At 47.4% G+C, this 115,343-nt stretch carries 112 protein-coding genes and 2 pseudogenes (2 of these 114 cut by a window edge); 15 read left to right on the forward strand and 99 right to left on the reverse strand.

Annotated elements, in window-relative coordinates; translation table 11 throughout:
* The 28 genes from RHOM_RS14890 to RHOM_RS15020 form a co-directional block, all read right to left on the reverse strand.
* Positions 1–1,036 carry the 5' portion of a DUF6070 family protein gene (locus RHOM_RS14890; RefSeq protein WP_014081121.1) on the reverse strand. It extends 230 nt beyond the left edge of the window, so 1,036 of the gene's 1,266 nt are visible here — the first part of the coding sequence; it begins with the start codon at positions 1,034–1,036; its stop codon lies beyond the left edge, outside the window.
* Positions 1,037–1,063: 27 nt separating this feature from the next.
* Complete coding sequence (locus RHOM_RS14895; protein WP_014081122.1) at positions 1,064–2,335, reverse strand: DUF6070 family protein; 1,272 nt, start codon at positions 2,333–2,335, stop codon at positions 1,064–1,066.
* Positions 2,335–3,576, reverse strand: coding sequence for a DUF6070 family protein (locus RHOM_RS14900; protein WP_014081123.1), 1,242 nt, complete (start codon positions 3,574–3,576; stop codon positions 2,335–2,337). The genes RHOM_RS14895 and RHOM_RS14900 overlap by 1 nt, the downstream gene beginning before the upstream one ends.
* Positions 3,524–5,638 carry a penicillin-binding transpeptidase domain-containing protein gene (locus tag RHOM_RS14905; protein WP_014081124.1) on the reverse strand — a complete coding sequence of 705 codons (2,115 nt, stop codon included), beginning with the start codon at positions 5,636–5,638 and terminating at the stop codon, positions 3,524–3,526. Before RHOM_RS14905 ends, RHOM_RS14900 begins: the two co-directional genes overlap by 53 nt.
* Before the next feature lie 185 nt (positions 5,639–5,823).
* Complete coding sequence (locus RHOM_RS14910) at positions 5,824–6,051, reverse strand: transposon-transfer assisting family protein (RefSeq protein ID WP_014081125.1); 228 nt, start codon at positions 6,049–6,051, stop codon at positions 5,824–5,826.
* Positions 6,052–6,054: 3 nt separating this feature from the next.
* Entirely contained in the window at positions 6,055–10,083 is a 4,029-nt protein-coding gene (locus RHOM_RS14915; protein ID WP_014081126.1) for a YodL domain-containing protein, read from the reverse strand.
* 104 nt (positions 10,084–10,187) lie between these two features.
* On the reverse strand, positions 10,188–11,216 hold the full coding sequence (locus tag RHOM_RS14920) for a PDDEXK nuclease domain-containing protein (RefSeq protein WP_002596362.1): 1,029 nt from the start codon (positions 11,214–11,216) through the stop codon (positions 10,188–10,190).
* 166 nt (positions 11,217–11,382) lie between these two features.
* Complete coding sequence (locus tag RHOM_RS14925; protein ID WP_143761748.1) at positions 11,383–12,498, reverse strand: helicase; 1,116 nt, start codon at positions 12,496–12,498, stop codon at positions 11,383–11,385.
* Positions 12,499–14,169, reverse strand: coding sequence for a group II intron reverse transcriptase/maturase (gene ltrA, locus RHOM_RS14930; RefSeq protein ID WP_014081128.1), 1,671 nt, complete (start codon positions 14,167–14,169; stop codon positions 12,499–12,501).
* A gap of 578 nt (positions 14,170–14,747) precedes the next feature.
* A complete protein-coding gene (locus RHOM_RS14935) occupies positions 14,748–22,433 on the reverse strand; it encodes a DUF3849 domain-containing protein (RefSeq protein ID WP_014081129.1) in 7,686 nt (2,561 codons plus the stop codon).
* A gap of 42 nt (positions 22,434–22,475) precedes the next feature.
* On the reverse strand, positions 22,476–22,838 hold the full coding sequence (locus tag RHOM_RS14940; RefSeq protein WP_002596360.1) for a helix-turn-helix domain-containing protein: 363 nt from the start codon (positions 22,836–22,838) through the stop codon (positions 22,476–22,478).
* A gap of 15 nt (positions 22,839–22,853) precedes the next feature.
* Positions 22,854–24,953, reverse strand: a complete 2,100-nt coding sequence (locus tag RHOM_RS14945) for a type IA DNA topoisomerase (protein ID WP_014081130.1) — start codon at positions 24,951–24,953, stop codon at positions 22,854–22,856.
* A gap of 3 nt (positions 24,954–24,956) precedes the next feature.
* On the reverse strand, positions 24,957–26,681 hold the full coding sequence (locus RHOM_RS14950) for a CD1107 family mobile element protein (RefSeq protein ID WP_014081131.1): 1,725 nt from the start codon (positions 26,679–26,681) through the stop codon (positions 24,957–24,959).
* On the reverse strand, positions 26,656–26,940 hold the full coding sequence (locus RHOM_RS14955; RefSeq protein ID WP_002596357.1) for a hypothetical protein: 285 nt from the start codon (positions 26,938–26,940) through the stop codon (positions 26,656–26,658). The genes RHOM_RS14950 and RHOM_RS14955 overlap by 26 nt, the downstream gene beginning before the upstream one ends.
* Positions 26,941–26,961: 21 nt before the next feature.
* Complete coding sequence (locus RHOM_RS14960; protein WP_002596356.1) at positions 26,962–29,550, reverse strand: CD1108 family mobile element protein; 2,589 nt, start codon at positions 29,548–29,550, stop codon at positions 26,962–26,964.
* Positions 29,550–31,892, reverse strand: coding sequence for a VirB4-like conjugal transfer ATPase, CD1110 family (locus RHOM_RS14965; RefSeq protein ID WP_418536083.1), 2,343 nt, complete (start codon positions 31,890–31,892; stop codon positions 29,550–29,552). Before RHOM_RS14965 ends, RHOM_RS14960 begins: the two co-directional genes overlap by 1 nt.
* 67 nt (positions 31,893–31,959) lie before the next feature.
* The gene (locus tag RHOM_RS14970) at positions 31,960–32,355 is read right to left on the reverse strand and encodes a PrgI family protein (RefSeq protein WP_002596354.1); all 396 of its coding nucleotides are present in this window, start codon (positions 32,353–32,355) and stop codon (positions 31,960–31,962) included.
* Between the two features lie 63 nt (positions 32,356–32,418).
* Positions 32,419–33,291: a VirB6/TrbL-like conjugal transfer protein, CD1112 family gene (locus RHOM_RS14975; protein ID WP_038259682.1), complete on the reverse strand. Its 873-nt coding sequence runs from the start codon at positions 33,289–33,291 to the stop codon at positions 32,419–32,421.
* A 3-nt stretch (positions 33,292–33,294) separates the two neighbouring features.
* Complete coding sequence (locus tag RHOM_RS18345) at positions 33,295–33,375, reverse strand: Maff2 family mobile element protein (protein WP_081468018.1); 81 nt, start codon at positions 33,373–33,375, stop codon at positions 33,295–33,297.
* Between the two features lie 92 nt (positions 33,376–33,467).
* Entirely contained in the window at positions 33,468–35,132 is a 1,665-nt protein-coding gene (locus RHOM_RS14980; protein WP_007884068.1) for a recombinase family protein, read from the reverse strand.
* Positions 35,133–35,138: 6 nt separating this feature from the next.
* A complete protein-coding gene (locus RHOM_RS14985) occupies positions 35,139–35,336 on the reverse strand; it encodes a hypothetical protein (protein WP_006858666.1) in 198 nt (65 codons plus the stop codon).
* 241 nt (positions 35,337–35,577) lie between these two features.
* A complete protein-coding gene (locus RHOM_RS14990; RefSeq protein ID WP_007884071.1) occupies positions 35,578–36,870 on the reverse strand; it encodes a virulence-associated E family protein in 1,293 nt (430 codons plus the stop codon).
* A 13-nt stretch (positions 36,871–36,883) separates the two neighbouring features.
* Entirely contained in the window at positions 36,884–37,525 is a 642-nt protein-coding gene (locus RHOM_RS14995) for a CHC2 zinc finger domain-containing protein (protein WP_014081132.1), read from the reverse strand.
* A gap of 64 nt (positions 37,526–37,589) precedes the next feature.
* Positions 37,590–39,179 carry a MobQ family relaxase gene (gene mobQ / locus RHOM_RS15000; protein ID WP_006859284.1) on the reverse strand — a complete coding sequence of 530 codons (1,590 nt, stop codon included), beginning with the start codon at positions 39,177–39,179 and terminating at the stop codon, positions 37,590–37,592.
* A 152-nt stretch (positions 39,180–39,331) separates the two neighbouring features.
* Positions 39,332–39,691: an SdpI family protein gene (locus tag RHOM_RS15005; protein ID WP_006859274.1), complete on the reverse strand. Its 360-nt coding sequence runs from the start codon at positions 39,689–39,691 to the stop codon at positions 39,332–39,334.
* A 287-nt stretch (positions 39,692–39,978) separates the two neighbouring features.
* Positions 39,979–40,281, reverse strand: a complete 303-nt coding sequence (locus RHOM_RS15010; RefSeq protein ID WP_006859273.1) for a DUF3847 domain-containing protein — start codon at positions 40,279–40,281, stop codon at positions 39,979–39,981.
* Entirely contained in the window at positions 40,278–40,610 is a 333-nt protein-coding gene (locus RHOM_RS15015) for a hypothetical protein (RefSeq protein ID WP_006859272.1), read from the reverse strand. The genes RHOM_RS15010 and RHOM_RS15015 overlap by 4 nt, the downstream gene beginning before the upstream one ends.
* Complete coding sequence (locus RHOM_RS15020) at positions 40,611–40,796, reverse strand: hypothetical protein (RefSeq protein ID WP_033118356.1); 186 nt, start codon at positions 40,794–40,796, stop codon at positions 40,611–40,613. It lies immediately after the preceding gene.
* Positions 40,797–41,331: 535 nt separating this feature from the next.
* On the opposite strand from RHOM_RS15020, the gene RHOM_RS15025 reads away from it, so the two are divergent.
* On the forward strand, positions 41,332–42,153 hold the full coding sequence (locus RHOM_RS15025; protein WP_006859270.1) for a helix-turn-helix domain-containing protein: 822 nt from the start codon (positions 41,332–41,334) through the stop codon (positions 42,151–42,153).
* 44 nt (positions 42,154–42,197) lie between these two features.
* Here RHOM_RS15025 and RHOM_RS17160 read toward each other — a convergent pair whose 3' ends face one another.
* From RHOM_RS17160 to RHOM_RS15070, 10 genes and pseudogenes are all read right to left on the reverse strand, one after another.
* A complete protein-coding gene (locus tag RHOM_RS17160; protein WP_022261510.1) occupies positions 42,198–42,623 on the reverse strand; it encodes a hypothetical protein in 426 nt (141 codons plus the stop codon).
* Positions 42,624–42,666: 43 nt separating this feature from the next.
* Positions 42,667–43,194 (reverse strand): hypothetical protein, encoded by a 528-nt coding sequence (locus tag RHOM_RS15030; protein ID WP_007884079.1) that lies wholly within the window; start codon positions 43,192–43,194, stop codon positions 42,667–42,669.
* Positions 43,195–43,415: 221 nt separating this feature from the next.
* The gene (locus RHOM_RS15035) at positions 43,416–43,625 is read right to left on the reverse strand and encodes a helix-turn-helix domain-containing protein (RefSeq protein WP_015514784.1); all 210 of its coding nucleotides are present in this window, start codon (positions 43,623–43,625) and stop codon (positions 43,416–43,418) included.
* Between the two features lie 136 nt (positions 43,626–43,761).
* A complete protein-coding gene (locus tag RHOM_RS15040) occupies positions 43,762–43,920 on the reverse strand; it encodes a Maff2 family mobile element protein (protein ID WP_014081135.1) in 159 nt (52 codons plus the stop codon).
* A 107-nt stretch (positions 43,921–44,027) separates the two neighbouring features.
* A pseudogene (locus RHOM_RS15045) lies at positions 44,028–44,873 on the reverse strand (VirD4-like conjugal transfer protein, CD1115 family); the annotation flags it as partial.
* A gap of 75 nt (positions 44,874–44,948) precedes the next feature.
* On the reverse strand, positions 44,949–45,356 hold the full coding sequence (locus tag RHOM_RS15050) for a hypothetical protein (protein ID WP_021652605.1): 408 nt from the start codon (positions 45,354–45,356) through the stop codon (positions 44,949–44,951).
* A gap of 35 nt (positions 45,357–45,391) precedes the next feature.
* Positions 45,392–45,565, reverse strand: coding sequence for a transposon-encoded TnpW family protein (locus tag RHOM_RS15055; RefSeq protein ID WP_005924807.1), 174 nt, complete (start codon positions 45,563–45,565; stop codon positions 45,392–45,394).
* A gap of 64 nt (positions 45,566–45,629) precedes the next feature.
* Complete coding sequence (locus tag RHOM_RS15060; protein ID WP_014081138.1) at positions 45,630–46,493, reverse strand: ATP-binding protein; 864 nt, start codon at positions 46,491–46,493, stop codon at positions 45,630–45,632.
* Positions 46,490–47,224 carry a phage replisome organizer N-terminal domain-containing protein gene (locus RHOM_RS15065; RefSeq protein WP_014081139.1) on the reverse strand — a complete coding sequence of 245 codons (735 nt, stop codon included), beginning with the start codon at positions 47,222–47,224 and terminating at the stop codon, positions 46,490–46,492. The genes RHOM_RS15060 and RHOM_RS15065 overlap by 4 nt, the downstream gene beginning before the upstream one ends.
* 113 nt (positions 47,225–47,337) lie before the next feature.
* Positions 47,338–47,736, reverse strand: a complete 399-nt coding sequence (locus tag RHOM_RS15070; protein ID WP_014081140.1) for a cysteine-rich VLP domain-containing protein — start codon at positions 47,734–47,736, stop codon at positions 47,338–47,340.
* A 126-nt stretch (positions 47,737–47,862) separates the two neighbouring features.
* Between RHOM_RS15070 and RHOM_RS15075 the strand changes: the two genes are divergently transcribed.
* Both RHOM_RS15075 and RHOM_RS15080 read left to right on the forward strand, forming a co-directional pair.
* On the forward strand, positions 47,863–48,141 hold the full coding sequence (locus RHOM_RS15075; RefSeq protein ID WP_014081141.1) for a type II toxin-antitoxin system RelB/DinJ family antitoxin: 279 nt from the start codon (positions 47,863–47,865) through the stop codon (positions 48,139–48,141).
* Complete coding sequence (locus RHOM_RS15080) at positions 48,138–48,428, forward strand: type II toxin-antitoxin system YafQ family toxin (protein ID WP_014081142.1); 291 nt, start codon at positions 48,138–48,140, stop codon at positions 48,426–48,428. The genes RHOM_RS15075 and RHOM_RS15080 overlap by 4 nt, the downstream gene beginning before the upstream one ends.
* Before the next feature lie 77 nt (positions 48,429–48,505).
* Here RHOM_RS15080 and mobQ (RHOM_RS15085) read toward each other — a convergent pair whose 3' ends face one another.
* The 5 genes from mobQ (RHOM_RS15085) to RHOM_RS15105 all read right to left on the reverse strand — a co-directional run bounded on the left by mobQ (RHOM_RS15085) (position 48,506) and on the right by RHOM_RS15105 (position 51,926).
* Entirely contained in the window at positions 48,506–49,951 is a 1,446-nt protein-coding gene (gene mobQ / locus RHOM_RS15085; RefSeq protein WP_014081143.1) for a MobQ family relaxase, read from the reverse strand.
* 214 nt (positions 49,952–50,165) lie between these two features.
* Positions 50,166–50,456, reverse strand: a complete 291-nt coding sequence (locus tag RHOM_RS15090) for a DUF3847 domain-containing protein (protein ID WP_014081144.1) — start codon at positions 50,454–50,456, stop codon at positions 50,166–50,168.
* 28 nt (positions 50,457–50,484) lie between these two features.
* Entirely contained in the window at positions 50,485–50,946 is a 462-nt protein-coding gene (locus tag RHOM_RS15095) for an RNA polymerase sigma factor (protein ID WP_009296689.1), read from the reverse strand.
* Between the two features lie 10 nt (positions 50,947–50,956).
* Entirely contained in the window at positions 50,957–51,409 is a 453-nt protein-coding gene (locus RHOM_RS15100; protein ID WP_014081145.1) for a hypothetical protein, read from the reverse strand.
* A 103-nt stretch (positions 51,410–51,512) separates the two neighbouring features.
* Positions 51,513–51,926, reverse strand: a complete 414-nt coding sequence (locus RHOM_RS15105; RefSeq protein ID WP_014081146.1) for an RNA polymerase sigma factor — start codon at positions 51,924–51,926, stop codon at positions 51,513–51,515.
* A 375-nt stretch (positions 51,927–52,301) separates the two neighbouring features.
* On the opposite strand from RHOM_RS15105, the gene RHOM_RS15110 reads away from it, so the two are divergent.
* The gene (locus RHOM_RS15110; protein WP_014081147.1) at positions 52,302–53,492 is read left to right on the forward strand and encodes an IS256 family transposase; all 1,191 of its coding nucleotides are present in this window, start codon (positions 52,302–52,304) and stop codon (positions 53,490–53,492) included.
* A gap of 252 nt (positions 53,493–53,744) precedes the next feature.
* On the opposite strand, the gene RHOM_RS15115 is transcribed toward RHOM_RS15110, so the two are convergent.
* From RHOM_RS15115 to RHOM_RS15135, 5 genes are all read right to left on the reverse strand, one after another.
* Positions 53,745–54,659, reverse strand: a complete 915-nt coding sequence (locus tag RHOM_RS15115; RefSeq protein ID WP_014081148.1) for a sensor histidine kinase — start codon at positions 54,657–54,659, stop codon at positions 53,745–53,747.
* Positions 54,660–54,673: 14 nt separating this feature from the next.
* Positions 54,674–55,480: an ABC transporter permease gene (locus RHOM_RS15120; protein ID WP_014081149.1), complete on the reverse strand. Its 807-nt coding sequence runs from the start codon at positions 55,478–55,480 to the stop codon at positions 54,674–54,676.
* On the reverse strand, positions 55,473–56,393 hold the full coding sequence (locus RHOM_RS15125; protein ID WP_014081150.1) for an ATP-binding cassette domain-containing protein: 921 nt from the start codon (positions 56,391–56,393) through the stop codon (positions 55,473–55,475). The genes RHOM_RS15120 and RHOM_RS15125 overlap by 8 nt, the downstream gene beginning before the upstream one ends.
* 84 nt (positions 56,394–56,477) lie before the next feature.
* Positions 56,478–57,143, reverse strand: a complete 666-nt coding sequence (locus RHOM_RS15130) for a response regulator transcription factor (RefSeq protein ID WP_014081151.1) — start codon at positions 57,141–57,143, stop codon at positions 56,478–56,480.
* Positions 57,136–57,315: a DNA-binding protein gene (locus RHOM_RS15135; RefSeq protein WP_014081152.1), complete on the reverse strand. Its 180-nt coding sequence runs from the start codon at positions 57,313–57,315 to the stop codon at positions 57,136–57,138. The genes RHOM_RS15130 and RHOM_RS15135 overlap by 8 nt, the downstream gene beginning before the upstream one ends.
* Before the next feature lie 144 nt (positions 57,316–57,459).
* Here RHOM_RS15135 and RHOM_RS15140 point away from each other — a divergent pair, with 144 nt between their 5' ends.
* On the forward strand, positions 57,460–57,828 hold the full coding sequence (locus RHOM_RS15140) for a helix-turn-helix transcriptional regulator (protein ID WP_005933665.1): 369 nt from the start codon (positions 57,460–57,462) through the stop codon (positions 57,826–57,828).
* A 27-nt stretch (positions 57,829–57,855) separates the two neighbouring features.
* Here the strand turns inward: RHOM_RS15140 and RHOM_RS15145 are convergent, their stop codons facing one another.
* The 10 genes and pseudogenes from RHOM_RS15145 to RHOM_RS17760 form a co-directional block, all read right to left on the reverse strand.
* Positions 57,856–58,155, reverse strand: coding sequence for a hypothetical protein (locus tag RHOM_RS15145; protein ID WP_004612693.1), 300 nt, complete (start codon positions 58,153–58,155; stop codon positions 57,856–57,858).
* A gap of 16 nt (positions 58,156–58,171) precedes the next feature.
* Complete coding sequence (locus RHOM_RS15150) at positions 58,172–58,525, reverse strand: TnpV protein (protein ID WP_014081153.1); 354 nt, start codon at positions 58,523–58,525, stop codon at positions 58,172–58,174.
* Positions 58,526–58,551: 26 nt separating this feature from the next.
* Positions 58,552–60,432, reverse strand: coding sequence for a recombinase family protein (locus tag RHOM_RS18055; protein ID WP_014081154.1), 1,881 nt, complete (start codon positions 60,430–60,432; stop codon positions 58,552–58,554).
* A gap of 90 nt (positions 60,433–60,522) precedes the next feature.
* Positions 60,523–61,545: pseudogene (locus tag RHOM_RS18060) on the reverse strand (type IV secretory system conjugative DNA transfer family protein); the annotation flags it as partial.
* A complete protein-coding gene (locus RHOM_RS15165; RefSeq protein ID WP_002596311.1) occupies positions 61,542–62,018 on the reverse strand; it encodes a PcfB family protein in 477 nt (158 codons plus the stop codon). The gene RHOM_RS15165 and the pseudogene RHOM_RS18060, both read right to left, overlap by 4 nt.
* 119 nt (positions 62,019–62,137) lie before the next feature.
* Positions 62,138–62,563 (reverse strand): hypothetical protein, encoded by a 426-nt coding sequence (locus RHOM_RS15170; RefSeq protein WP_002596310.1) that lies wholly within the window; start codon positions 62,561–62,563, stop codon positions 62,138–62,140.
* A gap of 114 nt (positions 62,564–62,677) precedes the next feature.
* The gene (locus RHOM_RS15175) at positions 62,678–63,226 is read right to left on the reverse strand and encodes a hypothetical protein (RefSeq protein ID WP_002596309.1); all 549 of its coding nucleotides are present in this window, start codon (positions 63,224–63,226) and stop codon (positions 62,678–62,680) included.
* A 78-nt stretch (positions 63,227–63,304) separates the two neighbouring features.
* Positions 63,305–63,961 carry a hypothetical protein gene (locus RHOM_RS15180; RefSeq protein ID WP_044024707.1) on the reverse strand — a complete coding sequence of 219 codons (657 nt, stop codon included), beginning with the start codon at positions 63,959–63,961 and terminating at the stop codon, positions 63,305–63,307.
* A gap of 92 nt (positions 63,962–64,053) precedes the next feature.
* Positions 64,054–64,422 carry a hypothetical protein gene (locus RHOM_RS15185; RefSeq protein ID WP_014081156.1) on the reverse strand — a complete coding sequence of 123 codons (369 nt, stop codon included), beginning with the start codon at positions 64,420–64,422 and terminating at the stop codon, positions 64,054–64,056.
* 38 nt (positions 64,423–64,460) lie between these two features.
* On the reverse strand, positions 64,461–64,622 hold the full coding sequence (locus RHOM_RS17760; protein WP_002596306.1) for a hypothetical protein: 162 nt from the start codon (positions 64,620–64,622) through the stop codon (positions 64,461–64,463).
* A gap of 100 nt (positions 64,623–64,722) precedes the next feature.
* Between RHOM_RS17760 and RHOM_RS15190 the strand changes: the two genes are divergently transcribed.
* Positions 64,723–64,929: a helix-turn-helix domain-containing protein gene (locus RHOM_RS15190; RefSeq protein ID WP_002596305.1), complete on the forward strand. Its 207-nt coding sequence runs from the start codon at positions 64,723–64,725 to the stop codon at positions 64,927–64,929.
* A 46-nt stretch (positions 64,930–64,975) separates the two neighbouring features.
* Here the strand turns inward: RHOM_RS15190 and RHOM_RS15195 are convergent, their stop codons facing one another.
* The 17 genes from RHOM_RS15195 to RHOM_RS15270 all read right to left on the reverse strand — a co-directional run bounded on the left by RHOM_RS15195 (position 64,976) and on the right by RHOM_RS15270 (position 79,275).
* Positions 64,976–65,308, reverse strand: coding sequence for a DUF6050 family protein (locus RHOM_RS15195; RefSeq protein ID WP_014081157.1), 333 nt, complete (start codon positions 65,306–65,308; stop codon positions 64,976–64,978).
* Positions 65,289–66,353 carry a DUF6017 domain-containing protein gene (locus tag RHOM_RS15200; protein ID WP_014081158.1) on the reverse strand — a complete coding sequence of 355 codons (1,065 nt, stop codon included), beginning with the start codon at positions 66,351–66,353 and terminating at the stop codon, positions 65,289–65,291. The genes RHOM_RS15195 and RHOM_RS15200 overlap by 20 nt, the downstream gene beginning before the upstream one ends.
* A gap of 15 nt (positions 66,354–66,368) precedes the next feature.
* Complete coding sequence (locus tag RHOM_RS15205) at positions 66,369–67,250, reverse strand: ParB/RepB/Spo0J family partition protein (RefSeq protein ID WP_014081159.1); 882 nt, start codon at positions 67,248–67,250, stop codon at positions 66,369–66,371.
* Entirely contained in the window at positions 67,243–68,025 is a 783-nt protein-coding gene (locus RHOM_RS15210; RefSeq protein ID WP_002596301.1) for a ParA family protein, read from the reverse strand. Before RHOM_RS15210 ends, RHOM_RS15205 begins: the two co-directional genes overlap by 8 nt.
* A gap of 23 nt (positions 68,026–68,048) precedes the next feature.
* Positions 68,049–68,225, reverse strand: a complete 177-nt coding sequence (locus RHOM_RS17765) for a hypothetical protein (protein ID WP_002596300.1) — start codon at positions 68,223–68,225, stop codon at positions 68,049–68,051.
* A complete protein-coding gene (locus RHOM_RS15215) occupies positions 68,225–68,698 on the reverse strand; it encodes a DUF6075 family protein (RefSeq protein WP_002596299.1) in 474 nt (157 codons plus the stop codon). The genes RHOM_RS17765 and RHOM_RS15215 overlap by 1 nt, the downstream gene beginning before the upstream one ends.
* A gap of 238 nt (positions 68,699–68,936) precedes the next feature.
* On the reverse strand, positions 68,937–70,874 hold the full coding sequence (lysS, locus tag RHOM_RS15220) for a lysine--tRNA ligase (protein ID WP_014081160.1): 1,938 nt from the start codon (positions 70,872–70,874) through the stop codon (positions 68,937–68,939).
* Positions 70,875–70,938: 64 nt separating this feature from the next.
* Positions 70,939–71,424: a transcription elongation factor GreA gene (greA, locus tag RHOM_RS15225; RefSeq protein WP_014081161.1), complete on the reverse strand. Its 486-nt coding sequence runs from the start codon at positions 71,422–71,424 to the stop codon at positions 70,939–70,941.
* A gap of 33 nt (positions 71,425–71,457) precedes the next feature.
* Entirely contained in the window at positions 71,458–72,006 is a 549-nt protein-coding gene (locus RHOM_RS15230) for a hypothetical protein (RefSeq protein WP_014081162.1), read from the reverse strand.
* Positions 72,007–72,009: 3 nt separating this feature from the next.
* Entirely contained in the window at positions 72,010–73,002 is a 993-nt protein-coding gene (gene dusB, locus RHOM_RS15235; protein WP_370812305.1) for a tRNA dihydrouridine synthase DusB, read from the reverse strand.
* Positions 73,003–73,032: 30 nt separating this feature from the next.
* Positions 73,033–73,821 carry a type III pantothenate kinase gene (locus tag RHOM_RS15240; protein ID WP_014081164.1) on the reverse strand — a complete coding sequence of 263 codons (789 nt, stop codon included), beginning with the start codon at positions 73,819–73,821 and terminating at the stop codon, positions 73,033–73,035.
* Between the two features lie 12 nt (positions 73,822–73,833).
* Positions 73,834–74,160 carry a DUF6145 family protein gene (locus tag RHOM_RS15245; RefSeq protein ID WP_044024709.1) on the reverse strand — a complete coding sequence of 109 codons (327 nt, stop codon included), beginning with the start codon at positions 74,158–74,160 and terminating at the stop codon, positions 73,834–73,836.
* Positions 74,161–74,204: 44 nt separating this feature from the next.
* Positions 74,205–75,182, reverse strand: coding sequence for a biotin--[acetyl-CoA-carboxylase] ligase (locus RHOM_RS15250; protein ID WP_014081166.1), 978 nt, complete (start codon positions 75,180–75,182; stop codon positions 74,205–74,207).
* Positions 75,183–75,193: 11 nt separating this feature from the next.
* Positions 75,194–76,183 carry an ornithine carbamoyltransferase gene (argF, locus tag RHOM_RS15255; RefSeq protein ID WP_014081167.1) on the reverse strand — a complete coding sequence of 330 codons (990 nt, stop codon included), beginning with the start codon at positions 76,181–76,183 and terminating at the stop codon, positions 75,194–75,196.
* Between the two features lie 99 nt (positions 76,184–76,282).
* The gene (locus tag RHOM_RS15260; protein WP_014081168.1) at positions 76,283–77,215 is read right to left on the reverse strand and encodes an SPFH domain-containing protein; all 933 of its coding nucleotides are present in this window, start codon (positions 77,213–77,215) and stop codon (positions 76,283–76,285) included.
* 143 nt (positions 77,216–77,358) lie between these two features.
* Positions 77,359–78,729, reverse strand: a complete 1,371-nt coding sequence (locus RHOM_RS15265; protein WP_014081169.1) for a cell wall hydrolase — start codon at positions 78,727–78,729, stop codon at positions 77,359–77,361.
* Positions 78,730–78,993: 264 nt separating this feature from the next.
* Positions 78,994–79,275: a hypothetical protein gene (locus tag RHOM_RS15270; protein ID WP_143761750.1), complete on the reverse strand. Its 282-nt coding sequence runs from the start codon at positions 79,273–79,275 to the stop codon at positions 78,994–78,996.
* A gap of 259 nt (positions 79,276–79,534) precedes the next feature.
* On the opposite strand from RHOM_RS15270, the gene RHOM_RS15275 reads away from it, so the two are divergent.
* Entirely contained in the window at positions 79,535–80,608 is a 1,074-nt protein-coding gene (locus tag RHOM_RS15275; RefSeq protein ID WP_014081172.1) for an undecaprenyldiphospho-muramoylpentapeptide beta-N-acetylglucosaminyltransferase, read from the forward strand.
* A 647-nt stretch (positions 80,609–81,255) separates the two neighbouring features.
* On the opposite strand, the gene RHOM_RS15280 is transcribed toward RHOM_RS15275, so the two are convergent.
* Positions 81,256–81,675, reverse strand: coding sequence for an HIT family protein (locus tag RHOM_RS15280; protein WP_014081173.1), 420 nt, complete (start codon positions 81,673–81,675; stop codon positions 81,256–81,258).
* 92 nt (positions 81,676–81,767) lie between these two features.
* Here RHOM_RS15280 and RHOM_RS15285 point away from each other — a divergent pair, with 92 nt between their 5' ends.
* The gene (locus RHOM_RS15285; RefSeq protein ID WP_242823143.1) at positions 81,768–82,448 is read left to right on the forward strand and encodes a sensor histidine kinase; all 681 of its coding nucleotides are present in this window, start codon (positions 81,768–81,770) and stop codon (positions 82,446–82,448) included.
* On the opposite strand, the gene RHOM_RS15290 is transcribed toward RHOM_RS15285, so the two are convergent.
* From RHOM_RS15290 to RHOM_RS15350, 14 genes are all read right to left on the reverse strand, one after another.
* A complete protein-coding gene (locus tag RHOM_RS15290) occupies positions 82,435–83,427 on the reverse strand; it encodes an SCP2 sterol-binding domain-containing protein (RefSeq protein ID WP_014081175.1) in 993 nt (330 codons plus the stop codon). The two genes, RHOM_RS15285 and RHOM_RS15290, sit on opposite strands and share 14 nt — an antisense overlap.
* 76 nt (positions 83,428–83,503) lie before the next feature.
* The gene (locus RHOM_RS16625; RefSeq protein ID WP_014081176.1) at positions 83,504–84,688 is read right to left on the reverse strand and encodes a rhomboid family intramembrane serine protease; all 1,185 of its coding nucleotides are present in this window, start codon (positions 84,686–84,688) and stop codon (positions 83,504–83,506) included.
* An 86-nt stretch (positions 84,689–84,774) separates the two neighbouring features.
* Entirely contained in the window at positions 84,775–86,010 is a 1,236-nt protein-coding gene (locus RHOM_RS16630; RefSeq protein WP_014081177.1) for a DUF6382 domain-containing protein, read from the reverse strand.
* Positions 85,991–86,212 (reverse strand): TadE/TadG family type IV pilus assembly protein, encoded by a 222-nt coding sequence (locus tag RHOM_RS15305; RefSeq protein WP_014081178.1) that lies wholly within the window; start codon positions 86,210–86,212, stop codon positions 85,991–85,993. The genes RHOM_RS16630 and RHOM_RS15305 overlap by 20 nt, the downstream gene beginning before the upstream one ends.
* Before the next feature lie 24 nt (positions 86,213–86,236).
* Positions 86,237–86,665: a prepilin peptidase gene (locus RHOM_RS16635; protein ID WP_014081179.1), complete on the reverse strand. Its 429-nt coding sequence runs from the start codon at positions 86,663–86,665 to the stop codon at positions 86,237–86,239.
* Positions 86,666–86,699: 34 nt separating this feature from the next.
* On the reverse strand, positions 86,700–87,407 hold the full coding sequence (locus RHOM_RS15315; RefSeq protein WP_143761752.1) for a pilus assembly protein: 708 nt from the start codon (positions 87,405–87,407) through the stop codon (positions 86,700–86,702).
* A gap of 178 nt (positions 87,408–87,585) precedes the next feature.
* The gene (locus RHOM_RS15320; RefSeq protein ID WP_014081181.1) at positions 87,586–89,058 is read right to left on the reverse strand and encodes a DUF5702 domain-containing protein; all 1,473 of its coding nucleotides are present in this window, start codon (positions 89,056–89,058) and stop codon (positions 87,586–87,588) included.
* A gap of 2 nt (positions 89,059–89,060) precedes the next feature.
* Complete coding sequence (locus RHOM_RS17170; protein WP_014081182.1) at positions 89,061–89,228, reverse strand: Flp1 family type IVb pilin; 168 nt, start codon at positions 89,226–89,228, stop codon at positions 89,061–89,063.
* A gap of 15 nt (positions 89,229–89,243) precedes the next feature.
* On the reverse strand, positions 89,244–90,527 hold the full coding sequence (locus tag RHOM_RS15325; RefSeq protein WP_014081183.1) for a type II secretion system F family protein: 1,284 nt from the start codon (positions 90,525–90,527) through the stop codon (positions 89,244–89,246).
* 31 nt (positions 90,528–90,558) lie between these two features.
* Entirely contained in the window at positions 90,559–91,296 is a 738-nt protein-coding gene (locus tag RHOM_RS15330) for a type II secretion system F family protein (protein WP_014081184.1), read from the reverse strand.
* Entirely contained in the window at positions 91,286–92,530 is a 1,245-nt protein-coding gene (locus RHOM_RS15335) for a CpaF family protein (protein ID WP_014081185.1), read from the reverse strand. Before RHOM_RS15335 ends, RHOM_RS15330 begins: the two co-directional genes overlap by 11 nt.
* A gap of 22 nt (positions 92,531–92,552) precedes the next feature.
* Complete coding sequence (locus RHOM_RS15340; RefSeq protein ID WP_014081186.1) at positions 92,553–93,590, reverse strand: P-loop NTPase family protein; 1,038 nt, start codon at positions 93,588–93,590, stop codon at positions 92,553–92,555.
* The gene (locus tag RHOM_RS15345) at positions 93,583–94,023 is read right to left on the reverse strand and encodes an A24 family peptidase (RefSeq protein ID WP_014081187.1); all 441 of its coding nucleotides are present in this window, start codon (positions 94,021–94,023) and stop codon (positions 93,583–93,585) included. The genes RHOM_RS15340 and RHOM_RS15345 overlap by 8 nt, the downstream gene beginning before the upstream one ends.
* A 107-nt stretch (positions 94,024–94,130) precedes the next feature.
* Positions 94,131–94,409, reverse strand: coding sequence for a pro-sigmaK processing inhibitor BofA family protein (locus RHOM_RS15350; RefSeq protein WP_014081188.1), 279 nt, complete (start codon positions 94,407–94,409; stop codon positions 94,131–94,133).
* A gap of 192 nt (positions 94,410–94,601) precedes the next feature.
* Here RHOM_RS15350 and RHOM_RS15355 point away from each other — a divergent pair, with 192 nt between their 5' ends.
* The gene (locus tag RHOM_RS15355) at positions 94,602–94,877 is read left to right on the forward strand and encodes a DUF2508 family protein (RefSeq protein WP_014081189.1); all 276 of its coding nucleotides are present in this window, start codon (positions 94,602–94,604) and stop codon (positions 94,875–94,877) included.
* Here RHOM_RS15355 and RHOM_RS15360 read toward each other — a convergent pair.
* Positions 94,841–95,317, reverse strand: a complete 477-nt coding sequence (locus RHOM_RS15360) for a flagellar export chaperone FliS (RefSeq protein ID WP_014081190.1) — start codon at positions 95,315–95,317, stop codon at positions 94,841–94,843. The genes RHOM_RS15355 and RHOM_RS15360 overlap by 37 nt on opposite strands.
* Positions 95,318–95,348: 31 nt before the next feature.
* Positions 95,349–96,869, reverse strand: a complete 1,521-nt coding sequence (locus RHOM_RS15365; protein ID WP_014081191.1) for a flagellin N-terminal helical domain-containing protein — start codon at positions 96,867–96,869, stop codon at positions 95,349–95,351.
* A gap of 206 nt (positions 96,870–97,075) precedes the next feature.
* Between RHOM_RS15365 and RHOM_RS15370 the strand changes: the two genes are divergently transcribed.
* Positions 97,076–97,285 (forward strand): DUF1858 domain-containing protein, encoded by a 210-nt coding sequence (locus RHOM_RS15370; RefSeq protein ID WP_014081192.1) that lies wholly within the window; start codon positions 97,076–97,078, stop codon positions 97,283–97,285.
* Between the two features lie 89 nt (positions 97,286–97,374).
* Here RHOM_RS15370 and RHOM_RS15375 read toward each other — a convergent pair whose 3' ends face one another.
* Positions 97,375–98,154 carry an adaptor protein MecA gene (locus RHOM_RS15375; protein WP_044024713.1) on the reverse strand — a complete coding sequence of 260 codons (780 nt, stop codon included), beginning with the start codon at positions 98,152–98,154 and terminating at the stop codon, positions 97,375–97,377.
* Positions 98,155–98,433: 279 nt separating this feature from the next.
* Here RHOM_RS15375 and RHOM_RS15380 point away from each other — a divergent pair, with 279 nt between their 5' ends.
* From RHOM_RS15380 to RHOM_RS15400, 5 genes are all read left to right on the forward strand, one after another.
* Positions 98,434–99,744 (forward strand): serine/threonine protein kinase, encoded by a 1,311-nt coding sequence (locus tag RHOM_RS15380; RefSeq protein ID WP_242823190.1) that lies wholly within the window; start codon positions 98,434–98,436, stop codon positions 99,742–99,744.
* The gene (locus RHOM_RS17505) at positions 99,692–100,405 is read left to right on the forward strand and encodes a hypothetical protein (protein WP_014081195.1); all 714 of its coding nucleotides are present in this window, start codon (positions 99,692–99,694) and stop codon (positions 100,403–100,405) included. The genes RHOM_RS15380 and RHOM_RS17505 overlap by 53 nt, the downstream gene beginning before the upstream one ends.
* A gap of 106 nt (positions 100,406–100,511) precedes the next feature.
* Positions 100,512–100,727, forward strand: a complete 216-nt coding sequence (locus RHOM_RS15390; RefSeq protein ID WP_014081196.1) for a hypothetical protein — start codon at positions 100,512–100,514, stop codon at positions 100,725–100,727.
* 241 nt (positions 100,728–100,968) lie between these two features.
* The gene (locus RHOM_RS15395) at positions 100,969–102,738 is read left to right on the forward strand and encodes a glycosyl hydrolase family 18 protein (protein WP_014081197.1); all 1,770 of its coding nucleotides are present in this window, start codon (positions 100,969–100,971) and stop codon (positions 102,736–102,738) included.
* Between the two features lie 65 nt (positions 102,739–102,803).
* Complete coding sequence (locus tag RHOM_RS15400; RefSeq protein ID WP_014081198.1) at positions 102,804–103,499, forward strand: N-acetylmuramoyl-L-alanine amidase; 696 nt, start codon at positions 102,804–102,806, stop codon at positions 103,497–103,499.
* A gap of 5 nt (positions 103,500–103,504) precedes the next feature.
* Here the strand turns inward: RHOM_RS15400 and RHOM_RS15405 are convergent, their stop codons facing one another.
* The 6 genes from RHOM_RS15405 to RHOM_RS15430 all read right to left on the reverse strand — a co-directional run.
* Positions 103,505–106,714 (reverse strand): DUF6240 domain-containing protein, encoded by a 3,210-nt coding sequence (locus tag RHOM_RS15405; protein WP_014081199.1) that lies wholly within the window; start codon positions 106,712–106,714, stop codon positions 103,505–103,507.
* A gap of 167 nt (positions 106,715–106,881) precedes the next feature.
* Positions 106,882–108,783, reverse strand: a complete 1,902-nt coding sequence (gene glgB / locus RHOM_RS15410) for a 1,4-alpha-glucan branching protein GlgB (RefSeq protein ID WP_014081200.1) — start codon at positions 108,781–108,783, stop codon at positions 106,882–106,884.
* Positions 108,784–108,808: 25 nt separating this feature from the next.
* Positions 108,809–111,631 carry a tetratricopeptide repeat protein gene (locus tag RHOM_RS15415; protein ID WP_014081201.1) on the reverse strand — a complete coding sequence of 941 codons (2,823 nt, stop codon included), beginning with the start codon at positions 111,629–111,631 and terminating at the stop codon, positions 108,809–108,811.
* Between the two features lie 215 nt (positions 111,632–111,846).
* The gene (locus tag RHOM_RS15420) at positions 111,847–113,178 is read right to left on the reverse strand and encodes an AI-2E family transporter (protein ID WP_014081202.1); all 1,332 of its coding nucleotides are present in this window, start codon (positions 113,176–113,178) and stop codon (positions 111,847–111,849) included.
* 293 nt (positions 113,179–113,471) lie between these two features.
* On the reverse strand, positions 113,472–114,419 hold the full coding sequence (locus RHOM_RS15425) for an L-lactate dehydrogenase (protein ID WP_014081204.1): 948 nt from the start codon (positions 114,417–114,419) through the stop codon (positions 113,472–113,474).
* Positions 114,420–114,654: 235 nt separating this feature from the next.
* Positions 114,655–115,343, reverse strand: the 3' end of a protein-coding gene (locus RHOM_RS15430) for a hydratase (protein WP_014081205.1). 1,615 nt of this gene lie beyond the right edge of the window; the window shows 689 of its 2,304 coding nt (coding positions 1,616–2,304); its start codon lies off the right edge, out of view; its stop codon occupies positions 114,655–114,657.

The following is a 115,343-nucleotide window of genomic DNA, read 5'->3' on the forward strand; positions in this document are numbered from 1 at the left end:
AAGTAGGTGCATAATTTCCACATCCTAATCGAGCCCAATCATATGTGTGGTTTTCCTCGTCAAATACTGCGTACTCTCGTATCTGCTCCGCTGTTATCGGAAGATATTCCATAATCAGACTTTCGAATTCTTCTTTTGGAATACCATTTGGATAATCTTCGGAATTGAACTTTTCTCCATATTTCATTCCATACAGATATTCAAACATTCCGTTATAATCCAATTCACTCATATTTTCCGTATTCCAGTTGGAACACAAAAGGTTCTGTCCCTGATATCCAAGTCCCAAGACGAGGCGCTCAGACATCTCTCGCTGTTCCTCTGTCATAGGTTTTATTCTAATCACGCTGCTTCCATCCACAATTTCACTGACCTCCGGTGGCTCCGGCACACACAACTCGTAGCAGAACCATCCCTTATCTGTATATTTCCACTCTTTTAGTCTTGTATAGGAAATGTATGAAATCCCCGGCTTATTATCAGCATTCCAGATTCCTTTTGCACTTACAACATACATATCTGTTCCATCAAAAATGAATTTCATTCTGCCCAATCCACCATCGTTGTGGACTTCATAAATTACTGCAGAACCACTTTTCCCTTCCATACATTCTTTCAGAAAACTGTCAACACTTTCATAATTCTCCATGTTAGAATATGTTACCATTGTTGTAACCGGACATCCTGCATCCTTTAGCTTCCTCTGCATTTCCAAAACTGTTTGATCATCCAAAGCAACATTAGATGCTATCCCTTTATCTGCAGTTTCATAAATGTCAAGATAAAGTTCCATCTGCTTTTTACAGTCAGTCTCAGCTTCTTCCCTTTCCTGTTCATCTAACGGAAGGTCGTAGCCCTTTTCCCATTGTTCTGCAGCCTCTTCCTCGGCACTTTTTATCTCCTCCGTGGAAGATACATCTTCCGTATCTTCCACAAGAGATTCATCCACAATACTATCTTCTTTTCCACAGGCACATACGAAGCATCCAATCAGAAATGCCATAATCAGCAAAATGCTTTTTTTCTTTAATGCCATAATATCATCCTTTCTTTCAAAGCAAATTTAATGTGCTTTTGCTATTGGCGGCAGTTCCAACTCTATTTGTTCTATAGAATTGGAAAGATACCTGAAAGTTCCGTCTTCAAATGGCTGGACCACAACCGTATTCCGAAAAGCGAGATCAGAATTATAATCCGGCCATACTCCATCCACGATAAGTGTAATCGTTCCATCCGCATTTTGGGTATAGTCAACTACTTCTCCGAAAGGTGGGTATGGACTGGCATAAATCATCTCATATTCATAGCTATTGCTGCCCTCATCATATCCACAATGCTCTCTCAACTGTTCTACCGATACCGGAAAATAAGTAGTCATTATCCTTTCATATTCCTCTGCCGGAATCTTCCAACCCTCAGTTTTCAGATTTTCCCCCGTAGAAATCCTATAAACATCTTCATACATACAAGGCATCAGAATGTCCTCCACATTGCTGCTATCCCAATCGGTAACGAGCAGATTGTAATTCACATAACTTAGTCCTGATATGTATTCTTGCGTTAATTCCCGGCAGTCTTCTGGTAGCGGTTCTATTCTCCAATACTGTCTCAAACTTGCATGTGCAATCACATATTCATATGCGTAGATAAAATATCCTTTTTCGGTCAGTTTAATCTCAGCCACATTACTTACCGAAGTTCCCTGTATTTCTGGCATACCACCTTCTCTCCACCGAATTCCTATGTAATAGGTCTGCAACTCACCTTTCCGATAGATAAAGGTAACTGCTCCAATCAGCCCATCTCTCTGTACTTCAAATACCGTAACCATCGAGTCTTGTCCATCCAGGTAATCTGCATAAAATGCTTCGATTGCTTCATGATTTTGCATAGCAGTATCTTCTTCAACACTTACCAGACCGGTTCTGCCCAATTGCTCCACCACAGCTTTCCTCTGCTCTTTGGTAAATTCGCCAATACCGGAAGAGTAGCTTGGTGCATCTGCAATTACAATATCCTTATAGATTTCTCTGACCGATTCTGCTGCTGACAAAACCGTACTCTGCAGTTGCTCCTTCTCCTCTTCTGTAAGGAGATCATCACTGGCTTGCGGAATAAACCAATATGCTGACTCTGTGGAAGTTTCCGCATTCTCGGCTTCTTCTGTTTCTGCTTCGCTATTTTCGATTTCTACAGGTGGCTCCCATACTTCTTCTGCCACCTTTTGCTTTTCTGTATGCAGTTCTCCCCAACAGACCACTCCGGCTATTACGAAAATCAACAGCAGCAAAATCGGAAGACCACATCTTCTAAGCAGCCATTTCACATCTTCCATTATTCGCCTCCGTATAATTCTTCCCATTCTTCTAACGTCAACCGTGGCGTATGCCATGTTTCCTCAGAATTATCCTCGGAGGGTATAATTCGATTGGATACATATTGTACCCCGCCATCCTCCAAAGGACGAACCACAACCTCGTGGGCATATACTTTGGAATTTCCCGAATATGGAAATACCACATTAGCAGTAAGTGTAATTGTTCCATCACTGTTCTCCGTATACCCGATTACTTCTGAATATGGGTATTCCGGATACTCTACTTCTTCGAAGCCTCTCGGTTTGTATTCATAGGTCGAATCCTCCGAATCATAGACAGTTTTGGATTGCAGCGTTTCACTATCAATATTGAAATATTTCATAATAACGCTTTCAAATTCCTCTTTTGGAATCCGATAAACTGCACTGACTGACAAATTGTCATCTGCAACATAAGGAACATACTGACCATTCACTTTTGGATAAAGAATGTCATACATATCATAGAAATTCAAATCCCCAAAATCTTCTTCACTCCAATCCACAATAAACATATTATTCTGTTCAAAGCTGATTGGAAGAAGATATTTCCGACTCAGTTCCCTATATGTTTCATCCAATGGCTGTACTCGTAATGCGGTATGCTCCTCTGCTCCACTCAATGTAAGAACGTATAATTCTTCTGAAAACCAGACACCAGAAAACATCAGGTAACCTTCTTCTGTATAATTCCAATACTCTGCTTGATACCTCCCAGTAACTTCTTTCTGTATTTCTCCATTTTCGTATCCATAATAGCTTCTGACCACATCTACATTTCCGTCTTTTGTGTGCAAATCGTATTTTACAAATCCGCCCAAATAGCCGACTTCAAGAATCGTTATATCTGCTTCTTCCTGTGCATCCACCTTTTCACAAAATTCCAGTACCTGCTCCGCTTCCGTCATATTCACTTGATTTCTGCTGTCAACAGCAGGATACTCGTTTTCTCCAAGACGATTTACAATACTCCGAATTATTTCCAAATCATCTAACTTATTTTCCTCTGCTGCCTTGTCATAAAGATCTATGCAGATGTTTATAATTTCTTCTTCATTCTCCTGTTCTTCTTCTGAAACGTCCTGAACATCAATTACTGTTTCCGAAACTGTATCTTCTTCCGGTGGTGTATCGCTACACCCCGAAATACTAAACATCAGTACAAAACTAATGACTGCTAAACCACTCTTCCAGAACCAGACTGTCTTTCTTAACAACATATCCGCTTCCTCCTCTTCCTTTCACATCTTCTACCATACTGATAATCAATATAGGACATTCCGTATCTTCTGCTGTAAAAATTGCAAACCATCCTAATTCTGTACCCGAAGTATCATCCTTCGATGCCTTTATTTCTGCCGTACCTGTTTTTCCTGCTAAAAGAATGTCATCTCGATGGGCTGCATATCCAGTTCCATTAGAATCATTCACAACCTTCTTTGTTCCTTCCAATACACGACTTGCTGTCTCGTTAGAAAAGGCACCCGGAATCCAATACTCAACTTCCGCTTCATTCTGATATACCAAATAAGGCTTTATTACATTTCCCTCATTACAGAAAGCAGAATAAATACATGCCATATGCAACGGGTTCACTAAAATCTGTCCTTGTCCGTAACCGCTGTCAGCTAACTGTATTTCAGTTTCAATGCCTTCTGTATTGGAATACTGAGATTCTGCCATCTTAATCTCAAATGGTAGTTCCTCATTGAAACCAAGCCGTATCAAAGAATTCTCCAACTCATCCGATCCAATCTTTAATGCTGCTTTTGCGAAATAAATATTATCAGAATAAATCAAGGCATTCTCTAAAATGACTGGTTCATACGCATGAAGCGTTGTTACATGATATGAACCCCACGATGCATCTTTTTGCCAACTTAATCCTACGTTCCCGTAATCTTCCATTGGATCGATTGCTCCTGATTGTAAACCAATCGCAGCTATAATTGGTTTGAAGGTAGATCCCGGACACCACACTTGCCGGAACCGATTATACATTGGCTTATTCTCGTCCTCGTTAAGTACAGTCCACTGCTCACTCGATAATCCCATAATAAAATCGTTATTGTCATAAGCCGGTGTGCTGACCAAAGCCAATACCTCTCCGGTATAATGATTTATGGCTACCGAGCAGCTTTTATCTTCCTTAAACTGTTCGTACAAGGAAACCTGCAAATCAGTATCTATCGTAAGCCGGATGTCCTGCCCATGCTGTACCAGGATACAAGCCAGTTCCTCCTTCTCTTTATCTTCCGAATTTACAATGTAAATCCTGCAACCGTTCTGGCCTTTCAGTTCTTTCTCGAACAAGCCCTCCATTCCGCTTCTGCCGATTACACTATTGGCTGTATAACCTTCTCCTGCATGTTCCTCTAAATCTTCCGCAGTAACGCTTTGAACATACCCGACCAAATGCGCAGCGGCTTCCCCTAATGGGTATTCACGCACTTCAACATCAGATATCATCACTCCGGGAATCTCCAGCAACTTATCATGCCTTTCTTTCTCCTTTAAAACTTCTTCCTCTGGACTGATAGACATTAACTCAATTTCTTCCACTCTTGGAATCGTTTTAATAGGTACAAAAGAATCATCCTTTACCCACTTTGCAGACAGGTTCTTTTCTATCGCTTCCGTTGTGATTTCCAATAGTCCTGCAATCTGTGCGATTGCTTCCTCTCTGTTTTCCAACTTGCCCGGAACAATTCCAACTGAAGATGCTGTACCTTTTCCTGCAAGGACACGTCCGTTCCTATCCAGAATTTCTCCTCGCTCTGCCTGTGTAGTAGAAACTCTTACTTTATCTGCAGAAGTCAGATTAGGAAAAATCATGGAATCATCCCAAACCAATTTATATCCTTCTTCTCCATTTATAAAAAATGCCTCATTCTCAAAGCTGATAGTTCCTGCCACTGTATCAAACGAAGTCAAATATGTTACTTTTTTATCTTCCTCCACATACTCGACATTTTTTATCGACATGTTTTGCATTTCAATTCCCTCATAAATAGTGGAATTTCTCTTCAGAAAATCTTCCTTACTGATATATCCAGATGACTCCAAATCAATCATTGCATACATTTCTTCGTATTCTTGTTTTGGAATATGCATCATATACTCTACTAAGATAGTATCTGGTGTTTTACACGCATTTTTTCTTTTATATAATACTGTTGCACTCACAACTACTCCAATCAAAGTAATTGTTAACATTAACACTATAATGCCCAACATTTTTCTATATCTTTGTATTCTTTTGGTTCTATGTTTTGCCTTCATCGTTACCTCCATTTCTTATTCGTATCAATGTACTACGCTTATATATTACAAGTGTAAGATTTTGAAGCAAAAAAATTTACTCCCTTTCGTTATAAATATTACACCCGTAATATTTATCAGTCAAGTTCTTATTCAAAAAGACAGAACACAGCCACCAAAAGCCATGTTCTGCCTTACGTTTGATGTTACTCTGCCGCTACAAACTCCATCTTCATAAATTCATGATCCGTCAATTCCTTTAATTTTGCAAGGACACATAATGACAATTCAACCATCTCATCATCCTCCAGATGTTTCAGTGTCTTATTGATACCATTTATGACATTTTTTCTGCCTCCCACATCTGAATCTATACCTTCTTCCATAAAAATACTGATTAAATTACTCTCTTCTACGGTAAATCTCTTATTCATCACTTACATCTCCCTCTGACTTTTCTTTTCATTTTCTTGAACATCATGTTCTTTCGATTGCCCTTCTACCTGTGATTTTTTCTCCGCAAGACGGGATTTTAAGGAAAGCCTTACCGTAGGCTTCTCCTCCATTCTCTTATTTTCTTCCCTTTGGGCTTTCTCCCCAACACCATTATTCAGCACATTATCAATCATATTATAATTCTGTTCTTCTGCCTCCTCAATCTTGGCAAGCGGCTTATACTCTGTCAGTTTTTCCAGAAGCTCCGTTGCTCGTTTTATTTCCTCTGGTACAGCTCCCTCCGAAATAATGTCTGCAAGCCACGTTGTTAAATGTCCGGTATCGCCCTGTTTTATGGATTCTGCAAGCTCTGATACATTCTCGGTCATATTTCTTGTACTATCGTGATACAGTACAGTATCATAATCGTAGGAAAGTCGGTCAAGTTCTACTGCAAGCTGTTCCTCTTGTGGCAAGTCCGGCATACGCAGTTCCCACACTCTTGCTTCCATTTCTTCACTCATCACGCCATCTATCTCCATATCGGGCAATTTAGCCACCAGTTCCGTAATGACTTCCATTGCCTGCGGATTGTTTTTAATATCAGGAACATAGTCCAAAACCCCAAGGTCAATCCTCTTTCCAGATAAAACATCAATCTCGTAATCCTCGAAGGGTTCCGCCCCTCTCCCTAGGATATTGATTCCGATTGCCGGAATACCATTCATCCGCTCTGAAGGTATCTGCTTCCAGATTGCTATAGCTTCATCCACCGTAGGAATATTCTCATAACACTCACCAAGATTATGAAATTCTCCACATTCCGAAACAGTTAAAGTTACTTCTGCGCTCTCCTTTTCCTGCTCTCTTACCTGTCTGACGCCCTCCAAATATTCTTCCATCTGTGGCAGATAGGATTCCAGCGTACCTGTTCGTTGGGCTGTAATTGGATTGATGTCAACTTTTACTTCTCCGATATGAAGTCCATCCTCATTAAAGGCATTAAATAAATCGTCCTCCCGTTCCGCTGTGGAAAGTTCCACCACCACATCAAGGTCAGAACCTTCATGCTCTAATCCCCTGCATCTGCTTCCTGTTACAGCAACATCCACGATTGTTGCATTAATATCATACTCTTCAATCTTCGCCTGCACATGGCATTTCACAGTTTCCTCGATTTCTTCCGGATTCATTTCACTAATATCGTGGAATAATTCCCCGGTCTTTGCCTTAAAATCTGCCACCACACTGCTTGGTGTACTCTCCGGAATAATACGATTTGCTTCCTCTGCTTTTTCCATCAGTCCATCATAATCCATCGGTATCAGTTCATCTTCTCTTTGGATATTTCCTTTTGCACCATTGTAATCCGGCTGTGACTTCAAATCCTCTAAAATATCATGCAAGGCTTCCCTTATCGTCACATCAGGATTATCATAAATTCCTCCGTCAATCTCCTTATAATCAGCTCCCATAATGGAATAATCATAACCGCCATCCACTTCCTGAATGCTGATAAAACGGTCTGCAATAGAAAATGCCAGTTCTGTTTCCTGTTCACTTTCCAAAGTTTTTTTCATTTCCGCAAGCACCTGTTCTGTTTCATCGCCAAGATCAATGATTTCATCTCCATCTATTTCCGGTTCTGTCTTTTGGACATTGTGTCCAGAAGTGTCCTGCATTTCTTCCTTTTCCGGTGTCTGCTCCCGTAAAAAATCCGGTATTTCCGTATATCCAAAAGAATCCACAAAATGAGCCGTATTCTGTCCGTTCTGATGAAGCACCACTATATCGCTGACAGATAGCGAATGTCCTCTGAAATCTTCTGGGTGGTCAAGGTTGAATTTTTCAAAGATTGCCTCTAAAGTTGCCCCCTGCGTCTCTTTTTGCAGTTCAGATAATTCGCCCACATATAAAAGTGTATAATTCTCTGGTTTAATTGCATCAAAATTATCTTTTGTAATGCCCATACGCTTTAAGGATTCCGTCCCCTCAAAACGTAAGGAATCTAATTCCGGATTAGGCTTTAATTGATAAATTCCATATTTATCAGTACTAGCATATAGGAGCTGCTCTTTTCTTGCCATTTCAGGTGTAATAACAGATCCGTCCTCATAGTTAATAGATTCCACCCATGTGATACCTAATTCTTTTTCTATTTCAAATTCCAAATCAGTTCCATAAAAAGCATTATGAATTTCTGCCACATCAGTATCTGAAATAGGCTCTGAGGTCTTGAATACCGCAGTTCTATCCCCACCCATTTCTTCTATATCGACAGCCACAACTGGATACGGGTATGTATATTCTCGCTCCTGTTCGTCCATTAAGATAAGTGTAATCTTAGTCTGCTGTTTCAATGCTTTATTCCATGTTTCCTTTTCAACCCCAAAGATACCTTCATGCTCTTCTATACGCTCCCTGCTTTCTGCCAATGATTCCGCACCGTCAGTATGAAGCAAATATACAGGCAAATCATGTTCAAATAATTCCAATGCTTTCTCTTGTGTTAATGGCAGCATTTCATTCCATTGATAGCCATATTCCCTCATTTCCGACAAACCAATCATCGGATCAGGCAGGGCATCAATCTCCGCCTTTGCATCAATTATGGTCAATGCCACATCCTGTTGGGCATACTGCTCCCTATATGCCAGTTTCTCTGCAAGTTCCCTTGTTTTATTCATATCATCAAGTTTATAGGCATAATTTACAATCAGATTTCGCTCCTCAGACGTGAAAATATTTTTTTCTGCTTCCAACTGATTGATAAGTTGTTCTGCCTGCCCCATGACAGATAAATTGGTATCAATGGGGTGTTCCATTCTTTCCTTTACATCAATAAGCTCGTCTGTATCCATGTTATAGCGGACATCAATATGATATTCCTCCGCTTCTTCCGTCTGCTCGTCAGCAAGTTCGGTAGTCCATGCTCCTTTGCTTTCAAGATAAGATGATATATTCGATTTATCCTCTTCATTCATGGTAGAAAGAGCGGATATAAGTTCTGCACTGTCCATTCCACGGACACTGACAAGATTGTATTCTGAAAAATCCTCGTTATGTACCAGCAGAATGCTTTCCTTTCCATGTTCCTGCTCCATCTCCCGGTTAAGCTGAAGCTCCTGCATTGCCCCCTCAATGCCTGTAATCAGTTCTGAAGCTGTCTTTCGGATTGTATCAAGGGAAGATTTCAGCTCTTTCATATTCCTGCCGCTGCTCCAGCCTGCGATATATCCAAAGGAATAATCGGATGTATCTATACCGAAATGCTGGCACACTGTAAAAGCCACACTCTCCGCTTCCACTTCCTTTGTATTCCTGTCCTTTACCGGAATATCCATGCTCTGATTAACTTCTTTATCATGCAGCCTGGAATGAGCCACCTCATGCACCATTGTTTTCAAAGTCTGGCTTTCGCTCATATTTTCCTGAACAGCAATCCGTTTTTCTGCTGTACTGAAATACCCTTTGGAATCGCCGGGAATATCTTCAAATGCAATCGGAACAGGAGAAATATTCATAAGCGCCTGGACAAAATCCTCATATCCCTCCACCGTAGATAACAGCTCATTCACTTCCAGTTCCGGAATAGGCTTGCCATCCGTCTGCGATACATCAAAAACAGATACCGCACGAAAGGCAGGAATGGTAACCTCTGTTTCCTCTTTCTGCGGCATACCGTTTTCATCAAACATCATTTCTCCCGTTACAGGGTCTAACTTATCACGTTCCTCTTTGATTTTATAAGGAGCTGGTGCAAGAATACGGATTGCCTTTTCTCCTTTATTGACGTGCCGCTCAAAGTTCTTCTGCCACGCCTGATAACCTGCCACCAGCGTAGCTTCCGGCTTCTGCATGGCAATCAGCAGCGTATTATTAAAACTGTAATTATGAAATTTTGACATGGTACTGAGATAGCTTTTATATTTTTCACTCTCAAAAAGCTCTTTCAAACCAGCTTCCAGCTTATCCGTAATCTCTTTGACTTTTTGCTTTTCACTCATGTAAACGGTATTTTTATCTTCCATAATTCGATTGTCCTTTCTTTTTTCCACGCAAAAAAGACAACCATCTCTGATTGTCTTTTTCGATATGCCTATTCAATTTGCATCTTTTTTAGATTGCTTTTTTATTACTCTTCTTTCTTTTCTGTATCCTTCTCTAAAATATTGTTCACTAATTTTTGGAGTTCATTGCGATTTGGCAGATACAATTCATATTTTGAAACAAATAAATTGCTGTCCATACCGTAAGTTGCATATTCTACAAGCAGTTCATCTTTGTTATGACTCAGGATAATGCCAATCGGTGGGTTATCATCTGCCATATTTTCTTCTTTTGCGAAATACCCCATATACATATTCATCTGACCGATGTCTATATGCTGGACGGAATTTTTCTTTAAATCAATCAGCACAAAGCATTTCAAAATTCTGTGGTAAAATACCAAGTCCACATGGTAATGAATATTGTTTACAGTTAAGGGATACTGCCTGCCCACAAAGGTAAATCCTTTTCCTAATTCCAACAAGAATTTTTGGAGATTATCTATTATTTTCTGCTCCAAGTCTTCCTCACTATAACGCTCTTTCTCCGGAAGTCCCAAAAATTCTAATGTGTAAGTATCCTTGATAACATCCTCTGGCTTGTCATAAGTAATTCCCTCTCTGGCAAGTGCCAGAATTCCTTCTTTATCTCTGCTTGTAGCTAATCTAAGAAACAAAGCGGAATCCATCTGTCGCCTGAGTGTTCTTACATCCCACTTTTCCTTATAACATTCTTTTTCGTAAAAACTTCTTTCTAATTCATCATCAATCTTTATCAGCTCACAAATATGCGACCATGTCAATTTGTCAGACACCGTCTGACAATTCTCATAACAAAGATAAAACTTCCGCATATTGTTGAGGTTTGGGCGGCTGTATCCTCGTCCCAATCGCAAAGTTAATTGATGCGAGAGTGTTGTTAATAATTTTGAACCGTATGCTGCTTTAACATTTCCATCCTGCTCAAACTCAACAATATATTTTCCGATTTTCCAATACGTCTCTGTAATTACACTGTTTACTTTTTCAGCTATCTCTTTTTTGGCATTTGAAACTGCTGTTTCAATCTCATCCACCAATGGCTGAAGCATATTTGTCTGCTCTAAATCATTCATAATATATCCTTTCCGAATTTGTCAGACAGTGTCTGACAAATTCAATTTCCATTTTTATGTATTACGTTGTCTCCATTTCTCTTTAGCTTTTTCCAAATCGCTCTATCACTATATTTCCCTTGAACTAATATTATATTTCATATTTGCATAAAAAGAAATATAATAATTACAAATACTCCTCCTTCCCCTTATCTCTTTGCACGGAATTTTCTATATTATTCCCCGCAGCCTTTACTTTCATAGTCTCAAGCTTTTCTTTCAAGGATACCCTCTGTGCCGGCTTATCCGCCATCGCTGCTGTGAGCCTCATTCCCTGCGGATTTCCATTCTCCACAGCATAATTATGTCGGGTATTTTCTATGGGATACGGTTTTCTGGTATCTGCCACCTGCTCAGTACCCAGTTCCGATTTATCATCTTCCATACCTATTCCGTCATCTCCCTTTTCGTCCATATTGAGCAGGGCATTTAAGGCAGAAAGGCGGTCTAACTTCTCTGAAAGCTCTGCTTCCTGTGCAAATGGCTTTGTAACCTCTACCTTCGCTGTTTCAAGCTGACGCTCCACATTCTCCAGCTTTGTGGATGCTTCTGCCAGTTCCTTTGTCATGGCTTCCAACGCATGGTTGATACGGGAAATGTTACCCAGCGGGTCAACACCAATCTCCAGATTATGACTGAGCTGTCCTTTGATGTTCATAACGAATTTATGGTTAAAGGAATCAAAGGACACCGCCATTTTAAAGCCTGCATACTCTCCAATGACTGCCGGAGCATTAACGCTCTTGATTTCTTTGCACATCTCCACAAGTGCAGTTCCGGCTTCTTTTTTATCCGTATAGACCTTATTCCCGACCCTCATAGAGAAAAACTCCTTATCTGCTGGGAGATTGGTTTTTGCAGTCTGAATATCTGCCTGCAAGCCACTGATACGCTCCTTCAGAATGGTTATCTGCTGTGGATAATGCTTTGCAATGTTGTCCTCCAGACGGTATTTCTGACTGGTGTGGTTGGCTTTCATCAGTTTCAGCTTGCTGACCTGAATATCCAAATCCATCTTTTCTTTTATATAGGGATTCCCCGTTGCCAGAGCCTTAACCTCTGCATAAGAAAGTGCTGCTTCGTCCACATCCTCACAACTTCGCACCGGAGATTTGCTTGTCATAATCTGACCGATAAATTTCTGCTTATTCTCGATAAGCTGGTCGAGTAGGTCAGCGGTATTACTACCGCTTTCCCCTCTAAGAACCGTGCGTGAGAGTTTCCCCTCACACGGCTCAAGCACTTATAAGCCCTGCGTTAGCAGAACCAGTTCATCAACATTTTTCGAGTAATGAAGTTCTCTGTGGCAATCAGCATGTAATAAGACATTCGTTTCTTTAAAATCTGCTCCCACTTCCGTATGGATTCGGAATCCCCGTTCCACTGTGATAGGTTCACCACAATGCGGACAAATGCCTTTCTGCATTTTGTACAGTGCATTTAATTTTTTCCTTCCATTGATTTCTCGAAGCATTCTCTTTGTGTTTCTGTCCTCAAAATATTCTGTGAAACGCTCATCAAATGGTGTCGCTTCTGATTTTGTTTTCAGCCACCTTACTATTTTAGTATCAGTAGCATATATCAGATGTAATTCAAATGAGTCTGCCATATTTACACTGAATGTCCAGTTCCTTGTGCCGACTCTCCTGAAATATTTCTTTGCTATCCATTTGTGGCTTTTCTTCGGATGCCTACGTTTACACCATCTCCACAGACATCTCCATACATCGAAATCAAACCTGTCAAACGCCTGCGAGGAGACATTATACTTTTGGAAATTTACCCATCCTCTGATGACCGGATTTAACTTTCTTATCAAATCTTCCTGCTTCATAGATGGATTTTGCTTTATAATCCCCCGTATCTTATTCACAATGGCTTTATAGTTCTTTTTGGATGGTTTTGTAAGAAGCTTGTCTTTATACCACCGTATATTACATCCGAGAAAATCAAAACCATCTTCGATATGGGTAATCACTGTCTTTTCTTCTGACAGTTCCAATCCTCTCTCTGATAAAAATTCCCGGATAATCGGGAGAACACCTGCTTCCAAAAGCTCTCTGCTTTCGCCTGTGACGATGAAATCGTCAGCATAACGTATAAAGTTCACTTTTGGAAAATATGCTTTTCCATCCCTTTTAGTTTTGTGGTATTTCTTCCTAATCTGGACTTCCAGACCATCCAACACCATGTTGCAGATAGTTGGTGAGATAGCCGAACCCTGTGGGCTGCCGAGGTCTGTTGGAAATAATCTTCCGGTCTCGACATACCCGCTTTTTAACCATTTTCGCAGAATATCTCTGTCCATTGGGATATGGTTCAGTATCCATTCGTGACTGATGTTATCAAAACAGCCCTTAATGTCTCCTTCCAGCACCCATTTAGGGGATTTTGCTTTATTCAGACAGGTAAAGCACTGTTCGATTGCATCCTGTACACATCTCTTTGCTCTAAATCCATAGGAGTTAGGGTCAGCAGTGATTTCCGCAATCGGTTCCAGTGCAAATTTGTACAATGTCTGCATCGCTCTATCCTTCATACATGGGATACTGAGCGGCCTCATTTTTCCGTTCTTTTTCGGGATATATACCCTCTTTAACGGTAATGGTTTATAGCCTCTGCGTTTTAAGCTGAGAATTGCTTCATATTTCAGTTTGGGAGTAGACCATAAGATTTTGTCTACACCTGCTGTCTTTTTGCCTTTATTACTCGTTACTCTTTTTACAGCTAAAGCACGTCCGTAGAAAGAGTGTGTAAGCAGCCATTGCAAAGACTTTACTTTGCCGGTTCTGCCCTGTTGATGAGCCTTTACGATACGCATTTGCAGTTTTTTAACGTATGCATTCGCTTTGTTCCAGTCGATGCTGTCCCATGCCTTTGCAACGTCAGAAGTCGCACACATTTTCATGTTCATTTGCCTTACTCCTTTCAAAAATTCTATAAACTCTCTCGTAATTAAGCACCATGCGGAATTCTGCTCCCCTTTCGGGTGGGGCAAATTTTGAACCCCTATCCGTCCTCATTACAAGGTCGGCATTCGCTTCCTCCGCAATCCTTTACCCGCATTCCCAACGGCTTCCCTTACGGTCCACTTGCCTTTGCAGGCGAGAATACGGGCTTGACACGTTCCACTTAATCAACAATCATTGATAGTTTAGGTTCCACCTCTACTCCGGCAGTCTTATGTCCGTGTATTCCTATCGTGGAGAGGAATATCCAACTGCACACCTTTTGGTTCAAGCCTGTCAGCTACTTTGGCTTGTTCAGCCTTAACGAAGCTTACGGTGATTCAGTTAATTAACCATGCTATCAGAAAGCCTGCACCCTAACCGCCTTGTAGCTGGCAGTTTTGCTTCTCCCTCACGGGATTTGCTCCAAATAGGGTTCCATTTATATCCGCTTCCGAACAATGCCATTACTGGCAAAGCCGGGGATATTGGCTTCATCCAACGGAATGGATGGTTTGGTCGGAATTACCGCCAAACAGTTAAATTAAGCGACTTCGTGTCGCACCCATGAGTAGCTGTCAAATGTTCCCTCTGTCACATACCGGAAAATCTTAACCTTTGGATTCCTGTTGCCCTGCCGCAAAATACGCCCCTCCTGCTGTTCAATATCAGACGGACGCCACGGTACATCGAGGTGGTGCAGAGCAATCAGTCTGTCCTGCACGTTTGTCCCGGCTCCCATTTTTGCAGTAGAACCCAATAAAAAACGAACCTGTCCGCTTCTTACCTTACTGAACAGCTCCGCTTTCCTAAGCTCCGTATTTGCCTGATGTATAAAGGCGATTTCTTCTGCGGGAACACCTTTTTCCATCAGTTTATTTCTTATATCCTCATAGACATTAAATGTACCATCTCCTTTCGGTGTCGATAAATCACAGAAAATAAGCTGTGCTGATTTCTCCCCTTTGGTATCTTCCCAAATCTCAAATGCCTTATCCACACAGGTTTTTGCTTTGGAATGTTCCTCATCGGGGAGCATATCGTTGATCAGACGCTGGTCGAGTGCCAGTTTTCTTCCATCGTTGGTAATCTTGAGCATATTATCCTGATGCGGCTCTACCAGTCTGTTACGCACTGCCTCCGCCCGATCTGCCAGCGATGTTACCATCTCTTTCTGATATTCGCTGGGTTTCAGCACCACGTTCTCATATTCTGCTTCCGGCACAGGCAGCTTTAACATATCCGGTGTCTGGATATCCGCACTCTCCTTGAAAAGTGCAATCAGCTCCGGCAGATTGAAGAATTTTGCAAATCTTGTCTTTGCCCGGTATCCTGTTCCCTCCGGTGCCAGCTCAATGGCGGTCTGTGTTTCTCCAAAAGAAGCTGCCCAACTGTCAAAATGCCCTAATCCCATCTTCTGAAGCGTACCATACTGAAGATACCGCATATTGGTGTAAAGCTCCGTCATACTGTTGCTGATCGGCGTACCCGTAGCAAACGTAATGCCCTTTCCGCCAGTCAGCTCATCAAGGTACTGGCACTTAGCAAACATATCGGAGGACTTCTGTGCTTCCGTCTGTGCAATGCCCGCCACATTCCGCATTTTCGTGTATAGAAAAAGGTTCTTATAATTGTGACTTTCATCTACAAACAGCCTGTCCACACCTAACTGCTCAAAGGTTACAACATTATCTTTCCGGGAAGTATCGTTGAGTTTTTCCAGTCTTGTCATAAGGGATTTTCTGGACTTTTCCATCTGCTTAATGGTGTAACGCTCCCCGTTATCTGCTTTCGCCTGCTCTATGGCAAGCTCAATCTCATCAATCTGTCTTTCGATAATGCCTATCTGTCTTTCCTGCGACAACGGGATTTTTTCAAACTGGCTATGCCCGATAATGACAGCATCATAATCTCCGGTGGCGATTCTGGAACAGAATTTCTTCCGGTTGGCTGGCTCAAAATCTTTCTTCGTTGCCGCTAAAATATTTGCTCCGGGATATAACCGCAAAAAGTCACTCGCCCACTGTTCCGTCAAATGATTGGGAACAACGAACAGGCTCTTTTGGCATAACCCTAACCGCTTGCTTTCCATTGCTGCAGCAATCATTTCAAAAGTCTTTCCTGCTCCCACACAATGAGCAAGCAGGGTATTGTCCCCGTAAAGCTGGTGTGCCACCGCATTTAACTGGTGCGGTCTAAGGTCGATGTCCGGTGTCATGCCAGGGAATTTCAAATGGGAACCGTCATATTCTCTTGGTCTGGTAGAATTAAAGAGCTTGTTATATTTCGCCACCAAGTCCTGTCTACGTTCCTGATCTTCAAATACCCAGTTCTTAAAGGCTTCCCGGACTGCCTCCTGTTTCTGACTGGCAATCATGGTTTCCTTTTTATTCAGGACTCTCGTTTCCTTTCCGTCCTCTATCACGGTATCGTACACCCGGCTGTCCTTTAAATTCAGAGAATCCTCTAAAATCTGATAAGCATTTCTCCGGTTTGTACCATAAGTCATATTTACAAGACTGTTTCCGTAATCCGCACTTTTTCCTTTTACATTCCACTGTCCTGTCACATCGGAATACTGAATCCCCATTGTATTCCGGTTGAAGAGATGCTGCGGTGTTTCAAAAACATCACGCATGAAATCTTCAATATATTTCGGTTCAACCCATGTGGCACCGATACGCACCTCAATCTCGCTGGCATCCAGTTCTGTGGGCTGCACCTGTGTAAGTGCCTGCACATTTATGTTGTATTCCGGGTGGTTTTCGGCGTAAATCTTCGCTGTTTGCAACTTATCCCGGACATTGCCGCTTAAATACTCGTCCGCTGCTTCCCACCTGTCTGTGACCGGATTCTGAAAGATAATGCCCGTCAGTTCTTCTTTGATTGTATCAATCTCTTTTCCGGTCAGCTCCGCCATATAAGAAAGGTCAACTTTTGCTTTTTCTGATAAAGATACTGCCAGAGCTTCCGTTGCTGTATCCACGCTTGTAACCACTTCCGCTTTCTTAATGGTACGTTTCGTGAACATATCCGCTTTGCCTTTGAAATTTCCCTCGTCATCCAGCTTTTCCAGAGAACATAACAGACAATAGCTGCTGTCCTGATTAAAGGCTCTTTTGTTGGTCTGGGAATTGATTAAACCGTATTTTCTGCTGAACGTATCATAAAGGGTATTCAATTCTTTCTGCTTTTCCTTAATCACAGTATCCGGATATTCTTCCAACTGCAAATTGATAAGCTCTTGCGTACAGTTTCGGATTCCTACCATGCCTTTTATGCGTTCCTGCATGGATTCTGACATATCCACAGGCTTCATAATGGAATTTTCACGGTAATATACCTTATCTTCCACCAGTGTGTAGCTGTAATTCTTTACGTCCGGGTCTGCCGGAATGGTGGCATCTGCCAGCTCATCCGCAAGCTCGTCCGTCTCCACTGCTTCGATTTCCCCGTCAATCCGGCTGACCGCATCCATTAACTGCTCTGCAAACGGTCTTGTGGCATCCGGTTGGCAGGTGCTTTCCATGCCATAGGGACCGCTGACCATTTCCATCTTCCCAACAATCATTTCCGGGTGTTCCGCAAAGTAGGTATTCATGGCGATACCGTTTGCATCTTCTGATAAATGTACCCAATCCGGTTCTATGTCCATCACACGGTCACGCTTCTTAAAAAACAAAATATCCGAAGTGACTTCTGTCCCTGCATTTTCCTTAAATGCTGTATTCGGAAGTCTGACCGCCCCCATAAGCTCCGCTCGCTGAGCCAGATACTTTCTGACCTCCGGACTTTTTTTATCCATTGTTCCCTTACTGGTAACAAAAGCAACCACACCGCCGGGACGGACTTTATCTAATGTCTTTGCAAAGAAATAATCATGAATCAGGAAATTATTTTTATCATATTGTTTATCCGCTACCTTATACTGTCCGAATGGCACGTTGCCGACTGCTACATCAAAAAAATCATTCGGATAGTCTGTTTTTTCAAAACCGGATATTTTAATATCCGCTTTCGGATAGAGCTGTCTTGCAATCCTGCCCGTAATACCATCCAGCTCCACACCATAAAGTCGGCTTTCCTGCATCTTCTCCGGCAGCATTCCGAAGAAATTTCCGATACCCATTGCAGGCTCTAATACATTCCCCTTTTCAAATCCCATACGGTCTAAGGTATCATAAATACTGCGGATAATGGCAGGACTGGTATAGTGGGCATTTAAGGTGCTTTCCCTTGCAGAAGCGTACTCCTGCGACGATAACAATTCCTTTAACTGCTGATATTCTCCCGCCCATGCAGATTTGCTTTCATCAAAGGCATCGGCAAGCCCGCCCCAGCCAACATACTGTGATAAAATCTGCTGTTCCGACCGTGTGGCGATACGGTTCTCGCTCTCCACCTTTTCCAAAGTACGGATTGCTTCTATATTTCGTCGGAATTTCTCTTTCGCACTGCCTGCTCCTAACGCATCGTCTGTAATGTGGAAATTGACCGCATTGGATTTATCAATCTTTGGTGCAGGCTGCTTCACAGGCTTTTCTATGGCAGGTTCTTCCACTGACTTTTGGACATCGTGTCCAGAAGTGTCCGGTTCCATGCTTTGCAGATAGTGTTCCGCTTCCTCTTTTGTTTCAAAGGTGGGAATTGTACCGTCCTCTTTTATATAATAATCTTCCCTGCCATGATCCCATACTGCAAAATCCTGTCCCGGCTCAAAGGCATCGCTGGTTTCCTCAACTGAGAATCGTGATTCTGTTTCCGCTACATCTTCCGTTCCTTCAATGCGTGAAAATACCTCCGCTTCGTGTCGGTCTATATCTTCCATTGCAATGAGATTCAAATAATCGTTTTCAATTTCTTCCCTGCTCGGTTTGTAATCATATTCAAAATGGACATTTTCGTTTATGAGTACGTAAAAGAACGCATTGTCCTGCATGGAATTTCCAAGCACATAGTTATTTTCTTCCGACTTCCATTCATCAATCTTTAAACACAACTGCCCGTCAATGGTAATCTGCTGTGCCGCAATCTCCTTTTCCTGCTCCATATACCGTCTTGTCTGATTGATAAATCCATTTAAGACCGCCGGATGGGAAGAAACAATCAAATCACGGTTCTCATACTTGGCATACGGTTCTATTTCTTTTGCCCATGCCTTATTGTCGGGAGAAAATCTGCCATCGTGCGTCAGGTGCATGACAGTATTGGCAAGTACATAGCTGACACGCTCGCTACCATATTTTCGGATTACTTCATCCGGTGTATCTTTCGGCAGACGATACCCGTCAAATTTTTCCGAAATCGTCCGTTCAATGGCTTCTTTACAGGCAACCTTCGTTTTCCGTTCTATTACCGCCTGTGCTTTTTCCAGCGCTTTCTGTGCTTCTTCCTCTTTGTACCGGGCATAGGCTTCTTTCCCTGCCGGAGATAAATACTTATCTTCCGCCACCAGCTTTCGGATACGCTTTTCGACTACTTTCCAAGACAGCAGCACTTTCGCATAAGGTTCGCAGATATTTCCCTTTTTTAATTCAATCCCTTTAAAGTTGTGGTCTTGCCAGCTATGGTCTGCTCCGGCAAGTGCATGAGAGCCGCCTCCAATGCCATATTCTTTTTTCAGAAATTCCGCTGCTTCTTTGCTGTCATGCTTTTCCTGAAAATAATCATAGATGCGGAAAGAACCATGTGAATATCCACTTCCCCTGCCAAGATTATGGTCTATCTCGTCCTGAGTAATAAAATCCTCCCTTTTTATTTCCACATGGTCTGCGGTTGGAAAGATTTGTTTTTCTATCAGCAGATTGTCAAGTTCCTCCCGCAGCTCCTCTTTTGGCATAACTGAACGGAAACGTAGCTTTTTCTCTCCGGTTTCAAGCTGATGAAGTGCCTGATCCATGTGGGAAGCCACAAGCTCAACTCCTTCTTTTGTAGAAAGGTATTCTATCATTCTTGCATGAGCCTCCGGATAATTTCCTGCTTTTAGCCCAAGCTCCTCCGGCAGTTCTCCCATGCCATCCCGGAAAAAGAAAAAGAGATGCCCTGCAATCCGGTCACGTTCTGCTTCGTCAGTCAGATAAGCTTCATTTGCTCCCATATAGGTACCGTTTACTACCTGTGAGCGGATTTTTGCTTCCACCTCCTGCCAGTTCATCTGAAGCACCGGACGCTCTGTCGATGTGCCATATCCGACACGCATCCCATCCTCATTGAACCATACCGCTAACTGCTTTCCGTCAAATTCAAAGCCCTTTCCGGTTGTTCCATACTCTTTCTGTAAGAAAGCAGCCATCTCCTCCGGTGTCTTTCCCTGCTGATATTTGGTGTAGATACGCTTTCTGCTGTTATCCCTGCCTCCGCCGCTCCGCAGAATATCCGCTATCTGCTCCGGCGGTATCTTTGTTTCTGACCGTATCGGTGTCACTGTTTCCGCCTGTTTCATGGCAAGATTGCCAGCCTGCTCCGTAAACATGGAAAATAAGTCAAGCTGCTGGTACATTCCCGCTGTTTCAATCCGCTCTGCGGTTTCTCCTGGAAGAAGATATACTCCGTCCTCCATATAGGAATTGACAAGAAAACGTGCTTCCTCCCATGACAGCCTGCTTTCCGCTTCACGGGTCAGATAATTGCCTTTCCATAAGGTAATACCGTCCTCATCGGCACGGTAGCCGCCCCGCATTTCCCCGATATTGAACTCGGTGTATTCTTCCATGCGGAACGAATTTCTCAGATAATCCGCCTGAATCTTTGCATCCTGCTCTATCTGAAAATACCCAGCTATTTCCGGTCTTTTATGCTTCAGGAACTCATCACTGCATAAAATACCACGCTGTAAGTCCTCCCCCTGCTCTGTTTCAGACAGCTTCGGAAAAAAAGAACCGGATAATGAATGTTCTCCACTATCCGGTTCTGGTATTTCTTCTTCCTGTATGTCATTTTCTAACTGTAAATCAGTTCCGTCAGCACGATCTCCTCCGCTGAATGTCTGATGTTGTTCATCTTCGCTACCCACTTCATCTGATCGGCTGCTTTCAGTTCCTCGTTCACTCCCTCTGCTTTCGCCATCTGTTCGCTCAGGGCTTCCATTCTCTGCTCTGCCTGCTCCTGTATCTCCAGACAGTGTGCTTTCAGCTCGCCCGCCAGTATCATGCCCTGATAAATCCCTTTCCGGTGTTCCTGTAAGAAGTTCTTCCGCATCATACCGTACTTCGTCAGCGTTCCCTCCGGTTCCTCGTTCGCTGTCAGGTTCGGAATCAGATAATCCCCGTTCTTTTCGTATGTCAGTTTCATGTGCCGCATCCTCCTTTTTGCTCTGTATTTCTATCTCCTGATTGTTTTGTAGCTCCTTTTCGCTTTCACGCTTTAAAGCATTATAGTCTGTATCTGCTTCATTTGCAAGCACTTTCTCCGTATTTTCCAAAGAAGTTTGTGTGCGTCCTGCATTAGCTTTTTCCTGTGCCTTCCTGCGGGCAATCTGGCGGTCATACGCTCCTATGGTTCTGCCTATCTCCATTAAAAGCGGCTTGCACATATCTGTGGTGGCTGTACCAACAACAGACAGGGTTTTCATCGTATTAAAGTCGCTGATATATTCAAATCCCTGCTCGTCTTTCCACAGTTCCATATCTGCACCGCATCGTGACAGTATGGTGTAAGCAATACTGGAAGAAAGCGTATCACGAAGCCTGACACCTACATTTAACTCGTCCAGTTCCTCTAAAAAGCTGCCCTCTTTCACATATTCGATTTCCGGCAGAAGTTCTTCATAATAATCCAAAGCAATCCGATTGGATATTTCCATTATCCGCTGTTCAAAGGAGCTGTTTTTATCCGTTTCTCCGTATGTCTTTTCAAGCTGTGCCAGGACTGTTTCTTTATGCTCCTCACGCAACTCCCACAAATTCGGATCACGTCCTATCCGCCTTGCCTTATGTACGTCGGACACATCGAAAACATATTTCAATCTTGTATAGGAATTTTCCGTATCCAGCAGGGCAATTCCCTTTGCTCCACGGTTTACCCAGCAATTCATCTTCTCATTCCATAGTTCAAGGGACGCACAGGCTGTTGCATCCGGTCGTTGTGCAAAAATAAGTATCTGTTCATTGAACGGATATTTATAAAGCCTTGCAGCGGTAGTCAGATACCTTGTCCACTCCTGCCCGTTTTTCGCTATCTCTTTTGCGGTATCCTCCGCCAGATAGGAAATCATCTGATATTTTGTTACCATAAGCATTCCTCCAAAATGACGGAGGGGATAACCCCCGCCGCCTTATTCATAAAAACCGTGTTCTTCGATACCGTTTTCCAGAATTGTGCCAATCAGCTCCTCCAATTCCATCTCCTTCAGCTCGCTGATCACAATGAGCTTTGCAAGGATATCTTTTTCCACCGGAACGACATAGCTTTCTTCATCAGGGCAAAGCTCCCGTACACAAATCTCCAGTCCGTCTGCAATTTTGCAGAGCGTACTTATATCTGCTTCCCGGATACCTGCCAGAATATCCATCAATACATCTTCCCTGACACCGCACCGCAAAGAAAGTTCTGGAATATCCATATCCTGCTCTTTCATAATGTTTAAAATTTTATCTCCGGTGCTGTAAACAACGGTCTTTTTCATTTCTGTATTCATTTTTCTGTCTCCTTTTCACTTGCTTTTTCTCGGTGGAAATTCCATCTTGAATTTGTACTGCGAACCTTTGATTTCCTTTCCGTCTTTGATATAAGAATAATCCTCAATTCCCTCCGGAATCAGGTACGCATCGTAGCTTCCCTTTTTCCCTTTTAATCCTCTCACAAGGGTCTTTTTCCCTTCAAGCAGACTTTTCATCTGTGTATCGGAAAACGTTGCTCCCATTGCCCTACCCACATTCATGCCGCATTTTTGTTTGCAGTAAGCACCGAATTTTCCTTTTACTACATCGCTGCCGCATTTCGGGCATTTTCCAAGCACTTCCTGCATCGTTCCAAACAAAGACTTCTGATCGTCACTGATACTGTGGTAGGTTTGCACCAGCTCCCGCACCATATCTTCAATGCCATCCATGAACTCCTGCATGGTGTATTCGCCTTTTTCAACCAAAGTCAGCGTATTCTCCCAATCTGCTGTAAGCTTCGGGGATTTTACCATATCCGGCAGAACAGTAATGAGCTTCATCCCGTCCTCGGTGGGAAGCATCTGCTTTTTCTCCCGTTTCACAAAACCGTCTTTGACCAGCTTTTCAATAATGTCAGCTCTGGTGGCAGGTGTGCCAAGTCCTTTGCGTTCCACCTCATCGCCCATATCCTCTGCTCCGGCACGTTCCATCGCAGAAAGCAGGCTGTCCTCGGTAAAATGTTTGGGAGGCTGCGTGAAATGCTCTGTTACCTTTGTCTGGATAACTGGAAACGTCATGCCTTCAGAAAGCTCCGGCAGTTTCTTCTCTTCCTTATCCTCATCTGTTTTTTCTACCCGGTAGGTACGTTTCAATGCTGCTTCAAATTCTTTCCACCCGTTCTGCAGAACCGTTTTTCCGGATACATGAAAGCTGTAACCACCGCAGGAAAACTCTGCTTTTACCGTTTCATACAACTGCTTTTTCCCGGTTGCACATAACAGACGATTAGCGACAAGGGATAAGATTTTCATTTCTCCCTCCGGCACAGCGGAAAGGTCTGTCTTTGTAATTTCTATGGTGGGAATAATTGCATGGTGGTCGGTCACTTTTTTACTGTTCAACACTCTTTTTATATCCGGCTCTGCTCCGGTCTGTTCCTCAAAGAGAATCGCCTGATAAACTGCCCCGATTACCGCTTTTGCAGTTTCTTCCATATCATCGGATAAATACTGGCTGTCCGTTCTCGGATAAGTGACCAGCTTTTTCTCATAAAGGCTCTGGGTGTACTCCAATGTCTGCTTTGCAGTAAAACCAAAGATACGGTTGGCATCCCGCTGAAGCGTGGTAAGGTCATAAAGTTTTGGTGGTGCAACGCTTTTATTTTCCTTTATAACGGAACGAACCACTCCACTCTGACTTTCACACGCTGCAGCAATACTTTCTGCCCTTGCCTTATCGTCAATCCGTTCTGTCATGGCATCTATCCCATCCATCAGAATATGAGCCATGTAATACTGCTCTTTTTCAAAATTCATAATCTTCACTTCACGGTCTACCAGCATGGCAAGGGTGGGCGTCTGTACTCTGCCCACCTTTAATACCTTTCCGCCATACAGTACAGTAAATAATCTCGTACCATTTAATCCCACCAGCCAGTCTGCCTGCTGTCTGCAAAGTGCAGACTGGTACAGGCTGTCATAATCGCTTCCCGGCTTTAAGTTTTCAAACCCGTCACGGATTGCACTCTCCTCCATTGATGAAATCCACAGGCGTTTCATTGGTTTCCGGCAGCCTGCCTGTTCATATACCAGACGGAAGATAAGTTCTCCCTCCCGTCCGGCATCGGTGGCACACACCACACTTTCAACTCTTGTATCGTGCATCAGATTTTTCAAGATTTTATACTGCGTTGCTGTTTCCTTTTTCACTTCATGCTGCCACTGCTCCGGTATCATGGGCAGGCTCTCATAGCTCCATTTTTTCCATGCTTCTGAATACATCTCCGGCTGTGCCAGCTCTACCAGATGTCCTACACACCATGAAACGAGAAATCCGTTTCCCTCCATGTAACCGTCTTTTCTCTCTTTCGCCCCGATCACATGGGAAATTGCCTGTGCTACGCTGGGCTTCTCTGTAACCACCAACTGCATACCTTATTCCTCCTGTTCGTCAAAGAAATCTTCTTCCGTATCTTCCTCCGATTCCTCATCTTCGTTTTCATACTCCTCGTTATCTTCCTCATCTTCATCTTCGTCCTCGATAAAGTCCTCTTTTTTCTTGCGGACAACCTTAAAATAATAAGCAGCTCCGATAACGATTAAGGCAAGACTACCAATCAGCACATACGAAATCATCGGATTCGGTGCTTCTTTCACTTCCGGCTCCGGTTCGGTTTCCTCTGTATTTCCCGTACTCTCTGCACCTTCCGTACCTTTTTCTGTTTCCGTTTCCTTTCCCTCTGTATCTGCCTGCTCTCCGTTGTTGTTTGGCAATGCACTCTCCCCATTCGGAATTGCAGATTCCAACGCAGCGGAATTTTTCGGCAAGGTTTCACTGTTATCGGAAGTTGCATTTAACAGGTCATTTTCCGTAACCTCAGTCAAAAAATATACCATTTCTTCCTCTCCGTCCCGGTCAATAATCAGATAGAAAACTTTCTCCGTGGCGGTCTGAATAGTATAAAACTCCTTGCCCTGACCGGATTTTTCCGTACTTTCTGTTTTCCCGCTTTCTGCCTCCGCAGCTTCTTTCATTGCCTGCTTTTTCTGTTCGGCAGGACTTGTCTGTGATGTGGTATTTCCGTTACTGTCTGTTTTGGTATGCTCCGTCACGGTTCCCGTAGCACTCCCCGGTTTCGTCGGGGTCGCACTCTCCGGGAGCTGCTCCGCCGGATTCCCATCACTGGTATCGGCAGGGTCTTTATAGTACGGATTTTTCGTTTTATAAACCTCAGACATATTTCCGGCATTGTCCATTGCAGAAATGGTAAAATACTCATACCCTGCGTCAAACTGCTGGAGGCGGATATTTAACGTACCGCCCGTCAGATCTGTAAACTCATATCCATTGACATATACCGCCTTTACACCGGAATCCGTATCATGTACCTGTATGCTTAAAAGCCCGTCACTGACTGCCGCATTTAAGGTCGGCTTTACGGTATCAAAGCACTTTATGGCACGGTTCTTCTCATAGGTATTGCCTTTCTGGTCTGTGACAAGCACATACACGGTACAGTTCTCGGAAATCCTTAATTTCTTTTCCTCCGTCACATCTGTCCAGCTTCCATTCTGCCCTACCTTTGCCTCTATCTTTGCGATTTCAAAATTCCCCGTATCTGCGGTATCTTTTACACTGAAAGAAACGGAAACAATGTCATTATGCCACTCCTCCGGCTGTCTGATTTTGATACTCACATTCGGTTTTTTATAGGTACAGAGCTTATAATCTGTGACGCAGACGGGACAGTTTTTGTCATACTCATACGCACCGCATTGATCTTCGCAATTACATACCGGCTCCGGTTTATCATTTCCCGATACAGTGCCATCCCCGGTGCTTTCATCGGTACTGCCTTCTGTATTCTCTTCGGTGCCGCCTTCGGTGCTTCCCTCCGTGCTGCCCTCCGTAGTTTCTTCCGTGCTTCCCTCGGTACTGTTTTCTGTATTTTCCTCCGTACTGACATCAGTTTCACTTTCGCCGGGTGTCTGCTCCGTACTTTCCTCCGGTTTGGATTCTTCGGTTTCTTTTGTTTCTTCGGCAAAAGCGCTGATTGCGTAGTTCCCATTTACAGAAAACGCTACCGCAGGCATGGTAAATAGCACAGCGGACAATATCAGTGATATAACTGCCTTAGATGATAACTTCCTGTTCTTCATGGCTGTAAGCCTCCCTTTCTTCTGATTGTGCTGCTTCTTTCTGCTCTTTTTCTTTCAGCAGACGCATAATTTCTTCTTCGCTGACCTTGTTTAACAGAATCAGCCGATCCAGAGAGATTTTATTCTTTTCAATGAATTTCATCTTCTCCGCATCCTCTGCCATCTGAAGCTGTTCCGCCAAATCCCTCTCCCTCGCCTGCAATCCCGCAAGCTGTTCCCGGACTTTGGAAAGCTCCTTTACAATTCTCTCTTTCGTCATCGTTCCTCACTTCCTGTTATTTTAATTTCCTGATAATCTTCCAAACGCATAAAAATGGCTCTGCCAATAGGACGAATTGATTGAAGCGTAACTGATTGGATCTCCGCAATGAATCATGACCCCGTTTCCGCAGTAAATCCCCACATGGCTGACTGGTACGCCCGAATTGTATGTACCTGTAAAAAAGATAATATCCCCAGCCTTTGCATCTGCCGCCGACACAGGCGTACACTGGTTATAAATGCCCTGTGCTGTGGTTCGTGGCAGGTTATGGACACCGCTGTTTGTAAATACCCAGCAGACAAAACCGGAACAGTCAAAGCTGGTGGACGGACTGGAGCCTCCCCATACATAGGGATAGTCTAAATATCTCGCCGCTTCTTCCATAAGTGCCTGCACGGTTGCATCGTCATAGGAATCCGGCGGTATCACATTTCCTCCGCCGCTTCCGCTGCCCGGCGTTTCGCCATACAGCGTATCCGTGCCTGCTTCAAAATAAAAAAGAGGGTTATAATATTCCCCCTGATACAGACATTCGATATGTAAATGACTTCCGGTACTGCTTCCCGTATTCCCTGTTGTTCCGATCACATTTCCATGCGTCACGCTCTGTCCTGCCCGGACATTTAAGGTATCCATGTGGGCATATTTTGTGCAGTAGCCTTTTTCATCTTCAATCACTACATAATTTCCGTAATAGCTGTCATAAGTTGCGGTAGTTACTGTCCCGTCCATCGCCGCATATACGGTTGTTCCGGTAGGTACTGCAATATCTACGCCCCGATGTAACTGTTCCTGCCCTGTGACCGGATTGATACGCCAGCCATAATAACTGCTCACATAGTTGTACCAATATAAATCAAGGGGCTTATAAAACTGCTGTGTCAGCCCGTGGGTCTGGTTATAAAAAGCATAGATTTCTCTCTGCTCCTCATTCATGCGTCCGGCAACTACTACGTTTAAATCTTTTGCTGTCAGGGTCACTTCCAGAATGGTTACGGTATATTCCTCTTCCACTTCATACTCGTATTCCTCTTCTGTTGTTTCCCCCGTAACCGGGTCTGTTACCGTATGAGTGCCTGTTTTTGTTACCGTCCTTGTCCTCGTTTCCTCTGTAGGATTTAGTGTCAACTCATACATTTCATCAAACAGATATTCTATTTCTGCCTGTACCTCACTTGCAGTAAATTCCGTATGGACTGCCGACAGATAGCTGATCAGTGCAAATGGGTCATGCCCGATAGATGCCAGATTATAACGGTACTCATCATAATCCGGATAAGTGGTTTCTATGGCATCAATCTCTGCCTGCAATTCTTTTTCCAGTTCAGAAAAAGCTAAATCTGCCGCATCTATTTCTGCCGGAACGCTCATATAACTTCCTGCCAGCGTGGTACTGATTCCTCCGGCAAACATCGCCCCACAGGAAGATACTGCTGTCATAATCATCACAAGAAGCACCGAAAAGGCTCCTATGGCAAGCAGAAGCGAAACATTTTTTGATGCAATCTCCTGTATCTTTCTGGCTGCCGCTGTAAAAAGATTCCCGGACTTCGCCGCTGTTTCCTTTGCGGCTTTCGCTGTCTGTCCCGCCCGTCTTGCTTTTGCATATTCCCGTTTGATACGCTGCTTTTGCAGTCTTTTCTGCAACTGCTTCTGAATGGTCTTTTCCTGCATTTCCGGATTTTCTTCCAAGAACTTCTGATAACGGAAATTGACCTCTTTCTGCATCTGCTTTTTCTCCAGCTTTGCAGCTTTCGCTCTCCGTCTTTCCGTTTTCCCTTTGTAATGCCCTTTGAAAAAGCGGTAAACATCTTCCCCGCTCTGCTCTGTCTTGTGGGCAGCCTCCACACCGGAATTTTCTTTCTCCACTTCGGCAACCTTACTGTGGGCAAAATTAGAAGATTCCATTCCCACCCTGCCAGCCGCTCTTTTTACCGGACTGTCCGGTTTGAATGGTTTCTCTTTTTTTACAGAAGTCAATACATACTTTGTTCTGCCCGTCTTTTCATCAAAAACACGCTCCAGAGAATACTCCGTTTTCTTTGGAATCTTCTTTCTTGCAGCTTCCGTCTTTTTTCTGGCTTTCTCCGCTTTCTTTTGCAGTCGGTCTAACTTTTTGCTTCCATGAAATTCCGGTTCTGCCTCTTCGGTAAAGGTAGTGTCCTTTGTCTGGAAATCCTGTTCAAAATCAAATTGCTTTACTCGCTCCCGGCTCTTTATCTCCCGCCTTTGATACCTGCCCTTTTTCTGTGACGAATGATAGGTGTCCCTGTGGCGGTAGTCATCGCTGGCAATTTTTCTACCCTGCTCCTCTCCGGCTTCCTCCGTAAAAGTGCTGTCCGGCTGCATAAAATCGCTTTTAGACTTCTCTCCGGCTTCTGCTCCCTCGGACTTTTGGACATTCTGTCCAGAAGCATCTGCTTTCTGATACTTCTTTGTATTTTTCGACCTCTGGACATCGTGTCCAGAAGTGGTATCTGCATCTCTCGGCTGATATGCTGCGGATTTTTTACCTTTACCCTCGTTTGCTTTCTTTGGAATTTCTCCGGTAAAGGTTTTTTTCTCCTGTGCAAATGCAGCCGGTTTCTGTTTCTTTTTCTCCGCCACTACTCATTTACCTCCTGCCTTACACTTTCCTCTGGTTTGGTATTCATAACCGCAAAGGTCTTGGTATCTACCGGATATTTATCTACGAACGGAATAACCACGTTGTCAAACAGAATCAGTCCGCACCCCGGCTCGGAATTGGTTACATGGGCAAGCTGTTTTTCTGACAATCCCAGCTTATCTGCAAGGATTGCCTGATCCTTTGCATTTTGATTCAGGAGATATACAAAATCGGAATTGCCGAGGATTCCCTCGATTTCCTCCGACTTCAAAAAATCGCCTACGTTCTGCGTCAGCCCCGTAGGAATACCGCCCCACTTACGGAAACGCTTCCAGATTTCCACCGAATAGATAGCGGTCTGCTTCTCCTTCAGCAAAAGGTGGAACTCATCACAATAATAGCGGGTGGCAATCTTACGCTCCCGGTTCTGCGATACCCTGTTCCAGACCGCATCCTGTACGATTAACATTCCAAGCTCTTTCAACTGGTTTCCCAAGTCCCTGATGTCAAAGCACATGATACGGTTCTGACTGTCTACATTCGTCCTGTGGTTAAAATAATTCTGCGAACCATGCACATATAGCACAAGGGAGTTTGCAATCCGTTCTGCCTTTTTGTTCTTATGCTCTAACAGGGCATTATACAAATCCTCAAGGATAGGCATATTCTCCGGTACGGGATTTTCAAAATAAGCATCGTAAATATGACGGATACATTCGTCAATGATACCTTTCTCATCATTTTCCAGACCGTTCTTTCCTCCGGCAATCAAGTCACACAGAGTAATGATAAAATCGGATTTCAGCTTTAAGGCTTCCTTATCCCCTTTATGGGAAAGCTGAATGTCCATCGGATTTAAATAATCTTTGGAATTGGTTGCCAGCCTTACCACCTGTCCGTGCAATGCTCCCACAAGGGCAAAATACTCGCCCTCCGGATCGCAGACCACAATATCGTCCTTTGTCATCAGGAAACAGGAAAGAATCTCACGCTTTGCACTAAAAGACTTACCACTTCCCGGTGTACCAAGAATCACACCGTTTGGTGTACGAAGCCGTTTCCGGTCTGCCATAATCATGTTGTTGGAAAGGGCATTTAAACCATAATAAATAGCCGGAGCTGGCATAAATAATTCCTGCGTACAGAACGGTACTAAGATAGCGGTACTCTTTGTTGTCAAATCCCGTTCAATTCCCGTATCGTTGCACCCGATTGGTGCCGATGCCATCAGTCCCTGCTCCTGTAAATACTGCATACATCTGAGGTTGCAGTTCGCCTGTTGGATAATGCCGGATACCCTCTGCGTGATATTTTCCAGTTCCCGCTTGTTTCTGCCATAGCAGGTCAGAAGAAATGTCATCTTTACCATTTTCTGATTGCTGCTGTTTAAATCGTCCAAAAGGTCAAGGGTATCTTTTTCATAAGTGATAATGTCCGTTGGAAGAATGTCCATGTCATAACCTGACCTTACCGCCTTTTTCTGCTCTTCAATCTTCATCTTCTGAATATTCGTCAAAGCACCTTTTAGCATCTTAATCGCCTTGACCGGATCCATTGTCTGCATATGCATGGTAATAGTCAGGTTCGCATCCAGATCAAGAAGCTTTTTCAACAACTCATCATCAAACTTCGGGGCAATAATATCCAGATAATGCACACTGCCATACATTTTTCCCGCCTTAAAACGACTCGGATAGCGAAAATCAAATCCCGGCGGAGCGATGTAATCTTTCACACTTTTTCCCGACTCCGCCAGTTCCTTAAAAGAAAAACGGAAAGGCTCCATAGTATCCTGGTTAAAATACTCATGCAGGATACGCAGACGTTCCTTTCCGTCAAGGCTCTTAGCGTGTGTGCCCAGATTAGTCAAATTTTTAATCACATCTGCTTCAATGCTGACAAGTTTTGCCCTTGCCTCCTTAAAGCCTTTACTCTCAATTCCAAAAATCAGATACTTTGATTTGATAATACCGTTATTTCCCTTTGCAGCCTGTTTCTTTAACATCTGCGTGTATTCCTCACGAATATCATCAAAATCATCTGCCTGCAATGGAATGTCAAACTGGTCAATTAAGGTCTGCTCGTTAACCTGTCGGTTGAACAGGAACAGCTCAAATTTAATAGACGGGTCAAAATAATTGATAAGCCTGCTGTATTCCTCCAGTATTTCCCCCTTATCCTCGATTTCCAGCAGGTCATAATTTATATCGTAAAACTCCACCATTTTCGTATAAAAGCCAGAAGTGACCTGACAGATACCGTCCCGGTACATCTTCTGAAAGGTAATGGTCTTCTGTGCTGTGGTGGGCTTTTCTGCGTTTTTATTCGTTCCGGCAAGCATGTGTTTTAACTCCGCAAGCCTTCTCCGCTCCACAAAGGTCAGCCCCGGCTTCGTTTTTCCTTTTTTCTTATGTCTGTCCGGCTTTTCTGCCGCCTGCTTTTTCTTCAAGTTTACGCACCTCCTCTTTTATACGCTCTGTTTCTTCTAATCTTCTGTAAATATTTTCTGATTTGTAGGGACGAATCCCCGGTGTGAGGAATTTCTGCCTTATCATAAAATACAGAATCTTCTCTGCCGGAAATCCGTCCTTCTCATACATTGCCAGAAAGAAAAAAGGCAGCATGACCGCTACCATCAAAAGTGCCGATGCCTGTGTGCCGATAAACCCTTTTGTAAAAATGTAAAAGGGAATCCCTACCGCACCTGCACCGCTGAAGCAAATAAGCTGGCGTTTCGTCAGATTTAACGCTACTTTTGTCTTTATGCCGCTTAAATTCTTTGGCACTGCTACGGATATTGCCATAACATCACAGCCGGAGCTGATACTGCAAGCCCCGGCTGTTCCCTCCTTTCTTTGAAATGTGTTCTAATGAGCATTCCAGATTGATTTCGCAAGGGAACCTGTCTTGAACAGGCTGAAACACAGAACAACGGTATAAGCTGCCACCGACCACAGTGCTGTGTGCAGATTGTCCGCAACCGCAATGCCGGATACCAGCACCGCATAGATTGCCACGCATACCATAATGAAAAATCCCTGAAACGCCAGTGAACACAGTCCCTTGATATAATTGTTGCCGATACCGCCCCATTCCCGGTTACTGAATGTGGCAAAGGGAACCGGAGCTACTGAAATATAAAGGTAGATTTCAATCATTCTCCCGAAAAGCATGACGGTAATAAGCAGGGAGATGATTTTCATACATAAGCTGACAATCATAGTTTCGATACCAAGCCCGATCAGCTCGCCGATGCCCATTGTATCAATCTGACTGTCAAACATGGTTTTTAGGGTATCCGTCACATCAATGGTAGTGGAACCCGAAACAATACCGCCTGCTCTGGTCACGATATGGTTTCCCACATCAAAAATCGCCATTGTGATGTCAAAGGTGTAGCTGAGAAGCAGCACAGCGATACAGGCTTTGATAAGGTAACGGAAAAAGAACTCGCTTCCTACTTCATGCATATTGTTCTTATCCATGACCATTGTAATCAGCTCATAGCAGAGTATCGCACTGATGATCATGCCCGCTATGGGTATCATCACATTTTCCGAAAGGTTCTCTATCATAGAAAACACTCCGCTGTTCCATGAACTGGGTGTCCTGCCGACTTCCCCTGCGATTGTTCCGACCTTATCATTCACATCTGTAAACATCGTAGTAAGGTTGTCCATGACCCACCCTTGCAGTATTTCCTTTATAAATTCAGTTATCTTGTCGAGAATCGCTCCCATGACTTAGGAAAACAGGCTTGTAAGCTGCGGAATTACCGTCTGTGCCACAATTACAATACCGCCACCCGCCATGAGCTGTTTCATACCAAAATAGGTGTAAAACTCTGCTCGATGGCGGGCGGCGGCGTGTCAAGAAATTTATGGAATTTTTTTAGAACCGCCCCGGCGGGAACAGGTCAGGCCGTGACCTGTTCCACCTCCGGGATGGGTTTGAGATTAAAATGAATTTCAATAGAAATGTGTCGTGTCTTATCGCTGTCGATGTGTTCATGGACAACGATTTCTTTAATCAGACGGTTGAGGGTGGCAGCGTCCAGCTCCGTGATGTCGGCGTATTCCTGAATGGCGTCCACCCATTGCTTGGCGTCCACGGCAAGGCGGATTTCATCAGCCAGCTTCCTGCGCCCCTGTTCAACCCGTTCCTTTAGTTCAGCCTGTTCCTTCTGCGTCTTATCCAGCATGAGATTGAAGTTTGCTTCGCTGATACGTCCGGCAACCATGTCCTCATAGAGCCGCAGCACCATTTTTTCCAGTACCTCAATCCGTTCCTCGTGCTTCGTCAGGGAACGCTCCAACGCTTCCCGCTGGCCTTTCTGCTCGGCTTCACAGGTGTTGGTAAGCCGTCCGGCAACAGCTTCCCCGTCCATCAGGGCGGCCTTCGCACATTCCCGGATTTTGTTCAGCACAAGGCGGTAAAGGGTTTCGTACTCCACACGGTGCTGGGTACAGTGCTGTTTCCCATAGGCATTATAGGTCTTACAGGAATAAATCTGCTTCGGGTGCTTGTCGTTGGTGTAGCGGATAGTCAGTGATTTCCCACACTCGCCACATTTGAGAAGCCCCGCAAACAGGCTGATTTCCCCGGTCTGGCGGGAACGCTGCCGGGATTTCAGCTTGTCCTGCACGATGTCAAAGCTCTTGCGGTCAACAATCGGCTCATGCCGTTCCTCCACCACAATCCAGTCCTGCGGCTTTTTTTCCCCGATGGTGCCGATTTTGAAGCGGTAGTCCTTCTTCTGGGAAGCGATAGCCCCGGTATAGACGGGATTCATCAGGATGTCCTTGATTACCGAAAAATCCCACATATACCGCCCGTTTACCGGGTCTTTCTTTTCCCATTTAGTGCGGACATTGCGGAAGCCCCGTTCCCGGTTCCACCATGTAGGGCAAGGCACCTTCTGTTCTTCCAGCCTGCGCCGGATAAAGTTCGGGCCGTGTCCTTCCAGCGCCCAGCGGAAGATTTGCCGGACAATGGGGGCGGTTTCCTCGTCCACCAGCAGATGGTTTTTGTCCTCCGGGTCTTTCTGATACCCGAAAGGGGCGATACAGCCGGTAAACTGGCCTTGCTGGGCTTTCAGAAGGTAAGAGGAATGTACCTTCTTGGAAATATCCTTGCTGTACATCTCGTTGAGGATGTTCTTGAACGGCGCAATGTCGTTATTCTCCCGCATGGTGTCGATACCGTCATTCATGGCGATATAGCGGACGCCGTGGCGGGGAAAGAAGTCCTCAATGAGTGTGCCGGTCTGCAAATAATTTCTGCCCAACCTCGATAAATCTTTCGTTATGACAAGGTTTATCTGCCTGCGCTCGATGGCTTTGAGCATCCGTTTCAGGTCGGGGCGCTCCATGTTCAGCCCCGTGTAGCCATCGTCCTGATAGACTGCCACAACCTCCCATCCCTGCTTTTCGCAGTATTTTTCCAGCATATCCCGCTGGTTGGCAATACTGGCGCTCTCCCCGTCAAGGTCATCGTCTTTGGAAAGCCTGCAATAGATGGCTGCCCGGAAGCTGCCTGCCAGTATTGCGTCCATGTCTGTATATTCATATCCGTTCATCATAACCGTTTACCCGCACAATCCAGACGGAACACGGTTCTTCTGAACCTCATCCTTATTATACTCTAAATCTTGTGTTTTCGCAAGATTTTCTTTGCTGGTATTCTGCCCATATTTTTGGGCAATCAGGCTCACAAAGACGTCTGTGGCGTCCAGTTCGCCGTCAAAAACTGTGGTAACATGAATCTCTGTTTTCGTTTTTGCCATAGGCAGTTATCCTCCATAATAGAATAAGCCAGACAAGGAGAAGGTCGGCAACGAAGTCCGGCAACGGGCTTCAAAAAACCTGAAAACTATCTCTGTCTGGCAGTTTGGCTCTTATTTTTATTTTCTTTTATTTTTCTGTTGTTTTGGTTGCTGATAAGGGGAAAAGCCCGCAGTTACGGGGGGTTCCCGGCAACCGGCTCGGCAACGGGAGTGCAACAGGGTCGGCAACCGGCTGCATTTTTCAGAAGGGAAGCTCCATCTGTTCCGTGACTTCCTCAAATCCTTCCGGGATTTTTTCAGCTCCGTTGCTGATGTCCGTTGCTTTCGTTTCACGCTCCCAGCCCTTTTGCCTGCCGTATTCCGGGAACACACGGGGGTTGGAAAAGTAATTCCAGCCCGTCACGCAATGGTTCATGATGTCGTTGACTTCCCGGATTTCCCATTGCTTCGGCTCGTCAAAGGGGTGGTTCAGGGCTTCCTTGAAAAGCTGCTTGGAACACACCATGCCGCCGGTATAGCGGTCAAGGTATGCCTGTATCATCCCGGCCTTGGTGTCCTCCGGCATGAAATCCCGCTGGTGTTCTTTGAGATAGCGCACCATTTCCGGGCTGAAAGACAGCTTAAAATCCCCGCTGCGGTAAACCGTCATGGCTTCTGCCCAGACCTGTGCAAGATAGGCTCTGGAAGCGGCTTCGTCCTCCAAAATGTGAACCTCGGCCTGTTCCGGGTACACCATGACCGGCAGGAAGCGCCGGTTGCCGGAACGGTCAAGGGGCAGGAAGTCAAGGGCATTGGAAGTGCCGCCGAACACACATTGCCGCAGCCTGTCCTCCGGGTGGGTTTCGTATGGGATTTTATAGACCTCCTTCTGTCGGCTTAAAAATGACTTGATTTCCTCAATGCTCTTGGCATTGGCGGTGGCAATCATCTCCGACATCTCGATAATCCAGTGGCCTTGCAGCTTGCGGTACACGTTATCATCATCCAGCTTCCGCAAATCATCGGAAAACCACTCGTCTTTTACTGCCAGCAGCCGGAAAAAGGTGGATTTCCCGGCTCCCTGACCGCCCACCAGACAGAGCATGACTTCAAATTTACAGCCGGGGCAAAATGCCCGGTGGATGGCTCCCAGCAGGAACAGCCGCAGGGCTTCATAGGTGTACTGGTCGGTGTCGGCTCCCAGAAAGTGGCGCAGGCAATAGCGGATACGCTCCTGCCCATCCCATGAAAGGCCGTTCAGGTAGTCCCGGACGGGGTGGTAGCCGTTTTCATTGGCAACAATCCCGATGGCGGCGGTAATCTTTTTCTCACTGGTAAGCCCATAGGTTTCTTCCAGATACAGGAGCAGATAGTTCATATCCGTGTCCGTGATGGCGGTGCCGATGCGGTGGTAGCCGATGGGCTTTACAATGTCCACTCGCTCGGTCAGCAGATTTTTTGCGATTGCCCCGGAAAGCAGCGGGTCATTCTGAAAGACGGTCAGGCAGTTGCGGATACTGTTGCGGACGCTGCCTTTCTCGGTGCTTTCCAGCATGGCCTTTACTTCCTCAATGCTCCGGGGCGGGGCTGCTTCTTGTATGGTCTGTTCTGCGGCCTGCCGTATCTTGGGCGGCAAGCTCTGCCATTCGTCTTTCAAGATTGCTCACTTCCTTTCCATAGTCAACGATAAGGACTGCCCGTTCCTCCATATCCGGGGAGAGCAGCACATCCAGCAGATATTCCACATGGGATTGCTTCTGCAAGGCTTCCACAAAAAGCGGGTGCCATGCTTCTTCCGGCATCTTAGGGGCATAGTCCCGTTTCCAGCGGCGCAGAAGATGGTAATAATCGGACAGCACCCGGAAGCAGTAACGCTCCATGCGGCAAAACCGCTGTTCCGGGGTTTCCTGCCGGGGTTTGGGTTTTCTCCTGCCGGGTGGTTCCCTGTCCTCATAGGGGATGGAGAACTCCTGCGCCAGCATGAGGGCGGCTTCCTTCGGACTGACAGCTTCCAGACGGGAAACAAAGTCAATCACATCCCCGTCTGCCTGACAGCCGAAACAGTGAAAGCGCCGGTCAACCTTCATGCTGGGGTTTTTATCAGCATGGAAGGGGCAGACACACATCCCGTTTCGTCCCACCCGGATTCCAAAATGCTCCGCAGCCTGCCGGGTGGTAACAGACTGCTTGACAGCTTTAAATACATTCAAATAAATCCTCCTGAAAATAAGAAAAGCGCCTGTCATTCTCGAAAAAGAAAATAGCAAGCGCCTATTAAAGTTCCATATCCTGTTTTTTCTCTGTGCGGGGCTGCTTCCGTTTCTCGGCCTGTTCTTCCCGGATACGCTGCGTCCGGCCTTTGACTGCCTGCTGGATGGACGGTTTCTTTCCCGGCTCGGCGGTCTGGCGGTACTGTTCAGACGGAAGAACCTGATTGAGCCAGTGACGCACATCCCGGAGAATCTTCACATCCTCCTGTAATGCGGACAACCGTTCCTTATATCCGGCAACTTCTCCGGCAAGCTGTGTCTGTTCCTCATTCAGCTTTTTAATGCTGTACTTCTTCTCCTTCAAATGCACCTTGAAATAACGGATAGCGGCATTATAGGCGTCCAGCTCGTCCCGATGGGCGGCGGCAAACTGTTCCCGTGGCTTCTTAAACCGGATGGCAGCATACTCCACATGAACCGGCTTATGGGCTTCAAAGTTGGCGATATGGGAAAGCAGGGTGTTGATTTCTTTCATACGCTGTTCTTTCGGCTTCATCTCTGCCCGGATGGAAACGGCCTGCCCGCTGACGGTATCCAGATAAGCGTCCAAACTCTGCACAGTGGACAGCTCCTTTTCCCGCAGATAGCGGATAGCTTCCATAACCTTGTTGAAATCGGCAACGCTGCCTGTAAGCTGGCCTTTGCTTGTCCAGCCTGTACGTTCCTCCCGGCGCAAATCCAGATATTTCCCCAGCAGCTCCGGCAGGGTGGGTTCCTTCGATTCCTGCAAGGCTTCCAGCAGGGCGGCTTTTTTCTCCTTCAGGTCTGCAATCCAGCCTTTCAGGTGGCGTACCATCTGCCGGATAGATTGCATAAGGGAATTGGCGGCTTTGATGTCCCGGTTCAAGTTGCCGATGTTGGTCTGTATCCCTCGTTTCTCCATCTGGCTGACTGCTGGCCCCATATGGACGGTGGGGATTTTATCAAGCCCCTGCCGTTCATAGGAACGAAGGTCAAGGCGCTCCGGGCGTCCGTTGGCTTCCAGATAGCGGTTAGCGGTAGCCGCCCAGCCCTGCCGCCAGATCTCTCCGTACTTCTGGTCGTTCCAGTCCACGGTATCCTCCTTGTGGCTTTTCCAGCTCCCGGACGGGAGCCGGATACGCTCGCCGTTCTCGTCAAGGTCATAAACCTTCCGGCTCTTGGGAAGCCATTTCCCGTTTTCGTCCATTGCCCGCATGGTCAGCAGGATGTGGGCGTGGGGATTCCCATTCCCTTTGTCGTGGATGGCAAAATCGGCAATCATGCCTTTAGAAACAAAAAACTCCCGGCAGTAGTCCCGGATAAGGTCGGCGTGCTGTTCCGGGGGGATTTCCCTCGGTATGGCAAGCACGATTCTCCGGGCAAGCTGGGAGTTCCATTGCTTCTCGATAGCTTCGGCGGCGTTCCACAAAGTATTGCGGTCTGCATACGCTGGTGGGGCGTGGGGCGGCAGCATGATTTCTGTATGGACAATCTCGCTTTTATGGGAATAGTATTTCTGCTTCTGGTCGTACTCGGAAAACAGCCGTTCCCCACTCTGGTAGGCGGCAGACGCAACGGCTGACTGGTGGTTGCTGCGCTGGATTATTTTTATATCATGGTGTGGACAGGGCATAGCGTTCCTCCTTCCTGTGGTTGATTTTGGGCAAAAGAAAAGCAGGAAACCGTTTCTGATTTCCTGCTTAGTGGTGTCGCTGGTAGGCGATTAGTATTCAGTTTTGAAGGTTCGGGTCAGGTTGGCTCGATGATGGAAAGCTGTCTAATAGCTTAAAAGTTTTTGTTCGCAAATTTACTTGTAATTCCAGTTTCTGTTTTATAAAATCCAAAAATCAGAAAAATAATTCCAACAACTACTCCTGCAAATACGGTAGTCTGTGTAGAAATATTAAGAAGAAGTAAGGATATACACAAAACGATTTCTACCAAACCTAATGTTTTGCCAATACCAATAAAAATATTAGGTGCTATGCTTTGTGCATAATCCCAATGCTCTTGTGACTTCCGAGATGTAGGCGTATTGTATCCGTTACCGGATGTCATATCTTTTACCGGGTGCTTCTTTAAGATATATCCTACAAAAACCATAACAAAGGGTATGATGAAATTCAAAGCAATCAATCCATACATAAAACCATCTCCTTAGATAGTGTTCGTCATTAGCTTTATTATACTACGGGCAGTCCTGTTTTGGAATAGATAAATTGTAAACTTGCTGGACGGGAACAGCTTGCAGCGCAAGGTGTTCCCGGGCGGCAAGTCCACAAAGGGGTAGCTGGCGCAGCCAGCGCAGGGGAAGTGTAGCGTCCCCTGTGATGATTGGAAGCAGCCGCAACGGTGCTGAAAATCATCCGCTTTCCGCAGGAAGCCCCCGGCAGGGCGCAACGCACCGGCTTGACCGGTGTATAGTTGCGCCCTTACTCCGTAAGGGATTCCCCGGCTACCCGCCCTTTCACGCTTTCTGCAACTATTTCCTTCATGCCACTTTGAGAAAATGCCTGTTTCAGAATGTCCATCACATCCTCGTCTGTCAGCACTTCCGGCCTTAAAAGGAAACTTTCCAGCATAGCTCCTCTGGTACAGAGCCGGTGCGTCCGTTCCTTCCGGGTAAGCTGCTTCACCTGGTGTTCCAGTATTTTTTCTTCATGCTGCGCCCGCCGCAGTCTGGCTTCGCCTTTGGCAATCTCCTGATTCAGCTTTTCCAGCTTCTCATTTATCATGGCAGCCCTCCTTTGGGAAGCAGCGTGTAAATGCGGTTTGGTTCTCCCACACCCCGGCGCACCCGCAGGATAAGCCCGATGTCCTCCAATTCTTTCAGGGAACGCTTCACAGTGACGGGGCTGCGGGAGAGGGCTGCCGCTAATTCCATGATAGGAAAACGGACAAACAAAATGCCGTTGCTATCCTCTATCCCTGCCGTAAGGGTGGTGTTCAGCAGACGGGCATACATGACTTTTGCTGTGCTGCTGATCGGCAGCCGAAGCATTGCGGCGGGTAGCGGCATACAAGGCGGCAGAACCGTGTCTGCGCTCATAAATTCAAATTCCATTTAACTGATTTTCTCCTTTCGCTTGGCTCGTTTTGACAGGTAATGGGGGCAGTCTATCACGACAGCCCGGAAACTCTGCTTGCACTTATGCTGGCACTTCCGGCACAGGTCGTTGTAGGCCACACGCCCCCGGTCATTGAGGAAGAAGGAAAGCTCCAACTTCCGTTTCTTGCTCATTCTCGGCATAGTGCCTCCTATCATAGAAAATCCGCCCATTTCAGCCGTAACAACGGGAACAGGCGGATAAAGGTTTTTGGTGTCATGTTTCGGGGCGATTTTCAAGGAAAATACGGCCATAGAGCCGCTTTGAAATGCCCCATAGTATTACGGACGGGGCAGACTACACCCCGCCGATTTGTCGTGTTTGGGTAGCGTTTTGGTATCAGTTCTGCCGGGTTGTCCTGCTGTCGTTCCTGCCCCTGAATCTCACAGCGGCGTTTCGTTCCCGTTGGTACGCTCGCTGCGGTCAAGGTTCCTCCATTTCCTTGCCGCAGGTCGTTGCGCTACATCGCCGGGGAGCATATCCCATCAGGCCGGTCATTCGATTGGAAATAATCCATCGATGAACTGACTTAATCATAGCTCATTTTTGAACCCTTTCCCGTATGTCCATAAAATAGGAAAACCGCCCCAAAATCGAAAAATTCCACGATTTCGGAACGGTATATGGTATAATAAGGAATAACAGCGGCAGCCAGCCGCAGGAAGGAGCGATGTGTTTATGAAAACCCGCATTTCCGTACAGGAACGCCTGAAAGATTTACGGGTGGAACGGGGCTTGAATCTGGAAGAACTGGCACAGGAAACCGGCATTTCAAAATCAGCCCTCGGCAGTTATGAAAACGACAACGACGAATACAAGGAAATTAACCACGGCAGCCTGTTGAAGCTGGCAGACTTCTATCAGGTGTCGGTTGACTATCTGCTCGGCCTTACCAATAATCGGAGATATGAAAACACCCCGATAGAAGAATTACATTTGAGTGATGAAGTCGTGGAACTGCTGAAAAGTGAACGCTTCAATAACCGGCTGCTGTGTGAGATTATCTCCCATGAAAAATTTAAGGAATTGCTGGCAGACGCAGAAATCTATGTGGACGGGATAGCAACCATGCACTTCCATGACACAAACAGCTCACTGGCTGCTTTACGGGCTATGGTACTGGAAGAACACCCCGAAGCTGCGGCAGACCGGGCAATCAAAGTGTTGGAAGCCTGTCAGATAGAGGAAGAAGATTTTTTCTGCCATGTGACGCACAAAACATGGGACGTCATTCTCCATGATATACGCAAGGCGCACGAAAATGACAGCGAAAGTGCGCCGGATACCACGCCTGCCGATGAACTTATACGGGAAGTACAAAAGGCCATGCAATCTCCGGGGGACAGGGTTCAGCAATTCACGGAGATATTCTGCAAGGCGTTCCGGCTCAAATACAAGCGGCTCTCACAAGAGGAACGAAGCCTTTTGAAAAAGCTGTTCAAGAAATCCCCGCTGATAAAACAGTCTGGTATGAACTTCCGGCGCAGGCCGTGGAAATAAAAACAGCCGTTGTAGGATTTTGTTCCTACAGCGGCTGTTTTTATTTATGAATCTTCTCCAACAAAAGACAGGATATTTTCATCAGTTTGTAATGTAATTGTTGCGCTTTCTGAATCATCAGAATAAACTCTTGTTCCATATACGCCTGTAACAGGCTCCTCTAAATTTTCAAAAGTTAATCCGAGTTTCGAAGAAGAATTGTCAATCTTTTCAAGCGAATATGTACCTGTCCATTCTTGTTTATGAGTGTTATCTGTTAAGATAAAACTTTTTTCTTCAAAACTCAATGTCAAATCCAATACTGGTATGTCATCATGCACTGAACCTGAGAATAACATATTACCATCTAAATCAGTAATAAATTCTAAAGACCAGTTATATGATGATACCGACCGAGTTTGGGAAGAATCACACGAACATAAGCCTACACACATAAAAAAACATACGCATATTGCCAATAACCGTTTCATTTTACCTATTACCAACCTTAATTCACAACTGTTTTGCATTTAATTAGGGAAGTGTCACAGGGTAAGAAATAGCGAAAGCTCCACCGCCTGCCAAGGCATTATTAGCGGTAGCAACACCAGAAACAGAAACCGTTCCCTTATCTCCGCTATTACCTGTTCTTCCAGTATCCACATCAGTTTCGATTGTTTCTTCACCGTCGGCTAATTCTGCAAATGCCGTATTGGTGGATTTTTTGTTCATAAGCACATTAACTGTACCAGTCATACCAGTGAACTCCGGTTTTGGAGATTCATACCACGGTACATACAACTTCACATGAACTTGAATCCCATCATCCTCATCATAAGTTGCATAAGAGTTAATACGAACATTAGCGACTGCTCTTTTGGTGACACCATCGGAAATCATAACATCGGTTAAGTATCCGTCATATTCTCCAATGACTACCGGCTGTTGAGTATCCGTTATTTCCGTTGTTGTTTCCGCTGCAAAAGCAGGAACCGCACTCACAGAAAAAAGCATACAAAACGCTACCAACGAGGTAAACAATCTTTTACTAAATTTTTTCATAAACAATGCTCCTTTCTAAAATGACCAGAACCTACATTTTTTGTATTCAGTTATTGGCAATATGCTACTAACCTGCAAGCACACTCTCAAATCATAAAATGTTTCAAATGTACTTGTTTTATTTTATGATAGCACTTATTTACATTGGGTACAATAGAAAATATACACAATTAAAATTTAATTTTTTGTGCAAATCGAATCAAATATAAAATTATATCGCTTTAGATATTGTCCTGTTCTAATTTAATCACATTCATAATACCACAATTCAAGGCTTCACAAATGCGAACCAGCGTTTCCATGCTGATATTCTTTCCCTTGCCCATGTTGGCAATCATATTTGTGGTAAGACCGGCGGCAAGCCGCAAATCCTCTTTCCTCATGCCACGCTCTTTCAGTGTGTTCCATAGTGGCTGATAACTAATGTGCATAGGCTTCCCGCCTTTCTTTCCATCGTCAAGTGTTTTATACCCATTATAGCAGAAATCTTGCGTTTCCACAATATTTCTTGACTACACCGCCGGTTCCGTCTGGATTGTGCTTTTCCTTTCTCCGCTTTTATTACATCTAATTAGCCATGAGCTGCTTGACCCCTTGTGATTTTGCCCCTGGGTTATCATTTCCGTATCCCTCAAGAAGATTGATAACGCCCCATACTGCCACGCCTGCTCCGATTGCGGTTACAACGGTCTTTAATCCTGTTACTGCTGATGTAAAAAATGCCATATTCAGTTACCTCGTTCTTTCCGAAAATTTATTTTTTGCAAAAAATAAGGAGCATTGCTTTCTATCCGCAAAACTCCTGTACCTCTGGACATCGTGTCCAAATGTTCCTATTCAGTTGTATCCGGGGAAATCTCCCCGCATTCAAAGGCTTCATCTACCTTTGTCTTTTCTGTGACCTTCAAGTGGTGCAGATGTTTCACATACTGTTCCATATCAAAGGCATTTTTCTTGTCATAATCGGACAGCTCTTTGTACCGCTTGTGCTTCGTTATATCGAATTTATCCGAGAAAAATGGTCTGACACCTCTAAGCTGCATAATACATTTCCCGCCATCCATGACAGCAATCTCATCTTGGCTCATCAGTTCCTTTCCGGTCTTTTGGTAATTCAGACCGTAGGACTGGCTCGTCCCCCTCGTATCCGAGGTGTTGTACAGGTCAATGGTTTCTTTCCCCAATACCTCTGCTAATTCCTTTAGGGTGGTCTTTTCCTTTCCTCCGAGAAACAGCGTAGTGTCGCAGTTGCCCTCTATGGTATCGGCATTGTCCCTGTAAATCGCTTTGAGCTGTGATTTTGACTGCAAAATAATAGAAGCTGATATTTCCCTGCTTCGGATCGTAGCAATCAGCTTCTCAAACTGTGGAATCTGCCCGATGTTCGCAAACTCATCAAGGAGCATACGCACATGAACCGGGAGCCTTCCGTTATAAACATCGTCTGCCTTGTCGCAAAGCAAATTAAAGAGCTGGGAATACATGATAGACACCACAAAGTTAAACGTAGCATCTGTATCAGAAATAATAACGAACAACGCTGTTTTTTCCTCTCCCAGCGTGTCAAGCTCCAGTTCATCATATTCCATCAGGTCACGCAGCTCTTTTATATCAAATGGTGCTAACCTCGCACCGCAGCTAATCAGAATCGACTTCGCTGTTTTTCCAGAGACAAATTGTCAAGGACTTTTTAATCAAATTCACAAAAAAGGTGCCAGAAGCACCGTATGGCTCCTGACACCTCGTTTAACAGCTTACATTTTTCCGTCCAGCAGGTCTTTGCAGAGATACGCATAGTCTGGCAGCTGGTTGATATATGGCTCCCAGCGCCGCTTGATTTCGGCCAATTCCAGCGGATCGGCTTCCTCCAGTGCATGATCGTTGCCCGTCATATACAAAACATCCATAGCAACATCATCCAAACACTTGCAGCAGAGATCAGCGGCAGATTCTATCCTGATACCGGTATCCACATAGACAGGATTTACGCCAATCGTCAGCCAGACATAGCCCACCTTGTCCGACCAGAGCAGTTCAAAATCAGGGCTTTGCCGCAGATGTTCCGCAAAGACTTCCTTTACTCGCTCAATTTCATGTTTCTCTTTTTCTGTGTAAAGCATTTTCGTGTCCTCCTTGACAAAAATTTTGGTGCGTACCATCATCAGTTTAGCACAAGGCGGCTTCGTTTATCAGTCTGTCACATCTGCTGAATTTCATTTTTGAGCATACGCTTGATTTTATCGCTCATGGTTTCTGTGCTGGTATTGCTGAAATGGACATGAACCTTGTAGGTCGTCTTGCCGATTTTCTTTACCATCGCCGGCGTGTTTTCCGGCGCTCTGGACGCAGTAGCGGCGTCTGCCACCTGCATAGTACGGGGTTCTTTGTTCATGGCGCTCCTTTCTCCGGGCGGGTCTGTGCCGCCCAGTAAAAAATCAGTCTTGCTTACTGTTTACAATGTCTTTTGCTGCCTGTCGGGTAGCACCGGCATTTTCTTCCCTGAAATTCTTCCCGTCAAAAAGAATCGGCGCACACCGTTCCAGAATACGGTCATAGATACGGGCGTGGGCCAGATCAGGCGGGTTTTTCAGCTCGGACAGTTTCAAGTTTGTTGTGATAATCATGGGCCTGCGGCTGCGGTAGCGGCTGTCGATGACGAAAAACATCTGCTCCATCGCATACTCGGTACTGCGCTCCACACCCAAATCGTCAATGATAAGCAGGTCGTACTCGTCAAAGCTGGCGATAAAGTCGGCCCTGTCCTCGGAAAACATTCCCGTCAGACGGTTCAGGATGGTGGGAAAGTTCGTCATCAGCACCGGCACATCCCGGTCAAGCAGGGCATTGGCGATACAACCGGCGAAAAAGGACTTGCCAGTTCCCACATCCCCAAACAGAAGCAGGCCGGTGTTGTTCCTGTATGCCTCCTTCCAGTTCTCCACGTAGGCGCGGGCCTTGTCCATCAGAGGATTTTGGCCGTTGTCGTTGGCAAAGGTGTAGTCGTACAGATAGCGGTCTTGCAGGCCCTGGGCCTTCCGGCGCTTGATGCGCTCCATGCGGCGCTGCCGTTCCTCGGCGGCCTTGCGCTGTTCCTCGGCCTCCCGCTGACACTGGCAGATACAGCGGGGCATGAAGTAGCCGGGTTTCCCAAAGCATGGCACAACGGTCTGCCTCTGGCCGCCGCACTTTTTACAGTGAATGAGGCCGTCTGCCGGGTCTATGTACTCGTCCCCGGCCAGTTCCATACCGGCGGCTGCCTTGTCGATCAGCGCCCGGATTTCTGCGGTAATCTCCATCATACGGTTTCATCCTCCTTTACGCTGTAATCACGGTTGCGGGTGGGCGGGGCCGCCTTTTTCGCGTCCTCACCGGCCCAGCGCCGGATGGTGGCGGCATGGCTCTGATACCGCTTACCGGTAGAGGCCATGTATTCGGACAGCTTTTCGATGTACTGGCCCCATACAGTGGGAAAACTGGCCTGCAAGTCTGCCAGTTCCTCGTCCGTCAGGAAAACATTCTGGTAACGGCCATAGGCGCGGGCGGAGCGTCCCTTCTCTATCTCTCTCTTTATCTCTATCTCTTTCTCTAACTCTATCTCTATCTCTGGTGGACGAATGTCGGACAAATGTCCGCCGTTTGTCCGGGGCGCGGAAAGAGCCTTGTTTTGGAGCCTCGCCGCACGCTTTCGCTCGGCCTCGGTAGAGGACTGGCCGATTAAAAGTTCGATGTTGCTCATGTAGAATGTGCCGCTGTCCAGCACCTCCACAAGACCCAGCTTCAAAAAGATCTGCAAGGCTCTCTCCACAGTGCCGATCTGCTGGCGGGTAATGGTGGCGATCATCTGCGCCGTGTAAGGAATGTCCTCGTCAAGTTGAAGCCGTCCGCCATGTTTCAGCGATTTCAGATACAGCTTGAGCAGAATGTTGGAATACAGCACACCATCCTGCATACTTTCCAGCAGCACGATGGAATCATCGTCAAAATAGTTTTCTTTGAGTTTCAGGTAATAATATTTTCGGTTGTCTGACATAGGGTTCCTCCTTGGGGTTTCTCTTGGGATTCTGCACGCATTTTAAGGCCGTTTTATGGGTCAGAGGATAAATCTATCAGCCTGCCTTTGACACCCTCGAAAAAAGCCTTGATTTACAAAGGTTTTTCAGCCCCTAAAGCGTGACATTTCTCCCGTTGTTTCCGCTTGCGCTTTGCGGCATTGATCCGCTTCATGCGTGCGGCACATTCCGGGCAGTATTTGGCTCGGTTGGAACCGGGGGTAAACAGCGCCCCACATACGGAGCATTTCTTAGCATTCAGCCGGTGGAACAGCGCCGTTTCCAGTTCCTTATCCTGCGGCAATACCGCCGCCCGAAACCACCTGCACAACAGGGAATAGGAAATGGACTGGACACAGACACATTTCTCCCCATCGTCCAGGGCGATACAGTTTCCGTCGATGTAGTTACAGCACTCATGCACCAGCCTCCGCACTCTGCGGTACTGGCGGTAATCCATGACTGGGATAGGTTCAGACTTATTGTTCTTCATAAATGATTTCTTTCATAAAGCCGGTAACCTCCTTGAATGAATTTATTGTTAAATATTCGTGCAAAGTATTGTTTTCTTCGTGCAAATGGCATATACTATAATTGCCAGCAGAAAGGGGTTGATCGTATGGCTGGAAATACCACAAACATCAGTATCCGCATGGACGCAGATTTGAAAGCGCAGGCGGACGCACTGTTTACTGAGCTTGGCATGAACCTGACTACGGCGTTTAACATCTTTGTGCGCCAGTCGCTTCGTGAAGGCGGCATTCCCTTTGAAGTAAGGCTGGAACAGCCGAACAAGGAAACGATTGCTGCCATGCTGGAAGCGGAAAGGATTGCAAAAGACCCGTCTGTAAAGGGATACAATGACCTTGACGAGTTGTTTGCCGACCTGAAAAAATGAGGAAAACAAAGTACACCGTCAAGTACACGACCGCTTTCAAAAAGGACTACAAGCGGGCAATCAAGCGCGGCCTGAAAATCGAATTGCTGGAACAGGTCGTGGCGCTGCTGTCGATGGGCGAACCGCTGCCGGATAAAAACCGCGATCACGATTTGTCCGGCGATTGGGCAGGCCATCGAGAATGTCATATTCTCCCGGACTGGCTGCTTGTCTACCGCATAGAAGAGGATGTTCTGGTGCTGACGCTGGCCCGCACCGGCACACACAGCGACTTGTTCGGCAAATAAACAGTCTGCCGCCGTATGGGGAAACCTGTACGGCGGTTTTTCTGTGTGCAAAAGTATGTCGTGAAACGCGGTAGCCCTTACCGCTCCGGCTCCCGGTCGTGAGACTTGTCCCGTTCCTGTCTGGACAGCTGCTCGGCGGTTTTGCGGAGCCGTTCCACTGCTTTCAAATCCTCCCGCATGGATTTCATGGCAAGCGTGTCCGTCTGCTTTCCAGCGGCCAGCTGGTCAATTTCCAGCTGCCATGTCTTCGGGGTGATTGCCTCGCCGTTGTCTTTCAAGTCTTTCAGATACCGGGTCGCTGCGTCATACAGAATCAGTTCCCGGCTGTGGCGCTGCTCAAACTGTTCCCGCTTTTCCGGCTTTACTTTGGCAAGCTGCTTGTGGATGGACTTGTACTGGTTGTACTGTTCCCACATCTCCCTGCGCTCGGTAAGGGTAGTGATCCGGCGCTCGGCCTTGACGATCTTTCCGCGCAGGTCATAGTAACGGCTGTTCATATCAGTGATTTTTTCATGAAGCTGCTGCATAGACTGGATGCCGTTTGCCTGCAAAAAGCTGAATAGTGCAGCGCTTTCTTGCAAAGCCCGGATTTTGCCGGTGCGGGTGCGGGGAGCGTCCAACTGCTGCTGGGCCTCCCACAAGGCGGTCAAGCTGCTTTGCTGTGTTTGTGGTTTTTCCGTTTCGGCTTTCGACCAGCGATAAAGACGGGTAATGCGGGCTTTGATTTCTTTCAGCAGCTTGTTGTCGGCGGCGATCTGCCGGTTTACTTCTCCCTTGTCGGTGCGGATGCCGCGCTTTTCCATTTGGCTGGCAGCTGGCCCCAGATGGACAGAGGGGATTTTATCAATGCCCTGCCTCCTGTAGCTGCGATGGTCAATGCGCTCCGGTCTGCCGGCAGATTCCAACGCCCGGTTGGTGCAGGCCGCCCATGCCGCCCGCCAAATCTCCACATTCCCTTTGTCGTTCCAGTCGGTGGTGTCCTCCCGGTGGTTCTTCCAGCCGCCTTTCCCGTCCGGGATACGCTGGCCGTTTTCGTCCAGGTCGTATGCCTTGCGGCACTTTGCGCCCCATGCGCCATTTTCTTTCAGGGGCCGGACGGTCAGCATGATATGAACATGGGGGTTGCCGGTTCCCTTATCATGGATAGCAAAGTCGGCACACATTCCTTTGTCTACAAAGTTGTCCTTCACATAGGCACGCACAAGGGCGAGCTGTTGTTCGCCGGACAGTTCACGGGGCAGGGCTGCTTCAATCTCGCGGGCAAGCTGGCTGTCCCTTGCTTTCTCGATTTGCTCCACGCTGTTCCAGAGGATAGATCGGTCTGCAAATTCCGGCGGGGCGTGGGCAGGCAGTATGATCTCCGCATGGACAATGCCGCCTTTCCGGGTGTAGTCGTGGGTCATTCCATCCCATTCATTTGTCAGCTTGGTTCCGCTGCGGTAAGCAGCTGCGGCAACAGCAGAACGGCCTGCGCTGCGCTTGATGATACTGACGGGGATATGACAGAAATCTATGGGGAACACCTCCTTTCAGTGAGGGCATAACAGGCTCTGTGGAGCCGGACAAACGCAAAGCGGGTGTTTGGCTGTGCAGAGCGCACAAGGGGTTTGGGGAGCGTAGCTTCCCATCGCGGACGAAGTACGCAATGCCCCCGGCAGGGCGCACAGCACCGGCAACGGTGTATAAGTGCGCCCTTGTAAACAAGGGACTTATGGCGTGCCCTTGTAAACAAGGGACTTATGGCGTGTCCCCGGATTTTGGCAGGTTTGCAGTCAATTCCGCAGCCCCCGGAAGATGGGACAGGGCAATCAGAAATGTTTTGACCTCCGCGCCGGAAAGGTCGGGAGCCAGCGGGAAAATCCCCTCCAAAACGGCTCCGCGCTCAATCAGGCGGCGGGTACGACCCCTGCGTTCTTCATTCCGCTGCTTGTTCTCTAAAATCTTCTTGCGGTTTTCAAGCTGCCGGATCTCCTTCAGGACTTTCTCCCGTTCTTCTTTTTGGGGGTGGGCTGTAATTTTTTCGTTCATGTCAGGCACCTCTTTTCTTTGGAAATACTCATAGATTGACCGTCCATTTCTGACGCGCAAAGTACCGGCGCAGCCTCCGCAGTGCAGCGTGGATGGATTTTCCCGCCTGTGATGGTGTGATACCCTCCATTGCGGCAATATCTTTCACTTTCATACCCAGCATATAGCGGGCGTGGACACGGCGAGCCTGCATAGGCGGCAGGGAAGAAATGGCTTCGTACAATCGCCGTATCAGTTCTTCGTATTCGGCTAATTCTTCTTTTTCTATCAGGTAGTCCTCCGGCGATGGCTGCGCCCAGCCGATGGCGGCATTTTCGATTCCATCGTTACAATCAAGGGAATAAAACGCCTTATACCGGAACATCTTGCGATCTCTGGCGGCCTCGGCCCTCTTATCCAGAAGAAACGCTTCGACGATCTCATCGGACACCTCCACAAAAATGTCCTCTTTGCAAAATGGATAATATTGTTTGAGATTGATGGTCTGCATAGGCACGCCCTCACTCTGTTTGAAAAAGGTCATCATAGCAGCGGCGCATATTCCGCAGCCCCCGGTGGATGGCAACGCTGACCTTACTGCTATGGATACCCTCTCTCCGGGCGATTTCCGGCTGCTTGATACCGGCAATGTAGTAGGCGTGAACACGGCGGGCCTGTGTCGGAGTGGCATGAGCCAGAGCCGCAGGCAGAGCTGCAATCAGGTGCAGGCGGGTGGTCATTTCTTCTCGTTCCAGCAAAATATCTTCCGGCGATCTGCTGTGTTCCAGTGCGTAATTTTCCAGCCAGCTGTATGCGTCCAGAGAGTAGTAGGCGCGGTGGTAGACTTTCCGACGCTCATAGTTCTCCATCTCCCGCTGGGCCTGATACATCGCTGCCCATACCTTGTCCGTAACATCCACAAACTCGTCATGCCGGTAGTGGGGATACATCCACCGCAGATTGATTGTTTTCATAGGCTTACCTCCTGAAAATTGGAGAGGCGGGCAGCTCGTCCGCTGTCCGCCCCTCGCTGAGATAAGGGAAATGATCCCTTTCACTTGGTAGCCAGAAAACAGGTCATTCGTTAAGCCTGTTCTCAAAGAAATTTATAAATTTTTTTCTGACCGCTTCCACACTTTGATAAACAGCCACTTTGGAGCAGCCGCACAGCACACCGATCTCTGCAAGGCTCAGCCCGTCAAGCGCATAGAGCAGGAACCGGCGGCGCTGGGCCTCGGTACAGGTGTCCAGAACAGCCATCAGCTCATGCAGCGTTTCCATGCGGCAAAGGTATTCCTCCGGCGTTTCGCCGTAGCCCCCTACGCCCTCGGTGGTAATGATGTACTCGTCAAACTCCCGGCCATCCCAATGCCGCCGCTGTTCATGGAACAGGTTCTCCGTTTTATGATCGGCCCGGTCAAGAAATTCATAGACTTCCAGCGTAACCTCCACGGCCACAGCTTGTCCGTTATAATTGATGGTAACTTCCATCTGCCTTTCCTCCATTCAGATTTTTTGGGTAAATCTGAATGGGGCGGCGGGGAGCGGCACCGGGGATAAAGTTCGAGCCATGCTGACCCGATGTTCCGGCTCCACAGGGACAAAAAAGCGCCCGGACGGCATAAAGCCATACGAGCGTAATAGAGTATATTTTGCTGTTTAGTTACATGGTATAGTGCATACTTCTGACCGCATTGCTCCGCTGCTGGGAACAGACTTTTTTTAGCTGGTGCAGGTCATGGGTACTGTGAAAAAGATAAGGTACAATAAGTTGCGCAAATTGAAAAGAGCAAAAAAGAAGACATAGCTTGCAGGCTCTGGTAGAATGAAGTTACCACACAAACATTCGAAAGGAGACAGCAAACTATGTCCGAGAAAATTGTACAGCTGAATGAGGAAATTATCAAGGGGCAAATCAAGGAATTGGTTCGCGGCAGCGTGGAGGAAACCCTAAACGAGCTGTTGGAAAAGGAGGCGGAGTCGCTGACGCAGGCGGCCCGCTATGAGCGCAGTGAGGCCCGTCAGGGCTACCGCAGCGGTCACTATGACCGCAATCTCACCACGACCTCCGGCGACGTCACGCTCCACGTACCCCGGCTCAAGGGCGTATCCTTCGAGACGGCCATCATCGAGCGGTATCGCCGCCGGGAGAGCAGCGTGGAGGAGGCCCTCATCGAGATGTACCTGGCAGGCGTTTCCGTGCGCCGTGTGGAGGACATCACGGAGGCGCTGTGGGGCAGCAAGGTATCGCCCGCCACCATCAGCGAGCTGAACAAGAAAGCCTACGTTCACATCGAGGACTGGCGCAACCGCCCCTTGCAGGGCGGCCACTATCCATACGTCTACGTGGACGGCATCTACCTGCGCCGCAACTGGGGCGGAGAGTACGAAAATGTAGCTGTTTTGGTGGCGATTGCCGTGAATGAGGACGGTTTTCGTGAGGTTTTGGGCGCCGCAGAGGGCATGAAGGAGGACAAGGCCAGCTGGGTCAGCTTCTTCCAGTGGCTCCGCGGACGCGGCTTGGATGGCGTGAAGCTCATCGTCGGCGACAAGTGCATGGGGATGCTGGAGGCCGTGGGCGAGGTGTTCCCGGACGCCAAATACCAGCGCTGCACGGTGCATTTCTACCGCAACGTTTTCTCCGTTGTGCCCAAATCCAAGGTCAAAATTGTGGCAAAAATGCTCAAGGCGATCCACGCCCAGGAGAGCAAAAAGGCGTCCCGCGAGAAGGCGAAGGCCGTCGTTGCCGAGCTGCGCGCCATGAAGCTGAAGGAGGCTGCCAAGAAGGTCGAGGACGGCATTGAGGAAACGCTGACCTATTGTGACTTTCCCAGCGAGCATTGGACGCGCATCCGCACCAACAATGTGATCGAGCGGCTGAACCGCGAGATCCGCCGCAGGACCCGCGTGGTGGGGACGTTCCCTGACGGAAATTCCGCCCTGATGCTGGTCTGCGCGAGGCTACGCCACGTGGCAGGGACGCAGTGGGGCTGCAAGAAATACATGAACATGAAGCACTTGGAGGCGACCATGGACGACGCCTCTATTGCCGGCTGACTTCACTCAGCCGGAGCCTGCAAACAATTTTGCGCATAAATCTTGACGGGACCGTGAAAAAAGGCAAGCATAGACACGGCGGCAATCCTCCTATATGCCGCCGTGGATTTACACGGTGTTAGGTCGTCGGGTTTCTGCTTTTCGCAAAAAGAAACGGCGGCTCTGTTTTTTCAAAGCCGCCGGAAGATAGCATAGGCGCGTTAATAGATCTGCTTTACGACGGCTTTTTTTCTTTTGCCGTCGTCCGGCAGATTATTTTTTTATGAGTAAGGGCGAAAAATCAATCGTAATCATAAAATTATGGTCATGTATTTCAATTATTGGATTTGTACAATTCATCATAAGTAATAGCTTTTTCACAATGTAAAGTCCTTGTCCAGACGTACCATTACTTCTTGAAACATCTGCTACATAAAAGCGTTCCAACAGTTTTGAATATTCTTCTGTAGGAATAGATGCAACAGGATTTTTAATACAGAGTTGTACAGAATCTGCAATATTAATTAGTTGAATTACAACATTATTTGTAGTGGATGTTACCGCATTGAATATAAGATTTTGTATAATGCGAATACACGCCTTTCTGTCAGCATTAAGATAGATGTCCATATTAGGTATTTCTATTTGGGGTTCAATTCCATTAACGCTGAAAATCGAATAATTGTCTAGCAGGATTTCAGTAAGCAATGAGCATAGCTCAACCTTTTCATAGTAAAATGGATATTGTCCTGCTTCTAAAAGAGAGATTTGATAAAAGTCATCTATGAGACGTTCTAATCTCAATGCTTTTCCGGATAATGCTGAAATATATTCCGCTCTTTTTTCATCAGGCGCACTTGATAGAAGTTGCAAATATCCGCGAATGGAAGTTAGTGGTGTCCGTAAATCATGAGAAAGGCAAGAAATATTCTCTTTTAATTCATTCTCCTTTTTTTGAATTTCGCCCAGATAAATATTATCTTTTGATACAATCTGATTTATGATTTCAACCAAATGCTCTAACCGCCTATCAGATAAAGACACTGTAACTAACTTTTTCGTTTTTCTATTCAGAATAGCATTTAGTTGGACGATTACTTTATATATCTGTATTTTCCAGTTAATTAAAGAAATTGAAAGGATAATGACCAATGCTATCAGAACAAGAAACATAATCGCCCAACCCATATTCTACCTCCCTTTTACTTGATTTCTTTTCTAATCATAATAAGACCGCCAACAATCAAAAGAGAAATGCACCCTATGAAATAGAATGGTAAATGCTCAATAATACCCATTGTGCGACAAGAGCTGAAATTCATCCAATAGTACATAGGATTTCCATATACAAAAATTTTTAAGGGTATTGAAACCGTCTCCATATCACTCCATAGCATTAAGTAAACAGACGCTCCACTGAATACATATAAGCAGCAAATCCCTGTTACAATCCCTGTATTTTGAATAACGACACATAAAAAAATAGAAATGCTTTCTAATGCTAATAAAACCGTTCCGCAAGCAAGAGCCCATCCCAAAAGGTTTATTACTTCACTCGCAGTTGGAATGTAACCGGATTGTATGATTTCAATAACGAAAAATGTAGCTACAAAAATCAGATACGTTATCAGAGACACCACCAATATTGTAATCGCTTTGGTGTAGTAGAGAATAGTTCGTTTAGTGCCGTATGCAACAGATAATTTGATTGTACCCGTATTATATTCTTTTGTAAAAAATATGGTTGCAAATAAAATGCCAATAATCCAGAAAAAGGCTGTATATGCAAGAGATGAGCGGGCAACAGTTTGAAACGTTGGTATTTCACTAGATAGATAACACTTAGCTTGAAATCCGATTACACTTTCTGTTCCATCTCCGGCTCCAAAAAAAGTCATGTCACCAAGTGCAAAAGAGACCATTATAACCGCCGCACATACGCCTAATATAGTTATCAATATCTTTGAGTGACGCAATTTATAAAATTCAGCTTTAAAATGGTTAATCATTTTGGCACCCTCCTATCAAATTAGTGTAATAAGTTTCAAGACTATCTCCAGATTGTGCTAACTGGTAAATCGTAATGTTATTTGCACTTAGCAACGCTGATACTTTTCCGGCATTTTCAACATAATCATATAGATGAATACTTTTGTCTGGCATAACAGTAAAATTTGAAGTATTCAGTTTGCTTTCCAATAAAACACTAGCAGCAGCTACATCATTCACTTGCAACAACAAATGCTTTTTGCAGCGTTTGTCTAACTCTGTAGCGGTAATTTCCTGTAAAAGTTTCCCCTCATGTAAGATACCATATCTATTTGCTAATTGATGAAGTTCCGTGAGAATGTGACTTGAAATCAAAATAGTGATTCCACGTTCTTTATTTAGTCTTTTGAGTAAGTTTCTTAATTCGATAATTCCAGTAGGGTCTAGTCCGTTAATTGGTTCATCTAGTACGAGAAATTCAGGATTCCCAAGCAAAGCGATTGCGAGAGCTAGTCTCTGCCGCATACCCAAAGAGAAATCTTTTGCTTTTTTCTTTCCGGTATCTTTCAAACCAACTAATGCTAAAGCATTATCAATGCAACCTTTTCCTGGAATACCGCGTTGCAAACGTTGTACCTCCAAATTTTCATAGGCTGTCATATCAAGATAAAGAGAAGGGCTCTCAATAATACAGCCAATGCGATCACGCTGCTTTGCAAGTTTCTTATTGCTTTCACCGAATAAAGCAATTTTGCCAGTAGTAGGTTCCGCCAGTCCGGTTAGTAAACGAATCATTGTTGTTTTACCGGCACCGTTTTCTCCGATAAACCCATAAATATCTCCTTGCATTACAGACATAGATACTTGATTTAGGGCTAGTGTATTGCGATACTTTTTTGTGATGTTGATAGCTTCAAAAACTGTTACGTTCATATTTTCACAGCTCCTTTCTTGTTATTTAGTATCGCAGACAATTCCTTGAATAATCTAAAGGTAAAGCTAAAGATTATCTAAAGCTCACTTTGCAAATCGGTAACCCAAGCCCCATATGGTCTTAATTCGGCAGCCTTCGCCCTTTAATTTTTTTCGTAAGTTACTTATATGTGTGTTAATGACATCATTATCCCTTGCAAATGGTTCTTGCCAAATACTTTCATAAAGATTTTGCTTAGAAAAAACTTTATCAGGATATTTCGCCAGTAGTTCTACAAGTTGATACTCTTTTGCTGTAAGCACAATAATTTCGTCTGCAACAGTAACTATTTTTGAAGATGTATTAATGGAAAGTTCTCCAAAGGTCAAACAAAGATTGGGAGTATCTTTTTGACTTCTTAGCAAATTGCGTTCAATTCGCGCTAGTAATTCGTCCAAATCAAACGGCTTTGTTAAATAGTCATCAGCACCCAAGCGTAGCAGTTCGACTTTGTTGAATGTTAAACTTTTTGCAGAAACAACAATTACAGGTACGTCTGAAAATTTTCTGATATTTCTAATTAACTCATCTCCACTGATAAAAGGAAGCATTAAATCTAAAATAATTAAATCCGGGGATAATTCTTTTATACGTTCAATCGCATTTGCACCAGTAAGTGTGAAGAAGACTTGATAATTGTACTTTTCCAGATGGTCTTTTATCATAACGCAAATTTCTTTATCATCTTCGATAATTAAAACATTATTCATGTTGAAACTCCTTTCTGCGTCTATCAGTCGGCTTTTCCGCGTCCTTTGGGATCAGCCAAACACCAGCCATATTCACAGCGCCGGAGATACGCCCACCAGCGCAATAATAATTTGCACTACGAGGTGTCACGCCCCACTTTTCGGCGGCCTCTTTCAATGTCATATAGTCCATTTCGCACCTCCACAGAGTACATTATAGTTCTCTTTTTCGAACAATGCAAGAAACGGGATATGAATTATAAACTTCAACCAACCTGCATATAGCAACATTCCACGGGTGAAGTATGAATTATACAATGTAACTGGGTGATGTTATATGGCGAAAGTTGAAGATTGTCCCGGTTTTGAAACCTTCGGCGCAGATGTCAAAGCTGCACGAGAGGCAAAGCGTCTGGCACGAAAAACATTGGCAGAAATGGTTGGGATTGAATGGCGGTATCTTGCCAACATTGAGAATCAAGGTGCGATTCCGAGCCTGCCTGTGATGATCCAGTTGATTAAGGTCTGCGGACTTCCCGTGGAACGGTATTTTAACCCGGAGATTATGCGAGAAGAAAGCGAACAGCGGCAACGGGTCAGCCACAAGCTGAAGCTTTGCCCTGAAGAATACCTGCCGATTATCGAAGGTGCCATAGACGGGGCGCTCAAAATGGAACAGACTGCGAAGCAGAAGGAGGACGCATAATCGCGGCCTCCTTCTGGCATTTCTATATCAAGGTTCCCGGCACTTTTCCAAAAGTTCCCGACACCTCTGCTGGATTTCTCCGGTTTCTGTCACAGTCAGGTCACGGTCATTTCCAGTAATCTTATCTTCCAGAAAGTTGGCGTATGTACCCAACAAAGCGTTCCGTAAATCCTCCGGGGTTTTCTGTATTTCTGCGCTGTACCAGTCATTCCGGTGGGGTTCCCATGCCATCAATGTATAACCGTGGCTGGTCTGAACCACCTCATACAGTGGATCATCATCCAGATATGCCTGAAACACTTTCAAAATCTTTTCAAAGGTCAGCATTTCCCGCACCTCCCATTCAGCTGCAAATCAGTTCCCTGATTAAAATTTCCTCAATCTGTGCCGTTAATGTGTTCATCAGCCCCACCCAACGCATAGGGTCACAGGCTTTCAGTTCTTCCGTGACACCCGCAGTCTCCATCATGTGAGGCAACATGGTGTCCACGCGCTCCTGTGCTGTCCGCTCAATCTCTAACAGGTGTGGATACAGCTTCTCGCTCATCAGCAGATGGTTGTAGAGAATGGGGCGATGTTCCTTTAGGTAGGATTTTCGCATTCTGCCGTACTTGCCGATAGAAGTTTCCGGCTGTTCAGAAAGTTTTAGGTTGGGTATATCATAATCTCCACAACGAATGTAAGTCAACTTACTCATATTCATTCTCCTTTGCTTCGTGATGATTAGACTGCTGCGCTGGCTGCTATGCTGCCTTTGCGTGGTTCTTCTTTTGGCAGCTGTCCGACAGTAGAAAAAACGCCTTTTTTCATATCCTCAGCCCGGATCAGGGCTTTCTTAGCGTCCATTTCCGCTTTTTTCTTCGCCTTGATTTTGTCCTCATACTGTTTCTGTGCGCCGCTGGCTTTCCGCCTCAAATAATTCTGATGAAGCCTGTCCTTACGTTCTTCTTTTTTCTGCAGTTCTTCCTGCTCCTCCGGTGTTAAAGGAACCGGCTGTAAGGATGGTGGGATATAGCGCCCTAAAAAATTGAAGTAGATTTCAATTTCCTGCGTGGTGTCCTGGCTGCCTTTTCGGGCGCGTTCGTGGACAAGGATTTTCTCTACAAACTCGTTGAGCATGGTGTTTGTCAGAGTGTCAAAATTCTCATACTTATCAATCAGGGCTATAAATTTCTCTGCGGATTTCTGGCTCTGCTCATAGCCGGTAACAGCCTTTTCCAGCTCCGCAATTTCAATCTCAAGTGCGTCCTGCTCTTTGGCATACTGTGCATCAAGCGCCCTATATCGTGCATCCGGCAGCTTGCCGAGGGCATTGTCCTCATAGATTTTGCAAATCAGTTTTTCCAGTTCTCCGGCTCTCTTTTGAGCAGCAGCCAGACGCCTGCGCTTTTTCGATATATCGGCACTCTGTTGAGCAACCTGCGTTTCCTGAACGGTGTGAATAAATTCCGTCCGGTCATTTCTGGAATATTCAGCGATAGCCCGGAGCGTATCAGAAACCAATGTCAGAACAGCACTCTCATTGATACGGTGTTGTGTAGGGCATAGTGTCCCACACGGAACTTTGGTATAATTGGAACAGGTATATTGAGAAATCCGCCTGCCATTGTTGGTACGGTGGACATACATCTTGCCGCCACAATCGGCACAATAGAGCAAGCCTGTGAGGGGAGCCGCTTCGCCCCAGCCGTTTGGATAACGCCGTACATTGCTGCGGATTTTCTGCGTCAAATCAAAGGTCTGCTTGTCGATAATGGCTTCATGGGTATTCTCAAAGATCGTCCATTCGTCCTCAGAAACATAGTGGCTTTTCTTGTCCTTAAAGTGTTTGCGGGTCTTGAAATTGATGGTATGCCCTAAATACTCTCGTTTTTTCAAAATGTTCACGATGGTAGATGATCCCCATCCATAGGGGTCTTTGACCGGCTTTGAACGATTCACACCCTCGTTGAAGCGGGCAAGGTGTACGACAGGAATTTCAATCCGGTCTGTGGATAATTTGCAGGCGATCTGGTAAGGCCCATATCCCTCCAGCGTGAGGGAGAATATACGGCGTACCACTTCGGCGGCTTCCTCATCTACCAGCCAATGCTCCCGTTTTTCGTCCCATAAGTAGCCGTAAATCACAGTGCCGGTCAGGTGCTTGCCACTCATGCCTTTGGACTTAAACACAGAGCGGATTTTCCGGCTGGTATCACGGGCGTAAAATTCATTCATAATGTTGCGGAACGGGGTAAAATCGTCATCGCCTTTCAGACTGTCCACACCGTCGTTGATGGCAATTAGACGAATGCCTCGCTGCCGCAAAACCTCCATAACCTGACCGACCTTCAGATAGTCACGCCCCAACCGGCTCATGTCCTTGATGACGATTGCCTCTACACGCCCTGCCTCCACTTCCTCCATCATCGCCAAAAATCCGGGGCGGTCAAACCGGGTGCCTGAGATACCATCATCGGTAAAGTGCGTAGGGTTGGGCAGCCCATTCCGGCGGGCAAAATCCTCTAACATCTGTTTTTGGTTGGATATGGAGTTGCTCTCGCCCTGTAACTCATCGTCCCGGCTCAGGCGCTCGTACAGTGGGGTAATTTTTTCATTTCTCATGGCTGTACCTCCTGAAACAAAAATGCTCTAAGTGATTGCTTCACTAACCATGACAAAATCATGATTAAGAAGTCACTTAGAGCATATATCACCTGCCGCAAGCTTATATTTCTTATACTGCCTTACAGCAAAATGGTTCGGGTCTTTTTCCTCCAGCTCCTCAAAGAGCAGATCAACAGCATTTTTGAAGTTTTCATCGTCCTCTCTTGCTTCACTTGCATCAATCATATCAATCAGCATGGCAAAATTCTGTTCTTCCTCCGGTGCTTCGTACCAGATGTATGCAATCAATGCTGTATAATAGAGTTTTTCTGCTTTGACCCAAAAGTCCTCACCGGATTGCTGCCCCTCTCCTTTTGTGTTGACTATGATTGTGTTGACGAGTTTCAAAATGTCCTTTTCGCTCCGCAGATAAGCAAATGGATTATAATGCATGGATTTTGCAAAGTTTATGGTGTTGAGGACTTTAATCTTATACTTGCCCCGCTTCAGCATCTTCCCACATTCCACTAAGATTGTGCCTTTCGGGTCAGTGACGCAATAGGACGAGTGCATCTGCATCAGGTTCGGCTTCACGAAAAATCTTGTTTTACCGGAGCCGGAACCGCCAATCACAAGAATATTTTTATTTCTTGCATACTTCGGTTCTTTCGGTCTGCCGGACATCATCAGACGCTCCGTAGCGGTCAGAAGAATATTATTTTCAAATACAGAATCCATATATGGCTCTATATCTTTGGCATTCCCCCACCGTGCAGAACCGTATTCCACACCCTGCCGGAATTTCTTGGCATTCTTCGCCTTATAATAAACAATGAATTTTAAGGCAACGCCTCCGGCGATTCCAATCAGCAAATCACTCAGAAAAAAACTGGGGAACGGATTGGAAAACATCCTGTCCATTTGGCTCATTACTACCATCATCTTGTCAGACGCATTACTGCCCTCTGCCACTCTCCATAAAAATGCTGCCTTATTACAGAAGTACCCGGCAAGCACATAGGGAAGATTCAGCAGTATCAGCTTTTTAACATCTGCACTTTTTGCTTTTTCCTTCAGCTTTTTGGGGACAGCTTTTAAATCTTTGGTAATGCCTGCTATGATATTAGTCATAGGCTCTGCCCCCTGTCCTTATTCTTTTCCCGGCTCCGTTCTTTGTTCTGATCCTTTGATACCACATCCCGGAAATGCTTTAATTTCTGCCTTACAGAAGTCCTACTGTTCTTTTTCTCATTTCCATAAACAAATTCCTTAAATGCCTGTGCCACAGCATCGGCATCCCTGCCCTTGAAAAATACCAGATACTTCGGTGGCTCGGTGGTCTTATCCTTTTTCACAGCAAAATCAACATTGTATTTACGAGCTACCCGCTCAAAGGATTTGATATTGCCATCTGTGATTTCAATGGATGAAGCACCTGCACCCTCGCCCACCAGTTCCTTAACCGACACTTTCCCATGCGTTTTCTGTGCCTGTTTTCTGCAATGATTCAGATACATTCTCATGGCAGATTTCAGGATATTGGCATCCAGCTTTGCAGCCTTAATCACAAGGGCGATTGTTTTCTGCGTTACTTCTTCCTGCATCTGTACCTCCTTCTTTCCTTTTTACTGCTGTTCCTTCAGGGCGGAACAAGCAGCCGATGTAGTAAATATTTCATGTTCTCTCCTTTCCGCTTCTGGACATCGTGTCCAAAAATTCTGATTTACAGGCAGCCTGCTCTGATACAGTCCTCGTACTCCCTTAATGCTTCCTCTGTATCTGCATCCACAGATAACTGGATACGAACAAAATCATGCAGCGTTCCCGCTAAAAGAAAATCCTTATAAAGCCGCCCAAAATCCTCAACAAACTTCTTTATCAAATGTTCCGGATCATCTCCAGCATGATATTGTACATAAATCTGACTTCTGCCTGTGTTTCCCAGCATATCCGTCAACTGATACGTCAGCTCTCCTGTCTGCTTGACCGAAATCTGAATCAGATTGTAATTCTTTCTCAATTTAAAATAGCTACTATGATACTCCGACGTTATTGTGATGTTTGGATTTTCTTCCAGTTCCATCACAACATCTGCCAGTTTTCCCAATAACGCTGCGGCTGCTTTTTTCTGAAATTCTCTCTTTTTCATTTCATCTGACCTCCATCCGGCTTCTGGACATCGTGTCCAAAAGCAATAAAAAAGGGCAGCTACAAATCTTTCGACTCATAACTGCCCTGACGCTGTTTTCTGTTTTTCCATGCCCTATTCCTTATATCGAATGACAGGGCACTGTTTTTGTTTATTTCCTATTTTTCTCCGCTCCAAGGCAAACACCATATCTCCGGTTCGCTCAAAAAAGCCGATGTCCTTTTTCCAGCTCATTCCACATTTGCAATGCTGCAAACCAATAAACTGCTGTTTCATTCTCCTGCCGCATACCGGACACCGCTTATTACTGCTTCCCTTTTTCTTTTTCGGCACATCCTCCTTTTTCTCCTTCGGCGGCTTTTCTTCCGGTATCCCATTTTCCGCAATACGAAGCTCATATCGTGGCAATTTTAAAAGATATGCTCGGTAAACCTCTTCATACGGAACCCAGATTGCAAGAGATTTCAGTTTTTCATAAATCCGGTCAATAATCTGCTTTGCTACCTCCTCATTTGGTATCTCTCCATTTTCCTTATAGAAAATGCAGGTTTCCCGAAACATCCAGTCTGCTATTTTCATCTTCTGCTTCTGTTTTAAATCCTTATAGGTCTTATTCGGCTGTTTCTGCTGTTTATATGCCAGTGAATGATGATTTGGTTTCATACAATCCCTCTTTCGGACAAATTCTGTTCAAAGCCATTATAACAAAATTTATGCCTGTATCAAATATTTCCGGTACATTTATTTCAACAGCATAACCGTACACATCTGTGCATGGAACAGACCATTCTCCACCGTAACATTATCAAGCAGCAATGCCTGAAACAACACATTCCTCACATTTTCAAGACTGACGATTTTCTGTTCATTCTCCGGCAGATGTACAAACTCCACACCGTCCTCCACAGCAGATTTTCTTGCGGCTTCACAATGAGTAAAAAGTCCCAGAATATACTTATTTGACATGGCAAAAGCATAGGTTTTCTGTCCATCATATACAATCTGGTCCTTCTCCGCTGCTCCTTCCGGCAGACTGAAAACGCACTGCACTATTTCTAAACAAACCTTACCTGCATAGTCCGGTTTCAGTTTATTTTTATAGCGTTGTATTTTCCACTGGATTTCACTACGCTCCACAGGGGAATGGGTACGCTTAAACTGAATTTTCCGGCACAACATATCCAAATCCATATACACGTTATTTCCTACAAGATGCTCCGTATATCCTCGATATTCCCCCAACCGCAACAAATACGAAAGCACCTCATTCAGCTTTTCCTCTGATTCTATGAACTGAAACGGTTTTTCTCCAAATTCCAGATATTCAAACTGTAATGGGCAGCTCCCTTTCTCTATCTCCCGTTCCATAACTCTTTTTACATCTCGTAATGATTCCATTTTGCTCCTTTCCGCTTCTGGACATCGTGTCCAAAAGCAAAAAAAAAAGGGCAGCTACAAATCTTTCAATTCATAACTGCCCTGACGCTGTTTTATTTCAGTTCTATTTCTGCCATTTTTGCAAATACTGCTTTTTGCTCTAAAAGCTCTTTCTGTTTTTCCTCCGGCAGACATTTGAAGATTTCCTCATATCCCATTTCCAGCATCGGCGTTCCCTTTGCGAAGAGATAGAGCCGGGTATCAAGCCATTCCTGCCATAAGTCCTCAAACATACTCTCACTGTCTGTATAGGTTATAACATCATTAAATCCATACTCCGGTGTGTAATATTGCAGCTTCACAAAACCGTACCGTCCTACATCCAATACCAAAATGCTTTCCAGCTCATACAGTTCTGCATAGGCTGCGGCAACCTTTTTGCACCGTTCCCGTTCTATGTCTGTAATGTAACTTTTCTCCACAGTTGCAAACCTCCTGTTTCGAGGCATCGTGCTGCCTCTTATTCAATCTTCCGTGTTTCTATTTCAAAAACACTTCCGTCCCTTGTTTTTATTGTAAAAATATTTGCGGCATCAGAGGTATCTATATCCTCAATCCCTAAAGCCACATCATTTTCATCTAATACTTCGTATAGCTGATCCTTAAACTCATTATGTTCCATAACTTTTTTACTCTCCTTGTATGTTTTATGGTGCGTACACGCACCATATTATTATATGTTTCATGCACTTAGAATACAAGTGTGGAAAGGAGCTTTCAGTATGATTAAATACGATCCGCTTTGGCGTACGCTAAAGGAAAAAGGAATCAGCCAGTACCAGCTTATCAAAGATTATGGCATTGATAAAGCACAGCTTCAGCGGCTTCGGCAGAACCTTGTTGTAAAAACGCTTATTTTAAACAGGCTTTGCCAGATACTTAACTGCCGGATTGAAGAGATTATGGAATACGTCCCGGATGATAATTAAAGGTGTTGTTCTGATTGATGAACAATGCCTTTTTCATTTTCGCTTTTCATCTGCACCTTTGGACATCGTGTCCAGAAGTATCACTGATTATCTTTATTATCTCCATCAGCACCATAACCATTCTCAGAATTACAACCACACTGCCAATCAGACCACCTACAATACAGTTCAGTGCCAGTATTCCTATACTTCCTGCAATTCCGAAATTTTTTGGTATGAGAATCATACACATTTTTCTGATCCCATAAGGACAGCCGACCAGTACCCAATACAGGAAAAAATCAAATCCTTCTGCTTTTCTGCAAATCGGATAACAGGTTATCATCCAAACTGCCAGCAACGATACCGGAAGCACAATTTTAACCAATATTCTTTTCATTCCAGCCACCTCCGTACATATCATGCTGTACCTCCTGCTGATAATAATGATTCATCGTTGAGGGTGCATTATAAAGAGCTGTTACCATATATGCCTTGATATTTGCAATTTTCGTAGTTGTTTCCTGCATACATCCTATCACATATTCCAAATGGGAGCTATTCAGTTTGAGGAACTTTGATTTTACAAGCTCATATGGATAATCATTTCCACCGATTTTAACAGTCTTATGCTTCACACATACAATCTCGCAGATTACCTCATACAATTCCTCATACAGCCCTTTGTCCTGCCATCTGCCATATTTCATGTGATGTTCGTACTCAATATTCTCTTTGATGATTTCCATGTAAGCATTGACATCTTCCATCACATCAATCTCCCCTTCCAACTCACTGCCGGATTGATTGATAGGATTGATATAATTCCTATCAATATTACTCTGGTTAGTATGATTATAGTTAGTATAATTAGGGTCTGCTTTTTGAACTTCCGCAAGTTCAGATATTGTACTTCTTGAAGTAAAATTTTTAGACTTCTGGAAGTCTGCTTTTTGAACCTCTTGAAGTTCAGTTTCTGAACTTCTGGAAGTATAACTTTTAGAACTCTTGAGGTTCAAATCCTGAACTTCTGTGGAAACATCAGCATTTGCAGGCGTTTCTTCTTCTGCTTCTCCTATTGTGGCAAAATTCTTTACATAAATAATATCCGGTTTTCCAAGTCCCCTGCGTTTCTTTTCGATCAATCCTATCCCATTATCACTGTCCAACTCTTTCATAATCTTAACACAGGTTGCTTTTGCACATCCCAAATCCTCCATGACATTATCAAGAGTATAAATGATATAGGCTCTGTTTTCTTCATCCAACCAGCCATTTTTCATAGACAGTGACATACGGTCAAGCATCAGACCGTACAGGAGCTTGGCATCGCTGCTAAGCCCCTTGAAACGCTCGTCTTTAATCAGCAACCGAGGAACACGATAAAAGGAAAACTGTTCTGCTTCAATCCCATAGTAATAATCAAACTGTATCTGTTTACCCATTTTACCGCACCCCCTTTACTGTTTCTTCTGCCATTCCTCCAATAATTGCAGGATAATCCCCTCAATCTCTTCGCTGGAGTATTCCTCTGAAAAAAACTGGCTGATTTTTTCAGACTTGATTGTAACTTTCCTCTCTTTCGGCTTTTCCTCGGTCAGTATCAGACGCACCATCGGCAGCGTCAGTTCGCCGCTTTTCCCATATTCCTTCAGCTTGGCAGACTGTACTGTGGAAATATTTGCTCCGCTTTCCTCAAGGATTACCAGCACCCACTGTTGTGCATCTTCCGACAGAAAGGAAATGTCAACACCCTGTACCAGACCGATTTTCTTTCTGTCAACCAACTCTAGCAGCTCATCGGACAGCCTTGCAAGCCAGATATACCGTTGCACCGTCTTTCCGCTTTCTCCGACAGCTTCTCCTACCTCGTCAAGCGTATTTCCGTTTCCTTTTCTGCCCTGATGCTTCATAGCCTCGTATTTCATGGCATAAGCTTTCGCCTTCTCACTTGGCAGAATGTCCTCACGCTGAATGTTGGAATCCACCATGATAATCGTAGCTTCATCGTCTGTATAATTGCGGACTATCACAGGCATATCCTCTTTTCCTGCCCGTTCTGAACCTCGTTTTCTGCGGTGTCCGGCTATGATTTCATAGCCACCCTCTGCCCTCGGTCTTGCAATTCCCGGTACGAGCACCCCATACTTACTGATGCTTTCCGTTGTTTCTTCCATTTTTTCATCGTCCAGTACACGGAACGGATGATTTCTAAACTCATGCAAATCCGTGAGCTTGGCTCTGATAATCTGCTCTTCGCTCCCTGTCTTTTCTTCTGCATTTCCAAATAAATCATCATAACTGCTTAATTTTACCTTTGCGGCACTTCCTGCTTTACTCATTCCCAAGCACCTCCTCCGTCAAAGACTGATAAGCAGCGGCTACTTTGCCTTTCGGATCATGTTCGTAGATACTGACACCCTCTGCGGAAATCTCTGCCGCACGGACGGAAATGGGAATACTGTTTTCAAATATCCGCACCTTGCTACCGTAATTCTCCACCAGTAATGCAGTAATGTCCTTTGCATAATTGGTTCGAGCATCCACCATTGTCAGCAGAATCCCCTCAATCATCAGCTTCGGGTTAATCTGTCTCCTGACCTTTCCTATGGTCTTAATAAGCTGCTGCAACCCTTTTGCCGGAAGATATGCCGCCTGCACTGGAATCAGAATACTGTCCGCACAGGCAAAAGCGTTTATAGTAATCATGCCGAGAGAGGGCATACAGTCAATCAGAATATAATCATAATTATCCTTTACCAGCTCTATGTAGGAACGCATCACAAGCTCTCTGCTCATCACATTTACAAGTGATACTTCCAGACCGGAAAGCTCAATGTTTCCCGGCATCAGGTCAATTCCCTCTTTGTGTTTCAGGATACCATAATCCGCTTCCATATCTTCATCATTGATGATATTGCCAAGTGCTGTTGCAAGTGTTTCCTCTAGCTTGTCCGGCTCTGTGAAGCCAAGACTGTCTGTCAGACTGCCCTGTGCATCGGCATCAATCAGCAGGACTTTCTTGCCCTGTTTTGCCAATCCTATGCCTAAATTACTGGTTGTGGTGGTCTTGCCCACACCACCTTTTTGGTTTGCGATTGCGATTATTTTACACATGATAGATTCTCCTTTGTTTTCTGCTATTTTTCTGCTACGTTTCTTTTCTTTACTTCTACATACGCCCTGTAAAATTTCTTCGTTCCCTTATTCGGATACATCTCGGAAAACTCCGTTACTTCCACTTTCGGATTCCTCTGCAAAATCTTTCCGAACCACTTAATATCATTCTTTGTTCCCATCAATCTGACTTTTAACATTAGTCTGTTCCTCCCAATAAGGCATACAGCTTATGGTTGTATGTGGCATATTCCGGATACCGAATCTGAATTGCCTGCCAGAAATATGGTGCATAAGCACAGCAGAATATTTCCTCCACCGTGTACTGCCTGCACTCGTCCACCTGTTCTTCTGCATCTTCATAATCGGAAACACTTGGTGTTCCATTGCAATACAGATTGAATGCCATTCTGATCACTCTCACACTTCCACTGGTCTGCCAGCCTTCGTGTAAACACTCTGTTATTACGCATCCTGTTTTGAAATCATAAATTCTGTAAACATTTCTTCTGGTATCATCGCTGATCCCAAGACAATAGCAGAGTGCCTTGTGGTAAACATCCTGATACCGGACTTCCTTTAACTTCTCGTAGTAGAATTTCTCATGTGCATCGCTGATAAAAATAATCTTTTCTTCCTTTTTGGTTTCTGCTCCTAACGCTGTACTTGTCATAATAGAACCCTCCTTGTGTTATTTTGATTTTGTTTTGACCATAACAACAGAAAAAGGACACTCTCCGTTTTATTGGAAAATGTCCTTTTAATAGCATTCAACTATTAAGTTTTGAAAGGTTCTGATTTCTAAAACATCCCTTTTCAGTCCATATTAGTCCACCGAATGACACAAATTTGATGTCAATTTGATGTCAAACACTCGATAAACTCATAAAAGTCTATGGATTTTCTGATTCTTAGTACAACTTCGCACCTGCCGGAATCCGGTCATTCACCATGAGAAGATTTAATCCCTCATGTCCATCTTCCTCGTGTACTGCTGAAATCAGCATACCCTCGGAATCAATGCCCATCATCTTTCTCGGAGGCAAATTTACGATTGCAATCGCTGTCTTGCCAATCAGATCTTCTGGCTCGTAATACTCGTGAATACCGCTTAAAATCGTGCGTTTCCGGTCTGTTCCGTCATCCAGAGTGAACTTTAAAAGCTTCTTTGACTTCGGTACTGCTTCACATTCCAGAATCTTTACTGCACGGAAATCAGCCTTTGCAAAGGTATCGAAATCAATCATTTCTTCAAACAATGGTTCGATTTTTACGTTGGAGAAATCAATCTTTTCTGCAACCTTTTCCTCTGCCACAGCAGCATTTTCTACTGCCTTTTCAGCCTTCCCTTCGCCCTTCTTAGCGTCTAAGGACTTCATTGTCGGGAACAGCAGTACATCGCGGATCGCCGGGCTGTTGGTCATCATCATGACCATACGGTCGATTCCGAATCCGATACCTCCGGTCGGCGGCATACCGATGGAAAGTGCATTCAAGAAATCCTCATCGGTGTGGTTCGCTTCCTCATCTCCGGCTGCAAAAGCCTCCTCCTGGGCAGCAAAACGCGCGCGCTGGTCAATCGGATCATTCAGCTCAGAGTAAGCATTTGCCATCTCCCAGCCGTTCATGAAGAACTCAAAACGCTCTACATAGTCCGGGTTCTCCGGCTTCTTCTTCGTGAGCGGAGAAATCTCGATCGGATGATCCATCACGAACGTCGGCTGGATCAGGTGCTCCTCGACATACTCCTCGAAGAAAAGATTTAAGATATCGCCCTTTTCGTGACGCTCCTCGTACTCGATGTGATGCTCATCTGCAAGCTTCTTCGCCTCGGCGGTATCCTTCACCTCGTTAAAATCGACGCCTGCATACTTCTTCACCGCATCCACCATGGTAATGCGCTCAAACGGCTTGGAGAGATCCATGGTATGCTCCCCGTAGGTCAGCATCTCGGAACCGGTCACTTCCTTTGCCACATAGCGGTAAAGGTTCTCGGTCAGATCCATCATGCCGTGGTAATCGGTATATGCCTGATACAGCTCCATGAGTGTGAACTCCGGATTGTGTCTGGTGTCCAGACCCTCATTACGGAATACGCGACCAATCTCATAGACACGCTCCATGCCGCCGACAATCAGTCTCTTTAAGTAAAGCTCCAGAGAAATACGAAGCTTTAAGTCCTCGTCTAACGCATTGAAATGTGTCTCAAACGGTCTTGCAGCCGCACCGCCCGCATTCGACACGAGCATCGGGGTCTCAACCTCCATGAAGCCCTGTCCGTCCAGATAGCGTCGGATCGTGCTGATAACCTTGGAACGCTTCACAAATGTGTCCTTCACATCCTCATTCATGATGAGATCGACATATCTCTGACGATATCTGGTATCGGTATCCGTCAGTCCGTGGAACTTCTCCGGCAGAATCTGTAAGCTCTTGGAAAGCAGTGTTACCTCTGCTGCATGAATGGAAATCTCGCCTGTTTTCGTCTTAAAAACGATACCCTTCACGCCTAAAATATCGCCGACATCATACTTTTTGAAATCCGCGTAGGACTCCTCGCCGATGCTGTCGCGCGCTACATAGATCTGGATACGTCCCTTTAAGTCCTGAATATTGCAGAAAGATGCCTTACCCATGACACGTTTGAACATCATACGTCCGGCAAGAGATACCTCCTTGCCTTCCATCTCCTCAAAATGCTCCTTGACATCCGTGCTGTGATTCGTCACGTCATACTTGGTAATGACGAACGGGTCCTTTCCGTTCTCCTGCAGTTCGTGTAACTTATCATAACGAACCTTGAGCAGCTGGTTGACGTCCTGCTGCTGGTTATTATTCTGCTCTGCCATGCTTTTCCTCCATTTATCCTGCGCCGCCTGTCCGCATGAAGCGGAGTCCGCAGACGGTCATGCTCTACTCGTTTGATGATCTGTGAATGGAAAGTATCTTGTACTCGAACTCTCCTGCCGGTGTCGTTACCGTTACGGTATCGCCGACTTTCTTTCCAAGAAGCGCCTTACCAACCGGCGACTCATTGGAAATCTTGCCCTTTAAGCTGTTTGCCTCTGTGGAACCCACGATCTTGTAGGTCAGCTCCTCGTCGAATTCACAGTCTAAGATCTTTACCTGACATCCGATGCTTACCTTATCTAAGTCAGCCTCTTCCTCTACAAATACTTCAGCATTCTTGAGGATCTTCTCAAGCTCTTCAATACGTGCCTCAATATCTCTCTGCTCGTCCTTCGCTGCATCGTACTCTGCATTCTCGGACAGATCGCCCTGCTCTCTTGCTTCCTTGATCTTCTGGGAGACTTCCTTTCTCTTGACAACCTTTAAATCCTCTAATTCGTCCTCCAGTTTTTTGAGTCCTTCATACGTCAGAATGTTTTTCTTGTCCATTACTCTCTACCCTTCTTTGTAATTTTTATCAGTTCAATTTTCATAAAAAGCTTCTTCAAATCGGTCACGTCCAAGCTTTTCTCTCTGGTGATGCATGCTCTTAACAATCACAGTATTATAACCGATAGGCACCATGATGTCAAGATTTTCGCCTTGTTTCCAGGGCTTTTTGTGGATCGGGATGTAGGTCGCCGCGGCGCAGATCATCTCTGTCCGGTATGCTCCCTCCCACTCAAAATCCAGGATTACCTTCCGGGTCAGAAACGTTTCTCTCACCCCCGCCTGTCCTTCCCACGCAGACAGTCTGGTTTTGGGAAAAACCATCACCACCAGCCCGTTCTCCTCATACATTCTCTCTGCAAACGCGGAAAAATATGCGGGGCGCCCGGTGTACACCGTAAGGTAATTCAGATCGTCACCGATCTGTTCGAGCACATCGCGCACATCCGCCGGTTCAAAGACATGGCTCCGCTCCTCGTCAATCACCACAAGCTCCACGCGCTCCGGGCGAAAGCTTTGCGCCTTTAAGATCGCCAGAAATACCGGTCGGAAATTTCTAAGAAACTCATTAGAATAGGACATTTCCTATGCCTCGTATCCGTTTTTCTCATTATATGACTCCACTTCCCGGAATAATGCCTCGAGCTGCTCGTAATTCTCCACCTCGTTGATTCTTCCTCGAAGCTTGGACGAATTGCGGTACCCCGCGGTGTACCATGCCGCATGCTTGCGGATCTCACGGATGCCCGTGTAGTCTCCCTTGCAGTCGATCTGCATCTTTGCATGGCGCAGCAGCATCTCCGTCACCTCTGAAAAATCCGGCCGGGAAAGGTGCTCCCCCGTCTCAAAATAATGCAGAATCTGACGGAAAATCCAGGGATTTCCCTCCGCTCCGCGCGCGATCATATAGCCGTCGCAGCCGGTCTGCTCTGCCATCGCCGCCACATCCTCCGGTGTGCGGATATCCCCATTTCCAATGACAGGAATAGATACCGCCTCCTTCACCTGGCGGATAATATCCCAGTCCGCATGTCCGGCATAATACTGCTCTCTGGTGCGCCCGTGCACCGCGACCGCCGCCGCACCGCTCTCCTGCGCAATGTGCGCCAGCTCGACCGCATTGACGTGCGCATCGTCGAATCCCTTGCGGATCTTCACGGTCAGCGGTTTTTTGATCGCCCGCGCCGTCTTCTCTATGATCTCCCCGGCAAGCCTCGGATTTTTCATGAGCGCGGAGCCGTCCCCGTTGTTGACGACCTTCGGAACCGGACAACCCATATTCAGATCCAGAATGTCAAACGGCCGCTCCTCAATCTGCTTCGCAATCTCACTGATAATATCCGGATCGGAGCCGAAAAGCTGCAGCGATACCGGGTGCTCCTTTGGATCAATGGTAAGAAGCTCCTCCGTGTTGCGGTTCTTATACAGAATCGCCTTGGCGCTCACCATTTCCATGCACACCAGCCCCGCGCCCTGTTCCCTGCAAAGCAAGCGAAATGGCAGGTCGCTTACGCCTGCCATTGGTGCCAGTATCAAATTATTTTCTAAGGTTACATTTCCTATCTGCAGTGTTCGGATTATTGCCACGCTGCCACCCTCATTTTCTACTTACTTAATCTTCCCGGATTTACGGTTCTGCTTTTTATAGATGAGATTCATGCCCTTCAATGTCAGGTTCGGGTCATACACATCGATCATTGTGGTCTCATTTGCAATGATTCTGCCCAGTCCGCCGGTTGCCACGACCTTGACCTCGCCCATGTTCGCCTCATCGATCATATGACGGATGATGTATTCCGTCTGTCCGATCTGCCCGTAGACAAGCCCTGCCTGCATGGAGGAAATCGTCTCCTTCGCGAGGATGCTCGCCGGCTTGCGGATCTCAATCTCCGGAAGCTTCGCCGCATCTTCCCACAATGCTTTTGCGGAAATGCGGATTCCTGGAGCTGTAACGCCGGATACAAACGCGCCGTCCTTGTCCACCAGATCGTACGTGGTTGCCGTGCCAAAATCAAGGACAAGCACCGGTCCGCCATACAGCTCATACGCTGCCGCTGCATCCACAATACGGTCCGCACCGATCTGGCGCGGGTTCTCAGTCACGACACGGATACCGGTCTTGGTTCCCGGCTCCACAATAATCGGCCGGATGCTAAAATACTTGATAATCGCCCCCTCAAGGGAATGCATCACATTCGGAACAACCGATGCGATAATCGCATCCTCAATATCGTCATGTGAAATCGAATTCTGCTCCAGCAGGTTGCTCAACAGCATCCCGTATTCATCGGATGTACGGGGCATTTTCGTCGTGATACGAAAATTCGATACCACCTCGTCTCCCCGGAATACTCCCACGGTAATATTTGTGTTTCCCACATCAATCGTCATTATCATCGTCCGTACCCCCTATATTCCCACGTATAAAACCTTATAATACATCTGCAGCGCTTCCAGCAGTTCCTGTTTTGTCTGCTGTAACTGACGGATCTTAAGTCCGCAGCCGATCTCGTCGTACAGCAGATCATTTTCATCGCAGGAGGTGCGGAATTCCAGTTCGCCCGTTTCGCTGAACACCAGCTGAAAAATACCGCCCACATCCTCCGTGAAAAGCACGCACATGATCTTCAACTCGTTCTTGATCTGCTCCGGCAGACCCTTAAAATCTTCGTTCAGGTAAAATTTTTTATTGTATGCGCTCGCACCGCACAGTACCACTTCTTCCATCTCAGACATTCCTTTCCAAACCGTTTCCACGGACGCCGCCCGCGCAGCACCCTCTACACGTATCCATAGACGCCCCGGACGGAGACCTCCCCCGCCGATACGAGTCTTCTGCTCTCCCAGGTATCCACGATCAGCTCGCCCCGCGGCGTGATGCCCATCGCTTTTCCCTCAAACGGTTCCTTCGGATCAAGCACCTTCACGATCTGGTTCCGGTTGACCAGATGCGCATCGTACTCCTTCACAAGACCGCTCAGATCTTCGGTCTCCATGAAAATTGCATAATAATGTTCAAACTGTTCCCATACTTCCTCAATCAGAGCCGCGCGGTTAAAATGTTCTCCGGTCTCCATGTAGAGTGAAGTTGCCACCGGGGCAATCTCCTCCGGGAACGATTCATTGTGAACGTTGATGCCAATGCCGATCACAATGTGGTTGACATAATCCATCTGTGCGCTCATCTCCGTCAGAATACCGCAGACTTTTTTCCCGTTCATGACAATGTCATTCGGCCATTTGATGCCCGCCGGTCTGCCTGTCGTCTTCACGATCGCCGCACACACCGCAAGCGCCGCCACCAGCGTCAACATCGGCGCATTCACGGGCGACAACTCCGGCTTTAACATCAGCGTCATAAAAATGCCGGCTCCCTGCGGGGACTCAAAGCTCCTTCCTCTTCTGCCTCTGCCTGCATCCTGCTGTCCGGCGACCACAAGCGTTCCGGTAGGGTAATCTTCCTCCGCCAGCTGCTTCGCCCTGGTATTGGTGGAATCGATGACCGGATAGTAAAAAATCTCCTGTCCCACCCACGCGGTCTTACGGATACTTTTTAATTCTTCCTCACTCAGTGTGTCCGGCACCGACAACAGCTTATATCCCTTGTTCGGCACCGCCTCTATCTCATACCCGGCTTCCTTGAGCTGGTTGATGCCCTTCCAGACCGCCGTCCGGGATACTCCGAACTTTTCACACAGATCCTGTCCTGACACATAATCGTCGGCATCTCTTAAAACGGAAAGTAGTTCTGCTTTCATGATGTTCCCTCTTATTCTCCCAGTGTAGCAAGCATGACTGCCTTAATCGTGTGCATACGGTTCTCTGCCTCATCAAATACAACCGACTGCTCACTCTCAAATACTTCGTCGGTCACCTCAAGCTCGCTGTAACCGAATTTCTCATAGACTTCCTTGCCGATCTTGGTCTTTAAGTCATGGAATGCCGGCAGGCAGTGCATGAAGATCGCCGTCGGCTTGGCATTTGCCATGGCTGCCTTGTTGACCTGATACGGCATCAGATCCTGTAGGCGCTCTGCCCAGACTTCGTCCGGCTCGCCCATCGATACCCAGACATCCGTGTAAATAACGTCCGCGTCCTTCGTGCCCTCTGCCACATCTTCGGTCAGCGTGATCGATGCTCCGGTCTCGGCTGCTACTTTTTTGCAGTAATCAACCAGCTCCTCGTTCGGGAAATATTTCCTGGAAGTACATGCGACAAAATCCATACCGAGCTTTGCGCAGGTCACCATCAGGGAATTGCCCATATTGTAGCGGGCGTCACCCATGTATACAAACTTCACACCCTTTAAGTGGCCCAGGTGTTCCCGGATTGTCAGCATATCTGCAAGCATCTGCGTCGGATGGAACTCGTTCGTCAGACCGTTCCACACTGGAACCCCTGCATATTTTGCCAGCTCCTCCACAATGTCCTGTCCGTATCCGCGGTACTCGATACCGTCAAACATGCGTCCCAGCACACGCGCTGTGTCCGGAATGCTCTCCTTTTTGCCGATCTGCGAACCGGATGGATCAAGGTAAGTCACATGCATTCCGAGATCATGTGCTGCCACCTCAAAAGAACACCGTGTGCGGGTGCTTGTCTTCTCGAAAATCAGCGCTATATTTTTTCCGATCAGACTATCATGCAGAATTCCCTGCTTCTTCTTGCTCTTAAGATCCGCTGCCAGATCAATCAGGTAGAGAATCTCTTCCGGTGTGTAATCCATCAGTTTTAAGAAATTGCGTCCTTTTAAGTTCATGATTGCGTTCCTCCTTGTCGCTTTGTGCTTCCTGTTGCAGAATAAACAGGCTGCCACTTTCGTGACAGCCCCTATTTTCAATCTGATCTATCCGATGTTCTATTTGTTCTCCAGAGCTATTTCTGTCACAGATTTTGCCAGCCCTGCGATTCCCTGAATCTCAGACGGAATGATGATCTTCGTCGCCTTGCCGTCTGCCGCCTTCGCAAATGCCTCAAGGCTCTTTAACTGGATGACACCCTGATCCGGAGCCGCATCCTTGATCATGCGGAGACCGTCTGCGTTTGCCTGCTGAATCTTAAGGATTGCCTCAGCCTGACCTTCTGCCTCGCGGATAGTGGCCTCTTTCTTCGCCTCTGCGCGGAGGATCGCCGCCTGCTTCTCTGCCTCTGCATCGAGAATTGCGGATTCTTTCTTACCTTCTGCCACGAGGACAGTAGACTTCTTCTCACCCTCTGCACGAAGGATCGCTTCTCTTCGCTCACGCTCTGCTTTCATCTGCTTCTCCATCGCATCTTGGATCGCTGCAGGCGGAATGATATTCTTAAGCTCTACACGGTTTACCTTGATGCCCCAAGGATCAGTTGCCACATCAAGTGTTGCTCTCATCTGCGTGTTGATCGTCTCTCTGGATGTCAGTGTCTCATCCAGCTCGAGATCACCGATGATGTTACGCAGTGTCGTTGCGGTCAGGTTTTCGATCGCCATCAGCGGGTTCTCCACACCGTATGCATACAGCTTCGGATCTGTGATCTGGAAATAAACAACCGTATCAATCTGCATCGTAACATTATCTTTTGTGATTACCGGCTGCGGCGGGAAATCAACCACCTGCTCTTTCAGGGTAACCTTCTTCGCCACGCGGTCAATAAACGGTATCAGCAGATGAAGACCTACCGGCCATGTTGCAAGATATCCGCCCAGACGCTCCACAATATACGCATGCGCCTGTGGTACGATCTTAATACAGGACACCACAACTGCCAATATCAGAATAACCAAAATCAAAAATGCTACTAATAATCCTCCCATTATCTAACCTCCAATTCTTTTCTGCCCGGATCTCTAACACAATTTTCCCCGTTAAATATCATATTACTATATTTGATTTGAAAATACAAGAAAAGCCGTAGGAAATGTCTCATCATTTCCCACGGCTCTGCCATGATTCCTGTTTAATAAAATACGTGGTTCCCGATTACCACACCCGCGTGTCCGGAAGAAGCTCTGCTAAAGCATGTCGCACCGCCCGTATTGTCAGCACCGTTGAGTGCTTCCTGTGCTGCCTGAATGCAGCTGGACTTCGGACCGTTTGCAGCAATGCTTGCAACGGCTCCTCTTCCTGCCGGTGGGAACTGTCCTGCCTGATATATTACACCGTAAATGCTGCCCGCATATCTGCCGGATCTCACACGGTTCATGACAACCGCACCGACTGCAAGCTGTCCTTCGTAGCACTCGTTTCCTGCCTCGCACTGAATCAGTGCGGCAAGCAGTGTCACATCATCCACCGAAGCGGACACTGCAGAATTCTGAACGGTACCCGCGCTGGACACCTGTGAGGACTTTGCCGCTTCTGCCGCAGCCTTCGCAGCTGCTGCCTGCTCCTCCTCGATCGTGACAGCCTCACCGAGTGCAAGCTCCGTCGTCACATACTCTGCGCTCACATAACCGGTGGTTCCCTTGTAATCAATCGCAACCCATCCGTCTACGGTCTCCGCATCTGCATCCAGCGGAAAAGTCATTCCCGTCGATACCGCTGCCAGCACGGACGCGTCCGGGTCTGCGCTGCTTCTGATGCGAAGTCCGTTCGTCTGGATCTCTACCTCTGTATCAAATGTATCGTTCGCATAGGTATATGCTTCCGATCCCGTCACGCAGTAGGAATTTTTCACATATCCGTCTACGTTTCCGGATTCCACATGTGTCCAGGTATCGCCTGTCTCGGCGATCTCCGCCACATCTCCCTTGTATAATTTGCCGACAATCGCTGCATTTTCGTCTCCGGATTCCCTGATATACAGGAAATCGTCGACATCTGCCATCAGGCGGTTCTGCCACTCCTGCTCTTCCGCAGACATCTGATCTGCGTCCGTGCTCTGTGCATCCTCCGACTGCGCATCAGCGTCTGTCTGCTCTGCATCCGCTGCCTGCTCGCCATCTGCCTGGCTCTGTGCTGCCTCTGTCTCGCTCTGTGCTGCATCTGCCTGCTGTGTCTCTGTTGCTTCGGCCTGCTGCAGCTGTGCATCTAATGTCTCCGCAGCTTCTGTATCCGAAACCGCTTCCTCCGCTGTAGCAACCAGAAGTCTTCCTGTCTGGTTCACACCGGCTGTCGCCGCTTCAATATCACCAAATGCCTCTGCTTCTAACTGATCTAACCGGGCAACAACTCCTGCTGTTCCCCCTGTAGCGAAGTCCGTCTCTGCCTGTACCGCTGCGTTCCTTACCTGTACTCCGTCAAGATCAGCAGCCTGTGCGATTGTGCTCATCATCACCAGGGATCCGGCAACCACGATTCCCTCAATCGCTCTTTTCTTCAAACTCATAGAACCCTCCATCGGTGTAATCACATGTTTATTGAAATAGTATTACACCTTTGTGCTGTTTTATTCATATTTTGTTACAATTGTTACGGATTTGTTACAGCAGGAATTATAACAAAGGTACTGTTTTTTGTCAAGTTTTCGGGGCTTTCCGCGTCTTCATGCCGTTGTTTTTCTATAGAAAGAGGCATCCGGAAGCCCCATTTTACAAGACTTCCGGCTGTTTTTTGTGCATTTTGCCAGTTTTTCGTTTTTATGAAGATTTTCTTAAGAAAATACCTCTTCAATAACCTCATCAATCAGCATGTCCGCCGGGTATTTTTTCACCTCACCAGCTGCTTCTTTACATTGTGAATCGCATTGCGTCGGAGAAAGTTCCCCGCACTCTATGCTCTCCTTTCTGTCCGTGCCGGTCTGTTTCTTCTGTATATATCTCTGGATTCTGTTTATCTTATGTAATGTGACAATCAGAAGCATCACGGTGAGCAGATTGCATACCGCAGCTCCCATCTGCAACTGTTCCGGTGAAATATGTTCCAGCCAGAGCATGTCCATTACCTCTCTTTCCGATCAGACTTTTCCCTGTCCGATTTCTTCTATATTATAAGAAACCTGCACGAATTTGAAAAGAGGATTTCCCCGTGATCTCACCGCAATTTGCGACATTCTTTTTACATACCGTGCCAGCATTATCCACACCCTTTTTCCATTGCCGCCGCAGAGTCCGATCTCCAAGTCTTTTCTTGACTTTTATGCATAAGGGTATTATAAATAAGGGAAGCAGACCATGAGGAAAGGGATTCTTACTATGAAGAAAATTGTTATGACCGGAGGGGGAACTGCAGGGCATGTAACGCCGAATATTGCTTTATTTCCAGCTCTGCAGAAGGAAGGTTATGAAATATCCTACATCGGTTCCTATGAGGGAATCGAAAAACGGCTGATCGAGGAGCAGGGTGTACCGTATTACGGCATCTCGTCCGGAAAGCTCAGACGTTATTTTGATCCGAAAAATTTTTCGGATCCGTTCAAAGTTTTAAAAGGCTACCATCAATCCATCCGTCTTTTGAAAAAGTTAAAGCCGGATGTCGTTTTCTCAAAGGGAGGCTTTGTCTCCGTGCCGGTTGTGCTTGCAGCAAGCCGCTGCCATATTCCTGCGATCATCCATGAATCGGATCTCACGCCGGGACTCGCCAACCGCATTGCGATTCCAAAAGCCACAAAAGTATGCTGCAATTTCCCGGAGACGATGGCACATGTTCCCGAGGATAAAGCCGTGCTTACCGGCACGCCCATCCGTGCGGAATTACTGTCCGGAGATGCCGGCCGCGCTTTTGCACTCTGCAATTTTACAGATTCCGCAAAACCGGCGCTTCTGATCGTCGGCGGAAGCAGCGGCTCCCGTGCCATCAATACCGCCATCCGGGATCTGCTTCCGGAGCTGATAAAAAATTATAATGTCATTCACCTGTGCGGCAAGGGAAATGTAGACACTTCCCTGAACGCCATCGCCGGTTATGCCCAGTTTGAGTATGCCAACGAGGAACTTGCCGACCTGTTCGCACTCTCCTCTCTTGTCATCTCCCGCGCCGGAGCCAACGCAATCTGCGAGCTTCTCGCACTGCGCAAACCGAATATCTTGATTCCGCTCCCGGCAGCAGCCAGCCGCGGCGATCAGATCTTAAACGCCAACTCTTTCCGTTCCCAGGGATTCAGCTATGTTCTTGAGGAGGAAGAACTGACCAACACCACACTGTTGGAAGCCATCGACCATGTCTTCCACAAAAAGGACGCTTATATCGATGCCATGGAGCACAGCAAGGTCACAAACTCCATCGAGACGATCATGGGACTGATCCGCGAGGCATCTTCACACAAATAGAGGTTCCTGCATAGAAAGACCCCGCCGCAATAAGCATATTGTGCTTTGCGTTGATAAGTAATATTATAAGAAACACACTCGGGGATTTCAGCTGGAATGCAGATGGAAATTGGGTTCAAAAAATGTGGCATTTCTAACCAGCCGGATGTTTGCATCTTCGATGATCCGTGTCTTTCCAAGTTTGGAGCACTCCGCGGGTCATGTCCGCATCCCGGAAGACAATTTGTAGGACTTTTGTGTGTGTCCCTTATGGCACCTCTGAACAAAACATAACCGCGCGAAGCCGATGTCTGAGTTGCCATCTGCCATATTTTTAATAGCAGATGGCAACGAGTTTCGGTTCGCGCGGTTTTATATTGTCTGTGAAGAGGCGCCATTAGGGACACCAGAAAGTCCGCCCATTGTCTCCGGTGTGTCGGACATGCACCCGTCGGATTGTCCAAACGTGGAAGAGACACGGAATCCGATGCAAACATTCAGCTGGAAGAAATGCTGACATTTTTCTCCAACAAATTTCCATCTGCATTTCCATCTGAAATCTCACGAAGTGATCTTCTGATAATATTACTTATCATCCCAAAGAGGTCTATGCTTATTGTGGCAGTTCCTTTGAATGATCGTTTCTAATCCAAAGCCATGCTCCGTTTCTAGTTCCGGCTCAGAGAATCTCTGATCTGTGCCATCTCCTCATCCGAGAAGTTCTCATGGCTCCACATCAGAATGTCGTTATTCTCCGCGTTCTGATAGCGTGGAATCAGATGCATATGGAAGTGGAATACTGTCTGTCCTGCAACTTCGTGATTATTCTGAAGAATATTAAATCCATCACAGCCAAGAACCTCTGTCATATGTCCTGCAAGCTTCTTGGCAAGCTTCATGGCTTTTCCTGCAACTTCCTCATCGATATCATAGATATCCGCATAGTGCTTCTTCGGAAGAATCAGCGCGTGTCCTTTTGACGCCGGGCTTGCATCGAGAATCACCTTAAATGTGTCATCCTCATAGATCGTGTTGGACGGAATCTCTCCCGCAATAATCTTACAAAAAATACAGTCTGCTTGTCTCATAATATGATTACTCCTTTCTTACACCTGTCGAATTTTGTAAACTGGTTGTTATTGAACTTCTTTTGTATAAATGCTACACTAAGTTGTGTCACGTGTTAAATCAGATCAACAAGGCAGGGATTACATTGTTAAGCAACGAGGATTACCTTCATATTTTCCACGAAATAAAAAATTCTATTACGTTGATAAACAGCTCCCTTCAGCTCGTTGAAAAGAAACACCCTGAAGTGCGGGAATTTGACTACTGGAGTGAATCCATGTCGGAACTCTGTTTTCTGAAAAACATGGTCATTCAGCTGTCCTCTGCGCGGCTGTGCAATCAACTGAATCTGATGCAGGTAAGCATTTATTCGTTTATGCATCAGATCGACACTTCCATCCGTGTACTATCCTGGAAGAACTTTGTCTGTAACTTCCAGCTTGAAGAGAACCTTCCCCTGATCGAACTGGATCCGCAGCTTTTAAAACAAGCTGTCATAAATATTATCAAAAATGCATTTGAAGCCATGCATGAGAGTGGCACTACCGATGTCCACGTCTTTTATGAAGAACCCTTTATGAGCATTGCCATCACTGACCACGGCGGCGGACTCGACCCGGCTCTGGCGGATACCATCTTCCAGCCTTTTATTACCTCCAAAACGGGAGGCAGCGGTCTGGGACTTGTCATTACCCGTCAGATCATCGAATCACACCACGGTACATTAACCTGCGATTCCAGACCGGGTGACGGATGCACCTTCACCATCGCACTTCCTCTTACGCAAAATTGAACACGGTATCCAGCATCCGCAGAATCTTAAAATTGCCCTTCGCAGTCATCTCGCCTGTCATAAAGGCTCTCTGGAATGTCATCCTCCCGGCAATCACGCCATCCATTACTTCCGGCGTCAGTTTTGCATAGATATCAATATTCTCTTCCTGACCATATTGTATCGTGAGATCCTCATCTTTCACTTCAATAAAAAGCGGCTTTTTCTTATCTGCAAACATAAACAGATATCTGGCATGAAAATCCTGCTGCGGAACAAACGCATTGCGCAGCTGATCGATATAGGCTACATCCTCTTCCTGGCTGACCTTTCCAAGCATATCCTTGAACATGGATGCCAGTTCCTGAATATCTTCCTTCTGCTTCTTCACATAGCTGTCATCCGATACATACTTGGACAGCTGCTCACTTTCCTGTGGAGTGAGTTCCATCTGCGGTGTGCGCAGCACACTCTGTCTGACCGCGAGGTTACTGTTCGGGAGACTTTTCATCTTCTGAGAAATCGTCCGGTAGAGATTCTCCGCCTTCTTCTCAATGATGACCGTGTAGTCCTTGTTCATCTCAAACGACACCAGATCCTCCACATATCCGCAGAGTCCCGGACACGGAAGCCCGCCGAGAATCTCCCAGGCATTTGCCAGCGTCATCTCACCCTCACGCTCCCCGTAGGTCGTAGACATCACGATCGGCTGCATATAGGTCGTCTGAATCTTCTCCTTATCGCCGTACAGCCAGCATGCATCGAGAAACTGCTGCATGTAGCCGCCGATTCCGAGCCACTCGATCGTGGTCGCAAGAATAATACCGTCCGCCTCTTTCATCGTCTGCGGCAGGGTCGCTATTTCATTCTTGTGCTCATAGATATTGATCCGATCGACCGTCACACGCAGTTCGCGCAGCACTTCTTCCATCTTATTCAAAACATAAAGTGTCGGATCGTCCAACAGTCCCCGTCCACCGTAATAAATATTTACTTTCATTCAAAGCCTCCGTTTTGTCCCATCTGTCGCTTTATGGAACATACTGCTTTCAGTATATAAATTTTTGCTCACAAAATCAATATTTTTGACGGTTTCTGTGATATAAAATGACTGTCGCGGCAAATCCGGCAAGCAGACCTCCGATGTGTCCCCAGTTATCAATTCCCGCCGAGGAAAACCCGTAATAGATGGTAAGCACAATCATCATCATAATTCCCCGGGTTGTAATCTGCTCAAATCTGCCCCGGTGCAGTATCACGATCCACAGGAATCCGCCAATCACTCCGAAAATAGCACCCGAAGCTCCTGCCGACACTGCATAATCGCCGGTGCGAAGCATCATCCCGTAGGAGAGCAGTCCCGCCCCGATCAGGGAAACCAGATAAATCAAAAAATACTTCAGATGCCCTGTGACACGCTCCAGTCTTGATCCCATACAGTATAAAATCACCATATTATTCACCAGATGTACCGCGCCGAAATGAAGGAAGCCAGCACTTATGATCCTCCACCATTCATGGTTGATCCGGATAAAATCCGGGTACATCGCGCCGTGCTCCGCCATAAAAAATCCGTTCGTCGTATCTCCGAGCCATTCAAGCACAAGATATGTTATAACATTGACAGTAACGAGAGCGATGGTCACATATTCCGCCCGGATGTTCTTCCACAAAATGCCCAACCGGTTCTTTGCCGTATTCTGTGCAGATGCATATGCGGTACCTGTGTCCTGCCACGACGTCTCTGCCCAGCCACATGCTCCGGCACCCTGCCGCGACGTCTCTGCCCAGCCACCGGCTCCGGTACCCTGCCGCGACGTCTCTCCCGCGCCGCCTGTTCCGGCACCCTGCTCTAATGCCCCCCGGAGTCCGAAAAAGTCTCCCGGCTGGTTCTCATAAATCAGCAGCCGTCCGCTTTGGGGCTGATATACCCACACATTCCTGCACTCTGCGCACAACTTTCGTTCCACCTCGGAATCTCCGCCGATCAGAAGTGTCAGCATCTCCACATGATATACCGGAAATCCATCCGGGAAATCCCCAAGTCTCCCCTGCGGGTGATAGAACAGATCCATGGCGTGTTCTTCCATGCTCCGGTACTGCTGCACAGAGAACCGGTTTCCGCCGGAGAGATCTACCGCCATTACAATATGGAACCCCTCCTGATAATACTTATAATAAATTCCGGCTTCCGCCAGATTGGTGTGACAATAGCGGTAGCCTTCTCCTCTTAATACATTTGCGACTGCTGCATTTTCCATACGCGTTACCTCTGTCTGCACTCTTATAATATGGTTATTATAGTTAGACCGGGCGCAGATTGCAAACGTACTTCCCTCATTTTTTCTTAAATAAATCTAAACTTTTCATCTGCAAACATCACGACCTCATTTTTCTGCAGACTCATTCCTGTTTTATAATTCAGCAATTCTCCACCCACTCTGGTGCCGTTCGACGAATTGAGATCCTCTATAAAAAAGACAGCTCCCTTTTTGCTGATCTTTGCATGCCTCCTGCTCACGGTCGCACTCGGAATCCGGCCATCACACTCCGCTGTACTCCCGATTACATAGTTGTCTTTCTCTATCACCAGATCCGAGTATCCGCCGGTTCCTTCGTAGCGCAGGATTCCTTCCGGTTTCTGCGAAATTCCCGCCAAAAGCACCGTGGGATTTGCGGATTTATGTTCCTCTTCCTCCGGTTCAAAGACAAACGCCTCCGGCTCCTTCTGCATATTTTTCATATTCCCGCCGATCTTCCATCTGCCCGTTCTTCTTTTGTCCCCGGATGCTGCCGCTTCGTCCGCCGGTCTGCCTGCCTTTTCACCTGCCGGTCTGCCTGCAGCTGTGCCTGTCGTTTTCCATATTTTCTCCCACACTGCCGCAAGCAGTTCCTGCACCGTGCTCTCTCCGCGAAAAATCTGCTTCCATATGGAAGCATCCCGCTTCCCGTCCTGTTCCTTCTGTCCGACAGTGGCATATGCTTTCGGCTCTTCCGGTTCTGTGTCATCCAGACCCTCCGGCTCTGTCTTCGCTTCATCCTTTTCATACGGCATTAAAAGCAGCGATTTCAGCTCCTTTAACTCCATTCCCCCTGCACTGCTCTGTCCGTAAATATCATATGCCGCTTTGACCGCACGCTCATCCGAATGATCCAGTCGTGTCAGCAGATATTCCATGAACGTCCGGAAGGCTTCCGGCAGCGGCATTGGATTCCCCGGATAGTAGCAGAAAGAAATCTGTCTGGTCCGGTAATCTACGAAAATACTTTCCGCCGACAACAGAATACTCTGTGCCGGCAGCAGCATTCCCTCTAACTGCTGCACTGCCTCATAAATTCCGTTGAGTACATTGCACAACATATCATAGGAAAACGTCTCCGTCTCCAACACCGCATCCAGCGCCTGTTTTCCTGTAATGTTATACCACAGATACTTTTCTCCGTTCTCCTGCACACATTCCGCAAACACAATATTCCCCTTCGGAGCATGAGCAATCATCTTTTTTTCCCATTCCTGCAATTCTTCACACTGCGCGAGCACCATGTAGCTTGCCGTCAGTTTTCTAATATACTGTATCTTCATTTTGAAATAATTCCCCCGCTTCCTGCCAGCGGTAAAACATCTTTACCGCCTCTATTTCCTGCTCCTGCCCTATCGCCAGCGCGGTGTCCCTGCACTCTGTATACATCTGAATACCGCTCTTCATGGCGAATGCAAACAACGCCAGCACGAGCGGCACCACAAGCGCCGCCTCTATGGTCAGACTTCCTCTCCATCCGTTCATAAATTCTCCATTTCGTCCCGTTTTCTACCGCCATCCCAGCTGAAATACATACGCCGCAAAAAGGAATGGAAGAAACGGCATCCGGTAATCCTTTCTTCTATGCTTCACAATGAGTCCAAACAACGCCGCCGGAACAATCAACATAAGCGCCGTTAAAAACAACTCCACATTCCGCCAGAATCCCAGAAAAATACCGCTTGCCATCAGCATTGCGCCATCCCCGTAGCCAATCTCCTCCCTGCTGACCCAAGCCGCAAGCAAAAGCACCGCGCCGATTCCTGCACCCAACAGCAGATCCGTCAGCTTCTGTGTCGGGAGCATCAGGTGAAGAACCAGTCCTGCAATTCCCGCCGCAAGAGGCACATACACGCATATCATCTGTTCCTTCCAGTCGCGGTATGCCGTGACCGCAAATATTCCAAGCAGCAACACCTCACCCACACAATTCTGCATTGTCTTTCTTCTCCTCTCATCCATCTCTCTCCCGCTACTGCCCGCACCGGCTGCACGGTCTGCGTGTTCCCACCTCGGACAGCCGTATCATGCGGACGGTTCGCTTGATGCCGCTGCAGCCAAGATCTTTGTGGTAGCAGTCGCCCTGGTTCGTAATATAGAGCCGTCCGAATGCATTTTCCGCATACCGGCACTGCATGCATTTTCTATATGCTTCCCCGTTCTCATTGCGAAGTGCCGCAATTTCCGCCTCCGCCACAGACCGGATCGACAGCTCCAGATGCGTGCAGCTATACTCCCTGTGATAGGCGGTTCCTGTCTGTGTGACATACACCCACTGGTCTTCATCACTTCCCTCTGCAGCACTCCATCCTGTCCATTTCCTGCAATCTGCCCGCTGTTCCATCGCAAAATCCCACAACCAGAAGATCCGGATGGGCAGCCGGATATGATACGCCGCCCGCAGTGTGATCTCCTCCCCGGAGAAATCGGATCCAATCAGGCTGATTCCAAACTTTCCTCCTGTGATGTAAGTTTCTGCTTCCGTGCGGTCCGCCATCTCTCTCAAAAGCAAAGCCTCTGCCATTCCAGGGAGCGCCGCCCCGTCGGATGACACAGTTGTCGCGCAGACTGCCAGCTTCCGTCCCGTATCATCCAATGCCCTCTGCACCTCAAGCTGAATCTGCATGATGCGGAAGAAAAAGAGAACACTCACAAAAAAGCATGCCAGCACCGGCATCACGACTGCTGCCTCCAGTGTAAATACTGCAGACAGACGGAGGCATTGCGGTGTCCCTTTTCGCGCGATATTTTCTGAACCAGATATGGAATTTTGTTCGGGGAGAGATTTGTCCTTTCTTATTATTTTTATGATTCGCCTTGCTTCTACCTCATAAAGAGACACCGCAACACCTCCCTCCTCAATCATACGAAAACGTTCGCTGTGTCTGATAGCATAGACCGGACAGATCTCTCCCTGTATGTACCATCAGCCCGGAAAACAACGGCTGCCACTCATAATCCATGCGGTAACTTATGCCACACAGCACATGATCCATGCGGCAGTCTGCATACATTGGATGCAGGCGTACTGTCCGTTCCATGATGTCCATCATCCGGTACGCCAGCCGCTCTGATGACACTGTATACAGGAATCCCTTCAGGTAGCCCTGATAACTCACACCGTTTTCGCAGTTTTTTGCCTTTTTGCCGTCTTCAAACGCCGCCGCAAGACTGCCAAACTGCGCTGTCCACTGCGTCTCAGTTTTTATCAAGGCAATCTTATCCCCCGCCAGCAATGCCCGGATGTCCAAAATACTCTCCACATACGCCCACGCCGCGATTACCCCCGTCTGGACAAGCCGCACAACCGCAGGATTTCCCGTAAATCCCGCCAGCGCCTCCGCCATTCCAAGCGTCTTTGCCCGCTTGTCCCCATCTCCGAGGATATGCGTGATATTGGCTGCCTCCCGGACAAACAGCAGGCGCTTGATGACGCTTTCCAGATTCTCTTTATCCGATCCTTTTCCTGCCAGCACATATTCCAGTTCATATGCCAGCGCGTGATCCTCTGATTCTCCCAGATAATCTCCAAAATATTGATCCATATATTCCAGTGCGAGTATTCTGTCATACCAGTCCGACACCTGTATTTCCATATTGCCGGTCTGTTTCTGCCGCCTCTCTATCGAATCACCCAGATCGGTCTGCCTCGTCGAGACCGCACCAAAATCCCCCAGCGTCATTCCAAGCAGTGCGTTCTGCTTTATCGCATGAACAACCTCTAGCGGATTTTCCTGCTCCGGCGGAAGTTCCGGTATCACCGCTTCCGTCCCGTCCGATTCTGCCTGTTCCCGGCGTTCGCTTTTTGCCTCTTCGATCGCTGTTCTGGCATCCTCGATACTCTCTTCCCCCTGTCCGCTCTGTTCCACCTGCTCATGCTCGCCATAGCGTTCCTGTAATGCCCGTATGGTCTCCATCGCCATATTCTGCTTCATATATGCTGCCACACAGTGCAGAAACACGCTTCCCTCCTGATCCGTCATCAGACGGTATGCCACCGGCTCTGCTCCTGCAAGGGTGACCTGCAGGATGCTTCCTCCCGCTCCATCAACGTCCAGATTCCGGTCAAGCCGCTCTCTTAAAACAGCGGTTACATGATCCATGGAAAATATATCCCCACCGTAGGCGCCATCCAGTCCCAGCAGATGAAATTCTTCCCAGAGCACCGGCTGATACTCTGCGCATACCGACTCCAGCGCAAGCGTGGACTTCATATCTGCATACGTCTGTATCTGGTACACCCTCCCCGCCTCCAGAAGAGCCATAAGGAAGGATGCCACCAGCGCAAACGCAAGTGCGGAAAATACCGTAATACTTGCTCTCTTTCTCATTCTCAGACCTTTCCCGCCTTTTTCGTGATCGTATCGAAAATATCGTTCACCAGACTTGTAAGTTGATCTTTAAAGATCAGTACCAGCCCGATCAACACGACCAGAATCAGAATCAATTCCACAACTCCCACACCGTCTTCTTCTCTGATAAACTCTCTGATCCCTCTCATAGAATCCCTCCCTTTCTAAATTTGAAATGCCAGCACCGCCGGCACCAACAGTATCACCATCACAATTCCGAGCATCAGCATCATCGGAAACAGCAATTTTGTTCCGGCTTCCTCACCGTAACGTTTTGCGGCATGCTTCCGCTCCTCAAACGCATTCTGCGCTTCCTGCTCCAACAGTACCGTAATACCGCGGGTTCCTTTTTGCAGATTCTGCGTCAGTATGCCGGCAAGCTTCCGGTAGGATGCCACACCGCACCGTTCTCCGAAATGCTCATACGCCCGCTGTTCCCCCACACCGCTCTCCATCTGTCGGCAGGCGACCAGCATCTCCTCATAGGCGGGCATTTCCGCCGTTTTATTCTGTGTCCGCTTCTGTCCATAAGCTCCGGCAATTTTTCTGAACGCTCCCTGAAGCGTCATTCCCGCCCCCAGAAGCAAGGCCAGCTTGCTCACCAGATCCGGATACTCGAGTTCCAGAAGCATTTTGCGCTTCTTTTGCTCCTCCTGCTTTCTGCTCATGGATACCACCGGTACAAAGCAGGCGAGAATCACGCCCAGTATAAGGATCTTTTCCGGTCTCTGATCGCGCCTTTGCTCCCAGTGTATGGTATGTCCCTCCACCTCATCCGGCAGAAAAAGTCTGTCTGCTCCCGCCTCCGACTGCTGTCGCGCAATCTTTTCTGAAATCCCCTTCCGGAAGCGCTCTTCCTCGTCTAACAGTCTGGGATACACGCAGATATAAAACTCCTGTACACATCTGGATTTTCCACATGTCAGAGTGACCTGCACATTCACCAGCTCCCCCTCCTCGTCCGGTTCTCCCACAATTCTTCCAGTGCGGCTCTCTATCAGCCGGTAATTGTCAAAGCTCCATTCCGCCTCAACATGCCCTTCCTGATATTCCTCACGAATGACAACAGCATCCCGTATACAATTCACAGATTCATTGTCTCCCGGGAATTCCTTAATGAGTTCTTCCTCTGCCGCTCGAAGATATGCCTGCTCCTCCTGCTTTGTCAGCTCCTGCTCCGGCACATGCACCTTGTAAGCTTTGGCCTTTTTCGCCCCATCCACATACATACGCAGGTCTGCCTCGTAGTCACCTTCTCCATTTTCTCTCCGAAGCAGCCCCTTCTCCGGATCCTCATCTGTCTGCAGTTCCATGTATCCGGACAGCAGCCCGAGACATGCCGCTGCCGCAATGACTGCCGCCCCTTTCTGCCAGTCTTTCCTGCCCCATTTCCGGCTGACTGCCCATCCGAGCACCGCCAGTCCAAGCGCTATTCCACATACAATCACATTTTCCCCCTCTTTATCCACAAACCTTTCGTCAGATCTGAATATTCAATATATGCTCTGACCATTTGATGGCGGCAAGATAGCAGCAAAAAGCGATGCTCATGACAGCCACTCCGAATGCGCTGCCATACAAAGCGTCCAGAAATTCTCCCGATGCCACCTGAAGATATGCCAGAATTGCAAGCGGCATTATTTCCATAATCCGCCCCTCCAGACGCTTTCCTGCAAGCACGGTTGCCACTTCCCTTTCGACTTCAATCCGCCCCGCGAGTTTTTGTACCGTCGTCTGCATAATGTGGACAAAGTCTCCGCCGCTCCGCTTTGCAAACGCGAACACCTCCGCAAAACTCTCGATCTCCTCACACCCGCTTCGCGCCGCAAACGAAAGCAACAGTCGCTCCAATGGTTCGTTCATGCGCACCCCCTCATTCATCCAGCGCACCTCTGCCGCCATAAATCCCTTCTCCCCATGCAATTCCAGAAGTTCTTTCTCCGTCTCCCTCCATGCATTTTCTACAGAATATCCTGCCAGCAGCGCCGCCGATGCAGACTGCATGGCATCCTTGAACTCCATGAGCAGCTGTTCCTTTCTCTTTTCCTTTTGCAGAGTGCAATACTTTTTCACGCATACCAGGTACGCTGCCGGAAACAGCAGCATTCCCCACACAGACCGGTAAAACAGCCACGCTGCCATTCCTGCCGCTCCTGCTCCCACTGCCGCACAAGCCAGTTTCTCCACAAAACCTGCCCGGTATTTTCTATAGTCCACTGCTCCCCTCCTTCTCCGGGTTCATTCCTGCACGCTCACATTTTTCGGTATGCATCAGCCGGCCGGTTCTCATCAGGGTTCCCCTCACATGCCTTGCCTCCTCCCCGGACTCTTCATACCTGAACAATTCATGGAGCATAACCTCGCCCTGCTCCATTCCTGCTATTTCCACTATTTTTAATACCTTACGGCTTTTATCCCGCAGCCTTCCCAGATGGATCAGGATATCGATCCCCGATGCAATCTGACTGCGTATCGCGGGAAGCGGCAGTTCCATGCCCATCAGAACCATCGTCTCCAATCTGCTTAACATATCCTTGCACGAGTTGGCGTGCCCGGTCGAGAGACTTCCGTCATGCCCGGTATTCATTGCCTGTAATACATCCAGCGCCTCCGCGCCTCTGCACTCCCCAACGATAATGCGCTCGGGGCGCATGCGAAGCGCCGTCCGGATCAGATCGCGGATCGTGATCGGCGTAACGCCTTCTGTATTGGCATTGCGCGTCTCAAGCCGCACTAGATTCGGCTTGTCCAAAAGCTGTAGTTCCGCCGAATCTTCGACTGTAATGATACGTTCCTCGCGGGGAATATACTGGGAAAGTGCATTCAAAAAGGTAGTCTTTCCGGAACCGGTTCCCCCGGAAATGAAAATATTGTAGCCGCACCGCACCAGTATTTTCAGTAGATCTGCCGCTTCCTGTGAGATGCTTCCCATCCGGATGAGATCCTCCATACCGATCGGATTTTCCGGAAACTTCCGGATCGTAACGGCCGACCCGTCGATCGCCACCGGCTCCAGCACAATATTGACGCGGGAACCGTCCGCCAGACGGGTATCGACAATCGGAGATGCCTCATTCACCATACGGTTGCTGTATCCTGCCATCTGCTGGATCACATCATTTAACTTTTCTTTGGAGGAAAACCCGTACTCCGCTTTGTACAGCCGTCCCGCTTTCTCGTAGAAGATATGTTCTGCACCGTTTACCATGATCTCCGTGATCGTCGGATCTTCCAGCAGTTCCTGCAGTACATCCAGCTTGCGCAGGGAATAAAACAAGGTCTGTACCACAGCTTCCCGCTCCCCCAGCGTAAGCATCCTCTCTCTGGCAAAGTCCCTTACCTGTGCTTCGATCAGCTGATATACCTCCTCATCCTCCACCGTCCGCGTCAGGTCGATCTGCTCCATGATCTGTCTGCGCAGCCGTTCTATCTCTTCTCCCGCAATCTGCATTGCGCATCCCCCTGTCCCGGTCTTATTCTTCCTGTCCACCGATATGGTTCCGGACATAGTCCCCAAATTCACTCCACAAAAACTGACGGTACACATCCATTCCCGCACGTATCTTTCCTGCAGAAAACGGGAGCCTTATCACCTGCATCCGGTCTGCAATGTCCACCGCAGGCTCTCTTTCCAGGTATCTGCGGAAATGATCCATCCGGCAGTCGTAGTAAAAGCCGCTCTTCATTGGACAATAAATACTGGTGCAAAGCCCCAGAAAGGATAGAAAATCCCTTAACCCCTGACCAAAATCCAACAGGAGGATCTCATATGACGTCTGCTTCTCCAGAAAGGAGATCAGTTCCTGCAGATCCCCCGCGGTCATCTCCCCCAGATCCTCCGGATTATCAAACGGTTCTACATAGTGCATCCACTCGGTCTCATGAATCCCTCTGCCAAGCGTTTCCGCCGTAAGGCGCTGCCTGCGCAATGCGAGAATCACCTCGCCCAGATCACATTCTCCCGGAACGCCAAGCAGCTCCAGCATCCCGGAATGTTCCATCAGATTCACATATAATACCTTCTTCTCCGTCGACAGCTTCTGTGCGAGAACCATCGAAAACGGCATCTGCATTTCATGGCAGATCGGAGAATAAACACCAATTACCTCCATTCCCGTTCCGACATTCTCCATCCTTCTGCTGCCGGCTCCCGTCAGAGTCATCACCTGCACCTCATGCAGAATGACCTCCATGGACTGATAACGGCAGATTCCACGGCAGCTTTCCGGCACGGAACCGTACGTTACCGATTCCGCAACCGCATCTGCCATCGTCTCCTGCAAGACCAGCACCGGAATATCGTATCCCGCCAGTCTCTCCGCCATCTCTTCAAATCCGGTCCCGCATATCGCAAGATCCGGCTTCTCTTCCTCCAACGCTTCCAAAAGCTTCTCCGGCATCGAAAATGCGGATACTGCATATTCTTCCGCCTTGCGTTCCACCAGGTATGTGACAAATCTGTCCCGGTATTCCCGGTCTGTATCACAGACTGCCACCGCAATTTTATTCAATGGCACACCCCCAGACTACAATAAAATATCCAATTAAAATCATCGCTGAAAAATGAATCAGTGTTCTCTGATTCCCGAATATTCCCGCCATTCGCTTCTGATACAGCAGCTTCCCCAGTCCAATTACTGCTGCCGTCACAAATGCCGCCAGTATGACATATAACAACTGTCTCATTGAAAGAAATCCACCAGCTACGGAAAATAACTTGATATCTCCTGCGCCAATTACACGCAGTTGAAATAAAAGAAACAATAAGATAACCGGAATAGAAATGTTCACCAGGAAATGAACAATGCCTGCACCGCCTTCCCCCAGAATGCGCAGTGCAAGTCCCATCATAAGTCCGGAAGCAATCAGCCGGTTACTGATCCGCATCTCCCGGAAGTCCGCTGCGACCGCAAATGCAAGTACCGTCAACAGCGTCAGTGTCATAAGTTCCCCAACTCACCACCCCTTCGTTCATTTGTAAATCGGATTATAGCAATTCATTTTTGCTTTGTCTATAGGTTTTTCGCATTTTATTTACATTTGTAAGATTCTCACAAAATTTTGAGCAGCAAAATTCCATAAAGAAGCGCAACCCCACTAAAACCAAGGCTTCCGGTTGTCAAAAGGGTCACCGGATTGATGCCGACGGCAAGCATGATTCCCTGCTGTGCGAGCCATTTGTTCACACATGCGATGGCGCAGGCACCCAGAACCGCGCGCACCAGAAAATTTAATGCAAACCTTGCACGATTTTTTAATATCATAATTCCAAGGACCAGCACACAGCTTCCCGCAATGATCCAGAATGATGTCAGCGACATTTCCTGCATGGCGTTTCCTCCACACTTTTTTCTATATCTATGAATGTCCGCGTCCGTTTATGCCAGTTTGTCTGTTCCGGCGGACGGACAGATTTTTACCGTTTTTTGTATAGAATGGGATTTATTTGCTTATACTTTGAATAAGATAGAAGGAACAACACTGCCGCAGACTTCGGCAGAACCCATAGATCTGGAGGAACTATGCTGCGTTTTTTTCAACCCGAAAAAACGAATGATAATCATTATACGCTGCTGATAAACGATCTGCACCAGACGGCACAGGATCTGCAGGACGCCTACCGCAATCTGGAAAACGTCATCGATCCGGATCTGATCGACTGTTACATTTATGAATTAAATTCCGTGCAGATGCGCTACAAATTTCTTCTTACAAGCATCCGCAACTATGAGTTGCGCACACAAAAAAATCCAGAGGATTTTTATACCAAAAATCCTCTGGAACTATCGGAATCCTGACAAGTCTCCACCAGATTGTCACGTCCGTAAGTATACCCGGCATACACCTGCTGCGTATTTTTCATAAGCGGCTCCGAATGATCCTGCTCGGCCGCATGCACAAAGCCGTCATAGAGCTTTTTCATGAGGCGGCAGGCATCCTCGGCATCTGCCAGATCTCTCTTGTAGAGAGACTTTGCGATCGAATCTCTGCAGAACACATAGATACTGTAGAGATTCTTCGCCATGTCATAGGAGAAATTGAGCGCCGATATCAGTTCATCGATCGCGCGCTGCGCTCTCCGCAATGCTTCTTTGTAGGCATCCCAGTCGGCTGCATCGTATGCCGCCCTGGCATCATCCAGATATGTGAAAAAAATATCATACATAACCACGACCAGTCCGCTCCGGTTCGCCTGACTGATCCGCCTGGTAAAATCTACAATCTGTTCTTTTTTCAAGACAGACCTCCGTTCTCATGCCTCATCGCGCCTACTGCAGAATCTGCAGTACCTGCTGCGGCAGATCATTTGCCTGTGTCAAAACAGAAATTGCCGCCTGATTGAGCACATTCTGATGTGTATAGTTCGTCATCTCTTCCGCCATGTCAACATCCGTAAGTCTCGACATCGCATCCGTCATATTCTCCCCAAACTCATCCAGACTGTTTGTGGAATACTCCAGACGATTCTCATAGGCTCCCAGATTTGAACGTGTTTCGCTGACTCTTGCAATGGCATCATCCAGACGGTCTAAGGCACGGTCTGCACCATTGACCGTCGTCACATCCAGATCGTCGATATAGAGGCTCTCGCAGGAAATCTCCGGAATCCGGATGTTCATATTCTGATCCATGTTTGCACCGATATGAAGCGTCATGGTTCCCATATCTGTCACCTCAAATTTGAGGGATCCGTCATAGGTCTCCAACACATTGCCGGCAGAATCTGTCTTGGTCGCACCGTCCTCATATCCTGCTTCCACCAGGAATGAGAGGGAAAAACCGCCCAGATCCGTGATGGTCACACGGTTACCGTCGCACTTTGCGGTCGCGGAAGAGGTAAATCCCTTCCAGTTCGCCACGTCATCCAATTCCATGTCCGATCCGTTCGGAACACTCGTTGTCGTCTTGCCGGAAGCATCTGTCTGCTGGCTTCCGTAAATCCACTGTTTTGTCGCCGGATCCTGCACCAGACCGTTATTGCCGGATGCGTCGGACAGTGCAAACTGATTGGCAAGCGCCTGATTGCTGAAGGAAAGCTTCAATGTGGCGTCAGATCCGTAAGCGTCTGTAGTGAATGTCAGGCTTCCGTCCGCCTTGCTGCGCTCGATCTGTGTCTCGCCGATCTCTCCAGCCGTCCGGAGCTTTTCGTATACTTCCTGATACGTGTCGGTTGCCGCGATCTCAACGGTTGATCCATTGACGCTCATCGTGCCGGAAACGCCGATTGCCGCCGTGCTGTTAAAATCTGCACCGGACGTCACCTCTGCCTGTGTTGCTGCCGTTTTGACTTTAATCTCGTAATTTCCTGGACTCACCTGATCCGTCACCTGGATGCGGCTGGCATGCTTTGTGTACACTCTGGTGTCCAGCGAGCCGTCAAGCAGTGTCTTCGTATTGTACTCGGTATCCTTGGAAATACGGTCCACCTCATCCTTTAAAGATGAGATCTCTTTCTGAATAGCTTCCTTGTCTTCCTGACCCATCGTCGCGTCACTCGCCGCCTGCACGGAAAGCTCTCTCATACGCTGCAGAATATTTGTCACCTCACCTAACGCACCATCCGAAATGTGAATGACGGAAATACCGTCCGACGCATTGGCGGATGCCCGGTCAAGTCCGTCAATCTGCGCTTTCATCTTGCGGGAAATCGCCATTCCCGCCGGATTATCCTTTGCATGATTGATTTTTAAACCGGAAGAAAGCCGCTCCATGGACTGGCTTAAATTACTCTCAATCCCGAGCAGATTCTTATTCGCTATCGATGCCGAAACATTATAATTTATTCTCATCCTGTCGTTCTCCTTTATCCATATCTGTCCTATATATCGACCAACTTGCCGCTTCACTGAATACCCGGCAGAAAAGATTTCCCGCACTCCTGTGTATTTCACGCAAACTTTGTTTGCATTCCGCCGCGTTTCGTATTATAATTAGCACATTGCCGGGCATACTAATGTAATCATACATGCCCATAATCACATAAGGAGGTATCATTATGACACAGATCACAAAGTCCACGATGATTGGCGAATTACTTCAGATCGATCAGAATATCGCACCAATCCTTTTAAATATTGGAATGCACTGCCTTGGATGCCCGTCTTCCCAGATGGAGACAGTAGAAGAGGCTGCCATGGTACACGGTATCGATCCGGACGCTCTGGTAAAAGAGATCAACGATTTCCTTGCAAAGGATCTCGCTTAATCCGCAGGCAGACACCAGACGAAAAGGGTATCCCGGTTCCCACTGGAACCGGAATACCCTTTTTTCTGTTGCTTAACGCCGCAGGACCCTTAAAGCTCTGCAAGCGTCTGAAGCGCATGATTTTTCAAAATCACCTGATAGTGTTCTTTCATGAACGCGCCTGCTGCCGGCGTATACGTCTGCTGCGTTCCGTATTCGGATAAAATATTGCACACCTTGTTGAACTCTTCCGGTGTCTGTCTGCTCTTGCTGACCAGAAGATAATACTTGTGCGCCGCCTCATTCTTATACAGATCGTTATTCCCCTGATAGAAGCCCTGCAGCGTGTTCGCCAGTCTGGTTATCTCAGAAAAATCACTGAACACAAATAACTTCGTAATGTCTACAAGTACGTTTACCGGAGTTTCTTTTTTCTTATCATTCTCTTCTGAAACGAAGCTATCCTTACTGCCCTGTGCATCTGCCGCCTTTCTGCGCTCTTCCTGAATCCTGCGGAACAACCCCAGTATGTCATCTGCACCTTCCGGCGCCGGTGCTGCTCCACCGCCTGCCATTGCCTCCTCGTACACGTCTTCCGGATCCGGATCGGAGAACCTGGAAAATCTGGTATCAAGCTCCTCCGGATACTCCACCTTGGTAATCACCAGGATGATCGTGTCCTGTGACAACGGTATTGCCTCTATCATCAGCGGAATATCATCCGCCTCAAAACCAAATTCATACGCCGCCTGCTGCATCATATCGCGGAACAGAAGCTTTGCCTTCTCCGTTCCGTATGCAAGCTCACTCAGCTTGATCTGACGCTCTGCCAGATCCTCCCTCGTCAGCGTACAGCGAATCTGATTGTCGTTTACTTTTTCAATTTTCATACTACACCACGCCTTTCCGTATTCTGAAAGCCAAGCTTTCATGCGAAACTCCCGCATTACTTCCTTTATCCGGAAAACCTTGTAAACTGTACATTTATTATAATCAAATGCTATATTGATGTAAAGTATACCTTTTTATTAAATCTTTATAAACTGTCAAAAAGCTATTGTCAAACTACATTTTTCATGTTATAAACATATGCATGAGATGCGAATCTGCCACACTATGAAAGGAGCGGATTTTGCATAGAAGAAGTTATTCTGTTCGGCAAGTACCGGATTCTTTCCGTACTCGGTTCCGGTAGTTTCGGTACCGTATTTCTCGCCGAGCATCTCAAGCTGAAGATTTATCGGGCCATCAAGCGAATCCCCAGATCTCTGTCAGATAGATCTTCTTTCTCCCTGGAATCTGACTTCCTCGCGGAAGCAGCTCTTCTGAAGAATCTTAATCATCCAGGAATCCCCCTCATATATGATATCGACGAAGATGACGCCTATCTTTATATGATTGAAGAATACATTCAGGGTGAATCACTCGAGACGTTTGTCTCTCATCAAAAAAGCATTTCTGAGGAACTGATCGTAAAACTGGGCATACAGCTATGCGACATTTTTACCTATCTGCATCATTTATCTCCATACCCGATCCTGTATCAGGACTTAAAGCCGGAGCATATTATATTATGTGGAGATCAGGTAAAATTACTCGATTTTGGCATTGCATCTTTTTTTACCGGTTTCGGAAAAAATTTCCAACTTTACGGGACAAGCCGCTACTGCGCACCGGAAATCCTGCGCGGACAGCCCGTCACTCCGGCCGCCGACATCTACAGTCTCGGCAGGGTTTTAACGGAGCTTTCGGACGCCATGTCCTGCCGCTGTTCCAGACAGCTTCGGTACATCTTAGAGCAGGCGTGCGCTGCAGATCCGGCAGACCGCTGTCAGGAGGCCTGCGATCTGAAAGCCGCACTGCTTCGTGTACCATTATCAGAGAATCAGCAGTCTTCGCATCTCATTCGGAACATTGCCGTCATCGGGAGCAGACCCGGTGCAGGCGCCACGCATATTTCCATTTCTCTTGTCAGCACCATGAATCAAAAACATATTCCCGCAATCTATGCTGCCGCGGACGGGAGCGCATCGCTTCTACACGCCGCCAGGGCAAATCATCGTCTGATCGACCAGAACGGGATCTTTATTTATGGAAGCTTCCGCGGGATTCCGGACTATGGGGACAGTGTATCTGTTTCCGTTCCGCCGGATGACTGCGTTGTAAGGGACTATGGCACCCGCGCGCCCGCGCTTGCCGAGCTGGCTTCTTTTGACCTGATTCTTTTCGTCTTAAACGGAGGAGACTGGGATTTTGTACAGGCAGCCGCCTATGGGAAACAGCTGGCACTGCTGCCACAGACACGTTTTCTCTGCAATCACGGCTGCCGCTCTGCCGCAAAGGCATACGCACGGCAGTTAGGTCACCGCGTCTACTGCTTTCCGGAAGATGCGGTTCCATACGATACAACACCCGAAAAGGAACGGCTTGTTTCGTCCATCTTACCGAAGAAAGGAGGGAGACGGCATCTTCTATTTTGATCGCAACGAAACCAAAGCACACATCACCATCGGCATTCTCGGATGTCATCCGGGGGCTGGCGTGACACAGCTCGCCATAAGCCTTAGCACATACTGTGCCTCCAGGCGAAGACTGCGCACCGCTTGTCTTGAGCTTCACAAGCGCAGCGAACTGGCGCGGCTGATTCCGGAATCTGCTCTTGCGGACTCCATACACCGCCATGCCTTACAATGCAGCAAAGCGGCGGATACCGCGGACACTTCAAAGGCAGAGTTTTTTCACTTCCGTCTGCACGGCGTGGATTATTATCCGAATCTGGCGCCGGATGCTGTGCCGCGCCTGCTGAATATGGGGTATGATTATCTGATCCTGGATCTCGGTAGCTTAAACGAATCTGCTGCCGCAGAATTCCTGCGCTGTGACCGCAAGATTGTGCTAGGCAGTCTTGCACTCTGGAAAACCTGGAGTTATGAGGAATTTTTCAAACAATTTAACAACTTTACAAACCTTGGGGAAGGTTATCATTATCTGGTACAGGTGGGAACATTCCAGAATCATTCCGTTTTTTCCAGGCAGCACTCCATATCCATGCAGGAGGTTCCGTTCATCAAAAACCCTTTTCATATAGAGAAGGAGCACTTTCTATTTTTTGACATACTTCTGTCATTTTATTCATTGTAACCGCAACACACTGTCTGCCGGGGATCAGACAGATCCATCTTTTTTATATCACGAAACGTAACCAGCGAATTCCTTTTGGTATTTTTCAGATTTGGGGGAATCTAATGTGAATGATGAACATATGCAAAGACTCTATCTGGAGCTTACGTCTCTGGAGAATCGAGGCATTACCATCTGGCTGGAGGGCGCGAAAAGCAGCTCGCAGGATGTAGCCAGCCAGCTCTGCGTGCAGGAGGAAAGCACGTACATGAGAGATTATATTTTTGACGAGGGGGTGTTAAAGGAAGTCCATTTTGATAAGATCAGAAAAGATCTTCCGTAACTAGTCGTAACTGGAACAGAATGACTGAGTTCCTCAATGCCCGGTCATACTGTCTATGCAGTGAATATTATTTGATAAAAAGACAGCCGGGAACTGCCGCCCGAGTTCACAATCTCCTGCGGCCGGTTCCCGTTTTTCATTCTGCGGCACGCAAAAAATGGCAGATGCAAATAGCTTTGATTTTGTGCTGCAATATGCTACAATGTAGGGGAAATCTCTCAGAAGAAGAAAGGGTTTTTCCATGAAGAATACAAAAAAGAATATTATACCGGTCATTGCCGTTCTTGTTTTAATCGTCATTATCATTCTGTTCATGCTGCTCGGGCGACTGATCGAAAAATACACGCCCTCCAAGGAACACCAGGAGTTATCCGAGTATTACGGGCTTGCATCTGATGATTCCGTAGCCCTGATCTTTAATAATGAAGTGTTGTCTGTGCAGGGGCGACTGATCGACGGAAACGTATATCTGGATTTTGAGACGGTTCACGATAAGATCAACAGCCGTTTTTTCTGGGATGCCAATGAGAACAAGCTTTTATACACCACCGCCACCGACCTGATCTCGGCGGATGCGGAGAGCACGACCTACTATGTGACCAAAGACGCCCGGACGTTAGATCACACGATTGTAAAGGCAGATGCCTCCACCGCATATATTGCGATCGATTTCGTAAAACAGTATTCCGATTTTGATTATACCGTATACGATCAGCCGAACCGCGTTGTCCTCACAAACCAGTGGGGCGACTACAACACCGCTCCTGTCAAGAAATCCACGGAGCTGCGCTATCAGGGCGGCATCAAGAGTCCGATTCTCGCCGACCTTGCAAAAGGAACCGTGCTCACGGTTTTAGAGCCGGACGAGACCTGGACGAAGGTGATGACGGAGGACGGCATCATCGGCTATGTAAAGACCAAAGCCCTCGGCAGCACTTCCACCGCGACCCGGACCAGCGACTACACTGCGGAAGAATTTTCGCATATTAAAAAAGATTTCTCCATCAATCTCGGCTGGCATCAGGTGACCAACAGCAGTGCGAACGCAAACATTGCGAACGTACTTTCAAACACCAAGGGACTCAATGTCATCTCTCCGACCTGGTTTTACTTAAAGGATACGAACGGAGGCATCGGTTCCCTGGCAAGTTCTGATTATGTAAACTATTGTCACCAGAACAACATTGAAGTCTGGGCGCTTGTAAGCAACTTCGGCGCCAAGGATCAGGGACTGGAGAGTCCGGATACCACGCAGGTGCTGACCTACAGTTCCAGACGTGAGAGTCTGATCAACAACCTGATCTCCGCTGCGATCCAGTACAAGCTGGACGGCATTAACGTGGACTTTGAATCGCTCGACCCTTCCATCGGTGATTCCTATATCCAGTTTATCCGGGAATTATCGCTGAAATGTGCCAACAACGGCATTGTCCTTTCCGTCGATAATTATCCGCCAACAGCTTACACGGCATTCTATAACCGCTCCGAACAGGCAGTCTTTGCCGACTATGTCATACTGATGGGATATGATGAGCATTACGCAGGTTCCGAGGAAGCCGGATCGGTGGCGTCCATCGGTTTTGTCAATCAGGGTGTCGCAGATACGCTCCAAAGCGTTCCGGCAGACCAGCTGATTCTCGGTATGCCGTTTTACACACGTGTCTGGAGCGAGACTCCGGTATCGGACGATGGCGCGGCTGTCAGTACAACCGAGGACACCTCCGACAGTGATACACTCTACGAGCTGGACTGCTACTCGGCAGGCATGAAAGAAGTCCAGAACCTGATCAGCACGAACGGAGCCGTTCCGGTGTGGTCCGACACAGACGGACAGTATTATGTAGAATACATCAACGGCGGCGTCACCTACAAGATCTGGGTGGAGGATGCCACTTCACTTGAGGAGAAGTTAAAGGTAATGCAGTCCAACCAGCTCGCCGGCGGAGCTTTCTGGAAGCTTGGTCTGGAGGATCCGGCTGTCTGGGATACCATTATCAAATACATCAACTAGCCGTTCTAACCCCCGGGGATCGTGAATATCATTTTATGAACGAATCCCCGGGGGTTTTTTATTTCATGAAAAAAAAGTTGGAACTTATCATGAGCCTCTGTCTTCTGGCCGCTGCCTTCATTCTCGCAAAGCAGGGCGCCGTACTGGTCCAGAGTGAAAAGGCGGCACGTGAAAAAATCTGTATTGTCGTCGATGCCGGTCACGGCGGAAGTGACCCCGGAAAGGTGGGCATCAACGGCGCACTCGAAAAGGACATCAACCTCTCCATCGCTTTAAAATTAAAAGATCTTCTGGAACAGAGAGAAATCTCTGTCGTTCTCACCCGTGATTCCGACGCCGGTCTCTCACCCGCAGACGCCACCAACAAAAAAGCCGCGGATATGCAGAAGCGCTGCCAGATAATCGCGGACGCCAATCCCGCTTTCACCGTGAGCATTCACCAGAACAGCTACACAACCGAAGACATCAAAGGCGCCCAGGTATTCTATTACGGGCAGTCCGAAAACGGCAAGCGCTTAGCGGACGTTCTCCAGGAACATCTGATCTCTGAAGTCGATCCCCAGAATACACGCGTCGCCAAGGCAAACGAAAGCTACTATCTCCTAAAAAAAACACCCACACCTACGGTAATCGTAGAATGTGGGTTTTTAAGCAACCAGAGCGAAGCCGATCTGCTCTTGACCGAAGATTATCAGAGCAAGCTTGCTCATGCCATCTATCTGGGGATTCTCTCCTATCTCGAAGAAGAATCCCTGCTATAACTGTTTTATGCATCCGCTCCCTGCGCATCTGTTCCCTGCAAAAGATCCTGCACCTGCCGCACAAAGCTTTCCGCAATATGGTATAGCCTTGTTGTCTGCACCTGATACGTCGTATCCGACTGTTTCTCTGTGGTCTCCTGCTGTTCTGGTGCATCCACGCCAAAGACGCCTGTTGAAAAATGGTTCAGATCCAGATCTGCGATGCATGCATAGTGAAGATCTGCCTCGTTTCCACTGTCCAATACTGCCGTAAGGCTCTCCTGCCGGCTGTCTAAAAGTTCTTTGGTATCCTCCCGGTCCGATGCAATCAGACCGCTGACGCCATGCTCTTTTGCTTGGAACGTTGCCGCAATCTTACCGTGAAGCTTGGTTTCCATCGTGATGTCAACCAGCCCTTTTTCACCATCCCCGCGCACAACCTTTAGCGAAATGCCGACAACACCGCTCTCGGTCTGCACCGGTATTGCATACTGCTCTTCTTTTGCCATCATACTGCCGATGGATAACTGTGCCGACAACAGACGCATCTCCCTGATATCAAGGCTTGTCACGTCATCGCTGTCGATCATTCCCTTCATTACATTCTCGGCAACCTCAGCAAGCTGTTCCTGTGCGGCGGCAAGTCCCTCCGGGCTTGCGATTGCCTCTCCGAAATCCTCAAGCACCTGCTCCTTCGCCCGGGCAAGCTGCTCCTCATTTTCCTCTTTGTGGCTTCCCTTTGCGCTCTCGCCGAAGATCTGGCGGAATACGCCGTTCCGGTCATTTACCATGGCTTCCATCGCCATGACGTTCGTCATGGTATTCGGAATGTCGTACTTCTGCAGTACCGTGTAAATATCCTGCGTCATTTTCGCGCTCTGCGATAACTGATCCAGCTGCTCCTTCGCATATGCATAATCCTGGCTGGCATCGTCTGTCTGTGCCTGCGCGAGCGCCTCCTTTAACTGCTCCGGAGTCATCTCCTCCCAGTCCGGCGTCTGTGATGCGACAACCTTCATGCGCTCCGGTGTGAGCAGATCTGCGACATCTTTCACGCAGTTGTTCTGATATGCCGCTTCCATCTGATCGGTGATGGAAGTGCCGGAATATCCACTGCCTTCCACTTTTCCAAAGGATTCATCCACACTGTAATCCATTTTTCCACTGCGCCTCTCGGATCGGACCGCCATCATCAGATTGCGCATGGTGATATCGGCTCCCTGATTTACAAGTGCTCCCACCGCGGCGCCGTCCGACTGCTCTACCTGATGGATCAGGCGATACGTTCCGATATAAGAAGCCCGCTCTTCCTGGCTGATTCCCTCCGTGCGTTCCAGCTTCCACAAAAATTCTCCGAAGCCGCGCTCATCGTTCGCGCCAGTCTCCCTTTTTATCTGCTCCGCTGTCGCATTCAGCGTACTAAAATCCATATCCAGCGGATCGATTCCTCTGCGGATCATCTCCGTCACCGTTGCCGGCGTCAGGTTGCGGAATACACGCTGCACCTGCTCATCCGCCGCTTTCATCTCCGCCACGGATTCCTGTGTAATTTCAATCTGGTTATAACCGAGGATGCGCACTGCACGCTGATTTGCCTCCGTCGCCTCCAGTCCGATATCGTTCAAAATATCATCCACATTGCGGAATGCCTTCTGAATCGAATCCCCCAGGTCTGCACGTGGTGCCGTCATCAGGGTCTCATAACTCTGATTTGCACGCTCAAAGGTATCCCGCATCGCACGTCCGGTATCATGAACCTCTGCGACAGACGCATCCTTTACTCCCTGCGCTCCCAGCACGTATGCCGGTACCGTTTTTAAATCGTTGACACGCTCTGTGGTCTCACGGAAAAGATTCACGTTCGTCTCCGAAGCTTCTACACCCTGTCCCTTCAACAGCTGTTCGTAATATTGGTTCTCCGTCTCCTTCAAAGCCTCCACAAGCTCTGCCAGCGGCTGGGTATCAATCTGGATTCCCTTTTTGAGCAACGCATAGTTTGCCTGTGCTGTCATCGCAAGACGTGTCTCCTCCAGCTGTCTTCTGGCGGTCAGCAGATCCAGTTCTCTCTGTGTATAAGCAGTGCTGCCATCCGCACTGCTCTCTGCCGTCTCCTCCTGCGCGTCTCCCGAAGCGCTATCCGCCGTCTCCTCACCCGAGCGATGTGCCATCGCTTCTTTTAAGCTGCGGATATTTAACTCCATGCCGTGATCCACGACATATGCGACATCCTCATCCGTCGCTTCGCCGATCACATCGCAGGCATCCTGCGCCTTGTCCGCAAATGATTGTCCATCCACAAGCAGTGCTTCCTGCGGGCTTTTTCCTTCTGCAACCGCAGCCGCCATACTGCCCAGCAGCGCCTCTGCCTGCACTGGCAGACTGAGATTTTTCAGTTCCATATAGTAAGCAAGATTCTCCTCATTGAGCGGCACGCTATTGTCCAGCAGCCACTGGCACGCCTCTTTTGATGTATCATCCACCGAAAGCCCGGCGCGCGCAATAATCGCGTCAATCTGATCCGAAAACATCGTCATATCGACTGCTGCCTCCGGATTTGCCTGATAAGCAGCACTTCCGCTGTACTCTGCCTTGTACAGGTTACCGATCGTGGGCTCCATCCCGTTATCCAGCATATATTTCACTGCGCCGTCCCCCGGCGTCTGAAGTGTCTGCGCCAGTGAGAGCGCCTCCATCACGCCCCGCACATTTTCCTCGGTGCACGGGAGATCGGCTTCCTTCATTGCCTGCGCCAGCTGTCTTGCAAGCGCTTCGCTTCCGGTAATCGCCGCCATCTGCTCGTAATCCAGATCATCTCCAAAGAAAGAGATATCCACTCCCGCTTTTGCAAGCTGTGCCTTAATCTTATCCGTCTCGGTCACAATCGTATTGGTCGTCGTATCGTCCAGTGAAAATCCGTCTTCCTGCATTTTCGCATAATCTTCCGGGGAGGTAGTGTTGGACAACACCGCCATCTGGTTCTTGCGCTCTTCGACATCAAGCGTCGCGGACGCTTCGATCTCCTCGGCAACCGTCTGCTTGTCTTCCGCTGCCGGCTTGGCATAGGTGGCATCTTTTAAATTCACGGATTTCGCATTGTCACTGACACTGCTTTTTTCCACGGCAGCTCCCGCGGCTCCTGTGGTATATTGGCTCAGAACGGCCCCGCTCTTTTCCTCCGGTCCGATACTCTGCTTTACAACATCTATAATATTCTGGCTCTGCTGCTCTACTCTCATCCTGTGCACTCCTTTTACCTTTTCAGCTGTGGTTCTATAGAGTAATCGAATATGAAGCATAAAAATGGCGCATAACACTATGCGCCATTCATAGCTGATATATATATCGGTCATATCAGCACCATTATTAAGATGTTCTTCGCATTTCACCAGCCCCCGAAATGCAATCAGTAACGAAATACCGCCACGCCGTACGGCTCCAGAGGATACGCGATCGAGTATGGTCTGCCGTCACATTCGGCCTCCACCGCCTTGTAACTCTGCGGACGCTGTCTGCTACATCCTCCAAACTCTTCGGAGTCACTGTCCAATATCAGCTTGTAGGTCTTCTTGGCAGGCACTCCCACTCTGTAATCCGGTCTTGCCACCGGTGTAAAGCTGCACACAAAGAGCAGCTGATTTTTTCCGTCCTTGCTCTTGCGGATGAAACTGTAGATGCTTCTGTCCGCATCGTTCGCATTGATCCACTCGAAACCGCCCCAGCTGCTGTCGAGCTCGTAAAGCGCCGGATTCTTCCGGTAAATATGAAGCAGTTTTTTCACCCAGTTCTGGATATGCTTGTGATCCGGATTGTCGAGAAGGAACCAGTCCAGCTCGCGCTCCTCACTCCACTCGCGAAGCTGTGCAAATTCCTGTCCCATAAATAAAAGCTTCTTCCCCGGATGTCCCATCATAAACGCGTAGCCTGCCATGAGATTGCGGAACTTATCAATGCCAAGTCCCGGCATTTTGTTAATCATGGAGCATTTCAGATGTACAACCTCATCGTGGGAGAGCACCAGAATGTATTTTTCGCTCTCATTGTAGCTCATCGCAAATGTCATCTTGTGATGATTATCCCGTCGAAAGTAAGGATCCAGCTTCATGTAATCCAAAAAATCATGCATCCAGCCCATGTTCCACTTATAGCTGAAATTCAGTCCGTCATCCTCCACCGGTCCGGTCACTTTCGGCCATGCGGTAGATTCCTCCGCAATCATGACAGCTCCCGGATTTCTTCCGAGAACCAGGGTATTGATATGTTTAAAGAACTCGATTGCTTCCAGGTTCTTATTATCGCCATACTGGTTCGGAACCCACTGACCGGCTTCCTTTCCGTAATCGAGATACAGCATGGACGCCACCGCGTCCACACGCAGACCGTCCACATGGTAATGCTCCACCCACAGCAGGGCGCTGCCGATCAGGAAATTCTTGACCTCGTTCTTACCGTAATCAAAAATCTTAGTGCCCCAGTCCGGATGCTCCCCTTTTCTCGGGTCTGCATACTCATAGAGACAGCTTCCGTCAAACTCTGCCAGACCGTGCGCATCCTTTGGAAAATGTGCCGGAACCCAGTCTAAGATGACGCCGATCTTGTGTCTGTGGCATTCATTTACAAAATAAGCGAAGTCTTCCGGTGTTCCATAGCGCGAGGTAGGCGCATAATAACCGGTTACCTGATAGCCCCAGGAACCATCGTACGGATATTCGCAGATTCCCATAAGCTCGATATGGGAATACCCCATCTCAGTCACATACGGAATCAAAGATTTTGCCAGATCCCGATAACTGTAAAATCCGTCATCCTGTCTGCCCGGATGACGCATCCAGGATCCCGGGTGAACCTCATAGATGGCAAGCGGCTGTTCATATACATCTTCCTTGTGTGTGGCGCGCTCTTTCATCCACTCGGCATCTGACCACTTAAAATGTTCGATATCCGCAACAGCCGACGCCGTTCCGGGTCTTAACTCCGCGTAGTTTGCATAAGGATCTGCCTTGTACAGGCGCTTTCCGTCCTTCGTCTCGATGAGGTACTTGTACAGATCGCCCTCCTCGACACCCGGAATAAACAATTCAAAAATCCCCATCGTCTCCGGCTCCAGGCGCTTCATTTCATTGGCGCCCTCATCCCATCCGTTAAAGGAACCGATGACCCATACACGCGCGGCATTTGGCGCCCACAGATCAAAGCAGACTCCCCGGATGCCGTATTCATCTGTGGGATGCGCCCCCAGCTTCCGGTAAATCTCATAGTGTGTCGCCTGCCCAAATAAGTACCGATCCAGCTCTGAAAAATTTGCCATACCCATCTACCCCTTTATCTTGATTTTAAAATCCAAAATCTTTTTCATGAAGGATGACATAATCGTCATCGTCATATCTTCTGGAAGTGATAATACTGAACGCCTTCTTAAGTCCTCCCCGTTCTGCATGGGCGATTGCCTCGTCCACAATATCCTTGACCTCTGTAAGGGTTGTCGCCTGATCCAGCTTTTGAATATTGCTGATGCTGTTGTAAAGTGCCAGAACTCCCATCTCATCGATGGTGTATCCCAGTTCGTTGGCATAGGATCTCGCAAACGCCACCAGTTCGTCGCTCGTAAAGATCGGGATATTGATTTTCTCCGAAAACCGTGCTGCAAATCCCGCATCCCGGCTGAGTGCCTTCTCGATTCCTCTTCTGGTGTCCTCCATAATCACAAACAATCCGCTGTTGTCACTGTCAAGCAGCGTGCCAAGCTTGACTGCCGTCTCTCTTGAGATGGCTCCCGCCTTTTCGATAATCAGACATCCGCCCGCCACTTTTTTAAGGAGCGCCGCCACATCTTTCTGATTCAGCACGGAAGCTTCGATCTTGCCGATTTTTCCGTTCGGCTTGCCCACTTCCTTCTGGAGCGCCTTAATCATGCTGGTCGCGAGCACCGTCTTGCCGCTTCCCTGTCCGCCCTGAATAATCATATTCCCGGTGGAAGCCGTTTTACCGGACGAAAGTCTTGCCGCTGCTCCCGTAAGCGCCTGGCACAGCTGCTGTTCCATTCCCTTAATCGGCACAAAATATGTAAAAATCTCCCGCTGCTCTTTGGAAAGCCGGGTAATTGCCTGATGTCCTTCCTCCTCTGGCTCCTCGATCTTCGGAAGCACGTCGTCTGCCGCTTTCGCTTTTGAAGCTCCGCTCTTCGGGTGTCCCCCGCCTGCCAGCTTTCCGCCGGACTTCTCCGCCTTCGGAAGTTCCTCGTCCTCCGGCTGTATCTTCTGCTCTTCCATCAATGCCTGGATGTCGGCTCCCAGTGCTGCCGTATCCGGCTCTTCCATCCCGGCAGCATCGTCTGTATCCTCCGGTTCTTCCGCCGCCTGTGGCTGCGCCGTGTCTTTTGCCACCGCTTCCTCTGCCAGAAGCGCCTGGACATCGGCCCCCAGGGTAAACGTATCCGGGTCTGTCTCTTCGGTATAGCTGCCCGGAATCTCCGGTTCCGCGATTCCGCCATAGCTTCCTGCCGCATCTGCCTGTTCCGTCTCACTTACCACCGCATCTGTCTGCGTTTCATATACCGCCCCTGTCTGCGGCTCATATACCGCCTCTGCCTCCGGTGCATATACCGGCTCTGTCTCTGCTCCGTATCCCGCATCTGTCTGCGGTTCATATGCAGCCTCCGCCGCAAGCTGCTCCGCACCTGGTTCTATCTCATACGGGCTCTGTGTCAGCTCTGTGATGCCGTTCCCCCAGAAATCTGCCTCCTCCGGCTGCAACGCTTCCTGCGGCTCCGCCACACCTGCTGCCTCCGCCGCACTTGCCGCCGCAAGCTGTTCATCCATTCTCGCATTCTCGGAAGATAAGCGGTCGATCTCCTGCTGTAAGATCTGGTTCATGTTCGCCACCATCTCAGCCGCCTTATCGTCAGCAATCGGCTGGCCGCCCAGATACTCTTCATCCAGCAGATCCTTCGGTGTCAGTCCGGAGTCAAGCTTCGGAATCACATCCACCAGACGCTCCATGATATCGCCTGCCTCCTGCAGTGCACGCGCCTTCGCGGATTCCAGCTTGCGCTGCTTCGCCTCCTCAAGCGCCGTCTCTGCCGCACGCTTGGTCTTCTCCCAGTCTGCAAGCACCTCATCAATACTCATCTGTCCCGTCACCTGCGGCTCTGTAGCCCCCTTATCCGGAACATACATGCTGATCTGTCCGTCATAATCCTCTGCAAGAAGCTCTTTAAAATTGCTCTTGAGCGAGTTGTCAATCTCTGCATCCGTCTCGATATGGGGCATCTCGATCGTATCCTGCGGCAACGGTTCCTCCTTGGGGATCTGAAGATACGGAATCTCCTCCACGAGCTTCTTGATCGTATCCATGCTGTCCTCGACCTTTTCCTTGTCGGTCGCTTCCATGATCTGCACCATATTCTTGCGAAGTTCATCCTGCAGATTCTGTGTATTAAAACGCTCCGGTGAAAGCTTTACCTTCGGTATCTGCACCGGTTCGCTCACAATCTCGCCGGACTCAAGGTCGTCCTCCGGCCGCACTTCCACAACGCCCTCTTTTTTGAGGCGGAACTGCCGGTACTTTTCCTCCTGCTGTCTGGTCAGCGGCTGATAGAGCATCTTAAGCTCCAGCGCCCGCTCCACATAAGGTCCGTCTCCGAACCAGAGAATCAACTCATCGCAGGCGTCGATGCATTTTTCGCTCATCCCCGCCTTATGGTAAAGGCATGCCAGCTCAAACGCCCACTCCTCGGAATATTCCTGCTCTTTTAATTCTTCCAGTATTCCGATCAGCGTCTGCAGATCGGCGCCCTCCGCCTTACTGATCTCGTAGCGCAGAACGTATTTGAGATTGTCGTGCGGGGCGATCTCCACGAATTCCTGATAGTAGTCTCTCGCTTCCTCGCAGTTCCCCATCTTGATGGCAACCTCCGCAAGCCGGTAGATAATCATTCGTCCGATCGGAGATCTGTCATACGCCATGAGCAGAATGTCCCTGCTCTCCTCATATCTTCCCACATTCTCGTAGATTTCTCCCGCCTTAATCAGTGCGTTGACGTTTTTTATTTTATGCCAGTTGATCGTGTCCGCAATCTCCGCAGCGGCTTTGTAATTATTCTCTGCGGTAAAGGACTTCATCTGATCCAGCTTTAATTTATATTCGTATTTATCCAATTTGTGCCACCTCAAACTGTGCGATTTTCACTCTTTTTATTACCTTTTAGTTTATCATACGCACTAATAGATGTCAAAAATATTCGTCCGAAAAGGCTGTCACGCAGTGGTGTGCTGCCTGTCTTTTTTTATTGGAATTATCTTACTTTTTCCAGACATGAAAATACCCCCATATAGGACTTTTATATTTCATTGTCCTATATGAGGGCAGCATATTATTTTTCAGGTGATTCTTCGATTTTTTCCTCGGTGCCTTTCTCCGTTTTTTCCTCATAGACAAGCTCGTTTGTCCTCTTGTCAATGCGCATCAGATGAATGTAGCTTCCCGTATCGTCCACCAGACCCCGCTTTCGCAGAAAATAAGATACCAGCTTCTGTGCCACATAGTAGATTACTGCCATGAGCGGCACACCGAGCAGCATGCCCGGGAATCCCCACAGCCCGCCAAATACCAGAATGGCAAATACCACCCAGAAGGAACTAAGCCCAGTAGAATCGCCGAGGATCTTCGGTCCGATAATATTGCCGTCGATCTGCTGGAGAATAAAGATGAAAATGAGAAAGTACACTCCCTGCAGCGGATTCTGCAATACAACGATAAGGAATGACGGAATTGCTCCGATAAACGGTCCGAAAAACGGAATAATGTTGGTCACGCCGATGATCACTGCAAGCAGGATCGTATCCGGCATTCTCATAATAGTGAGCACCACATAGGCAAGAATACCGATAATCGCTGAATCCAGAAGTTTTCCGGAAATAAATCCGCCAAAGATTTCGTTGCTCTTGCGCACCGTCTCAACGATCACGTTCGCACGTACCGGCTTGAACATGGCGTAAATGATTTTCTTCGCCTGTCCTGCAAACGTCTCCTGGCTCGCCAGCACATAAATGGACACAATGATGCCGACCACCAGATTCAGCAGAAACTTTAAAGTATAGATCACACCGCTTGCGATCGACGTCAGATAAACCTGAACCTGCGCCAGCAGATCATTTTCAAGAAACTTCTGTACGGCATCGCTTGCTTTTTGCAGCACATCGTTTATAACACCTACAATCTCCGAATCTCCCTTGAAGAATTCATCCGACCAGTCCATGATGTTCTTGACCTCGCTCGGAAGCCCCGTGGCGATCCCCTGTATACTCTGTATGATAGAAGGAACAATCGCCGCGATAAGCAGTACAACGATTCCCCCTAAGAACACCCACGCCCCCGCGATCGCAACGCCGCGCGACATTTTTTTTGCTTTTGTTTTGCTCTTCATCCGCGGTTCCAACAGCTTCATCAGATGACGTTCCAGAAACTTCATTACCGGATTGAGCAGATATGCAAGCACCAGCCCCATAATAATAGGCTGAAGAATTGTGGTCAGCTTTTTCCAGAAATCCGCAAACCCGTTGTAACGATATATCATAAAGAAAAACAGTATACAGCAGCAAAACGTAATAAACACTACCAACGCGATTACTACATATTGCTTTAAATTCCATCCGCCATTTCTGTCGCCGGAAGTATTGTCTGTCTGTCGTCTCTCACTGTCCATAGTAAACCTCCTTGCTGTTCCTCTGTTGTCTGCCGCTTCTGCTCTCGCAGTGCACGTCCGAAACCGCTTCGCTCTTCCGGACTCGCGGGCGTTCGCCCTATCAGCTTTTCTTACGCCTACGGCAAAAGGTCCGAAAAACCTACGGTTTTCCGGACCCGCTGACGCGTTCACATGCATCGGATCCGGCTGCCGCTGCAAGCATCTGCATCCGTTTCGATGCATGCTCACTTTTGCCTATGCGTACATTATACCCCATGCAGGGAGGTTTTCCAATCGCTATTCTTTATTTGCCGCTAATTTAATGTTAATTTTTCAATGACTGCCTTCAGCTGGTCTGCCGACGCAAGAAGTGCATTTTTCTCCTTCTCATTGAGCGGAATCTCAAGCACCTTCTCGATTCCGTTCTTGCCGACCACCGACGGGATGCTGAGTGCCAGACCGGACAGACCGTACTCTCCCTGCAGTTCCACCGACACCGGAAGCACGGCATGCTCATCCTTCACAATGCTCTCTGCAATTCTCGCAACCGCCATGGCAATGCCGTAGTAGGTCGCACCCTTGCGCTCTATGATCTCATAGGCGCTGTCGCGCACCTCCTCATACAGGCGCTCCATGGATGCCTCGTGGTTGAAATGTCCCCGCAGTTCGCAGAAATGATTCAGATCGATTCCGGACACATTCGCCCCGCTCCATACCGGAAGTTCGCTGTCGCCATGCTCACCGATGATAACGGCATGAACGCTGCGGCTGTCCACATCCAGATGTCTGCCAACCTGATATTTGAGTCTCGCCGTATCCAGAACCGTACCGGAGCCAAAGACTCTCTCCACCGGATAACCGGATATCTGCTGTGCCGCATAGGTCAGCACATCCACTGGATTGGCAACTATCATTAAAATTCCCTCGAACGCCGTCGCCGTGATCTGCGGAACGATTGATTTTAAAATTCCGACATTCTTCTCGATCAGATCCAGACGCGTCTCTCCCGGTTTCTGATTCGCTCCCGCGGTAATAATGATCAGACCGCAGTCTGCCACATCCTTATAGTCCCCGGCATAGATGTCCATCGACGCCGTGTAGGGAAGGCCGTGGCTTAAATCCATCGCCTCCCCCTCCGCTTTTGCGTGATTGGCATCTATGAGCACCATCTCTGAAAACAGTCCTTTCTGCATGAGGGCAAACGCGATGGACGCCCCCACAAAACCACATCCGATTACTGCAACTTTTCTTGGATTCATCATCATTCATTTCTCCTTTCTATTTCACACACGCGGTCGTTTTCCTCTATGTTCTATTGTTACACAACCCCGTGTTTTCTATTTCTTCCAAATCCTACCATGGTACCAGGAATTAGTCTGTTGTATTTACAACAAAATAAACTTTTTGGTTAGTTAAAACAAACTCCGCTGTAAAAACACAGGCAGTGCATTTCTTAACACTGCCTGTTCTCTCTGATCCTATTGCCACGAAACGGGCTTATCCGCGATAATAATTGATCAGACAACCTTTTAAGATAATCTCTCTCTCGTCGTCCGTCATCGCACCCAGTCCCAGCTTAAATTCCTTTAACTCAGAACCCTTCACCACGTATGCGGTAATCTCGCTCTGCTTTTCTTCCACTGCCTTGCGGATGTCCGGCAAAAACAGATAATCCAGATTCTGGAACGGAAGCGCTCCCTCCGGAATGACAAACGGAAGCATACCCCAGTTGATAAGGTTCGAGCGGTAACGCTTTGTCGCGTACTCATTGGCGATGTTTGCCCAGCCGCCAAGCACCTTCTGACAGGACGCTGCCTGCTCACGCGCAGAACCGTCGCCCGGCTTCACCGCGAAAATCGTACTTCCGAAGCCAAGTGTTCCCGGCTTCATCTCTTCGCCAAACGTTTTCTCCGGAAATGCCGCACGGATCGCATCCATTACCGGGCGCAGTTCTTCGACTGCCTCAACCGGACATGTGCCCTCCTCGACTGCTTTCTGTGCCTTCTGGATCTCCTTTGCACGTCCCACGTACTGCGGGTCTTTTCTGGAGAGTGCAAACTCTGCCAATCCGAGCGGGTTCGAGCGGAAAGAAGAGGTCTCGCCGGAAGGAATCAGCTCATCTGTCGTCGTTACCGGATCATGAATCTCCGATACTACTTTTAATACCATATTCTCCGGAAGCGCAC

Source organism: Roseburia hominis A2-183, assembly GCF_000225345.1.
Classification (GTDB): domain Bacteria; phylum Bacillota; class Clostridia; order Lachnospirales; family Lachnospiraceae; genus Roseburia; species Roseburia hominis.

What these genes read in the sequence shown, in the direction of transcription:
- RHOM_RS14895 (WP_014081122.1), bottom strand. Translation starts at nt 2,335, where the DNA reads ATGGAAGATGTGAAATGGCTGCTTAGAAGATGTGGTCTTCCGATTTTG.
- RHOM_RS14900 (WP_014081123.1), bottom strand. Translation starts at nt 3,576, where the DNA reads ATGTTGTTAAGAAAGACAGTCTGGTTCTGGAAGAGTGGTTTAGCAGTC.
- RHOM_RS14905 (WP_014081124.1), bottom strand. Translation starts at nt 5,638, where the DNA reads ATGAAGGCAAAACATAGAACCAAAAGAATACAAAGATATAGAAAAATG.
- RHOM_RS14910 (WP_014081125.1), bottom strand. Translation starts at nt 6,051, where the DNA reads ATGAATAAGAGATTTACCGTAGAAGAGAGTAATTTAATCAGTATTTTT.
- RHOM_RS14915 (WP_014081126.1), bottom strand. Translation starts at nt 10,083, where the DNA reads ATGGAAGATAAAAATACCGTTTACATGAGTGAAAAGCAAAAAGTCAAA.
- RHOM_RS14920 (WP_002596362.1), bottom strand. Translation starts at nt 11,216, where the DNA reads ATGAATGATTTAGAGCAGACAAATATGCTTCAGCCATTGGTGGATGAG.
- ltrA (WP_014081128.1), bottom strand. Translation starts at nt 14,169, where the DNA reads ATGAACATGAAAATGTGTGCGACTTCTGACGTTGCAAAGGCATGGGAC.
- RHOM_RS14935 (WP_014081129.1), bottom strand. Translation starts at nt 22,433, where the DNA reads ATGGTAACAAAATATCAGATGATTTCCTATCTGGCGGAGGATACCGCA.
- RHOM_RS14940 (WP_002596360.1), bottom strand. Translation starts at nt 22,838, where the DNA reads ATGAATACAGAAATGAAAAAGACCGTTGTTTACAGCACCGGAGATAAA.
- RHOM_RS14945 (WP_014081130.1), bottom strand. Translation starts at nt 24,953, where the DNA reads ATGCAGTTGGTGGTTACAGAGAAGCCCAGCGTAGCACAGGCAATTTCC.
- RHOM_RS14950 (WP_014081131.1), bottom strand. Translation starts at nt 26,681, where the DNA reads ATGAAGAACAGGAAGTTATCATCTAAGGCAGTTATATCACTGATATTG.
- RHOM_RS14955 (WP_002596357.1), bottom strand. Translation starts at nt 26,940, where the DNA reads ATGACGAAAGAGAGAATTGTAAAGGAGCTTTCCAAAGTCCGGGAACAG.
- RHOM_RS14965 (WP_418536083.1), bottom strand. Translation starts at nt 31,892, where the DNA reads ATGCTTGCCGGAACGAATAAAAACGCAGAAAAGCCCACCACAGCACAG.
- RHOM_RS14970 (WP_002596354.1), bottom strand. Translation starts at nt 32,355, where the DNA reads ATGGCAATATCCGTAGCAGTGCCAAAGAATTTAAGCGGCATAAAGACA.
- RHOM_RS14975 (WP_038259682.1), bottom strand. Translation starts at nt 33,291, where the DNA reads ATGGGAGCGATTCTCGACAAGATAACTGAATTTATAAAGGAAATACTG.
- RHOM_RS18345 (WP_081468018.1), bottom strand. Translation starts at nt 33,375, where the DNA reads ATGAAACAGCTCATGGCGGGTGGCGGTATTGTAATTGTGGCACAGACG.
- RHOM_RS14980 (WP_007884068.1), bottom strand. Translation starts at nt 35,132, where the DNA reads ATGATGAACGGATATGAATATACAGACATGGACGCAATACTGGCAGGC.
- RHOM_RS14985 (WP_006858666.1), bottom strand. Translation starts at nt 35,336, where the DNA reads ATGGCAAAAACGAAAACAGAGATTCATGTTACCACAGTTTTTGACGGC.
- RHOM_RS14990 (WP_007884071.1), bottom strand. Translation starts at nt 36,870, where the DNA reads ATGCTGGAAAGCACCGAGAAAGGCAGCGTCCGCAACAGTATCCGCAAC.
- mobQ (WP_006859284.1), bottom strand. Translation starts at nt 39,179, where the DNA reads ATGCCCTGTCCACACCATGATATAAAAATAATCCAGCGCAGCAACCAC.
- RHOM_RS15005 (WP_006859274.1), bottom strand. Translation starts at nt 39,691, where the DNA reads ATGTATGGATTGATTGCTTTGAATTTCATCATACCCTTTGTTATGGTT.
- RHOM_RS15010 (WP_006859273.1), bottom strand. Translation starts at nt 40,281, where the DNA reads ATGATAAATGAGAAGCTGGAAAAGCTGAATCAGGAGATTGCCAAAGGC.
- RHOM_RS15015 (WP_006859272.1), bottom strand. Translation starts at nt 40,610, where the DNA reads ATGGAATTTGAATTTATGAGCGCAGACACGGTTCTGCCGCCTTGTATG.
- RHOM_RS15020 (WP_033118356.1), bottom strand. Translation starts at nt 40,796, where the DNA reads ATGCCGAGAATGAGCAAGAAACGGAAGTTGGAGCTTTCCTTCTTCCTC.
- RHOM_RS15025 (WP_006859270.1), top strand. Translation starts at nt 41,332, where the DNA reads ATGAAAACCCGCATTTCCGTACAGGAACGCCTGAAAGATTTACGGGTG.
- RHOM_RS17160 (WP_022261510.1), bottom strand. Translation starts at nt 42,623, where the DNA reads ATGAAACGGTTATTGGCAATATGCGTATGTTTTTTTATGTGTGTAGGC.
- RHOM_RS15030 (WP_007884079.1), bottom strand. Translation starts at nt 43,194, where the DNA reads ATGAAAAAATTTAGTAAAAGATTGTTTACCTCGTTGGTAGCGTTTTGT.
- RHOM_RS15035 (WP_015514784.1), bottom strand. Translation starts at nt 43,625, where the DNA reads ATGCACATTAGTTATCAGCCACTATGGAACACACTGAAAGAGCGTGGC.
- RHOM_RS15040 (WP_014081135.1), bottom strand. Translation starts at nt 43,920, where the DNA reads ATGGCATTTTTTACATCAGCAGTAACAGGATTAAAGACCGTTGTAACC.
- RHOM_RS15050 (WP_021652605.1), bottom strand. Translation starts at nt 45,356, where the DNA reads ATGATGGTACGCACCAAAATTTTTGTCAAGGAGGACACGAAAATGCTT.
- RHOM_RS15055 (WP_005924807.1), bottom strand. Translation starts at nt 45,565, where the DNA reads ATGCAGGTGGCAGACGCCGCTACTGCGTCCAGAGCGCCGGAAAACACG.
- RHOM_RS15060 (WP_014081138.1), bottom strand. Translation starts at nt 46,493, where the DNA reads ATGATGGAGATTACCGCAGAAATCCGGGCGCTGATCGACAAGGCAGCC.
- RHOM_RS15065 (WP_014081139.1), bottom strand. Translation starts at nt 47,224, where the DNA reads ATGTCAGACAACCGAAAATATTATTACCTGAAACTCAAAGAAAACTAT.
- RHOM_RS15070 (WP_014081140.1), bottom strand. Translation starts at nt 47,736, where the DNA reads ATGAAGAACAATAAGTCTGAACCTATCCCAGTCATGGATTACCGCCAG.
- RHOM_RS15075 (WP_014081141.1), top strand. Translation starts at nt 47,863, where the DNA reads ATGGCTGGAAATACCACAAACATCAGTATCCGCATGGACGCAGATTTG.
- RHOM_RS15080 (WP_014081142.1), top strand. Translation starts at nt 48,138, where the DNA reads ATGAGGAAAACAAAGTACACCGTCAAGTACACGACCGCTTTCAAAAAG.
- RHOM_RS15090 (WP_014081144.1), bottom strand. Translation starts at nt 50,456, where the DNA reads ATGAACGAAAAAATTACAGCCCACCCCCAAAAAGAAGAACGGGAGAAA.
- RHOM_RS15095 (WP_009296689.1), bottom strand. Translation starts at nt 50,946, where the DNA reads ATGCAGACCATCAATCTCAAACAATATTATCCATTTTGCAAAGAGGAC.
- RHOM_RS15100 (WP_014081145.1), bottom strand. Translation starts at nt 51,409, where the DNA reads ATGAAAACAATCAATCTGCGGTGGATGTATCCCCACTACCGGCATGAC.
- RHOM_RS15105 (WP_014081146.1), bottom strand. Translation starts at nt 51,926, where the DNA reads ATGGAAGTTACCATCAATTATAACGGACAAGCTGTGGCCGTGGAGGTT.
- RHOM_RS15110 (WP_014081147.1), top strand. Translation starts at nt 52,302, where the DNA reads ATGTCCGAGAAAATTGTACAGCTGAATGAGGAAATTATCAAGGGGCAA.
- RHOM_RS15115 (WP_014081148.1), bottom strand. Translation starts at nt 54,659, where the DNA reads ATGGGTTGGGCGATTATGTTTCTTGTTCTGATAGCATTGGTCATTATC.
- RHOM_RS15120 (WP_014081149.1), bottom strand. Translation starts at nt 55,480, where the DNA reads ATGATTAACCATTTTAAAGCTGAATTTTATAAATTGCGTCACTCAAAG.
- RHOM_RS15125 (WP_014081150.1), bottom strand. Translation starts at nt 56,393, where the DNA reads ATGAACGTAACAGTTTTTGAAGCTATCAACATCACAAAAAAGTATCGC.
- RHOM_RS15130 (WP_014081151.1), bottom strand. Translation starts at nt 57,143, where the DNA reads ATGAATAATGTTTTAATTATCGAAGATGATAAAGAAATTTGCGTTATG.
- RHOM_RS15135 (WP_014081152.1), bottom strand. Translation starts at nt 57,315, where the DNA reads ATGGACTATATGACATTGAAAGAGGCCGCCGAAAAGTGGGGCGTGACA.
- RHOM_RS15140 (WP_005933665.1), top strand. Translation starts at nt 57,460, where the DNA reads ATGGCGAAAGTTGAAGATTGTCCCGGTTTTGAAACCTTCGGCGCAGAT.
- RHOM_RS15145 (WP_004612693.1), bottom strand. Translation starts at nt 58,155, where the DNA reads ATGCTGACCTTTGAAAAGATTTTGAAAGTGTTTCAGGCATATCTGGAT.
- RHOM_RS15150 (WP_014081153.1), bottom strand. Translation starts at nt 58,525, where the DNA reads ATGAGTAAGTTGACTTACATTCGTTGTGGAGATTATGATATACCCAAC.
- RHOM_RS18055 (WP_014081154.1), bottom strand. Translation starts at nt 60,432, where the DNA reads ATGAGAAATGAAAAAATTACCCCACTGTACGAGCGCCTGAGCCGGGAC.
- RHOM_RS15165 (WP_002596311.1), bottom strand. Translation starts at nt 62,018, where the DNA reads ATGCAGGAAGAAGTAACGCAGAAAACAATCGCCCTTGTGATTAAGGCT.
- RHOM_RS15170 (WP_002596310.1), bottom strand. Translation starts at nt 62,563, where the DNA reads ATGAAAAAGAGAGAATTTCAGAAAAAAGCAGCCGCAGCGTTATTGGGA.
- RHOM_RS15175 (WP_002596309.1), bottom strand. Translation starts at nt 63,226, where the DNA reads ATGAAACCAAATCATCATTCACTGGCATATAAACAGCAGAAACAGCCG.
- RHOM_RS15180 (WP_044024707.1), bottom strand. Translation starts at nt 63,961, where the DNA reads ATGGAATCATTACGAGATGTAAAAAGAGTTATGGAACGGGAGATAGAG.
- RHOM_RS17760 (WP_002596306.1), bottom strand. Translation starts at nt 64,622, where the DNA reads ATGGAACATAATGAGTTTAAGGATCAGCTATACGAAGTATTAGATGAA.
- RHOM_RS15190 (WP_002596305.1), top strand. Translation starts at nt 64,723, where the DNA reads ATGATTAAATACGATCCGCTTTGGCGTACGCTAAAGGAAAAAGGAATC.
- RHOM_RS15195 (WP_014081157.1), bottom strand. Translation starts at nt 65,308, where the DNA reads ATGAAAAGAATATTGGTTAAAATTGTGCTTCCGGTATCGTTGCTGGCA.
- RHOM_RS15200 (WP_014081158.1), bottom strand. Translation starts at nt 66,353, where the DNA reads ATGGGTAAACAGATACAGTTTGATTATTACTATGGGATTGAAGCAGAA.
- RHOM_RS15205 (WP_014081159.1), bottom strand. Translation starts at nt 67,250, where the DNA reads ATGAGTAAAGCAGGAAGTGCCGCAAAGGTAAAATTAAGCAGTTATGAT.
- RHOM_RS15210 (WP_002596301.1), bottom strand. Translation starts at nt 68,025, where the DNA reads ATGTGTAAAATAATCGCAATCGCAAACCAAAAAGGTGGTGTGGGCAAG.
- RHOM_RS17765 (WP_002596300.1), bottom strand. Translation starts at nt 68,225, where the DNA reads ATGTTAAAAGTCAGATTGATGGGAACAAAGAATGATATTAAGTGGTTC.
- RHOM_RS15215 (WP_002596299.1), bottom strand. Translation starts at nt 68,698, where the DNA reads ATGACAAGTACAGCGTTAGGAGCAGAAACCAAAAAGGAAGAAAAGATT.
- lysS (WP_014081160.1), bottom strand. Translation starts at nt 70,874, where the DNA reads ATGGCAGAGCAGAATAATAACCAGCAGCAGGACGTCAACCAGCTGCTC.
- greA (WP_014081161.1), bottom strand. Translation starts at nt 71,424, where the DNA reads ATGGACAAGAAAAACATTCTGACGTATGAAGGACTCAAAAAACTGGAG.
- RHOM_RS15230 (WP_014081162.1), bottom strand. Translation starts at nt 72,006, where the DNA reads ATGTCCTATTCTAATGAGTTTCTTAGAAATTTCCGACCGGTATTTCTG.
- RHOM_RS15240 (WP_014081164.1), bottom strand. Translation starts at nt 73,821, where the DNA reads ATGATAATGACGATTGATGTGGGAAACACAAATATTACCGTGGGAGTA.
- RHOM_RS15245 (WP_044024709.1), bottom strand. Translation starts at nt 74,160, where the DNA reads ATGTCTGAGATGGAAGAAGTGGTACTGTGCGGTGCGAGCGCATACAAT.
- RHOM_RS15250 (WP_014081166.1), bottom strand. Translation starts at nt 75,182, where the DNA reads ATGAAAGCAGAACTACTTTCCGTTTTAAGAGATGCCGACGATTATGTG.
- argF (WP_014081167.1), bottom strand. Translation starts at nt 76,183, where the DNA reads ATGAACTTAAAAGGACGCAATTTCTTAAAACTGATGGATTACACACCG.
- RHOM_RS15260 (WP_014081168.1), bottom strand. Translation starts at nt 77,215, where the DNA reads ATGGGAGGATTATTAGTAGCATTTTTGATTTTGGTTATTCTGATATTG.
- RHOM_RS15265 (WP_014081169.1), bottom strand. Translation starts at nt 78,729, where the DNA reads ATGAGTTTGAAGAAAAGAGCGATTGAGGGAATCGTGGTTGCCGGATCC.
- RHOM_RS15270 (WP_143761750.1), bottom strand. Translation starts at nt 79,275, where the DNA reads ATGCTCTGGCTGGAACATATTTCACCGGAACAGTTGCAGATGGGAGCT.
- RHOM_RS15275 (WP_014081172.1), top strand. Translation starts at nt 79,535, where the DNA reads ATGAAGAAAATTGTTATGACCGGAGGGGGAACTGCAGGGCATGTAACG.
- RHOM_RS15280 (WP_014081173.1), bottom strand. Translation starts at nt 81,675, where the DNA reads ATGAGACAAGCAGACTGTATTTTTTGTAAGATTATTGCGGGAGAGATT.
- RHOM_RS15290 (WP_014081175.1), bottom strand. Translation starts at nt 83,427, where the DNA reads ATGAAAGTAAATATTTATTACGGTGGACGGGGACTGTTGGACGATCCG.
- RHOM_RS16625 (WP_014081176.1), bottom strand. Translation starts at nt 84,688, where the DNA reads ATGGAAAATGCAGCAGTCGCAAATGTATTAAGAGGAGAAGGCTACCGC.
- RHOM_RS16630 (WP_014081177.1), bottom strand. Translation starts at nt 86,010, where the DNA reads ATGAAGATACAGTATATTAGAAAACTGACGGCAAGCTACATGGTGCTC.
- RHOM_RS15305 (WP_014081178.1), bottom strand. Translation starts at nt 86,212, where the DNA reads ATGAACGGATGGAGAGGAAGTCTGACCATAGAGGCGGCGCTTGTGGTG.
- RHOM_RS16635 (WP_014081179.1), bottom strand. Translation starts at nt 86,665, where the DNA reads ATGCAGAATTGTGTGGGTGAGGTGTTGCTGCTTGGAATATTTGCGGTC.
- RHOM_RS15320 (WP_014081181.1), bottom strand. Translation starts at nt 89,058, where the DNA reads ATGAGAAAGAGAGCAAGTATTACGGTATTTTCCGCACTTGCGTTTGCG.
- RHOM_RS17170 (WP_014081182.1), bottom strand. Translation starts at nt 89,228, where the DNA reads ATGAGAGGGATCAGAGAGTTTATCAGAGAAGAAGACGGTGTGGGAGTT.
- RHOM_RS15335 (WP_014081185.1), bottom strand. Translation starts at nt 92,530, where the DNA reads ATGCAGATTGCGGGAGAAGAGATAGAACGGCTGCGCAGACAGATCATG.
- RHOM_RS15345 (WP_014081187.1), bottom strand. Translation starts at nt 94,023, where the DNA reads ATGACACTGACGCTGTTGACGGTACTTGCATTTGCGGTCGCAGCGGAC.
- RHOM_RS15350 (WP_014081188.1), bottom strand. Translation starts at nt 94,409, where the DNA reads ATGCAGGAAATGTCGCTGACATCATTCTGGATCATTGCGGGAAGCTGT.
- RHOM_RS15355 (WP_014081189.1), top strand. Translation starts at nt 94,602, where the DNA reads ATGCTGCGTTTTTTTCAACCCGAAAAAACGAATGATAATCATTATACG.
- RHOM_RS15365 (WP_014081191.1), bottom strand. Translation starts at nt 96,869, where the DNA reads ATGAGAATAAATTATAATGTTTCGGCATCGATAGCGAATAAGAATCTG.
- RHOM_RS15370 (WP_014081192.1), top strand. Translation starts at nt 97,076, where the DNA reads ATGACACAGATCACAAAGTCCACGATGATTGGCGAATTACTTCAGATC.
- RHOM_RS15375 (WP_044024713.1), bottom strand. Translation starts at nt 98,154, where the DNA reads ATGAAAATTGAAAAAGTAAACGACAATCAGATTCGCTGTACGCTGACG.
- RHOM_RS15395 (WP_014081197.1), top strand. Translation starts at nt 100,969, where the DNA reads ATGAAGAATACAAAAAAGAATATTATACCGGTCATTGCCGTTCTTGTT.
- RHOM_RS15400 (WP_014081198.1), top strand. Translation starts at nt 102,804, where the DNA reads ATGAAAAAAAAGTTGGAACTTATCATGAGCCTCTGTCTTCTGGCCGCT.
- RHOM_RS15405 (WP_014081199.1), bottom strand. Translation starts at nt 106,714, where the DNA reads ATGAGAGTAGAGCAGCAGAGCCAGAATATTATAGATGTTGTAAAGCAG.
- glgB (WP_014081200.1), bottom strand. Translation starts at nt 108,783, where the DNA reads ATGGCAAATTTTTCAGAGCTGGATCGGTACTTATTTGGGCAGGCGACA.
- RHOM_RS15420 (WP_014081202.1), bottom strand. Translation starts at nt 113,178, where the DNA reads ATGGACAGTGAGAGACGACAGACAGACAATACTTCCGGCGACAGAAAT.
- RHOM_RS15425 (WP_014081204.1), bottom strand. Translation starts at nt 114,419, where the DNA reads ATGATGAATCCAAGAAAAGTTGCAGTAATCGGATGTGGTTTTGTGGGG.